The 114,598-nt window shown below is 60.9% G+C and carries 102 protein-coding genes, 1 other RNA gene and 2 pseudogenes (1 of these 105 cut by a window edge); 42 read left to right on the forward strand and 63 right to left on the reverse strand.

Annotated elements, in window-relative coordinates; genetic code table 11:
- Both pepP and ACK3CV_RS20775 read right to left on the reverse strand, forming a co-directional pair.
- Window positions 1-723, reverse strand: a 723-nt coding sequence (gene pepP, locus ACK3CV_RS20770; RefSeq protein WP_489009899.1) for a Xaa-Pro aminopeptidase, incomplete at its 3' end; no start/stop codon positions are given.
- A gap of 55 nt (window positions 724-778) precedes the next feature.
- Window positions 779-1,357, reverse strand: a complete 579-nt coding sequence (locus tag ACK3CV_RS20775; protein ID WP_033635861.1) for a YecA/YgfB family protein — start codon at window positions 1,355-1,357, stop codon at window positions 779-781.
- 319 nt (window positions 1,358-1,676) lie between these two features.
- Between ACK3CV_RS20775 and zapA the strand changes: the two genes are divergently transcribed.
- The 3 genes from zapA (at window position 1,677) to ACK3CV_RS20790 (ending at window position 2,890) form a co-directional block, all read left to right on the forward strand.
- Window positions 1,677-2,006 carry a cell division protein ZapA gene (gene zapA, locus ACK3CV_RS20780; RefSeq protein ID WP_004931621.1) on the forward strand — a complete coding sequence of 110 codons (330 nt, stop codon included), beginning with the start codon at window positions 1,677-1,679 and terminating at the stop codon, window positions 2,004-2,006.
- 40 nt (window positions 2,007-2,046) lie between these two features.
- Window positions 2,047-2,229: non-coding RNA, 6S RNA (gene ssrS / locus ACK3CV_RS20785), on the forward strand.
- A gap of 52 nt (window positions 2,230-2,281) precedes the next feature.
- Window positions 2,282-2,890 carry a 5-formyltetrahydrofolate cyclo-ligase gene (locus ACK3CV_RS20790; RefSeq protein WP_039567918.1) on the forward strand — a complete coding sequence of 203 codons (609 nt, stop codon included), beginning with the start codon at window positions 2,282-2,284 and terminating at the stop codon, window positions 2,888-2,890.
- Window positions 2,891-2,938: 48 nt separating this feature from the next.
- Here ACK3CV_RS20790 and serA read toward each other — a convergent pair whose 3' ends face one another.
- Window positions 2,939-4,177, reverse strand: a complete 1,239-nt coding sequence (serA, locus tag ACK3CV_RS20795; RefSeq protein WP_025304156.1) for a phosphoglycerate dehydrogenase — start codon at window positions 4,175-4,177, stop codon at window positions 2,939-2,941.
- A gap of 292 nt (window positions 4,178-4,469) precedes the next feature.
- On the reverse strand, window positions 4,470-5,126 hold the full coding sequence (gene rpiA / locus ACK3CV_RS20800; RefSeq protein WP_041036586.1) for a ribose-5-phosphate isomerase RpiA: 657 nt from the start codon (window positions 5,124-5,126) through the stop codon (window positions 4,470-4,472).
- Window positions 5,127-5,330: 204 nt separating this feature from the next.
- Here rpiA and ACK3CV_RS20805 point away from each other — a divergent pair, with 204 nt between their 5' ends.
- The gene (locus ACK3CV_RS20805) at window positions 5,331-6,224 is read left to right on the forward strand and encodes a LysR family transcriptional regulator ArgP (RefSeq protein ID WP_033635863.1); all 894 of its coding nucleotides are present in this window, start codon (window positions 5,331-5,333) and stop codon (window positions 6,222-6,224) included.
- Between the two features lie 48 nt (window positions 6,225-6,272).
- Here the strand turns inward: ACK3CV_RS20805 and ACK3CV_RS20810 are convergent, their stop codons facing one another.
- The 3 genes from ACK3CV_RS20810 to ACK3CV_RS20820 all read right to left on the reverse strand — a co-directional run bounded on the left by ACK3CV_RS20810 (window position 6,273) and on the right by ACK3CV_RS20820 (window position 8,687).
- The gene (locus ACK3CV_RS20810; RefSeq protein WP_025160209.1) at window positions 6,273-7,004 is read right to left on the reverse strand and encodes an oxidative stress defense protein; all 732 of its coding nucleotides are present in this window, start codon (window positions 7,002-7,004) and stop codon (window positions 6,273-6,275) included.
- Between the two features lie 121 nt (window positions 7,005-7,125).
- Entirely contained in the window at window positions 7,126-7,743 is a 618-nt protein-coding gene (gene argO / locus ACK3CV_RS20815) for an arginine exporter ArgO (RefSeq protein WP_025304159.1), read from the reverse strand.
- A 125-nt stretch (window positions 7,744-7,868) separates the two neighbouring features.
- A complete protein-coding gene (locus tag ACK3CV_RS20820; protein WP_033649427.1) occupies window positions 7,869-8,687 on the reverse strand; it encodes an IclR family transcriptional regulator in 819 nt (272 codons plus the stop codon).
- 374 nt (window positions 8,688-9,061) lie between these two features.
- Here ACK3CV_RS20820 and ACK3CV_RS20825 point away from each other — a divergent pair, with 374 nt between their 5' ends.
- The 12 genes from ACK3CV_RS20825 (at window position 9,062) to ACK3CV_RS20880 (ending at window position 21,365) form a co-directional block, all read left to right on the forward strand.
- Entirely contained in the window at window positions 9,062-10,615 is a 1,554-nt protein-coding gene (locus tag ACK3CV_RS20825; RefSeq protein ID WP_164039789.1) for a sugar ABC transporter ATP-binding protein, read from the forward strand.
- Window positions 10,608-11,690, forward strand: coding sequence for an ABC transporter permease (locus ACK3CV_RS20830; RefSeq protein WP_049212575.1), 1,083 nt, complete (start codon window positions 10,608-10,610; stop codon window positions 11,688-11,690). The genes ACK3CV_RS20825 and ACK3CV_RS20830 overlap by 8 nt, the downstream gene beginning before the upstream one ends.
- Window positions 11,691-11,704: 14 nt before the next feature.
- A complete protein-coding gene (locus ACK3CV_RS20835; RefSeq protein ID WP_049212573.1) occupies window positions 11,705-12,805 on the forward strand; it encodes an ABC transporter substrate-binding protein in 1,101 nt (366 codons plus the stop codon).
- On the forward strand, window positions 12,802-13,668 hold the full coding sequence (locus tag ACK3CV_RS20840; RefSeq protein ID WP_049212572.1) for an SMP-30/gluconolactonase/LRE family protein: 867 nt from the start codon (window positions 12,802-12,804) through the stop codon (window positions 13,666-13,668). Before ACK3CV_RS20835 ends, ACK3CV_RS20840 begins: the two co-directional genes overlap by 4 nt.
- Window positions 13,669-13,924: 256 nt before the next feature.
- Complete coding sequence (gene yiaK / locus ACK3CV_RS20845) at window positions 13,925-14,923, forward strand: 3-dehydro-L-gulonate 2-dehydrogenase (RefSeq protein WP_033654044.1); 999 nt, start codon at window positions 13,925-13,927, stop codon at window positions 14,921-14,923.
- Between the two features lie 13 nt (window positions 14,924-14,936).
- Entirely contained in the window at window positions 14,937-15,407 is a 471-nt protein-coding gene (locus ACK3CV_RS20850) for a NanQ anomerase/TabA/YiaL family protein (RefSeq protein WP_049212569.1), read from the forward strand.
- A 126-nt stretch (window positions 15,408-15,533) separates the two neighbouring features.
- Complete coding sequence (locus ACK3CV_RS20855) at window positions 15,534-16,829, forward strand: MFS transporter (protein WP_033654042.1); 1,296 nt, start codon at window positions 15,534-15,536, stop codon at window positions 16,827-16,829.
- Entirely contained in the window at window positions 16,829-18,319 is a 1,491-nt protein-coding gene (locus ACK3CV_RS20860; RefSeq protein ID WP_060422094.1) for an FGGY-family carbohydrate kinase, read from the forward strand. The genes ACK3CV_RS20855 and ACK3CV_RS20860 overlap by 1 nt, the downstream gene beginning before the upstream one ends.
- A complete protein-coding gene (ulaD, locus tag ACK3CV_RS20865) occupies window positions 18,316-18,972 on the forward strand; it encodes a 3-keto-L-gulonate-6-phosphate decarboxylase UlaD (RefSeq protein WP_033649415.1) in 657 nt (218 codons plus the stop codon). The genes ACK3CV_RS20860 and ulaD overlap by 4 nt, the downstream gene beginning before the upstream one ends.
- Before the next feature lies 1 nt (window position 18,973).
- Window positions 18,974-19,834 carry an L-ribulose-5-phosphate 3-epimerase gene (locus ACK3CV_RS20870; RefSeq protein ID WP_164039787.1) on the forward strand — a complete coding sequence of 287 codons (861 nt, stop codon included), beginning with the start codon at window positions 18,974-18,976 and terminating at the stop codon, window positions 19,832-19,834.
- Window positions 19,828-20,523, forward strand: a complete 696-nt coding sequence (araD, locus tag ACK3CV_RS20875) for an L-ribulose-5-phosphate 4-epimerase (protein WP_077038678.1) — start codon at window positions 19,828-19,830, stop codon at window positions 20,521-20,523. The genes ACK3CV_RS20870 and araD overlap by 7 nt, the downstream gene beginning before the upstream one ends.
- A 143-nt stretch (window positions 20,524-20,666) precedes the next feature.
- Window positions 20,667-21,365: an RluA family pseudouridine synthase gene (locus tag ACK3CV_RS20880; RefSeq protein ID WP_164039784.1), complete on the forward strand. Its 699-nt coding sequence runs from the start codon at window positions 20,667-20,669 to the stop codon at window positions 21,363-21,365.
- Window positions 21,366-21,372: 7 nt separating this feature from the next.
- Here the strand turns inward: ACK3CV_RS20880 and ACK3CV_RS20885 are convergent, their stop codons facing one another.
- Window positions 21,373-21,912, reverse strand: a complete 540-nt coding sequence (locus ACK3CV_RS20885; protein ID WP_033635867.1) for a DUF2058 domain-containing protein — start codon at window positions 21,910-21,912, stop codon at window positions 21,373-21,375.
- A gap of 315 nt (window positions 21,913-22,227) precedes the next feature.
- On the opposite strand from ACK3CV_RS20885, the gene ACK3CV_RS20890 reads away from it, so the two are divergent.
- The 3 genes from ACK3CV_RS20890 to ACK3CV_RS20900 all read left to right on the forward strand — a co-directional run bounded on the left by ACK3CV_RS20890 (window position 22,228) and on the right by ACK3CV_RS20900 (window position 25,783).
- A complete protein-coding gene (locus ACK3CV_RS20890) occupies window positions 22,228-23,205 on the forward strand; it encodes a DUF1852 domain-containing protein (RefSeq protein WP_164141211.1) in 978 nt (325 codons plus the stop codon).
- A 25-nt stretch (window positions 23,206-23,230) separates the two neighbouring features.
- Window positions 23,231-24,262, forward strand: a complete 1,032-nt coding sequence (locus tag ACK3CV_RS20895) for a methionine synthase (protein WP_164141209.1) — start codon at window positions 23,231-23,233, stop codon at window positions 24,260-24,262.
- 171 nt (window positions 24,263-24,433) lie between these two features.
- Window positions 24,434-25,783: an MFS transporter gene (locus tag ACK3CV_RS20900; protein WP_164141207.1), complete on the forward strand. Its 1,350-nt coding sequence runs from the start codon at window positions 24,434-24,436 to the stop codon at window positions 25,781-25,783.
- 82 nt (window positions 25,784-25,865) lie between these two features.
- Here the strand turns inward: ACK3CV_RS20900 and mscS are convergent, their stop codons facing one another.
- Window positions 25,866-26,732: a small-conductance mechanosensitive channel MscS gene (gene mscS / locus ACK3CV_RS20905; protein ID WP_033635871.1), complete on the reverse strand. Its 867-nt coding sequence runs from the start codon at window positions 26,730-26,732 to the stop codon at window positions 25,866-25,868.
- A gap of 205 nt (window positions 26,733-26,937) precedes the next feature.
- Here mscS and ACK3CV_RS20910 point away from each other — a divergent pair, with 205 nt between their 5' ends.
- Complete coding sequence (locus tag ACK3CV_RS20910) at window positions 26,938-27,606, forward strand: DUF1345 domain-containing protein (protein ID WP_164141205.1); 669 nt, start codon at window positions 26,938-26,940, stop codon at window positions 27,604-27,606.
- Between the two features lie 219 nt (window positions 27,607-27,825).
- On the opposite strand, the gene fbaA is transcribed toward ACK3CV_RS20910, so the two are convergent.
- From fbaA to ACK3CV_RS20950, 8 genes and pseudogenes are all read right to left on the reverse strand, one after another.
- Window positions 27,826-28,905 carry a class II fructose-bisphosphate aldolase gene (gene fbaA, locus ACK3CV_RS20915; protein WP_025304179.1) on the reverse strand — a complete coding sequence of 360 codons (1,080 nt, stop codon included), beginning with the start codon at window positions 28,903-28,905 and terminating at the stop codon, window positions 27,826-27,828.
- Window positions 28,906-29,021: 116 nt separating this feature from the next.
- Window positions 29,022-30,185: a phosphoglycerate kinase gene (pgk, locus tag ACK3CV_RS20920; RefSeq protein ID WP_046687768.1), complete on the reverse strand. Its 1,164-nt coding sequence runs from the start codon at window positions 30,183-30,185 to the stop codon at window positions 29,022-29,024.
- Between the two features lie 70 nt (window positions 30,186-30,255).
- Window positions 30,256-31,272, reverse strand: a complete 1,017-nt coding sequence (epd, locus tag ACK3CV_RS20925; protein WP_004931582.1) for an erythrose-4-phosphate dehydrogenase — start codon at window positions 31,270-31,272, stop codon at window positions 30,256-30,258.
- Between the two features lie 312 nt (window positions 31,273-31,584).
- Window positions 31,585-31,710, reverse strand: a pseudogene (locus tag ACK3CV_RS20930) (LysR family transcriptional regulator); the annotation flags it as partial.
- A 66-nt stretch (window positions 31,711-31,776) separates the two neighbouring features.
- Complete coding sequence (locus tag ACK3CV_RS20935; protein ID WP_164039768.1) at window positions 31,777-32,847, reverse strand: ABC transporter ATP-binding protein; 1,071 nt, start codon at window positions 32,845-32,847, stop codon at window positions 31,777-31,779.
- A complete protein-coding gene (locus ACK3CV_RS20940) occupies window positions 32,840-34,609 on the reverse strand; it encodes an ABC transporter permease (RefSeq protein ID WP_004931567.1) in 1,770 nt (589 codons plus the stop codon). Before ACK3CV_RS20940 ends, ACK3CV_RS20935 begins: the two co-directional genes overlap by 8 nt.
- 78 nt (window positions 34,610-34,687) lie before the next feature.
- Complete coding sequence (locus ACK3CV_RS20945) at window positions 34,688-35,773, reverse strand: ABC transporter substrate-binding protein (RefSeq protein ID WP_033635884.1); 1,086 nt, start codon at window positions 35,771-35,773, stop codon at window positions 34,688-34,690.
- Window positions 35,774-35,942: 169 nt separating this feature from the next.
- Window positions 35,943-36,860, reverse strand: coding sequence for a DMT family transporter (locus tag ACK3CV_RS20950; RefSeq protein WP_033635885.1), 918 nt, complete (start codon window positions 36,858-36,860; stop codon window positions 35,943-35,945).
- Between the two features lie 292 nt (window positions 36,861-37,152).
- Between ACK3CV_RS20950 and ACK3CV_RS20955 the strand changes: the two genes are divergently transcribed.
- The 3 genes from ACK3CV_RS20955 to brnQ all read left to right on the forward strand — a co-directional run bounded on the left by ACK3CV_RS20955 (window position 37,153) and on the right by brnQ (window position 39,932).
- A complete protein-coding gene (locus ACK3CV_RS20955) occupies window positions 37,153-37,485 on the forward strand; it encodes a tRNA-binding protein (protein WP_004931561.1) in 333 nt (110 codons plus the stop codon).
- 30 nt (window positions 37,486-37,515) lie between these two features.
- The gene (locus ACK3CV_RS20960; RefSeq protein ID WP_164039765.1) at window positions 37,516-38,397 is read left to right on the forward strand and encodes a 2OG-Fe dioxygenase family protein; all 882 of its coding nucleotides are present in this window, start codon (window positions 37,516-37,518) and stop codon (window positions 38,395-38,397) included.
- Between the two features lie 212 nt (window positions 38,398-38,609).
- A complete protein-coding gene (gene brnQ, locus ACK3CV_RS20965; protein ID WP_101427334.1) occupies window positions 38,610-39,932 on the forward strand; it encodes a branched-chain amino acid transport system II carrier protein in 1,323 nt (440 codons plus the stop codon).
- 69 nt (window positions 39,933-40,001) lie between these two features.
- On the opposite strand, the gene tkt is transcribed toward brnQ, so the two are convergent.
- The gene (gene tkt / locus ACK3CV_RS20970; protein ID WP_060432052.1) at window positions 40,002-41,996 is read right to left on the reverse strand and encodes a transketolase; all 1,995 of its coding nucleotides are present in this window, start codon (window positions 41,994-41,996) and stop codon (window positions 40,002-40,004) included.
- A gap of 238 nt (window positions 41,997-42,234) precedes the next feature.
- Here tkt and loiP point away from each other — a divergent pair, with 238 nt between their 5' ends.
- Window positions 42,235-42,987: a metalloprotease LoiP gene (gene loiP, locus ACK3CV_RS20975; protein ID WP_033654702.1), complete on the forward strand. Its 753-nt coding sequence runs from the start codon at window positions 42,235-42,237 to the stop codon at window positions 42,985-42,987.
- Between the two features lie 41 nt (window positions 42,988-43,028).
- Here loiP and ACK3CV_RS20980 read toward each other — a convergent pair whose 3' ends face one another.
- From ACK3CV_RS20980 to ACK3CV_RS21045, 14 genes are all read right to left on the reverse strand, one after another.
- Window positions 43,029-44,669 (reverse strand): thiamine pyrophosphate-binding protein, encoded by a 1,641-nt coding sequence (locus ACK3CV_RS20980; RefSeq protein ID WP_164141203.1) that lies wholly within the window; start codon window positions 44,667-44,669, stop codon window positions 43,029-43,031.
- A 52-nt stretch (window positions 44,670-44,721) separates the two neighbouring features.
- Window positions 44,722-46,191: an aldehyde dehydrogenase gene (locus ACK3CV_RS20985; protein ID WP_164141202.1), complete on the reverse strand. Its 1,470-nt coding sequence runs from the start codon at window positions 46,189-46,191 to the stop codon at window positions 44,722-44,724.
- Between the two features lie 16 nt (window positions 46,192-46,207).
- Window positions 46,208-47,002: an aspartate dehydrogenase gene (locus tag ACK3CV_RS20990; protein WP_033635893.1), complete on the reverse strand. Its 795-nt coding sequence runs from the start codon at window positions 47,000-47,002 to the stop codon at window positions 46,208-46,210.
- 15 nt (window positions 47,003-47,017) lie between these two features.
- Complete coding sequence (locus ACK3CV_RS20995) at window positions 47,018-47,812, reverse strand: SDR family oxidoreductase (protein ID WP_049212892.1); 795 nt, start codon at window positions 47,810-47,812, stop codon at window positions 47,018-47,020.
- On the reverse strand, window positions 47,809-48,627 hold the full coding sequence (locus ACK3CV_RS21000; RefSeq protein ID WP_060427010.1) for an alpha/beta fold hydrolase: 819 nt from the start codon (window positions 48,625-48,627) through the stop codon (window positions 47,809-47,811). The genes ACK3CV_RS20995 and ACK3CV_RS21000 overlap by 4 nt, the downstream gene beginning before the upstream one ends.
- Window positions 48,627-49,151: a cupin domain-containing protein gene (locus tag ACK3CV_RS21005; protein WP_004937634.1), complete on the reverse strand. Its 525-nt coding sequence runs from the start codon at window positions 49,149-49,151 to the stop codon at window positions 48,627-48,629. Before ACK3CV_RS21005 ends, ACK3CV_RS21000 begins: the two co-directional genes overlap by 1 nt.
- A gap of 32 nt (window positions 49,152-49,183) precedes the next feature.
- Window positions 49,184-50,440 (reverse strand): MFS transporter, encoded by a 1,257-nt coding sequence (locus ACK3CV_RS21010; RefSeq protein WP_033635897.1) that lies wholly within the window; start codon window positions 50,438-50,440, stop codon window positions 49,184-49,186.
- 23 nt (window positions 50,441-50,463) lie between these two features.
- Complete coding sequence (locus ACK3CV_RS21015; RefSeq protein ID WP_060388217.1) at window positions 50,464-51,675, reverse strand: NAD(P)/FAD-dependent oxidoreductase; 1,212 nt, start codon at window positions 51,673-51,675, stop codon at window positions 50,464-50,466.
- Window positions 51,672-52,613, reverse strand: coding sequence for a VOC family protein (locus tag ACK3CV_RS21020; RefSeq protein ID WP_049195187.1), 942 nt, complete (start codon window positions 52,611-52,613; stop codon window positions 51,672-51,674). The genes ACK3CV_RS21015 and ACK3CV_RS21020 overlap by 4 nt, the downstream gene beginning before the upstream one ends.
- A 109-nt stretch (window positions 52,614-52,722) precedes the next feature.
- Window positions 52,723-53,517, reverse strand: coding sequence for an IclR family transcriptional regulator (locus tag ACK3CV_RS21025; protein WP_164141200.1), 795 nt, complete (start codon window positions 53,515-53,517; stop codon window positions 52,723-52,725).
- A gap of 37 nt (window positions 53,518-53,554) precedes the next feature.
- Complete coding sequence (locus ACK3CV_RS21030) at window positions 53,555-54,310, reverse strand: SDR family oxidoreductase (RefSeq protein ID WP_164141198.1); 756 nt, start codon at window positions 54,308-54,310, stop codon at window positions 53,555-53,557.
- Window positions 54,307-55,350, reverse strand: coding sequence for an aromatic ring-hydroxylating oxygenase subunit alpha (locus tag ACK3CV_RS21035; RefSeq protein ID WP_033635902.1), 1,044 nt, complete (start codon window positions 55,348-55,350; stop codon window positions 54,307-54,309). Before ACK3CV_RS21035 ends, ACK3CV_RS21030 begins: the two co-directional genes overlap by 4 nt.
- Window positions 55,351-55,370: 20 nt before the next feature.
- Window positions 55,371-55,679 carry a recombinase-like helix-turn-helix domain-containing protein gene (locus ACK3CV_RS21040; RefSeq protein WP_004937617.1) on the reverse strand — a complete coding sequence of 103 codons (309 nt, stop codon included), beginning with the start codon at window positions 55,677-55,679 and terminating at the stop codon, window positions 55,371-55,373.
- Between the two features lie 2 nt (window positions 55,680-55,681).
- Window positions 55,682-55,999, reverse strand: a complete 318-nt coding sequence (locus ACK3CV_RS21045; RefSeq protein WP_004937614.1) for a non-heme iron oxygenase ferredoxin subunit — start codon at window positions 55,997-55,999, stop codon at window positions 55,682-55,684.
- A gap of 395 nt (window positions 56,000-56,394) precedes the next feature.
- Between ACK3CV_RS21045 and ACK3CV_RS21050 the strand changes: the two genes are divergently transcribed.
- Window positions 56,395-57,636 carry an MFS transporter gene (locus ACK3CV_RS21050; protein ID WP_164141196.1) on the forward strand — a complete coding sequence of 414 codons (1,242 nt, stop codon included), beginning with the start codon at window positions 56,395-56,397 and terminating at the stop codon, window positions 57,634-57,636.
- 109 nt (window positions 57,637-57,745) lie between these two features.
- On the opposite strand, the pseudogene ACK3CV_RS21055 reads toward ACK3CV_RS21050, so the two are convergent.
- The 4 genes and pseudogenes from ACK3CV_RS21055 to ACK3CV_RS21070 all read right to left on the reverse strand — a co-directional run bounded on the left by ACK3CV_RS21055 (window position 57,746) and on the right by ACK3CV_RS21070 (window position 61,702).
- Window positions 57,746-57,898, reverse strand: a pseudogene (locus ACK3CV_RS21055) (Hok/Gef family protein).
- A gap of 333 nt (window positions 57,899-58,231) precedes the next feature.
- Window positions 58,232-59,152: an agmatinase gene (gene speB, locus ACK3CV_RS21060; RefSeq protein ID WP_004937606.1), complete on the reverse strand. Its 921-nt coding sequence runs from the start codon at window positions 59,150-59,152 to the stop codon at window positions 58,232-58,234.
- Window positions 59,153-59,347: 195 nt separating this feature from the next.
- A complete protein-coding gene (gene speA, locus ACK3CV_RS21065; protein ID WP_055311965.1) occupies window positions 59,348-61,324 on the reverse strand; it encodes a biosynthetic arginine decarboxylase in 1,977 nt (658 codons plus the stop codon).
- 234 nt (window positions 61,325-61,558) lie between these two features.
- Window positions 61,559-61,702 carry a hypothetical protein gene (locus ACK3CV_RS21070; RefSeq protein ID WP_464017219.1) on the reverse strand — a complete coding sequence of 48 codons (144 nt, stop codon included), beginning with the start codon at window positions 61,700-61,702 and terminating at the stop codon, window positions 61,559-61,561.
- Window positions 61,703-62,232: 530 nt separating this feature from the next.
- Between ACK3CV_RS21070 and metK the strand changes: the two genes are divergently transcribed.
- A complete protein-coding gene (metK, locus tag ACK3CV_RS21075) occupies window positions 62,233-63,387 on the forward strand; it encodes a methionine adenosyltransferase (RefSeq protein WP_164141194.1) in 1,155 nt (384 codons plus the stop codon).
- A 123-nt stretch (window positions 63,388-63,510) separates the two neighbouring features.
- On the opposite strand, the gene ACK3CV_RS21080 is transcribed toward metK, so the two are convergent.
- The 7 genes from ACK3CV_RS21080 to hrpB form a co-directional block, all read right to left on the reverse strand.
- Window positions 63,511-63,663 (reverse strand): Hok/Gef family protein, encoded by a 153-nt coding sequence (locus tag ACK3CV_RS21080; RefSeq protein ID WP_033649633.1) that lies wholly within the window; start codon window positions 63,661-63,663, stop codon window positions 63,511-63,513.
- Window positions 63,664-63,975: 312 nt separating this feature from the next.
- Complete coding sequence (fhuB, locus tag ACK3CV_RS21085) at window positions 63,976-65,964, reverse strand: Fe(3+)-hydroxamate ABC transporter permease FhuB (RefSeq protein WP_103799173.1); 1,989 nt, start codon at window positions 65,962-65,964, stop codon at window positions 63,976-63,978.
- Window positions 65,961-66,869 carry a Fe(3+)-hydroxamate ABC transporter substrate-binding protein FhuD gene (gene fhuD / locus ACK3CV_RS21090; RefSeq protein WP_164141192.1) on the reverse strand — a complete coding sequence of 303 codons (909 nt, stop codon included), beginning with the start codon at window positions 66,867-66,869 and terminating at the stop codon, window positions 65,961-65,963. Before fhuD ends, fhuB begins: the two co-directional genes overlap by 4 nt.
- The gene (gene fhuC, locus ACK3CV_RS21095; RefSeq protein ID WP_033649613.1) at window positions 66,869-67,666 is read right to left on the reverse strand and encodes a Fe3+-hydroxamate ABC transporter ATP-binding protein FhuC; all 798 of its coding nucleotides are present in this window, start codon (window positions 67,664-67,666) and stop codon (window positions 66,869-66,871) included. Before fhuC ends, fhuD begins: the two co-directional genes overlap by 1 nt.
- A 47-nt stretch (window positions 67,667-67,713) precedes the next feature.
- Window positions 67,714-69,912: a ferrichrome porin FhuA gene (gene fhuA / locus ACK3CV_RS21100; protein ID WP_049196070.1), complete on the reverse strand. Its 2,199-nt coding sequence runs from the start codon at window positions 69,910-69,912 to the stop codon at window positions 67,714-67,716.
- A 251-nt stretch (window positions 69,913-70,163) separates the two neighbouring features.
- Window positions 70,164-72,656 (reverse strand): bifunctional glycosyl transferase/transpeptidase, encoded by a 2,493-nt coding sequence (gene mrcB, locus ACK3CV_RS21105; protein WP_033635910.1) that lies wholly within the window; start codon window positions 72,654-72,656, stop codon window positions 70,164-70,166.
- Window positions 72,657-72,774: 118 nt separating this feature from the next.
- Window positions 72,775-75,213 carry an ATP-dependent helicase HrpB gene (gene hrpB, locus ACK3CV_RS21110; protein ID WP_204280369.1) on the reverse strand — a complete coding sequence of 813 codons (2,439 nt, stop codon included), beginning with the start codon at window positions 75,211-75,213 and terminating at the stop codon, window positions 72,775-72,777.
- 189 nt (window positions 75,214-75,402) lie between these two features.
- Here hrpB and thpR point away from each other — a divergent pair, with 189 nt between their 5' ends.
- The 6 genes from thpR (at window position 75,403) to folK (ending at window position 80,381) form a co-directional block, all read left to right on the forward strand.
- Window positions 75,403-75,945, forward strand: coding sequence for an RNA 2',3'-cyclic phosphodiesterase (gene thpR / locus ACK3CV_RS21115; RefSeq protein WP_033649609.1), 543 nt, complete (start codon window positions 75,403-75,405; stop codon window positions 75,943-75,945).
- A complete protein-coding gene (sfsA, locus tag ACK3CV_RS21120) occupies window positions 75,942-76,649 on the forward strand; it encodes a DNA/RNA nuclease SfsA (protein WP_004937572.1) in 708 nt (235 codons plus the stop codon). Before thpR ends, sfsA begins: the two co-directional genes overlap by 4 nt.
- Window positions 76,650-76,832: 183 nt before the next feature.
- Complete coding sequence (gene dksA / locus ACK3CV_RS21125; protein WP_004937569.1) at window positions 76,833-77,288, forward strand: RNA polymerase-binding protein DksA; 456 nt, start codon at window positions 76,833-76,835, stop codon at window positions 77,286-77,288.
- A gap of 72 nt (window positions 77,289-77,360) precedes the next feature.
- The gene (gluQRS, locus tag ACK3CV_RS21130) at window positions 77,361-78,272 is read left to right on the forward strand and encodes a tRNA glutamyl-Q(34) synthetase GluQRS (protein ID WP_047729869.1); all 912 of its coding nucleotides are present in this window, start codon (window positions 77,361-77,363) and stop codon (window positions 78,270-78,272) included.
- Window positions 78,273-78,333: 61 nt separating this feature from the next.
- Window positions 78,334-79,881: a polynucleotide adenylyltransferase PcnB gene (gene pcnB, locus ACK3CV_RS21135; protein ID WP_072265254.1), complete on the forward strand. Its 1,548-nt coding sequence runs from the start codon at window positions 78,334-78,336 to the stop codon at window positions 79,879-79,881.
- Window positions 79,881-80,381, forward strand: coding sequence for a 2-amino-4-hydroxy-6-hydroxymethyldihydropteridine diphosphokinase (gene folK, locus ACK3CV_RS21140; RefSeq protein WP_107227021.1), 501 nt, complete (start codon window positions 79,881-79,883; stop codon window positions 80,379-80,381). Before pcnB ends, folK begins: the two co-directional genes overlap by 1 nt.
- Window positions 80,382-80,386: 5 nt before the next feature.
- On the opposite strand, the gene qseC is transcribed toward folK, so the two are convergent.
- Entirely contained in the window at window positions 80,387-81,745 is a 1,359-nt protein-coding gene (gene qseC / locus ACK3CV_RS21145) for a quorum sensing histidine kinase QseC (RefSeq protein ID WP_060423016.1), read from the reverse strand.
- Window positions 81,742-82,404 carry a quorum sensing response regulator transcription factor QseB gene (gene qseB / locus ACK3CV_RS21150; RefSeq protein ID WP_004937550.1) on the reverse strand — a complete coding sequence of 221 codons (663 nt, stop codon included), beginning with the start codon at window positions 82,402-82,404 and terminating at the stop codon, window positions 81,742-81,744. Before qseB ends, qseC begins: the two co-directional genes overlap by 4 nt.
- Before the next feature lie 166 nt (window positions 82,405-82,570).
- Between qseB and panB the strand changes: the two genes are divergently transcribed.
- The 3 genes from panB (at window position 82,571) to panD (ending at window position 84,769) form a co-directional block, all read left to right on the forward strand.
- On the forward strand, window positions 82,571-83,365 hold the full coding sequence (panB, locus tag ACK3CV_RS21155; protein WP_004937548.1) for a 3-methyl-2-oxobutanoate hydroxymethyltransferase: 795 nt from the start codon (window positions 82,571-82,573) through the stop codon (window positions 83,363-83,365).
- Window positions 83,366-83,388: 23 nt separating this feature from the next.
- Window positions 83,389-84,243, forward strand: coding sequence for a pantoate--beta-alanine ligase (gene panC / locus ACK3CV_RS21160; protein ID WP_033635919.1), 855 nt, complete (start codon window positions 83,389-83,391; stop codon window positions 84,241-84,243).
- 145 nt (window positions 84,244-84,388) lie between these two features.
- Window positions 84,389-84,769: an aspartate 1-decarboxylase gene (gene panD / locus ACK3CV_RS21165; protein ID WP_004937544.1), complete on the forward strand. Its 381-nt coding sequence runs from the start codon at window positions 84,389-84,391 to the stop codon at window positions 84,767-84,769.
- A gap of 34 nt (window positions 84,770-84,803) precedes the next feature.
- On the opposite strand, the gene ACK3CV_RS21170 is transcribed toward panD, so the two are convergent.
- From ACK3CV_RS21170 to ACK3CV_RS21180, 3 genes are all read right to left on the reverse strand, one after another.
- The gene (locus ACK3CV_RS21170; protein WP_033635920.1) at window positions 84,804-86,084 is read right to left on the reverse strand and encodes a polysaccharide deacetylase family protein; all 1,281 of its coding nucleotides are present in this window, start codon (window positions 86,082-86,084) and stop codon (window positions 84,804-84,806) included.
- A gap of 177 nt (window positions 86,085-86,261) precedes the next feature.
- Window positions 86,262-87,032 carry an ABC transporter permease gene (locus ACK3CV_RS21175; protein WP_033635921.1) on the reverse strand — a complete coding sequence of 257 codons (771 nt, stop codon included), beginning with the start codon at window positions 87,030-87,032 and terminating at the stop codon, window positions 86,262-86,264.
- Window positions 87,029-87,952: an ABC transporter ATP-binding protein gene (locus ACK3CV_RS21180; protein ID WP_033635922.1), complete on the reverse strand. Its 924-nt coding sequence runs from the start codon at window positions 87,950-87,952 to the stop codon at window positions 87,029-87,031. The genes ACK3CV_RS21175 and ACK3CV_RS21180 overlap by 4 nt, the downstream gene beginning before the upstream one ends.
- Window positions 87,953-88,162: 210 nt before the next feature.
- Between ACK3CV_RS21180 and can the strand changes: the two genes are divergently transcribed.
- The gene (gene can, locus ACK3CV_RS21185) at window positions 88,163-88,819 is read left to right on the forward strand and encodes a carbonate dehydratase (RefSeq protein ID WP_016930066.1); all 657 of its coding nucleotides are present in this window, start codon (window positions 88,163-88,165) and stop codon (window positions 88,817-88,819) included.
- Between the two features lie 37 nt (window positions 88,820-88,856).
- Here can and hpt read toward each other — a convergent pair whose 3' ends face one another.
- The 4 genes from hpt to cueO all read right to left on the reverse strand — a co-directional run bounded on the left by hpt (window position 88,857) and on the right by cueO (window position 91,729).
- A complete protein-coding gene (gene hpt, locus ACK3CV_RS21190) occupies window positions 88,857-89,393 on the reverse strand; it encodes a hypoxanthine phosphoribosyltransferase (RefSeq protein ID WP_048234659.1) in 537 nt (178 codons plus the stop codon).
- Window positions 89,394-89,483: 90 nt separating this feature from the next.
- Window positions 89,484-89,759, reverse strand: a complete 276-nt coding sequence (locus ACK3CV_RS21195) for a type II toxin-antitoxin system RelE/ParE family toxin (protein ID WP_033635924.1) — start codon at window positions 89,757-89,759, stop codon at window positions 89,484-89,486.
- A 5-nt stretch (window positions 89,760-89,764) separates the two neighbouring features.
- A complete protein-coding gene (relB, locus tag ACK3CV_RS21200) occupies window positions 89,765-89,956 on the reverse strand; it encodes a type II toxin-antitoxin system RelB family antitoxin (RefSeq protein ID WP_164141189.1) in 192 nt (63 codons plus the stop codon).
- Window positions 89,957-90,061: 105 nt separating this feature from the next.
- Complete coding sequence (gene cueO / locus ACK3CV_RS21205) at window positions 90,062-91,729, reverse strand: multicopper oxidase CueO (RefSeq protein WP_033635925.1); 1,668 nt, start codon at window positions 91,727-91,729, stop codon at window positions 90,062-90,064.
- A 217-nt stretch (window positions 91,730-91,946) separates the two neighbouring features.
- Between cueO and ACK3CV_RS21210 the strand changes: the two genes are divergently transcribed.
- From ACK3CV_RS21210 to speD, 3 genes are all read left to right on the forward strand, one after another.
- The gene (locus tag ACK3CV_RS21210) at window positions 91,947-92,294 is read left to right on the forward strand and encodes a YacC family pilotin-like protein (protein ID WP_004937515.1); all 348 of its coding nucleotides are present in this window, start codon (window positions 91,947-91,949) and stop codon (window positions 92,292-92,294) included.
- A gap of 124 nt (window positions 92,295-92,418) precedes the next feature.
- Window positions 92,419-93,282, forward strand: a complete 864-nt coding sequence (gene speE, locus ACK3CV_RS21215) for a polyamine aminopropyltransferase (RefSeq protein WP_033649601.1) — start codon at window positions 92,419-92,421, stop codon at window positions 93,280-93,282.
- 27 nt (window positions 93,283-93,309) lie between these two features.
- Entirely contained in the window at window positions 93,310-94,104 is a 795-nt protein-coding gene (speD, locus tag ACK3CV_RS21220; RefSeq protein WP_004937510.1) for an adenosylmethionine decarboxylase, read from the forward strand.
- 32 nt (window positions 94,105-94,136) lie between these two features.
- Here speD and yacL read toward each other — a convergent pair whose 3' ends face one another.
- The 6 genes from yacL to pdhR form a co-directional block, all read right to left on the reverse strand.
- Window positions 94,137-94,499 carry a protein YacL gene (gene yacL / locus ACK3CV_RS21225; protein WP_004937507.1) on the reverse strand — a complete coding sequence of 121 codons (363 nt, stop codon included), beginning with the start codon at window positions 94,497-94,499 and terminating at the stop codon, window positions 94,137-94,139.
- Window positions 94,500-94,638: 139 nt separating this feature from the next.
- Window positions 94,639-97,236: a bifunctional aconitate hydratase 2/2-methylisocitrate dehydratase gene (acnB, locus tag ACK3CV_RS21230; protein WP_033635927.1), complete on the reverse strand. Its 2,598-nt coding sequence runs from the start codon at window positions 97,234-97,236 to the stop codon at window positions 94,639-94,641.
- Between the two features lie 515 nt (window positions 97,237-97,751).
- Complete coding sequence (gene lpdA, locus ACK3CV_RS21235; RefSeq protein ID WP_004937500.1) at window positions 97,752-99,176, reverse strand: dihydrolipoyl dehydrogenase; 1,425 nt, start codon at window positions 99,174-99,176, stop codon at window positions 97,752-97,754.
- 233 nt (window positions 99,177-99,409) lie between these two features.
- Complete coding sequence (gene aceF, locus ACK3CV_RS21240) at window positions 99,410-101,293, reverse strand: pyruvate dehydrogenase complex dihydrolipoyllysine-residue acetyltransferase (RefSeq protein WP_041036654.1); 1,884 nt, start codon at window positions 101,291-101,293, stop codon at window positions 99,410-99,412.
- A 13-nt stretch (window positions 101,294-101,306) separates the two neighbouring features.
- Complete coding sequence (aceE, locus tag ACK3CV_RS21245; protein WP_004937495.1) at window positions 101,307-103,970, reverse strand: pyruvate dehydrogenase (acetyl-transferring), homodimeric type; 2,664 nt, start codon at window positions 103,968-103,970, stop codon at window positions 101,307-101,309.
- Window positions 103,971-104,135: 165 nt separating this feature from the next.
- Window positions 104,136-104,900, reverse strand: coding sequence for a pyruvate dehydrogenase complex transcriptional repressor PdhR (gene pdhR / locus ACK3CV_RS21250; RefSeq protein WP_004937490.1), 765 nt, complete (start codon window positions 104,898-104,900; stop codon window positions 104,136-104,138).
- 631 nt (window positions 104,901-105,531) lie between these two features.
- Here pdhR and ACK3CV_RS21255 point away from each other — a divergent pair.
- On the forward strand, window positions 105,532-106,908 hold the full coding sequence (locus ACK3CV_RS21255; RefSeq protein WP_033635929.1) for an amino acid permease: 1,377 nt from the start codon (window positions 105,532-105,534) through the stop codon (window positions 106,906-106,908).
- 63 nt (window positions 106,909-106,971) lie between these two features.
- On the opposite strand, the gene ACK3CV_RS21260 is transcribed toward ACK3CV_RS21255, so the two are convergent.
- Genes ACK3CV_RS21260 through ACK3CV_RS21270 form a run of 3 tightly spaced genes read right to left on the reverse strand, consistent with a single transcriptional unit; the run spans window position 106,972 to window position 111,544 of the window.
- Window positions 106,972-108,207 carry a cytochrome c gene (locus tag ACK3CV_RS21260; RefSeq protein WP_164040444.1) on the reverse strand — a complete coding sequence of 412 codons (1,236 nt, stop codon included), beginning with the start codon at window positions 108,205-108,207 and terminating at the stop codon, window positions 106,972-106,974.
- Window positions 108,204-108,758: a (2Fe-2S)-binding protein gene (locus ACK3CV_RS21265; protein WP_033635931.1), complete on the reverse strand. Its 555-nt coding sequence runs from the start codon at window positions 108,756-108,758 to the stop codon at window positions 108,204-108,206. The genes ACK3CV_RS21260 and ACK3CV_RS21265 overlap by 4 nt, the downstream gene beginning before the upstream one ends.
- On the reverse strand, window positions 108,755-111,544 hold the full coding sequence (locus ACK3CV_RS21270; protein ID WP_164040443.1) for a xanthine dehydrogenase family protein molybdopterin-binding subunit: 2,790 nt from the start codon (window positions 111,542-111,544) through the stop codon (window positions 108,755-108,757). Before ACK3CV_RS21270 ends, ACK3CV_RS21265 begins: the two co-directional genes overlap by 4 nt.
- 208 nt (window positions 111,545-111,752) lie before the next feature.
- Here ACK3CV_RS21270 and ACK3CV_RS21275 point away from each other — a divergent pair, with 208 nt between their 5' ends.
- Entirely contained in the window at window positions 111,753-112,337 is a 585-nt protein-coding gene (locus ACK3CV_RS21275) for a nucleotidyltransferase family protein (RefSeq protein WP_164040441.1), read from the forward strand.
- Window positions 112,338-112,345: 8 nt separating this feature from the next.
- Entirely contained in the window at window positions 112,346-113,398 is a 1,053-nt protein-coding gene (locus ACK3CV_RS21280; RefSeq protein WP_049194746.1) for an XdhC family protein, read from the forward strand.
- Here ACK3CV_RS21280 and ACK3CV_RS21285 read toward each other — a convergent pair.
- Both ACK3CV_RS21285 and fumA read right to left on the reverse strand, forming a co-directional pair.
- Window positions 113,322-114,188, reverse strand: a complete 867-nt coding sequence (locus ACK3CV_RS21285) for a helix-turn-helix domain-containing protein (RefSeq protein WP_033635935.1) — start codon at window positions 114,186-114,188, stop codon at window positions 113,322-113,324. The two genes, ACK3CV_RS21280 and ACK3CV_RS21285, sit on opposite strands and share 77 nt — an antisense overlap.
- A 150-nt stretch (window positions 114,189-114,338) precedes the next feature.
- Window positions 114,339-114,598 carry the 3' portion of a class I fumarate hydratase FumA gene (gene fumA / locus ACK3CV_RS21290; protein ID WP_033635936.1) on the reverse strand. The gene runs 1,387 nt beyond the window's last position, so the window shows 260 of its 1,647 coding nt (coding positions 1,388-1,647); the start codon falls outside the window, past its right edge — the gene reads right to left on this strand; it ends in the stop codon at window positions 114,339-114,341.

Raw genomic sequence — 114,598 nt, forward strand, 5'->3', positions numbered from 1 at the left:
ATGCAGGATACAGCCGTTTTCGCCGCTGCCGACGATGGTGTTGTAAGACGGGTAGCGGGCACCGAGGCGGGTGAATTCATGGTGAATTTCCGCTTCCAGCTGGTATTCGAACATGCCAGGGCGGCATTTTTCCATCGCGCGGGTGTGCGCCAGCGCGCTGATCTCACCGGCGCGGCGCATCACCGCCAGCTCTTCCGGTGATTTGAACAGGCGCATGTCATGCAGCCACGGCCGCCAGTCGGTCACGGTGGCCGGCGCCTGCAGATTCTGGCGGAACCCCTTGCGCAGCTTGTCCAACGCGCCGAACAGGATCTGATCGGCATAGGCGTATTCGCCCTGCGCGTGGTAGACCACGTCCAGGCCGTTGAGCAGCAGGTGCAGTTGGTCATTGATTTCATCGAACGGCAGCGCGCGGTCCACGCCCAGCTTCGCCGGCGCGGCGTCTTGCCCCAGGCGGCGGCCAAACCAGATTTCCGCCGTCAGATCGCGCACCCGGTTGAACAGCACGCTGTGGTTGTGCGTTTCGTCGCTTTTGATCAGCACCAGCACCGCTTCCGGCTCATTGAAGCCGGTCAGGTACCAAAAGTCGCTGTTCTGCCGATAGGGATAGTCTGAATCTGCACTGCGCGTCGTTTCCGGCGCAGAGAAAATAACCGCCGCGCTGGCCGGCGCCATTTTCGCCAACAGCGCCTGACGGCGGTTGTTGAATTCCTGCTGAGTCATTACCTTCTCCTGAAATCATGCCATCCGCATCGCCGGCGGAGGGCCGATAGGACGTTTAGTGCAACGTCGGTTTGATGTTTTCCGGCGCCGTTGGCTTGTGACGGGTGAATTCGCCGTAGCACATGATGGCGGCAACCCGCACATACTCCGCCACTTCTTCCAGCGACTGCTCCAATTCTTCCTGATCTTCGTCTTCGTCGTAGCCCAGCTGCGCGATGTTGCGCAGATCGTCGATCGCTTCACCGACTTCGTCTTTCACCTGGGCCAGCTTGGGCTGCATCATGCCCAGCCCGAGCAGGAAGTGGTTGACCCAACCGGCCAACGCGTCGGCGCGATCGAACACGCTGACGGCTTCCCCTTCCGGCAACATCAGTTGGAACAGGAATTCGTCGTCTTCCAGCGTTTCGCGCGTCACTTCATACAGCTGTTGCAGCGGTTGGCTGAGCGCCTGCGGGAAGGCGACGCCTTCGTTGGTCAGATCGTGGACCAGCGCCTGCCAGCCGGCATCACGGCTGCCGCCGCACAGCAGGCCGCTGATCAGGCCGTGCATTTCTGCCGCGGTCAGCGCCACCGACTGCTGGTTGAGGGCCACGGTCAAAGATTGGTAACTTGGAAATGTATTCTGTATAGACATGCGCATTCGTCATCGTTGGCAGGATAAGTTCGTGTTATGCTACCACCAAGGTCCGTCGCTATACCAGATAAGCGCGACACCTCAGTGGCTAGTTATAATCGCGATGTGGCAGGTTTCACACTGCGCCGTCGGGTGGCGAAAGTGCGGTAAATACGCATTTTGAAACCCTTTTTTGACTGGCAATGTGCGCCACAGTAGATTACAACCAGGTACTGAAAAAGGGGTTGTATCTTGGTACCGAGGTATATATAGTGGCGCCCGCTTTGACGGCCCGGCCAGGGCGGACAAGGCTGGCGCGAAATTTAGGCAGGAAGGTGGCATGTCTGCACAACCGGTAGATATTCAAATTTTTGGCCGCTCGTTAAGAGTCAATTGCCCGCCAGAACAACAAGATGCGTTGAATATGGCGGCGGACGATCTTAACCAACGGTTGCAAGATCTTAAAGTTCGCACTAGAGTCTCCAATACTGAGCAACTGGTTTTCATCGCGGCATTGAACGTCTGTCACGAACTTGCTCAAGAACGGTTGAAAACCCGTGACTATGCGTCCAATATGGAACAACGCATACGGATGCTGCAGCAGACCATTGAACAAGCGTTGCTTGAACAAGGTCGCATCTCTGAACGTCAGGATGCACAATTCGAATAACTTAGGTTGTTGAAATCACAGTTTCGGCAACGAGTACAAAATTTCTCTGAGATGTTCGCCAGCGGGCCAGTCCCCTGAGCCGATATTTAGTACAAACAGAATGTGTTGCTCCGCGATCGGTGAGCACGCTCGGTGCGCCGAGAAGCCTTAAGATTGCGACGGCACGTTCACCTTGAACCATGGGTTCAAGGGTTACAGCCTGCGACGGCATCTCGGAGATTCCCCTTCTCAGCGGTTTATGTGTGCTGAACGCCACACTGAGCAAGCCTGATACGATGCCTTTTCAACCCCAATTCGCGCAGCAGCGCCAAGCCATTCGTCAACTCATTCGCCAACGTCGGCGCGAGCTTACGCCGGGCCAGCAACGCTTTGCCGCAGACAAGATAGCCGAGCGCCTCGTCGCGCATACGCACATTAAGGCGGCGCACAGCATCGCGGTATTCCTGTCGTTTGACGGTGAACTCGACACCGGGCCGCTGATCGAGCAACTGTGGACGCTCGGCAAACGGGTTTACCTGCCGGTGCTGCACCCGTTCAGCCCTGGCCACCTGCTGTTCCTGCGCTATGCGCCGGAAACGCCGCTGGTGCGCAATCGCTTCAATATTCTCGAACCGCGCCTCGATGTGCGCCAGGTGCTGCCGCTGGGCGAGTTGGACGTCGTGCTGACGCCGCTGGTGGCGTTCGATCATACCGGGCAGCGTCTGGGCATGGGCGGCGGCTTTTACGATCGCACCCTGCAAAACTGGCGCAGCGGCGGCCCCTATCCTATCGGCCTGGCCCATGATTGCCAGCAGGTGGAGCACCTGCCGACCGAACATTGGGATATCCCGCTGCCGGAAATCCTCACCCCGCTCTGCAGCTGGGCGTGGCACGAGCCCAAATAGCAAAAGGCCGGATCGCTCCGGCCTTTTTCGTTGCGGCGAGCCGCCGAATCAGAACAGCAGACGGGCGCGAATGGTGCCGTCGATGGCCTTCATGCGCTGCAGCGCGGCGTCGGCGCGTGCGGTTTCCGCTTCGATGTCGATCACCACGTAGCCGATTTCCGGCCCGGTTTGCAGATACTGTGCGGCGATGTTAACCCCCTCTTCGGCGAAGATCTGGTTAATCTGCGTCAGCACGCCCGGGCGGTTTTCGTGGATGTGCAGCAGGCGGCTGGCGTTCGGGCCATGCGCCGGCAGCGACACTTCCGGGAAGTTGACGGCGGACAGGGTCGACCCGTTGTCGGAGTATTTCGCCAGCTTGCCGGCCACTTCGTCGCCGATATTCTCCTGCGCTTCCTGGGTGGAGCCGCCGATGTGCGGCGTCAGCAGCACGTTGTCGAACTCACACAGCGGCGAGTTGAACGGATCGCTGTTGGTCGCCGGTTCTTCCGGGAAGACGTCGATCGCCGCGCCCGCCAGGTGATTGCTGGCCAGCGCGTCGCACAGCGCGGGAATATCCACCACGGTGCCGCGCGAGGCGTTGATCAGAATGGCGCCCGGTTTCATCAGCGCCAGCTCTTCCGCCCCCATCATGTTCTTGGTGGCCAGCGTTTCCGGCACGTGCAGCGTCACCACGTCGCTCATATTGAGCAGATCGGACAGATGACGCACCTGCTGCGCGTTACCTAACGGCAGCTTGTTCTCGATGTCGTAGAAGAACACCTTCATGCCCAGCCCTTCGGCCAGAATGCCCAGCTGGGTGCCGATGTGGCCGTAGCCGATGATGCCCAGCTTTTTGCCGCGCGCCTCGTAGGAGCCCACGGCCAGTTTGTGCCACACGCCGCGGTGCGCCTTGGCGTTGGCGGCCGGAATGCCGCGCAGCATCAACAGCAGCTCGCCCAGCACCATTTCGGCCACGGATCGGGTATTGGAGAACGGGGCGTTGAAGACCGGAATACCGCGCTTGGTCGCCGCTTTCAGATCAACCTGGTTGGTGCCAATGCAGAAGCAGCCCACCGCCACCAGTTTTTCTGCGGCGGCGAACACCTCTTCGGTCAGATGCGTACGCGATCGGATGCCGACGAAGTGCGCATCGCGGATGGATGCCTTCAGCGATTCGGTGTCTAACGCACCCTTGTGGTATTCGATGTTGGTATAACCGGCGGCACGTAAATTATCGACCGTGCTCTGATGAACCCCTTCCACCAACAGGAATTTAATCCTGTCTTTCTCCAATGATACTTTTGCCATTTACCCGACCCTATGTTCAGACTTCAGAAGCGGCTGTGACGACACAGCTCCCATCCAACATAACAAAAATAACGCGGGCGGCAATACAAACGATTGCCTGCCCGGCAGGACAAGGCGCAGCGTTGATGGCGGTTTACGGCAGAAAATGCCATAGGGAAAGTTTTCGGCAGAAGCTTTGGGGAGTCAGTTTTCACAATGTGACATAAGTCACCAAATTTGCCGTTTTTCAGAAAAGATATTTTAACCGAAGAATTATGCGGCCCGGCACTACCGGGCCACAAACGGCGGAGGTTTATTTGACCACTTTCACGCCTTCCGGGGTGCCGACCAGCGCCACGTCCGCGCCGCGGTTGGCGAACAGCCCCACGGTCACCACGCCGGCGATGCCGTTGATCTTGTTCTCCAGCGCGATGGCGTCGGTGATGCTCAGGTTATGCACATCGAGGATCACGTTGCCGTTGTCGGTCACCACGTTTTGGCGATACTCCGGCAGGCCGCCCAGCTTCACCAGCTCACGCGCCACGTAAGAGCGAGCCATCGGGATCACTTCCACCGGCAGCGGGAACTTGCCCAGCACGTCGACCTGCTTGCTGGCGTCGACGATGCAGATGAATTTCTTGGCGATGGCGGCGATGACCTTCTCGCGCGTCAACGCCGCGCCACCGCCTTTGATCATCTGCATATGGCCGTTGATTTCGTCCGCGCCGTCCACATAAATATCGAGCGAGTCCACTTCGTTGCTGTCGAACACGTGAATGCCGAGGCTTTTCAGCTTGGCGGTGGAGGCGTCGGAGCTCGATACTGCGCCTTCGATCTGGTGCTTGATGGAGCCCAGCGCGTCAATAAAGTGGGCGGCGGTAGAACCGGTGCCGACCCCGACGATGGTGCCCGGCGTCACGTATTCCAGCGCTGCCCAGCCCACCGCTTTTTTCAGTTCATCCTGCGTCATAATATGTCCCTTGCCTCTGTACGAAAACGTGTGCGTATTATAGGGTAAAACGCTGTTTTTCACGCCGGCAGGATCACACTTATTTGCCGCAGCCCGCATTTTTAGCCGCTTAGCGGCGAGACGGGGGCGTGATTTTTCCACCTGCGCCGCGCGCAAAATGTGGCATAGTGCCGGTATCATTCTAATTTAAGGGATATCTTTCCGATGAAACGCCCAGACTATCGTACGCTGCAAGCGCTGGACGCGGTGATCCGTGAGCGCGGCTTCGAGCGCGCCGCTCAAAAACTCTGCATCACGCAATCGGCGGTATCCCAACGCATCAAACAGCTGGAAAACCTGTTCGGCCAACCGCTGCTGGTCCGTACCGTGCCGCCGCGCCCGACCGAACAAGGGCAAAAGCTACTGGCGCTGCTGCATCAGGTGGAGTTGCTGGAAGAAGAGTGGCTGGGCAACGACACCGGCGTCGATACGCCGCTGCTGCTGTCGCTGGCGGTCAACGCCGACAGTCTGGCAACCTGGCTGCTGCCGGCGCTGAAGCCGGTGCTGGCGGATTCCCCCATTCGCCTGAATCTGCAGGTGGAAGATGAAACCCGCACCCAGGAGCGGCTGCGCCGCGGTGAGGTGGTGGGCGCGGTGAGTATTCAGCCGCAGCCGCTGCCGAGCTGCCTGGTGGATCGGCTGGGGGCGCTGGATTACCTGTTCGTCGCCTCCAGCGCCTTCGCCGAGCGCTACTTCCCGAGCGGCGTCACCCGCTCCGCGCTGCTGAAAGCGCCGGCGGTGGCCTTCGATCATCTCGACGACATGCACCAGGCATTCCTGCAGCAGAACTTCGATCTGTCGCCGGGCAGCGTGCCCTGCCATATCGTGAACTCGTCGGAAGCCTTCGTGCAACTGGCGCGTCAGGGCACGACCTGCTGTATGATCCCGCATCTGCAGATCGAAAAGGAGCTGGCTTCCGGTGAGCTGATCGATCTGACGCCGGGGCTGTATCAGCGCCGCATGCTGTACTGGCACCGCTTCGCGCCGGAAAGCCGCATGATGCGCAAAGTGACCGACGCGCTGCTGGAACACGGCCACCAGGTGCTGCGCCAGGATTAAAACGAAAAAAGGTTCGCCGCAGCGAACCTTTTCTTCAACACGAACACCTTACTGCGCGGCGTTGCGCTGCAGCTCGAACACCACATCCACCTGATCGTCGAAGTGAATGCTTTGCTGTTCATAGGTTTGCGCCGCGTCGCTTTCCGCCGCCGCACCCGCCGCCTTATACATCCGCGCCACCGGCATCGGTTGGTAGTTGGCGACCCGGTAGCGAATGCTGTACACCGGCCCCAGCTTGGCGTGGAAGCCTTTGGCCAGGGATTCGGCCTGCTGAGTCGCGTTCTCGATCGCTTTTTGCCGCGCCTGCTCGCGATACACGTCCGGCTTGGCGACGCCCAGCTCCACCGCGCGGATCTCGTTCAGGCCGGATTTCAGCGCGCCGTCCAGCAGCTCGTTCAGCTTGTCCAACTGACGCAGGGTCACCTGCACCTGACGCACCGCCCGGTAGCCCTTCAGCACCGACTCGCCGGTTTTCAGGTAATCGTATTCCGGCTGGGTGCGCAGGTTGGCGGCGCTGATGTCTTTCTTCTCGATGTTATTTTTCTGCAGGAAATCAAAGTACTGCGCCACGCGCTCGTCCACCTGCTTCTTCGCTTGGGCGGCGTCTTTGGATGAAACGCTCACTTCGATCGCCAGGGTGGCGATATCCGGCGTGGCGTCCACGCTGGCGGTGCCGGAGGTGACGACGTGCGGCCCTTCAGGCACTTCAGCCGCCTGCAGCGCCATCGGTAACGTCCCTAATCCGACCATTGCGGCCATAGCCAATGCTTTTAGCTTCACAGTGTCTCCTTAATGACAGGCTGTCTCTGATCGCCGGCTTTTCCCTGCGAGAACCGCCGGATTCCTGGCATCAAACGTAGCATATCGCGCGGCGTTTTGAATTCGGATTAGTGACAAATTCTTATAAATTTGCCCCCTGCCAGGCCAGCTGCAGCGCGATGCCCCACATCACCAGCCCGACCAGCGCGTTGATAATGCGCTGCGCCCGCTGGGTGTTCAGCCACGGCGCCAGCCAGGAAGCCAGCAGCGCCAGCCCGAAGAACCACACCGCCGACGCGCTGACCGCGCCGAGCGCGAACCAGGAGCGTACGTCCGCCGTCAGCTGCCCGCCCAGGCTGCCGAGCACCACAAAGGTATCCAGATAAACGTGCGGGTTCAGCCAGGTGACCGCCAGCATGGTGACCACGAGGCGCCAGCGGCTCTGCGCCAGCTCCTGCGCCGCGGCCTGCGCCGGTTGCGGGCTGAAGGCGGAACGGAACGCGCCCCAGCCGTACCACAGCAGAAACGCCACCCCGCCCCAGGTGACCAGCGCCAGCAGCAGCGGCGAGCGGGTCAGCAACGCGCTGCCGCCGAAAATACCGGCGCAGATCAGCACGATATCGCTCAACGCGCACAGCGAGGCGATCATCAAATGATACTGGCGGCGAATGCCCTGATTCATCACGAATACGTTCTGCGGGCCCAGCGGCAGGATCATGGCGGCGCTCAGGGCAAAACCCTGCAGGAAGACGGCTAACATGGGAGATTCCTCGAATGATAAAAGGCGCCGGACGAGGGCGCGTATCGGTCAACACGCGCATCATACGAGGAAGCGATCATTAGGTGAAATTGATATTTCTAATCCAGTATCAGAGATGCTAATACTTAAATCGGTGTGACGAACCCCAGCTCCTGCGAGATGCGTTGCGCAGTGGCCAGCACCGGTTTAATCAGGCTTTTGACGCCGATTTGCTGCAGCTTGGCGGTCGGCAGAGAAACAGACACCGCATAGGGCACGCGCTGTTGAATATCGAATACCGGCGCCGCCACGCAGGAGACCCCGAGCTCGTTTTCTTCGCGATCCATCGCCATACCGCGCTGGCGAATATCGGCCAGTTCCTCATACATTTTCGGCAGCTCGGTGATGGTATTGCGCGTCAGCGTCTGAATCTCCTGCTGATGGCTCTGCCAGTAGTGGGCCGGGTAATCGTCGTTGCCGTAGGCCATGAAGATTTTACCCATCGCCGAACAGTACAGCGGCATATGCTGGCCGATATAGGCGCGGGTGCGCATCATGCCGGTGGTCGGCTCCAGCTTGTAGATCAGAATGACGTGGTCGTCTTCGCGGCTGGAGAAGTTGACCGTCTCACCCACTTCCAGGTTCAGCTGTTCCAAATGCGGCGCGGCCACGTGAATGATATTGAGTGACGACAGCGCCTTCTGGCCGATGGAAATGAACTTGGTGGTCAGGCGGTAGCTGCCCGGCGACGGCGCCTGGGTCACATAGCCGCTGGTGTGTAACCCCTGCAGCAAGCGGTGCACCGTGCTCTTGTTCATGCCGGCCAGCTCGGACAGATGCGCCAGTGGGCATCCATTGGGGAAATTGCTCAGGATCTCAATCAACTGCAAACCGCGGAACAGGCTTTGGCTGCCCAGCGGTTTGTCTTTCTTGTCATCTTTCTCGTCGACGGCTTTCAGGCTCATAGCGAAAATCTCTCCAGTGTCGAACCGCCAACCGGCGCTGCGGCGAAGTCAGCAGGCTCTTTGCCGGGCATGTTACCCCAAGGCCTGCATCAGGTGAAGACGGAACGCCGTTTCATTGTCCGCAGCGGGCCAAAAATCCGCAATATTTCCCCCGCATTGAAGTGAGCCATCGGTCACACTTCCGCAAAGTAAAAAATAACCCATTGTTTAATAAAAACAATTAAAACTTCATCACCTTTGATTTAGCGCAACGAACGTCATATTATTTTTGAAATTGAATTTCGCATATTGAAATTTAAAGACCAGATACTCACCAGCGGTTTGGCTAATTTGCCCGGCATCTTCGCTCGGGCGCAACACCAGGGGCGCATCACATGACTATGGATAATGCGGCACAACCCATCCTTACCCTCAGCCACATCGTCAAACGATTTGGCGGCAACGTGGCGGTCAACGACGTCAGCCTGCAGGTGATGCCGGGCGAGGTTCTGGCGCTACTGGGCGAAAACGGCGCCGGCAAATCGACGCTGATCAAAGTGCTGGCGGGCGTCTACCCGCGCGACGGCGGCGATATTCGTTTTCAGGGCGCAAGCATCGCCTCCGCCGCCGCGATAAAAAGCGCCAGCCGCCAGCCGATCGCCTTTATTCATCAGGATCTCGGCCTGATTGAATGGATGACGGTGGCGGAGAACATGGCGCTGGTGATGGGGTTTCCCCGCCGCTTTGGGTTGATCGACTGGCGCGCCATTCGCCGCCGGGCGGCGCAGGCGCTGCACGACGTCGGTATCGCGCTCGATCCCGATGCGCGCGTCTTCGAACTGTCGCGCACCGAAAAATCGCTGCTGGCGATCGCCCGCGCGGTGGCGGTCAACGCCGAGCTGCTGGTGCTGGATGAACCGACCGCCTCCCTGCCCGCCAACGACGTGCGCCATCTGTTCGCCGTGATCAACCGGCTGCGCGCCAAAAAGGTCGGCATGATTTATGTCACCCACCGCCTGGACGAAGTGATCGAAATCGCCGATCGGGTCTGCGTAATGCGCGACGGGCGCTATGTCGCCGGCGGCCGCACCGCCGACTACTCGCTGCGCGATCTGGTGCAAACCATCGTCGGTGAAGCGATGGCGGACGATCAGCGCGAACCGCTACCGGAACATCGTCCGCCGGTGCTGCAGCTCGATAGCGTCACGGTAGGCGACATCGGCCCGGTGAGCTTCGATTTGCAGCCGGGCGAGATGCTGGCACTGGCCGGCCTGCGCGGGGCCGGGCAAGAAGAGATTGGCCGGCTGCTGTTCGGGTTGCGCCAGGCCGTAGGCGGCGCGATTCGGTTTCGCGATCGGCCCTATCAGGCGAGCTCCCCGCAGCAGGCGATGGCGTGCGGCGTTTCGCTGGTGGCGGGCGATCGCACCGGCGAAAGCCTGGTGATGTCGATGAGCGTGCGTGAAAACCTGTTTATCAACCCCTGCGCCAGCGGCCACCGGCTGCTCTCCCGCTACGGGCGGCGAGCGGAGATCGGCGCCAGTTGGTGGAAAGTGCAGCTGTTCGACGTGCGCCCCAAGGACGTCAATATCGATATCAGCGCGCTGTCCGGAGGCAACCAGCAAAAGGTGGTGATGGCGCGCTGGATGCACCTGGGAGCGCCGCTGCTGATCCTGGAAGATCCCACCGCCGGCGTGGACGTCGGCGCGCGAGCGGAAATCTACCACCTGCTGAATAAATCCCTGGCGGAAGGCGTAGCGGTGCTGGTGATCTCCAACGATTTCGAGGAGATCGCCCATATTTGCAACCGCGCACTGGTGTTCAACCGTGGGAAAGTGGTCGGCGAGCTGAAAAATCAGCAGGTGTCATTCGCCAATTTATTGGAGCTGGCCTCTGCCAGCACCGGGGAAAGCGTCGCAATCACGTCAGAATCCGAGGTAGGCCATGTCTAAAACATCCGTTAAATCAACCGCGCTGGAGCAGCGCGTCAGTCTGGCGCAGGACGGCGCCGGCCCCTGGCTGATGCAGGTTCTCACCCGCTATGGCCTGCTGCTGCTGTGCGTCGCGCTGGTCGTGCTGTTCTCACTGATCACTCCCTCTTTCGCGTCGATGCTGACGCTGCAGGCGATCCTGTCGAGCAAGGCCAAAATCGCCCTGTTGGCGCTGGCGGCGACCATCCCGATGATCGTGGGCAAGATCGATCTTAACGTCGGTTTCGGCATTGTGTTGTGGCATATCCTGGCGATCACGCTGCAGGTGGAATACGGCTTCTCCTGGCAGATGGCGGTGCTGACGGTGCTGGCGATCTCGGCGCTGTACGGGTTGCTGAACGGCATTCTGGTGGCGCTGGCCGATATCGACAGCTTCGTCGCCACTCTCGGCTCCGGCACCGTGCTGTACGCCATTGCCCTGTGGCACTCCGGCGGGCGGCAGATCGTCGGCGACTTGCCGGATGCCTTTATCGCGCTGCACCACACCGAGATCGCCGGCATTCCGATCGTGGCGTTTTACGTGCTGATCGTCGCGGTGGTGCTGTGGCTCATCACCGAACATACCCCGCTCGGCCGCTGCATGTATGCGGTGGGCGGCAACCCGGCGGCGGCGCGCCTGAACGGCATCTCGGTCAACCGCTTCACGATCGGCGCTTTCATCGCCTCCAGCGTGCTCACCGGTTTCAGCGGCGTGTTGATCGCCGCCGAACAGGGCGTCGGCCAGGCCAGCGTCGGCATGGACTATCTGCTGCCGGCGCTGGTCGGCGCCTTCCTCGGCAGCACCACCATTCGCCCTGGGCGCGTCAACGTCTGGGGCACCGTGGTCGGCATCGCCATTCTGGCTATCGGCATCGCCGGCATTCAGCAGTTCGGCGGTGAATTCTGGGTCGAGCCGCTGTTCAACGGCGCGACGCTGTTGCTGTCGATCACCCTGGCCGGCTATGCCCAACGCCGCCGGCTGCTCAATCAGAAAGCGGTACAACGCAGCCAGGCGACGCCGGCTGACAACAACAATCAGACAGCGACCCACCCTTAAACCAGGAGCACACCATGAAACGCATTTGGCTGTTACCGGGGTTCACCACATTATTGCTCGCCGCATCGCCGACCTGGGCCGACGTCTATCTCGATCAGGCCACCGCCGCCGTCGCGAAGGCCACCGCCAGCGCCACCCAGTGGGACGGCCCCACCAGCGGCCCGCAGCTGCAGGCCAACAAGAAGATCATTTTTATCGCCTCCGACATGAAGAACGGCGGCGTGCAAGGGGTGCAACAGGGGTTGAGCGAAGCGGCGAAAGCCGCCGGCTGGAAGCTGGAAACGCTCGACGGCGGCGGCTCGGTGAAAGATCAGCTGGCATCGCTCAATCAGGCCATCGCCCAGAAACCGGACGGCATCGTGATCGGCGGCTGGAACCCTAACGTCGCCAAGATCCCGCTGAAAAAGGCCGTGCAGCAGGGTATCGTGCTGACCGCCTGGCACGCGGTGCCGGAACCGGGCCCCATAGCCAAATACAACGTGTTCTATAACGTCACGTCGGACTCCAACGAAGTGGCGCGCATCGCCGCGCAATACGCGGTGGTGCAGTCCGGCGGCAAGGCGAGCGTGCTGATCTTCACCGACTCGCTGTACCAAATCGCCTTGGACAAGGCCAACGTCATGAAAGAAGAGATCGCCAAATGCAGCGGCTGCACGCTGCTGGAATTCATCGACACGCCGCTGGCCGATACCGCCAACCGCATGCCGGCGATGACCTTCAGCCTGCTGCAGAAGTACGGCGACAAATTCCAATATGCGCTGGCGATCAACGATCTGTACTTCGACTTTATGGCGCCGGCGCTGAAGACCGCCGGCAAAGGCGGCAAGAACGCACCTTACAACGTATCGGCCGGCGACGGTTCAATCTCCGCTTACCAGCGTATCCGCTCAGGCGACAGCCAGTCGGCGACGGTGCCGGAACCCTTGAAGCTGCACGGTTGGCAACTGCTGGACGAATTCAACCGCGCCTTCGCCAAGCAGCCGCCTTCCGGCTACGTCACCCCGGCGCATCTGGTGACCCGCGACAATATCGCCGCCGACGGCGGCGCCAATAACCTGTATGACCCGCAAAACGATTATCAGGGCCATTACAAAGCGATCTGGGGCGTGAAGTGAACGGCGATTCATTGCGCACGCACGCCCGGCTCGAGCGCCTGTGTTCGCCGGCGATCTGGGCCGAGGGGCCGGTGTGGCTGCCGCAGGAGGATGCGGTGGTGTTCAGCGACGTGAAAGGCAATCGCATGTTCCGCTGGTCGCGCCGGGGTGAGCTAAGCCTATACCGCTCGCCGTCGCACTACGCCAACGGCAATGCGCGCGACGGCGAGGGGCGCGTGATCAGCTGCGAACACGGGCGGCGCGGCATTAGCCGCACCGAAAGCGATGGCGAGGTACGTCTGTTGATCGACCGCGTCGACGGCAAGCGCTTTAATTCGCCGAACGACGTGGCGGTGCGCTCCGACGGCACCCTATGGTTCACCGATCCGCCCTACGGCATCATCGGCGACGAAGAGGGTTACAAATCGGAAAGCCAGGTGATCGGCTGTTATCTCTACAGCTTCGATCCGCGCGACGGTTCGCTGACCATCGCCGCCTGCGACCTGCAGCGCCCGAACGGCCTGGCGTTTTCACCGGATGAAAAATGGCTGTACGTTGCGGACATGTCGATCGTGGATTTTCCGACGCTGGGCCGCCGCGAGCTGCGCGTCTATGCGGTCAACGGCCGCGAGCTGGAAGCCGGCCGCCGTTTCGCGACGGTGGAGCCCGGTTTCCCGGACGGCTTCTGCGTCGATCGGGCCGGCAATCTGTTTTGCAGCTGCGCCGACGGCGTGCTGGTCTTTGATCCACAGGGGCGACAGATCGACAAAATCAGCGTGCCGGAACGCGTCTCCAATTGTACCTTCGGCGGCCCGAACGGCGATGAGCTCTATATCACCGCCACGACCTCGCTCTACCGCATGGTGCTGAACACCCGCGGTTAGCCGGGGCCTCGCAAGACGCAGGGTGGGTTTCGATCCGCCCTGCTTTGTCGCGTCTGAAGCACGTCATTCCCACCAAAACGTGGCGGCGATCACAAAACCACCACTCAATTTTAACGTCATGTTTTTCATGAATAATTTTACCCCCTCTTGCTTTGACTTCCCTGAACCGCCGGGATAGCATTTATTTGAAATGCAATTTCGTATATTGAAATTTAGCGAACCAAAAACAGACGATTCGCACAGGCGGAGAACCGGCATGAGAGTGAGTTACAGCGAGTTAAAACAGCAATTCAAACGCGTGCTGCTGGCGCGCGGCGTGGCGGAACACACCGCCGACGACTGCGCCGGCATGTTCGCCGACACCACCGCCAGCGGCGTTTACTCCCACGGCGTTAACCGCTTTCCGCGCTTTATTCAGCAGTTGGACGCCGGCGATATCGTGCCGGACGCCGAACCCAGCAAACTGTTGTCTCTGGGGGCGATCGAGCAATGGGATGCGCACCAGGGCATCGGCAACCTTACCGCCCGCCGCATGATGGATCGCGCCATGCAATTAGCCGACGATCATGGCATCGGCCTGGTGGCGCTGCGCAACGCCAACCACTGGATGCGCGGCGGCGGTTACGGCTGGCAGGCGGCGGAGAAAGGCTATATCGGCATTTGCTGGACCAACTCGATCGCCGTGATGCCGCCGTGGGGCGCCAAAACGTGCCGTATCGGCACCAACCCGCTGATCGTCGCCGTGCCCGGCAACCCGATCACCATGGTGGATATGTCGATGTCGATGTTTTCCTACGGCGCGCTGGAGCTGAACCGGCTGGCGGGTAAAACCCTGCCGGTGGACGGCGGCTTCGACAACGACGGCCACCTGACCCGCGATCCGGCCACCATCGAAGAGAACCGGCGCATTTTGCCGATGGGGTATTGGAAAGGATCGGCGCTGTCGATCGTGCTGGACATGATCGCTACCCTGCTGTCCGGCGGCGCCTCGGTGGCGGAAGTGACGGAAGATCACCGCGACGAATACGGCGTCTCCCAGGTGTTCATCGCGATTGAGATAGACCGGTTGATCGACGGCGACAGCCGCGATCAAAAACTGCAGCGCATCATGGACTACGTCACCAGCGCCGAACGGGACAATCCCGACGTCGCCATTCGCCTGCCGGGCCACAAGTTCCCGCGCATTCTGGAAGAAAACCTGCGCGACGGCATTCCGATTGACGAACGAGTCTGGGCGCGCATTCAGGCGCTATAACGGGAGGATCATCATGATATTCGGCCACATCGCCAACACCGCGCCCGAGCAGTATCCGACGCCGGTCGCCAACGCCGTCGCCTATCTGCAACGCACCGATTTCAGCGTCTTGCCCGCAGGGCGTTATGAAGATCCCGCCACCGGCTACGTGGTGCAAGTGCTGGATCTGCATACCCAACCACCGGATGCGCTGCGCCCGGAAGTGCATAGGCAAAACGTCGACGTGCAGTTTCTGGTCAGCGGCACCGAGCTTATCGGCGTAGCGGCGGACAGCGGCGACAACGTCGTTCATCAGGAGCTGCTGGCGCAGCGCGACATCCTGTTTTATCAGGACGTGGCCGACGAATCCTGGCTCACGATGCAACCCGGCAACTTCGCGGTATTTTTTCCGCAGGACGTGCATCGCCCGGCCTGCATTAACCAGCGCCCCAGCGCGATACGCAAGGTGGTGGTGAAGATACCGCTGGCGTCGTTTAGCGCCTGATCGGCCGCAACACCCGTAACGATAACAACACCGGTCCATGGGGCCTGTGCGGGCGCCCTTGCGCCCAAACCAAGCAAAACAATAACGCCCGACCCTACAAAAAAGCGAACATCGAAAGAGGTCCTTATGAATACAGCCTCCGTTTCCGTCAGCCAAAGCCAGGCGATACCCAAGCTCCGCTGGCTGAGGATCGTGCCGCCGATCCTCATCACCTGCATCATTTCTTACATGGACCGGGTCAATATCGCCTTCGCCATGCCCGGCGGCATGGATGACGAACTCGGCATCACTGCCTCGATGGCCGGGCTGGCCGGCGGCATTTTCTTCATCGGTTACCTGTTTCTGCAGGTGCCCGGCGGCAAGCTGGCGGTATACGGCAACGGCAAGAAATTCATCGGCTGGTCACTGTTGGCCTGGGCGGTGATCTCGGTGCTGACCGGCCTGGTCACCAACCAATACCAGCTGCTGTTCCTGCGCTTCGCCCTCGGCGTTTCCGAAGGCGGCATGCTGCCGGTGGTGCTGACCATGATCAGCAACTGGTTCCCGGATAAGGAGCGCGGCCGCGCCAACGCCATCGTCATCATGTTCGTACCGATCGCCGGCATCCTCACCGCCCCGCTGTCGGGTTGGATCATCACCGCCTGGGACTGGCGCATGCTGTTCCTGGTGGAGGGGGCTCTGTCGCTGGTGGTGATGGCACTGTGGTACTTCACCATCAGCAACCGGCCGCAGGAAGCCAAATGGATCTCGCAGGCGGAAAAAGAGTATCTGGTGAAGACCCTGCACGACGAACAGCTGCTGATTAAAGGAAAAACGGTGCGCAACGCCTCGCTGCGCCGGGTGCTGGGCGACCGGATCATGTGGCAGTTGATCCTGGTGAATTTCTTCTACCAGACCGGTATCTACGGCTACACCCTGTGGCTGCCGACCATTTTGAAAGGGCTGACCCACGGCGATATGGAGCAAGTGGGCCTGCTCGCTATCCTGCCCTATATCGGCGCCATCTTCGGCATGCTGATCATCTCCACCCTCTCCGATCGCACCGGCAAGCGCAAAGTCTTCGTCGCCCTGCCGCTGGCCTGCTTTGCTGCCTGCATGGCGCTGTCGGTGCTGCTGAAGGATCACGTCTGGTGGTCTTACGCTGCGCTGGTCGGCTGCGGCGTGTTTATTCAGGCGGCAGCCGGGGTGTTCTGGACCATCCCGCCCAAATTGTTCAACGCCGAAGTGGCCGGCGGCGCGCGCGGCGTGATCAATGCGCTGGGCAACCTCGGCGGCTTTTGCGGCCCGTATATGGTCGGCGTCCTGATCAGCCTGTTCAGCAAGGACGTCGGCGTCTACAGCCTGGCGGCTTCGCTGGCGATCGCCTCCGTGCTGGCGTTGATGCTGCCCAATAAATGCGACCACGGCGCGAGGAACGAATGATGGAATATTGGCTGGGGCTCGACTGCGGCGGCACCTTCATCAAGGCGGGATTATACGACCGCCGGGGCCATGAACACGGCGTTGCGCGGCGCAATCTGGCGATCGTCGCGCCGCAGCCCGGCTGGGCCGAGCGCGATATGGCATCGCTGTGGCGCACCGCCGCCGACGTGATCCGTGAAGTGCTGTCCGCCAGCGGCGTCGCCGCCGGCGCCATCCAGGCCATCGGCATCTCGGCGCAGGGCAAGGGCGCATTTCTGTTGGATAAGCAGGGGCAGCCGCTGGGCAACGCCATGCTCTCTTCCGATCAGCGCGCGCTGGCGCTGGTGCAGGAATGGCAGCGACAGGGCGTGCCGCAGGCGCTGTATCCGCAAACGCGCCAAACGCTGTGGACCGGGCACCCGGTCTCGCTGCTGCGTTGGCTGAAGCGGCATCAGCCGGAACGTTACGCCCGCATCGGCAGCGTGCTGATGGCGCACGACTACCTGCGCTATTGCCTGACCGGCGAGCTGGCCTGCGAAGAAACCAATATCTCCGAATCCAACCTGTATCTGATGCGCAGCGGACGCTATGACCCGGCGCTGGCGCAGCTGCTGGGTATCGGCGACATCATGCCCGCCCTGCCGACGATTGTCGGTTCGGCCGATATCGCCGGGCGCGTCGCGGCAAACGCCGCGGCCATCACCGGCCTGCAAACCGGCACCCCGGTGGTCGGCGGGCTGTTCGACGTGGTGTCCACCGCGCTGTGCGCCGGCCTGCAGGACGAAACCCGGCTCAATGCGGTGATGGGGACCTGGTCAGTCACCAGCGGCATCACCGACGCCATCGTCGAGGGTTTCGATCATCCCTTTGTCTATGGCCGCCACGCCGAAAGCGGCCAATACATCGTGCATGAAGCCAGCCCCACGTCCGCCGCCAACCTGGAATGGTTCTGTCGCCAATGGGGGCTGCAGGACTACGGCCAGCTTAACCGCTGGGTCGCCGCCCTGCCGAAAGCCGCCGGCGATCTGCTGTTCGCCCCTTTCCTGTACGGATCCAACGCCGGCCTGGGGCTGAGCGCCAGCTTCTACGGCCTGCAGGCCTTCCACCAGCGCGAGCACCTGGTGCAGGCGATCTACGAGGGCGTGGTGTTCTGCCACATGACGCACCTTAACCGCATGCGCCGGCGTTTCCCTGAGACGCAGGCGCTGCGCGTGACCGGCGGCCCTGCCAAATCCCTCCCCTGGATGCAAATGTTCGCCGACGTCAGCGGCCTGCCGGTGGAGCTGCCGCAGGTGGAAGAAACCGGCTGTCTGGGCGCGGCGATGGCGGCCATGGTCGGCAGCGGCGCCTTCAACGATTTCACCGCCGCCCAGCACCGGCTGGCGCCGCGTATCGAGCGGCTGCTGCCAGATGCGGCCGCCGCTGAAGCTTACGACAACAAACACCAACGTTATCAGGCACTGATTGCTGCATTGCAAAATCTGCAGCCCGCCAACAAGGAGGCTCCATGAGCACGAAACCGCGCCTGCAGTTGGCGCTCGATCAAACCCGTTTGGATACGGCGCTGCGCACCGCCGAGACCCTCAGCCCCCATGTGGACATCATCGAGGCCGGTACCATTTTGTGCATCAGCGCCGGCATTCAGGCGGTTAGCGCGCTGCGCGAGCGCTGCCCGCAGCACACGCTGGTGGCCGATCTCAAGGTGGCCGACGCCGGCGCGACGCTGGCCGAGCAGGCTTTCGGCCAGGGCGCGGACTGGATGACGGTGATCTGCGCCGCGCCGTTGGCCACCATGGCCAGCGCGCGGGAGGTCGCCGAGCGCCACGGCGGTGAAATCCAGATAGAACTGTTCGGCCGCTGGACATTGGAGGATGCACGGCAATGGCGCGGCCTCGGCATTCGCCAGGCGATCTATCACCGCGGCCGCGACGCGCAGGCCAGCGGGCAAACCTGGGGCCGGCAGGATCTGGATCGGATGAAGGCGCTGTCCGATCTGGGCATCGAACTGTCGGTGACCGGCGGCATTACGCCCGCCGACCTGCCGCTGTTTAAAGAGATCGCCGTCACCGCCTTTATCGCCGGCCGCGCGCTGGCCGAAGCCGGGGATCCGCCGGCGGCCGCCAGGCAGTTCCGCACCGCCATCGATGACATCTGGAGATCATGATATGCGTCAGCACCCGTTGGGAATTTACGAGAAGGCGCTGCCGAAACACCTGAGCTGGCCCGAACGCTTGGCGCTGGCCAAGGCCTGCGGCTTCGACTTCGTCGAAATGTCGGTGGACGAAAGCGATGAACGCCTGGCGCGCCTGAGCTGGAGCAAAGCGCAGCGCCTGGCGCTGGTGGACACCATGCTGGAAACCGGCATCCGCATCCCGTCGATGTGCCTCTCCGGCCACCGGCGCTTTCCGTTTGGCAGCCACGATCCGGCGCTGCGCCAGCGCGCCTTTGACGTGATGGAACAGGCCATTCAGTTGGCCCAAGACGTCGGTATCCGCACCATCCAGCTGGCCGGCTACGACGTGTATTACGAAGAGCAGGACGAGGGGACGCTGGCACGCTTTAGCGAAGGCATGCAGTGGGCGGTAGACCGTGCCGCCGCCGCCCAGGTGATGCTGGCGGTGGAAATTATGGATACCGCCTTTATGAACTCGATCGGTAAATGGAAAGCCTGGGACACCCTGTTGGCCTCGCCGTGGTTCACGGTGTATCCGGACGTCGGCAACCTCAGCGCCTGGGGCAACGACGTGCCGCGCGAGCTGGAGCTGGGCATCGATCGCATCGCCGCCATTCACCTGAAAGACACCTACCCGGTCACCGCCGCTTCGCCGGGGCAATTCCGTGACGTGCCGTTTGGCGAAGGCTGCGTCGACTTCGTCGAGGTGTTTCGCACGCTGCAGCGCCTCAATTACCGCGGCGCATTCCTGATTGAGATGTGGACAGAAAAAGCCGAGGAGCCGGTGGCCGAGATCGTTCAGGCCCGCCGCTGGATCGAACAGAAAATGCAACAAGGGGGCATGACATGCTGACTCAGTTAAAACAACAGGTGCTGGAGGCCAATCTCGATCTGCCGCGCCATAAGCTGGTGACCTTTACCTGGGGCAACGTCAGCGCGGTGGATCGCGAACGCGGCCTGGTGGTGATCAAGCCTTCCGGCGTTGAATACGAGCATATGACGGCGGAGGATATGGTGGTGGTCGATCTGGCCAGCGGCCGCACCGTCGAAGGGGCAAAGAAACCGTCGTCGGACACCGCCACCCATCTGGCGCTGTACCGCGAATTTGCCGATATCGGCGGCATCGTCCACACCCATTCGCGCCACGCCACCATCTGGGCGCAGGCCGGGCTGGACATCCCCGCCTGGGGAACCACCCACGCCGACTATTTTTATGGCGCTATCCCCTGCACTCGCCTGATGACCCAGGATGAAATTGAGCACGATTACGAACTGGAAACCGGCAAGGTGATTGTCGAAACCTTCCGCCGGCGCGATATTAATCCCAACGCTATCCCAGCGGTACTGGTCAACGCCCACGGCCCCTTCGCCTGGGGCAAAGACGCCCACAACGCGGTGCATAATGCGGTGGTGCTGGAAGAGATCGCCTACATGGGCATTTTCTCGCGCCAGCTGACGCCGGGCATTCACAGCATGCAGCGCGAGCTGTTGGACAAACACTACCTGCGCAAACACGGCCAAAACGCCTACTACGGGCAGTAGCGCGCCGGGGCCTTTACCGCTGCACCCGATGCTTTGCCGCATCGGGTGCCAACGGGCATGAGGCGCAGTGATAACGATAACCGCATTCGCTCATCGACGCGAAATTCGCTATCATCCGCACCCACCCTCCAGCCGGCCGCCCGATGTCTACGATCACCGATACCTTTATCGCCCCGCCATGCCATGACCAAATAGAGATCCTCTATCAGGACGATCATCTGGCGCTGATCAATAAGCCGGCCGGGCTGCTCAGCCTGTCGGGCAAGAATCCGCAGAATCTCGATTCGGTACACCATCGGCTGGTACAGATCTTCCCCGGCTGCACCCTGGTGCACCGCCTGGATTTCGGCACGTCCGGCTTGATGGTGGTGGCCCGCAACAAGGCCGTCAACGCCGCACTCTGCCGGCAGTTCAGCGAGCGCACCGTCGGCAAAGTGTACAGCGCGCTGCTGTGCGGCCATCTGGCGGATAACGAAGGGGTAATAGACGCGGCGATCGCCAAAGATCCGGCGCTGTTCCCGCTGATGTCGATTTGCGCCCTCCACGGCAAGCCCGCCCGCTCCCGCTATCGGGTCGTCGAGCGTTTTTATCGTGAAGCGGAAGACGGGATCTCGCTGCCGCTGACGCGGGTGCAGCTCATCCCGGAGACCGGGCGCACCCACCAGCTGCGTATTCACAGCCGGCAGTTGGGCCACCCTATTTTAGGCTGCGATCTGTATGGCGGGCGACTGCTGCCGGGTACCGAACAGACGCCGCGGCTGATGCTGCACGCCAGCGAGCTGGACTTTGTGCACCCCATTAGCGGGGAGCGGATCGCCGCTCGTCACGCCGCGCCGTTCTGAACGCGGCTTACCACATCAAATCGTCGGGCACTTTAAAGTCGGCGTACGGATCGTCTTCATCCTGTTCTTCCTGACTCAGCGCGCTGTGCAGCACAATGCTGGCCGCATCGCGCTGCGCGATTTTATCGGCGACGCTCGCGGGGATAATCGCGTATTCACACTCTTCCCGGTTCTCGACCACCAGGCGTGCAATGGCGAGGCGGCCATTGATCAGCTGGGTTTGCGTCGCCTTATCCACCAGGATTTTCTTGATCAGGTTACCGTCGGTGAAGTTGAAACCGATATCGCCTTTCGCCAGAACGATGCGGTTCATTTCGATCAGCTGTTTCACCTGCGCCTTGTACTCTTTGGACAGCGCGGCCTGCTTTTGCTGCTCGTTCAGCTGCTTATCGCGCTCAAGCTGCGCCTTTTTATTCTCTTCCACCGCCTCTCTGGCCTCGCGGGCCTGAACGCGTGATTTTTTAGCCGTTCTTTGGACTTTGGCCATTTTCTTGCTGGTTACCAAGCCCGCTTTGAGCATCTGCTCTTGTAAGGTGAGTTTTGTCATGTTCGTGTCTGAAGCCGTGGGATCATGGGGGGATTATACCCGTAATTTTTCAGGCTGCACCAGGTTGCCGGCCCGGTACGTTGGCGGTTTGCGCCGCAGGGCGACGGCGGCCAACCGGCCCGAACGCCAGATCATGAATAGCGCTCATGTGGTAATGAAATTAAGTCTCTTTCACTCCCACCGGGACTCTGGCAAAAATAGACCTCATTAACGACAGACAATATGAAATCGGCTGAATAAAAAAGAGAAAAACAACCCATTGAAAGAAATGGATAAATCCAGCCTTCATATCATATAACAGGATGCTATAAGACGATGAATAGAGACTTTGCCTTTACGATTAAGAGCAGTTCTTTCGATGAAGACTATAACCCTTCTGAAAGTACGCGTATCACCACCAACTTCGCCAATTTGGCCAGAGGGGAAAACCGCCGGGAGAACCTGAGCAACACGCTGGTGATGATTAACAATCGCTTCAATTCGTTGGCGCATTGGGATAACCCCAAGGCCGACCGCTATTCGGTTGAGCTTGACATCATTTCGGTGGAGATGCGCGTTGAAGATCAGGGCGCCAGCTTCCCGGTGATCGAAATCCTGAAAACCAACATCATCGATAAAAAAACGCAAAAGCGAATTGAGGGCATCGTCGGGAACAACTTCTCCTCTTACGTGCGCGATTATGACTTTAGCGTCTTGCTGCCGGCGCACAATAAAAACACGGCGGAATTCACTATCCCGAATGATTTCGGCGATTTGCACGGCAATATCTTTAAGCACTTCGTCAATTCAAACGAATACCATGAGAATTTCAGCAAACCGCCGGTGATCTGCCTCAGCGTGTCCAGCAAAGACACCTATCATCGGACGGGCAATCAACATCCGGTGTTGGGCGACGAGTATCGGCAAGACGGCGCTTCGCTGACCGACCGGTATTTTAAAAAAATGGGCCTGCAGGTGCGCTATTTCATGCCGAAAAATAGCGTCGCGCCCCTGGCGTTTTATTTCCCCGGGGATTTGCTGAGCGATTACACCGATCTGGAGCTGATCGGCACCATCAGCACGATGGAGACCTTCCAAAAAATCTATCGGCCTGAAATTTACAATGCCAACTCGGCGGCGGGGCAATGCTATCAGCCAAGCCTGAATAACCAGGACTATTCATTAACCAAGATTGTTTACGATCGCGAAGAGCGTAGCCAGTTAGCGATTGAGCAGGGGAAATTTACGGAAGAGCAATTTATCAAACCCTACAAGCCCATTCTTGAGCAATGGTCTGCTCACTACGCGCTTTGATTCACTTAAATACAGGTCATCTATTATGAAAATATTGCTCCCTACCTCGACCGCCGGCAGCTTGCCCAAACCTTCCTGGCTGGCCCAACCGGAAACCCTGTGGTCGCCCTGGAAATTGCAAAATGAAGAATTAATCGAAGGGAAACAGGATGCCCTGCGTTTGTCGCTGGCTGAACAACAACAGGCCGGCATCGATATCGTCAGCGATGGCGAGCAAACGCGCCAGCATTTCGTCACGACGTTCATCGAGCACCTCAGCGGCGTCGATTTCGAGAAACGCGAAGTGGTTAAAATCCGCAATCGCTATGAGGCGAGCGTGCCGAGCGTCGTGGGTGCGGTGGCGCGCCAAAAGCCCGTTTTCGTTGAAGACGCCAAATTTTTACGCCAGCTGACCAAGCAGCCGATTAAATGGGCCCTGCCGGGGCCGATGACCATGATCGACACGCTTTATGACAACCACTATAAAAGCCGCGAGAAATTGGCCTGGGAGTTCGCCAAGATCCTCAATCAGGAAGCCAAAGAGCTCGAGGCCGCCGGCGTCGACATTATTCAGTTTGATGAGCCCGCATTTAACGTGTTCTTTGACGAGGTGAATGACTGGGGCATCGCCGCCCTGGAAAGGGCCGTTGAAGGGCTTAAGTGTGAAACGGCGGTGCATATCTGCTATGGATACGGCATTAAGGCCAATACCGACTGGAAAAAGACGCTGGGCTCAGAGTGGCGGCAATATGAAGAGGCGTTCCCCAAGCTGCAAACGTCTACCATCGATATTATCTCGCTGGAGTGCCATAACTCGCACGTCCCGATGGATCTGCTGGAACTGATTCGCGGTAAGAAAGTGATGGCCGGTGCCATTGATGTGGCGAATCATACCGTTGAGACGCCGGAGGAAGTGGCCGCTACGCTGCGCAAAGCGCTGCAGTTTGTCGATGCCGACAAGCTCTATCCGTCGACCAACTGCGGCATGGCTCCCCTGCCTCGTCAGGTCGCCAGCGGCAAGCTGAATGCCTTGAGTGCCGGCGCCGAGATCGTGCGCCGAGAACTGCTGGCCAAATAATCGCGCCATCGCCCGCCGCAGTAGCCTCCTGCGGCGGACGATGATCTTCGACTCCCCCTCCCCGCAACGCCCCCGCTCTGGTGTATACTCGGATTTCTACGCGATGCCAGCCACAGCGGCCTGAACGGCCCCTCAGCCAGCCCACACCAGCTTAATAACAGTGGAACCCTCATGAGCCCAGATACCGCTCGCATCAGCGAAATTATCGATCGCGCCAGGATCTCGCCTTATCAAATCCTCATCCTCACCCTGTGTTTCCTGATCGCCCTGCTGGACGGGTTCGATACCGCCATCATCGGCTATATCGCCCCGGCGCTGCGCGAAGAGTGGGGTCTGCAGCCCTCGCAGCTCTCCCCCGCCTTCGGCGCGGGGTTGTTCGGCCTGCTGATCGGCAGCCTGCTGTTCGGGCCGATCGCCGACGCCATCGGCCGCAAACGCGTGCTGCTCGTCGCGGTGCTGGTATTTGGCGGCTGCACCCTGGCTTCGGCCTATACGCATTCGATCGAATCCCTGACCCTGTTGCGCTTCATCACCGGCATTGGCCTCGGGGGCGCGATACCGACCTGCATCACCCTCAGCTCGGAGTACTCACCGGCGCGCCGCCGCATGCTGATGGTCACCCTGAGCTGGAGCGGCTTTACCGCCGGCTTGGCCCTGGGCGGCCTGCTGGCCGGGCAGATCATCCCGGCGTTCGGCTGGCGCGGCGTGCTGCTGGTGGGCGGCATTGCGCCATTGGCGCTGCTGCCGCTGCTGGCCTGGCAGATGCCCGAATCGGTGCGCTTTATGGCCGCCAACGCCAGGCATGCCGATCGGCTGCGCCGGGTGGTCGAGCGTATCACCGGCCAACGTTGGACGGGGATAACCATTGTCGATGACGAGCGCCCGGCACAGGCCAAGTCGCCGATCTCGCACCTGTTTATCGAAGGACGCGCCGTGCGCACCCTGCTGCTGTGGGCGGCGTTCTTCTGCTCGCTGTTCGTGTTCTACCTGCTTACCAGTTGGCTGCCGACGATACTTAAAGACGCCGGTTACGATATCGTCCACGCCTCGCGCATCGGGGCGATGGTGCCGCTCGGCGGCACCCTGGGTGCCATCCTGATGGCGCTGCTGATGGACCGGATCGGGCCCTACCGCGTGCTGGCCGTCTCCTACCTGGGCGCCGCGCTGGTGATCGGCGCGACCGGGTATCTGATGGGCGACGTCTACACGCTGGCCGCCGTCGTGTTCCTGATAGGCTTCGGCGTGGCCGGCGCGCAGAACGGCCTGAATCTGGTTTCCGCCACCCTTTATCCGACTGCGGCCCGCGTCACCGGCGTCAGCTGGGCCATGGCCAATGGCCGCTTCGGCTCGATCGTCGGCTCGATGCTCGGCGCCTGGATGATGACCGCCGCCGGCTCGGCGGAAGTGTTCTTCCTCTGGCTGGCGCTGCCGGCGCTGCTGGGCGCCGTCGCCATCTTCCTGCTCTATCGCCTCAGCCTGCACCGCCGCACATCGCTCTCCACGCCGGTTACCGGTGCCTGAGCTCGCGGAAAAGAAAAGGCCGAGACGCCCTTGGAGACGTCTCGGCCTGTAATGAAAAAAGGGGCCAAGGCCCCCTTCTCTGTTATTCCGCCTTGGCGGAAGCGTCTTCGGTGCGATACAGGTGCACGTCCATCTGCGGGAACGGAATGCCGATGTTGTGGGCATCCAGCGCGCGCTTGAAGTTTTCCATCAGATCGAAGTACACGTTCCAGTATTCCGCGTTGGTGGTCCAGGAACGGGTGACGAAGTTCAGGGAAGACGGCGCCATCTCGTTCAGACGCACGGTCACGCCTTTGGCGTGCATGATGCGCTTGTCGGCGGCGATCACATCGCCCAGCACCTTCTTCACCACGTCGATATCGGCGTTGTAGGCCACACCTACCACGATATCCACGCGGCGGTTCGGCTCGCGGGAGTAGTTGATGATGTTGCCGGCGATGATTTTACCGTTTGGCACCACGATGGTTTTGTTGTCTGCGGTACGCAGGGTGGTGGAGAAAATCTGCACCTGATCGACGGTACCGGCCACGCCGCCCAGATCGACATATTCCCCCACGCGCAGCGGACGGAAGATCACCAGCAGCACGCCGGCGGCGAAGTTGGACAGCGAGCCTTGCAGCGCCAGGCCGACGGCCAAACCGGCGGCGCCCAGCACGGCGATCACCGAGGTGGTCTGCACGCCGACACGCCCCAGCACGGCGATGAAGGTGAACGCCAGCACGCCGTAGCGCACGATCGCCGCCAGGAAGTCTGCCACCGTGGCGTCGATGCCGCGCAGCTTCATCACGCGGTTCAGCGCATTGCCGACCACGCGGGCCACGATCGAACCGATGATCAGGATAACGATGGCGGCGACGATATTCACCGCGTACTGGATCAACAGATCCTGGTTCTTCACCAACCAGTTGCCGGCACCGTTGATGCCGTCTACTACATTCAAATCTTTCATTCGTGTCGTCCTAACTCAGTCCCTAACGGGAGAAACTCGCAAAAATACACTGGCCTCTGCGGCCAGTCGGAAACCACCGCCTAAGGGTAACCAACATTAAAGGCTCATGCCAACCGCCAGCGTTAAAAATAGCCGAAACCGCTCGCCGCTTCTTCTATGCTGAAAACAGCGCGTTGGCCATTTCACGACAAGGGATCCGTTCTTCATGCACATTCGCTCTTCGCTCAAACACTATTGGCAAGTGCGGCCCAGGCTGCTGTTTTCCGTCGGCGCCGGGCTGTTGTGCTTTCTGCTGCTGCCCGCCCAGCTCTCGTTGCTGCAGCGCTTGATGATCGGCTGGAATACGCTGGCCTGGCTCTACCTGCTGTTTCTCTGGCGGCTGATGCTGGTCAGCACGCCGCAGCACATTCGCCAGATCGCCCGGCGGCAGGATGAAAGCGCCAGCACGGTGTTGGCACTGGTCAGTTTCGGTTGTCTGGTGAGCATTCTGGCGATCCTGTTCGAGTTGAGCAGCGCCAAACAGGCCAGCGACTCGCTGAAAACCCTGCATCTGGCGTTAACCGGCGGAACGCTGGCGGTCTCCTGGCTGCTGCTGCCGACCGCCTTCACCATGCACTACGCCCATCAATTTTATCGCCAGGGTGCACAGCAGGAGCCTTTGCCGCTGCTGTTCCCCGGCAATCTCACCGCGCCGACCTATCTGGACTTCGCCTACTTCTCTTTCACCATCGCGGTCGCGTCGCAAACCGCCGACGTGGCGGTCGGCGCCGCGGAGGTGCGTAAAATCGCGCTCGTACAGTCGGTTATTTCGTTCGTGTTCAACATGCTGATCCTGGGCCTGTCTATCAACGTCGGCGCCGGCCTGCTGGGCTGAAAACGAAAAAGGCTCCCCGCAGGGAGCCTTTAAATCACAAACAAAGGAGGAAAAAACGTGGTTTTTCCTCCTTTGTGGTCATCAGCCGAAAATCAATAAATTGATTTTCCTTATTTTTTATATTTTGCCAACGGCAAGCCAGGCAACGCCATCAGGCTTGTCATAAACAAAAAGGCTCCCCGCAGGGAGCCTTTGGCATCGTGCAACAGGTGCCGAAGATTACAGAACGTCTACCGCGTTCAGATCTTTGAAAGCCTGCTCCAGACGCGTCACCATGCTGGTCTGCGCTGCGCGCAGCCATACGCGTGGATCGTAGTATTTCTTGTTCGGCTGATCGGCGCCTTTCGGGTTGCCCAGCTGGCCCTGCAGGTAAGCTTCGTTCGCTTTGTAGTACTGCAGGATGCCGTCCCAGGTCGCCCATTGGGTGTCGGTGTCGATGTTCATCTTGATCACACCGTAACCCACAGACTCTTTGATCTCTGCGTCGGTAGAACCGGAACCGCCGTGGAACACGAAGTTCAGGCTGTTGTGCGGCAGGTTGAATTTCTTGGACACGTAGTCCTGAGAATCACGCAGGATGGTCGGGGTCAGCTTGACGTTGCCTGGCTTGTACACGCCGTGCACGTTACCGAAGGAGGCAGCGATGGTGAAGCGCGGGCTGATGGCGTTCAGTTTTTCATACGCGTAAGCCACGTCTTCCGGCTGGGTGTACAGTGCGGAAGCGTCCATATGGCTGTTGTCCACGCCATCTTCTTCACCGCCGGTGCAGCCCAGTTCGATTTCCAGCGTCATGCCGATTTTGGCCATGCGTTTCAGGTAGGCGCTGCAGATCTCGATGTTTTCTTCCAGAGACTCTTCAGACAGATCGATCATGTGAGAAGAGAACAGCGGTTTGCCGGTAGCGGCGAAGTGCTTCTCGCCAGCGTCCAGCAGGCCGTCCAGCCATGGCAGCAGTTTCTTCGCGCAGTGGTCGGTGTGCAGGATCACCGGCACGCCGTAGTGTTCAGCCATCTGGTGAACGTGGTGTGCGCCGGAGATGGCGCCCAGAATCGCTGCGCCCTGAGGCACATCGGTCTTCACGCCTTTGCCGGCGATGAACGCGGCGCCGCCGTTGGAGAACTGAACGATGACCGGCGCGCGCACTTTAGCCGCGGCTTCCAGCACTGCGTTAATGGAGTCGGTACCCACGCAGTTTACCGCTGGCAGCGCAAAGTTGTTCTCTTTAGCAACTGCGAAGACTTTCTGAACGTCATCACCCGTGATGACACCCGGTTTTACGAAATCAAAAATTTTAGACATGTTACTTTGTCCTGTTTCGTCGGCCGTAGATGGATGTAAATCGATGTTTTCACGCCGCGCAGCGTGAGCCGCGCGGTATAAAACAAACGGGCGGCTTTCGCCTCCCGTTGTCTGAATTACTGCTTAGCGCGCTCTTCCAGCATCACGACTGCAGGCAGCGGTTTCCCTTCAACGAATTCCAGGAATGCGCCACCGCCGGTGGAGATGTAGGAAATTTTGTCAGCGATACCGAACAGATCGATGGCTGCCAGAGTGTCGCCGCCGCCAGCGATAGAGAAAGCGTCGCTATCGGCGATCGCGCGGGCGACAATTTCGGTGCCCTTACGGAAGTTAGGGAACTCGAATACGCCAACCGGGCCATTCCACAGAATGGTCTTGGCGTTCTTCAGGATAACGGCCAGACGCTCGGCAGAGACGTCGCCCATATCCAGAATTTGCTCGTTGTCCTGGATCTCGTTGGCCTGCTTCACGGTCGCGGTCGCGGTTTCGGAGAACTCGGTCGCTACGCGCACGTCGGTCGGAACCGGGATGTCGCAGGTTTCCAGCAGTTTCTGCGCGTTCGGGATCAGGTCAGGTTCGTACAGGGACTGGCCCACGTTGTTGCCCTGCGCCGCCACGAAGGTGTTGGCGATGCCGCCGCCGACGATCAGCTGATCGGCGATTTTGGACAGGGAATCCAGCACGGTCAGTTTGGTGGAGACTTTAGAACCGCCCACGATGGCAACCATCGGACGGGCCGGGTTGCCCAGGGCCTTGCCCAGCGCTTCCAGCTCGGCGGACAGCAGCGGGCCGGCACAGGCGACAGGCGCGAACTTGCCCACGCCGTGGGTGGAAGCCTGCGCGCGGTGCGCGGTACCGAACGCGTCCATCACGTACACGTCGCACAGCGCCGCGTATTTCTTGGACAGGGTTTCGTCGTCTTTCTTCTCGCCCTTGTTGAAACGGACGTTTTCCAGCACCACCAGTTCGCCTTCGGCGACGTCGACGCCATCCAGATAATCCTTCGCCAGACGCACTGGGGATTTCAGTTGATCTTTCAGGTAGTTAACAACAGGCAGCAGGGAGAATTCTTCGTTGTACTCGCCTTCGGTAGGACGACCCAGGTGGGAGGTCACCATCACGCGGGCGCCTTGCTTCAGCGCAGCTTCGATAGTCGGCAGGGAAGCGCGGATACGCGCGTCGGAAGTCACTTTACCGTCTTTTACCGGCACGTTCAGATCGGAGCGGATCAGTACGCGTTTACCCGCCAGATCCAGATCGGTCATCTTAATTACAGACATGGTGAACCCTCTTTATTGAATCTCTATAAAATTGCCTGAGCAGCGCGCCTGTCACGCCGGCGCCGCCGTACTAGAAACCGCTGGCGGCCATTGCCCGTGTTGTATCCAACATCCGATTGGCAAAGCCCCATTCATTGTCGCACCAGACCAAGGTCTTTATCAGGTGCTGCCCGCTGACCCGGGTCTGCGTACCGTCGACGATAGCGCTGTGCGGGTCATGGTTAAAATCGATCGAGACCAATGGTAATTCCGTGTAGTCAACTATACCACGAAATGATTCCCGTGCGGCCTTTTGCAACAGCTGGTTGACCTCCGCCACCTTCACCGCGGCGCTCACGCTGACGCTGAGATCGATAGCCGTCACGTTGATGGTCGGCACGCGCACCGAGATCGCCTCAAAGCGATCGCAAAACTGCGGGAAGATACGGGTGATGCCCGCGGCCAGCTTGGTGTCGACCGGAATGATCGACTGGCTCGCCGCGCGGGTGCGCCGCAAATCCGCGTGATACGCGTCGATCACCGGCTGATCGTTCATCGCCGAGTGAATGGTGGTCACGGTGCCGGATTCGATGCTGTAGGCGTCGTCCAGCAGCTTGATTACCGGAATAATGCAGTTGGTGGTGCACGAGGCGTTGGACACGATGCGATGTTCCGCCAGCAGCGTCTGATGGTTGACGCCGAACACGATGGTGGCGTCCAGATCGTTGCCGCCCGGATGGGCGAACAGCACTTTCTTCGCCCCCGCCGCCAGATGGGCCTCGCCATCCGCCCGGCTGCCGTACACGCCGCTGCAGTCCAGCACCACGTCGACGCCCAGCTCGCCCCAGGGCAACTGCTCCACCGCCGGCTGATGCAACAGGCGAATCGCGTCGTCCCCGACGCTCAGCGTGTCGCACTCTTGCCGCACATCCCAGGCGAAGCGACCGTGGCTGGAATCGTACTTCAGCAGATGGGCCATGCCCTCGGCATTCGCCAGCTCGTTGATCGCCACCACGGAGATTTCCGCCCGTCGTCCCGATTCGTACAGTGCGCGCAATACGCTGCGGCCGATGCGGCCAAAGCCGTTTATCGCTATGCGGATGGTCATGCTGCTCCTGAAAAAGGGCCGTCCCGCCGGGCTGACTCACCGGCGCCGGGCCGGCGCTGACTGGTTGTCTCACTAACCCGCATAGAGTAGTGGATCGCACCGCCCGCTGTGAATCGCCGCGTTTGCATTATTCCCGCGCTTCAGCGGCTTTTCGCCGCCGTCACATCGGCATTTCTGTCGAAGAGTGCTTCAACTGAAACGCTTCAGCTGAGCATAAACCAAAGTTTTGGCAAAAGGAACAGGTGCAACAGTTCCACAAGTAACGGAGGGGAGTTTTACGAGCATAAGATGATCTGGCGCACATTTTTGGCCTCAAGGCCGCGGCGGATTTTCACTCGCCGGCCCCGTTTCACCGTAGTGCTCGCGGAAATAGTCGCGCAAAAATTCGACCGTCACCCGCACTTTCGCCGACGTTGCCAGCCGGGAAACGTACACCGCCCGGAAAAGATCGCCGCTAGCGGTTTAACTCTGTAAACGGAACGCCCGCGCCTGCGGGCGTCCTGATTAGGCTTTCGGGAATATCCACAGATGCTCGGCCGGCAGGGAGAGCCGGCACAGCGCCCGATCGCGCGCTTCGTGGCCATAGGCGCGCACCACGAAATCCTCGGCCACGGTGCGGAACAGGTATTCCCAGCGATCGCCGAGATACATGCTGGTCAGCAGCGGCAGCTCAAGCTGGTTGCCCTGCGGATCTTCGCCCAACCGCACGCGCTCCACGCGGATCACCGCCGAGCCCTCCTGGCCGACCTGCACGCCTTCGCCCGCTTTGCCCCACAGCGCCCAATCCTTGCCTTCGATGCGCGCCCGGTCGCCTTCCAGCGCCACGATCTTGCCCGGCAAGCGGTTGTTGCTGCCCATGAACTCGGCGGTGAACAGCGTGGTGGGCGAACCGTACATCTCCTGTGGCGTGCCCTGCTGCTCGATTTTGCCGTTATTGAGCAGCAGGATGCGATCGGAGATGGCCATCGCCTCGTTCTGATCGTGAGTCACCATCAGCGCCGACAGGCCAAGCTTGATGATCAATTCGCGCAGGAATACCCGCGCCTCTTCGCGCAGCTTGGCGTCAAGGTTGGACAGCGGCTCGTCCAGCAGGATCACCGGCGGGTTGTAGACCAGTGCCCGCCCGATCGCCACGCGCTGCTGCTGGCCGCCGGAAAGCTGGTGCGGATGGCGCTTGGCCAGATGCCCCAACCCGAGCTGTTCCAGCACCGCCTGCACCCGCTGGGTGATTTCCGCCGAGGCGATCTTACGCAGCTTCAGCGGGTAAGCGACGTTCTCAAACACCGTTTTATGCGGCCACAGTGCGTAGGACTGAAATACCAGCCCCAGGTTGCGCTCTTCGGCGGGAATTTCGCTGCGCGCGCTGCCGTTGTACACCGCGCTGTTGCCGATGACGATCCGCCCCTGGCTCGGTTTCTCCAACCCGGCCACCGCCCGCAGCAGCGTGGTTTTGCCGCTGCCCGACGGGCCCAGCAGCGAGACCACTTCGCCCCGTTTCAGATCCATCGACACCCCTTTCAGCACCGGGTTGTCGCCATAGGTCAAATGCAGATTCTCTACCGAAAGTTCAATCATGTAATTTCACTCCAAAGCGCAAGGCGATCCCTAACCCCAGCACCACCAGCAGGATATTGATGAACGACAGCGCGGCGACGATATCGATAGCGCCCGCGGCCCACAGGGAAACCAGCATCGAGCCGATGGTTTCCGTGCCCGGAGACAGCAGATACACCCCGGTGGAATATTCGCGTTCAAAAATCAGGAACATCAGCAACCAGGAGCCAATCAGGCCGTAGCGCGACAGCGGAATGGTGACGTGGCGGGTGATCTGGCCGCGGCTGGCGCCGGCGCTGCGCGCCGCCTCCTCCAGCTCCGGCCCCACCTGCAGCAGCGTCGAGGAGATCAGCCGCAGGCCGTAAGCCATCCACACCACGGTGTACGCCAGCCAGACGCTGAAGATGGTGCTGCGCAGCGAACGCAGCCAGACAATCCAGTTAGCACGCAGCCACTCGGCCATCGGCAGCGCCGACAGCCAGCCCTCCTTGAGCGATTTGTCCAGCCACATCGGCAGGAACAGAAACACCCACAGGAATGCCAGGCCGGCCAGCAGCCCCGGCACCGCACGCGGCACCAGCACGCTGTAGTCGAGGAAGCGCGTGGCGCCATCCGGCTTGCGGTGCATGGCGATGCCGATAAACAGGTAGCACGCCACCGCCAACGCCCCGCCGATCACCCCAATCGCCATTGAGTTGACGATGGCACGCAGCAGGTTGGGCTGCGCCCAGATGGTGCGGAAGGTGTTGATCGACAGCTCGTCCCAAACAGACACGCCCACGCCCCAGTTGGAGATAAAGGCGCGCAGCACCACGCCGATCAGCGGCACGCCGATGGTGACGGTCAGCCAAAACACCACCACCGCGCCGGCCACCCAGCGCCATTTGCCCAGCGGCAGCGCGCGGGCCTGCGAGGCTTTGCCCTTGACGGTGACGAAGCGGTTGGCGGTACGCATCAGCCGACGCTGCAGCATCACCAGAGGAATGGTGATGCAGATCAGCACCACCGCCACCGCCGCCATCAGGTGGTAAGACGGCGTGCCCAGCTTGTTGGTCAACTGGTAAAGGTAGGTCGCCAGCACCAGGTTGCCCTCCGGATCCCCCAGCACCAGCATCAGACCGAACACTTCCAGCCCGAGGAAGAACAGCAGCACTCCGGCATACAGGATAGACGGCCGCACCATCGGCAGACTGACAGCGGTCATCACCTGCAGCGGCGTGGCGCCGGCGGTGCGCGCCGCTTCTTCAACGTCGGAGCCCACGCTGCGCAGCGCCGAGGAGATATACAGATACGCGTGGGGCACGTGCGTCAATCCGGCAATCACCACGATGCTGGCCATCGAATAGATATTCCACGGCACGAAGCCCAGCAGCGCCTCCGCCCACAGCGAGAAGAAGCCCACCGGCCCCGCCGCCACCACGTAGCCGAAGCCCAGCACCATCGGCGACACGAAGATCGGCACCAGAATCAGCGGCTCGATGATCCGCCGCCCCGGCAGATCGGTGCGCACCATCAGGAAGGCCAAAATGCCGCCGAGCGGGATGGCGATGATCACCAGCCCGAATGCCAGAATAAAGCCGCTCTTCAGCGCTTTGTAGAAATCCGGATCGGTAAAGATGAACTCGAAGGCCTCCAGGCTGAAGACCTTGGAGGGAGAGAAGAACGGTGCCGAGAGGAAGCTTTGAATGATGATAAACGACAGGGGGACATAGATAACCAGTGCGGTTATCAACACCACCAGGCCGCGCGGCAGGCTCTGCCACTTTCTGCGCCATGCTTGCATAAATGCTCCCTATGGTTGTAAACGCCGACCAAAGGGCGCGCGCCTCTAAGGCAGGCGCGCGTCCGAATGCAGTCCCTGTTATTTCGCCGCAGCGGCGCGCCATTGTTTGATGTAGTCGAGGCGTTTGGCCGGCTGCAGGTATTCCAGCAGGCTATCGTCGACCGGGATCGGCTTGAGCGCGTTGCCCAGCAGCTTGGTCATGCCGTCAATGTCGTTCTTGCCTTCGATGTCGTTGCGGATCGAGGGGATATCCGCCTGATTGGCGAGAATATTTTGCCCTTTTTCCGACAGCACGTAGTCGAACCACAGCTTGGCGGCGTTAGGGTTGCCGGCCTCTTTGCTGATGAAGCTCACGCGCGACAGCACCAGGGTATAGTCTTTCGGATAGACGATGCCGAGCGACGGATCGCTCTTGGCGCGAGCCTCGGCGTACGAACCGAGGATATTGAAGCCGATCAGGTTTTCACCGGAGGAGACGCGCTCCATCATGGTGCCGGTGGAGGATTGTACCGCCAGCCCGCCCTTGGCCACGTCGGCCAGCGTTTTGAAGTAGTTAGGATCGGCCTTGAAGTCCTGCACCGACAGCATGAAGCCGACGCCGGATTTTTCGATGTCGTACGTGGTGACTTTCTTCTTGAATTTGTCCGTCTGTCCGGCGATCAGCTTGGCCAGCGCCGCGTGCGAATCCGGCACATCGCCTTGCGGGATCAGGCGTTTGTTATAGATAAACACCACCGGCTCATAGGTGGTGCCATACACTTTATCTTGCCATACCGCCCATTTCGGCAGTTGGGCCTGCTCGGGGGAGGCATACTCCTGCGCGTAATCGCCCGCCAGTTTCAAAATGGTGTCCATCGACGAGCTCCACACCACGTCGCCGCTGGTGCCGCCGGCCGCCTGCTCGCTGATGAAGCGGTTATACAGTTCGGTGCTGTTCATGTCGTTGTATTCCACCTTGATGCCCGGATACAACGCCTCGAACCCCTGGATCAGCGGCGCCGCCGCCTTGGTGTCGGTGGTCGAGTAAATCACCACCTTGCCTTCTTTCTTCGCGCCGTCGACCCATTTCTGATAGTCGGCGGGGTAGCCCGCCGGGAAGGCCGCATAGGCGGAAACGGAGCCCAGTAAGGTGATTGCCGCTACGGTCGCGCTGATTTTTTTCATTATCATCCATCCCATTTTCACATTTAATAAACCAAAAATTAACATATAGTTAATAACTGCAACGAGGCAACGGCGTTGCTTTGTTATCTTTCGGTTTTGTGAGGCTGGGCGTTTTTTAGCCAACAAAAAAGCCCGGCAGCGCGGGCTTTACGGCACTTTCTGTTGCAGACTATTCGGCCAAGCGAGAGCGCCGCAGCAGGCGAATTCGCTGTACGATGGCGACCCCCAGCAGGGTCAGGGCAAACCCCGCCAACTGCACCAGCGACAGCGCCTCGCCAAACAGCGCGTAAGCCTGCAGCGCCGCCGCCGGCGGCACCAGCAGCATCAGCGCGGTAATGCGGGTCAAATCGCCGTGGCGCACCATCCAGATAAACAGCGCGGTGCCGCCCAGCGACAACACGCCGGCCGACCACAGCAGCGAGAACCACAGCGTCGGCGAATTGTCCCAGGCGCCGGAGCCCATCACGGCCGCCAGCACGCCGGTCACGATCGCGGCGCCGAGGTGCTGAATGGCGCCTGCCGCCCGCAGATCGGCCGCCGCCAGCGAAGACTTCTGCACCATGATGCCGATCGTCAGCGCGACGATGCTGCCAAAGCCCATCAGGATCGGCAACAGCGCCATATTGCCGACGTCGATGCCGGTCAGCCGGGGAGAGAGCACCAGCGCAACGCCGATAAAACCGACCGCCAGCCCGGCCCAGGAGCGTAACCCTATCGATTTGCGCAGCACCAGCGCGAAAATCAGCGCGGTGAACAGCGGCTGCAATCCGCCGATCAGCGACATCACCCCGGCCGCCAGGCCGTTCGCCACCGCCCACCAGCTTGCGGCGAGGTAGACGCCGTTCATCAGCATGCCGGTCAGCAGGTGCATCACGAACTGTCGCCCCTTTGGCCAGGCGCAATGCAGCGCCAGCAGGGCGAATACCGCAGCGGCGATCAAAAAGCGAAAAGTCAGGAAAAGGTTGGGATCGGCATGATCCGCCACCGCTCGCGCGGCAATAAAACCGGTCGACCAAATTAATATCAGGAAAAACGGCGCGATAAATGCCTTTCGCCGATCGCGTTTTTCGCGCTGGGTTATTTCCATATCACTACCTGAAAAATGCGGCTGATGAGTTAATGCGGAACATACTAACCAATTTAACACCGGCTTAACAGCACCGACACCGGCCCCCCAAGCCTGCGTAATGGACACACTTGCGGGAAATAATGACGTGTCAATTTTATATAATTCACCAAGCTTATAATTAACCTCACCCCGTTACGACAATGTAAATTAATTGCTACATCCGGTATAACTATTCCCCTCCTGGCGGCGTTGTCGGAATAATTCCCCTTTGCTAGCCTTCCTAAAGCCATTTAATTAACGGGACTGCATTATGGCCGAAATCACTGATTTTATGAAACTGGATATGCGTATTGGCGAAATTATTTCCGTGGAATATAACGACAAGGCGTTAAAGCCCGCCTATAAGCTGCGCATTGATTTCGGCGAAGAAATTGGCATTAAAAACAGCTCGGCGCAATTATGCGAAAACTATCAGGAAGATGATCTGCTCGGCAGAAAGGTCATCTCCGTCGTTAATTTCCCCGCCAGGCGGGTTGCCGGATTTAAATCCGAAGTGCTGGTACTTGCCGCGGTCACCCGGGATCAAGGCACCGTCTTGCTGAAACCCGATTTCGACGTGGAGATCGGCAGCAAGATTTTATAATCGCCACATCATTCGTGAGGCCACCGAGAAATGCGACAGTTATCCCTGCTTGATGAAGTTAAGAAGGCGTACCAGGAACACCGTTCAGCCTTTATTCCCGGCGCCACCATGCAAGCGATCCTGCTGGCGCTGGGCGCGCGGCCGGAAGATTTCGCCAGGCTGCAGCAGGTCAGCGACAATTTGGCGGACGATCCCACGCTGCCTTTCCGCAAGTCCAGAAACGGCCGCTTCTGTTTCGACTTCGATCGCGCCCGGATTGAGCGGCTGGAGTTCCAGCCTTTCGTGCTCTCGGTCGAGGAAGACTTCGTCCGCTACGATTCGGGAAAGGTGCGCCACTTTCGCGGCATCAACGACGATCTGCAGTTGAATACGGCATTTCAGGCGCTGATGAAATTCAAAGCCTACGTGATCGATGGCGTGAGCGTGACGCCGCGCCCCCGGCTTAATCAGGAGATCAACAAGTTCGTCTGCACGGTGTTTAACCTGCGTACCGTCACCACGCCGCAGATGCTGGGCGAGCCGGCGCTGGAAGGCGTGCACAGCGACGGCGTCGACCACACCATGACGACCTTCCTTGGCTGCGACAACATGACCGACGACAGCGCCAAGACCTTTATTCACGATATGCGCGAAACCAGCGGGATCAAATTCGATCGGGCCCGGCCGGAATGGATTTTGGGCGAAATACAGCATCGGCATTTCCTCGATACCCTGCTGATTGTCGATCATGAACGCAAACACAGCCTCTCACCGGTGGAAGCGCAGGACAAACGCCGGCATTCGACCCGCGATATGCTGATCTTTTTCACCCGCAAACCGGTCGAAGACGGTCATGTGTCTTTCGCCTATGACTCTTTCAAACCGCATATCGAAATCCCGCTGTCGATAGACATGGTGGCGCGCGCGAGCTAAAGCCCTGCCGGGCCGGCCGCCATGATCCCTCTGTGCGGCCGGTTCACGCCAGGATAAACAGCGCTGGATTAATCAGGTTTTTGTCGCCGAATTATTATATCCTGTCGGACGAAAATTTTGCGGGCGCTCGCGGCCCCCTGCGCCTGCCCTCTGCGGTTCTCCATCCGCAGCCAGGCCGTTTATTTCATGAATACAGGCAGTGCCATACCGTTATGACCAAGAGTTTATCCCCGAAAGACATTATCGCCCTGGGCTTTATGACCTTCGCCCTGTTTGTCGGCGCCGGCAACATCATTTTCCCGCCGCTGGTGGGGCTGCAGTCCGGCGAACATCTGTGGCCGGCCGCCCTCGGGTTTATGGTGACCGCCGTCGCCCTGCCGGTGATCGCCGTGATCGCGCTGGCGCGCGTCGGCGGCAGCATCAGCCTGCTGACCGGCCCCATCGGCCGCACCGCCGGCCTGCTGTTGGCGACCGTCTGCTATCTGGCGCTCGGCCCGCTGTTCGCCACGCCGCGAACCGCCAATGTCTCTTTCGCCCTCGGCATCGCGCCCTTCACCGGCGACGGCGCCCTGCCGCAGTTCATCTACAGCCTGCTGTTCTTTACCCTGGCGATGATCGTGTCGCTGTATCCCGGCCGCTTGCTCGATAACGTCGGCCATATTCTGGCGCCGCTAAAAATTCTGGCGCTGGCCGCGCTCGGCATCGCCGCCCTGGTTTGGCCCGCCGGTGAACCGGTCTCCGCCGTCGGCAGCTATCAGGCAGCGGCGTTTTCCACCGGCTTCGTGCAGGGTTATCAAACCATGGACACGCTGTCGGCGCTGATGTTCGGTTCGATTATCGTTACCGCCGCACGCTCGCGCGGCGTCAGCGACAGCGGGTTGCTGCTGCGTTATACGCTGTGGGCCAGCCTGATCGCCGGCGTCGGCCTGACGCTGGTCTATATCTGCATGTTCAAGCTCGGCGCCGGCAGCGGCGGCCTGGTCGAGAGTGGCGCTCAGGATGGCGCGGCGATCCTGCACGCCTATGTGCAGCACACCTTCGGCGATCTGGGCAGCATCTTTATGGCGGTGCTGATGTTCATCGCCTGCCTGGTGACGGCGGTCGGCATGACCTGCGCCTGCGCGGACTTCTTCTCCCGCTACCTGCCGCTCTCTTACCGCGCGCTGGTGGTCATCCTCGCCCTCTTCGCCATGCTGGTCTCCAACATGGGGCTGGCCAATCTGATCCGCGTCTCGCTGCCGGTGCTGACGGCGATCTATCCGCCCTGCATCGCGCTGGTGTTACTCAGCTTCAGCCAGAACCGCTGGCGCAGCGCCAAGCGCGTCTTCGCGCCGGTGATCGCCACCAGCCTGGTGTTTGGCCTCGCCGACGGCCTGAAGGCCTCCAGCTTCAGCGGCCTGCTGCCCGCCTGGTTCGATAAGCTACCGCTGGCCGAACAGGGTCTGGTCTGGCTGCAGCCTACACTGCTGGTGCTGTTGCTGGCGGCGGCTTACGACCGGTTGCGCAGCGTCGAAAGCGCCAACGCCGCGTCGTAACCGCGGGTTCCGCCCATAAAAAAAGCCGGTCACGATGACCGGCTTTCTTATCGGCTGGCGCCAGGCCGCTTACTTCAGCAGCGCCTGCGCCTTGGCCACCACGTTGTCCACGGTGAAGCCGAACTCGGCGAACAGCTGCTCCGCCGGCGCCGACTCACCGAAGGTGGTCATGCCCACGATGGCGCCGTTCAGCCCCACGTACTTGTACCAGTAGTCCGCGATACCCGCTTCCACCGCCACGCGCGCCGTTACCGCCGCCGGCAGCACCGACTCGCGGTACGCCGCATCCTGCTTGTCGAACGCGTCCGTCGACGGCATCGACACCACGCGCACCTTGCGGCCCGCCGCGGTCAGCTTGTCCGCCGCTTCCACCGTGATGCCCACTTCGGAGCCGGTGGCAATCAGGATAACGTCCGGCGTGCCCGCGCAGTCTTTCAGCACGTAGCCGCCGCGGTACACGTTCGCCAGCTGCTCTGCGCTGCGCGGCTGCTGGGTCAGGTTCTGACGCGAGAACACCAGCGTGGTCGGGCCGTCGTTGCGCTCGATGCCGTACTGCCACGCCACTGCCGATTCCACCTGGTCGCACGGGCGCCAGGTGCTCATGTTCGGGGTCACGCGCAGGCTCGCCAGCTGCTCCACCGGCTGGTGGGTCGGGCCGTCTTCGCCCAGACCGATGGAGTCGTGGGTGTAGACGAACACGTTGCGCAGCTTCATCAGCGCCGCCATGCGCACCGCGTTGCGGGCGTATTCCACGAACATCAGGAAGGTCGCCGAGTACGGCAGGAAGCCGCCGTGCAGCGCGATGCCGTTGGTGATGGCGGTCATGCCGAACTCGCGCACGCCGTAATGAATGTAGTTGCCCGCCGGGTCAACGTTCAGCGCTTTCGAGCCGGACCACATGGTCAGGTTGCTCGGCGCCAGGTCGGCGGAGCCGCCCAGGAACTCCGGCAGCACCTTGCCGAACGCTTCCAGCGCGTTCTGCGATGCCTTGCGGCTGGCGATATTGGCCGGGTTGGCCTGCAGTTTTTCCACGAACGCCTTGGCGTCGGCTTTCCAGTCGGCCGGCAACTCGCCGTTCATGCGGCGCTTGAACTCGGCGGCCAGCTCCGGGAAGGCCCTGGCGTAGGCGGCGAATTTGTCGTTCCAGGCCGCTTCTTTGGCCTGACCGGCTTCCTTGGCGTCCCACTGGGCGTAGATGTCCTGCGGGATTTCAAAGGCGGCGTATTTCCAGCCAAGCCGCTCGCGGGTGGCGGCCACTTCGGCGGCGCCCAGCGCGGCGCCGTGCACGTCATGGGTGCCGGCCTTGTTCGGCGAACCGAAGCCGATAACGGTCTTGCACATCAGCAGCGACGGCTTGTCGGTCACCTTGCGGGCTTCTTCAATCGCGGCCTTGATGGCATCCGGGTTGTGGCCGTCGACGTTGCGCACCACGTGCCAGCCGTAGGCTTCGAAGCGCAGGGCGGTGTCGTCGGTGAACCAGCCGTCGACGTGGCCGTCGATGGAGATGCCGTTGTCATCGTAGAAAGCGGTCAGCTTGCCGAGCTTGAGGGTACCGGCCAGAGAGCAGACTTCGTGCGAGATGCCTTCCATCATGCAGCCATCGCCCATGAAGGCGTAGGTGTGGTGGTCAACGATGTCGTGGCCCGGGCGGTTGAACTGCGCCGCCAGGGTGCGTTCGGCGATGGCGAAGCCGACGGCGTTGGCGATGCCCTGACCCAGCGGGCCGGTGGTGGTTTCAACGCCCGGGGTGTAGCCGTACTCCGGGTGCCCTGGGGTCTTGGAGTGCAGCTGACGGAAGTTTTCCAGCTCGCGCATCGGCAGGTCGTAGCCGGTAAGGTGCAGGAGGCTGTAAATCAACATGGAGCCGTGGCCGTTGGAGAGCACGAAACGGTCGCGGTCAGCCCAGTGCGGGTTAGTCGGGTTGTGGTTGAGGTAGTCACGCCACAGGACTTCGGCGATGTCCGCCATGCCCATAGGGGCACCCGGGTGGCCGGAATTGGCTTTTTGTACGGCGTCCATGCTGAGTGCGCGGATGGCGTTGGCAAGCTCTTTACGAGAGGACATGTTTTACTCCAGGTCGGATAAAAAAAGCAGTCAAGTTCCCTATTTTCTCAGACTCCACATCACAACGGCAATCCCTAATGCCAAATGAGAGCGAGTTCACCACTTATTAGCACGATTGGACGCTTTTTCGGAATAACACTATTCTCGCCCCGGCTGGCGTACACTAGGCTCTTGCAACAAGATTTCCTCCAAGCAAAATGACTTTTTTACCTTGTTACCTTCACAGGAAGATGGCGTTATGAAGATCCGTACCTCTTTGATTGCGTTGGGCATTGCCACCCTGGCAACCGGCTGTCAAAACCTGAATACCGAAACCTTGATGCAGTCCGGCGCGCAGGCGTTCCAGGCGGCGACCCTGAGCAACAACGACGTTAAGGCCCTGAGTGATAAATCCTGCGCCGAGATGGACAGCAAGGCACAAATCGCGCCGGCCGACAGCACCTACGCCAAGCGTCTCAACAAAATCGCCGCGGCGCTGGGCGACAACATCAACGGCACCCCAGCCAACTACAAGGTCTACGTGACCAAAGACGTCAATGCCTGGGCGATGGCCAACGGCTGCATCCGCGTCTACAGCGGCCTGATGGACATGATGAACGACAACGAAGTCGAAGGCGTGCTGGGCCATGAAATGGGCCACGTGGCGCTGGGCCACACCCGCAAGGCGATGCAGGTGGCTTACGGCACCGTGGCGCTGCGCACCGCGGCGTCCTCCGCCGGCGGCGTCATCGGCTCGCTGTCGCAGTCGCAGCTGGCGGACATCGGCGAGAAGCTGGTCAGCGCCCAGTTCTCGCAGAAGCAGGAAAGCGAAGCGGATGATTACTCGTTCGATCTGCTGAAAAAGCGCGGCATCGATCCGAATGGCCTGGCCACCAGCTTCGAAAAACTGGCCCAGATGGAAGCCGGCCGTCAGAGCAGCATGTTCGACGATCACCCGTCTTCCCAAGCGCGCGCTCAGCACATTCGCGATCGCATCGCGGCAGAGAAATAACCACGAGAACGCCCGGCAATCGCCGGGCGTTTTTTATCGTCTCAATACAGCGTCTTCTGCGGCGGCCCGGCGAAGGTCAGCGGCCCGACCTGCTTCATGTCCACCTCGACCACCGACGGCCCCGGGTAGTTGATCGCCTCGGCCAGCACGCCGTTGAACTGCGACGCCGCGTCCACCTTCCAGGCTTTCAACCCCATCGCTTCGGCGATCTGGGTAAAGGCCGGCGTATGCAGCTCGTTGTAATACTGACGCCCGGCGAAGTACTTGTCTTGAATGCCGCGCATCACGCCATAACCGCCGTCGTTCATGATAATCAGGGTGATGTTCACCTGTTCCTGCGCCATGGTCGCCAGCTCGCCCAGGCCCAGCGCCAGACCACCGTCGCCCACCAGCCCCACCACCTTGCGCTGCGGGTTGGCGATCGCGGTGCCGATAGCCATCGGCAGCCCCATACCGATGGCGCCCGCCAGCGAGTGAATGTTGCACAGCGGCGAGATCGCCCGGAACAGCCGGCTGCCCCAGACGCTGCCGGAAACGGTGATATCGCGTACCAACAGCCCGTCCTGCGGCAGCGCGGCGTCGATGGCGTCGTTGAGTTTGGCGTATTCGCCGGACTGTTGGCGCAGCGCGCGCTCCGCCTGCTGCACCGCCCCCGCGATCTCGGCATCCCACTCGGCGTTGACCTTCTCGCCGGGGCTCAGCCGCGCCGCCAACGCCGACAGCAGCGCCGCACAGTCGCCGTTGATCTGTTCATCGGCCAGATAGTTGCGGTTGGCCGCCGCCGGATCGATGTCAATCTGCACCAGCGGACGCGGCAGCGGCAGCGTCCAGGTGCGGGTTTCATTACTGCGCAGGCGCGAACCGGCCACCAGCGTCAGATCGCACTGCGTCAGGATCGCTTCGATGCTCGGTGAGTTATGGAACGCCCGCAGGCTGCGCGGATGGCTGTCCGGCAGAATGCCACGCCCGTGGGTGCTGGAGATCACCGCCACGCCGGCGTCCGCCAGCTTGCGCACCGCGTCGCCGCAGGCCAAGGCACCGCCCCCCAACCACAGCAGCGGACGCTTGGCCTGTTTCAGCCGCTGATGCAGTCGCTCCACCGCCGCGGCGTCCGCCTGCGGCAGCGGCGCCGGCGCCAACGGCTTGGTCAGCACCGAACGGGAAACCAGGCTGCTTTGGATATCGATCGGGATCTCGACCGCCACCGGGCCGCAGGGCACGGTTTGCGCATCCAGGATCGCCCGCTGGATCACCGCCACCGCCTGCTCCGGCGAATTGACCCGATAAGCGCGCTTGGAGCAGGCGCGCAGGAAGCCGAGCTGATCGCGGGTTTCATGAATAAAACCGGCGTCGGCGTCCAGATAGGCTTTTTCCACCTGGCCGGTGATATGCAGCAGCGGCGTGTTGGCGTTGAGCGCCTCAATCATCGCCCCCACCGCGTTGCCGGCGCCGGCGCCGGTGCTGGTCAACGCCACGCCCAGGCCGGAGAAGCGCCCGTGCGCGTCGGCCATGGTGACCGCCCCCGCTTCGCCGCGCGCCGGCACGAAGCGAATTTTATCGCGCTGCCCCACCGCATCGGCGATCGGCAGATTATGAATCGAAATGATGCCGTACATCGCCGACACCGCGTACTGTTCCAGAGTCCGGGCTATCGCCTCGCCAACCGTGATTTTATCGCTCATCATCTGCCTTCTTAGGGTATTCGTTATTAGGGTTATGCGTAGAGGTGTCGGCCTAGTCGCTCCAGCGATTCACCTGATGGCTCAGCGCCAGATACACGCTTTTCTGCTGCATGTAGGCCTTGATGCCGTTCAGGCCTTTTTCGCGGCCCAGCCCGCTCTCCTTGAAGCCGCCGAACGGCGTGGAAATCGAGAACGTTTTGTAGGTGTTGACCCAGACGGTGCCGGTTTCCAGCCGCTCCGCCAGCGCCATCGCACGAGGGAAGTCGCGGCTCCAGATGCCAGCCGCCAGGCCGTACACCGAGTCGTTAGCCTGTTCAGTCAGCTGTTGCTCGTCGTCGAACGGCAGCGCCACCAGCACCGGGCCGAAGATCTCTTCCTGGCAAACGCGGGCGTCGTTGTTCAAGCCTTCGATAATGGTCGGCAGGTAATAGCTGCCGCTCGCCAGTAGCGGATCGGCCGGCGCTTCGCCGCCGATGATCACCCGGCCGCCCTCCTGCCGCGCCAGCGCCACGTAGTCCGCCACGCTTTGCCGATGTTTGGCGCTGATCAGCGGGCCGAGATGCACGCCCGGCACCAGCGGGTTGCCGATGCGCAGCCCCGCCGTCAGTTCGGTCAAACGCGCCAGCAGCGGCTGATACAGCGAACGATGCACGAACAGCCGCGAACCGGCGATGCACGCCTGGCCGGCGGAGCTGAAGATGCCGTAGCAGATGCCGCGCGCCGCCTGTTCCAGATCGGCGTCCTCCAGCACGATGGTCGGCGATTTGCCCCCCAGCTCCAGCGAAGTGGGGATCAGCTTCTCGGCGGCGATGTGCGCCAAATGGCGCCCGGTTCTGGTCCCGCCGGTAAAGGCGATCTTTTTCACCAGCGGATGGCGCGCCAACGCCTCGCCGATCACCGAACCTTTGCCTGGCAACACGCTGAGCAGCCCGGCCGGCAGGCCCGCCTGTTCGAACAGCTCGGCCAGCTTCAGCGCCATCAGCGGCGTGGCTTCGGCCGGTTTGAGCACCACCGCGTTGCCCGCCGCCAGCGCCGGCGCCACCTTCTGCATTTCGCTGGCGATCGGCGAGTTCCACGGCGTAATGGCGGCGATCACCCCCATCGGTTGGTACTGGCTGAGCGTCATCACCTCGGCGCTGCGCGGGGTCGGCAACTCGCCTTCCAACACCTCGCAGGCGGCGGCAAAGTAGCGCGCGGTCGCCGCCGCGCTGGCCACCAGCCCGCGGGTCTCGGCCAGCGGCTTGCCGTTGTCGCGGGTTTGCAGCTCGGCCAACTGCTCCTGCTGCGCCAGGATCAGGTTGCTGACGCGGTAGAGGATCGAGGCGCGTTGATGCGGCACCAGCCCGCGCCATTCCGGCGCGCGCCAGGCGCGCTCCGCCGCTTCCACCGCCTCGTTCACGTCCTCGACGTTGGCGGCGCGCAGCCGCGCGTTGACGCTGCCGTCGGCCGGGAATACCGAAGCCATCTCTTCGCCACGCCCTTCACGCCAGCGCCCGGCGACAAAAATATTCAATCGTTCCATGCTCCGCTCCTGCCGTTCAGGCAATAAAACCGCCGTCCACCAGACGGCGACAGGCTTGTACCGCGCTCAGCGCCGCCAGGGTTGATGTTTTGGGATTGCTCGCCAGCGGGGTGCCGCTCAGCTCGATGTGAAATTCGCCAAAGTCGCCGCATACCTGCAGACGATGGGTATTGCGCCGGGTGGCGGGATCGACCTGCAGGCGCACCCGGGTGGCGTCCATCCCCAGGCCGTTGAGCGCAATGGTGGCCGCCACGTTGGCATTGGCCGGGAACAAACGCGCCGCTTCGCGCGCCGAGCCTTCAAAAAATACCTGCGCTTCGCTCACCGCATCGAGGTCGATCAGCTGCTCCGCCGGGCTGCCGCGCCAGCTGGCCGGGCTTTTGCTGGCCTGATAAGTCACGCTCTCCAGCCCGCCTTCGCGCGCCGACGCCAGCCCATCCATCCCCGCCACCGCACCGGACAGCACGATTAGCTGCCCGTGATGGCGGCGGCAAACCTGCTGCAGCCGCTGTTGCAATGCGGCGTCCGCCAGCGCGCCGGTCGAGATCAGCGCCAGCGGCCAACCGCGCTGCAGCACCGCTTCGCCGAACTCCGCCACCGCCTGCTGGCTGGCGCACTCCAGCACCAGATCCGGCCGCTGCAAACACTGCTCGGGATGGGTCAGCGCCTGCACCCGCCCGCCAAAGGCCGCGGCGATCGCCGCATGATGAGCCGCGCGCGCCAGGATCCAGCCAACCTCCACGCCTTCCGGCAAACGGGCGATCACTTCCTTCGCCATCGCGCCGTAGCCAATCATCATGATCTTCTTCATCTTTATCGGCCCCTGCTACACATGGCGGTTAAAGCCGCCGGATACGTCCAGCGCCGCGCCGGTGGTAAAGGAAGCCAGCGGCGAAGCGAGGAACAGCAGCGCCTGCGCCGGCTCCTGCGGCTTGCCCAGGCGCTTCATCGGGATGCCGCGCCGTTCGGCGATCGCCGCCGTCCACTGCTCCCAGCTTTGATCTTTATCGCTGCGCTCGTCGAAACGGCGGCGCCATTGGCCCGACTCCACCATCCCCAGCAAGATCGAGTTAACGCGAATGCCTTTGCCCACCAGCTCTTTCGACAGCGTCAGTGTCATGTTGAGCAGCGCGGCGCGCGCCGCCGAGGTGGCGATCATGTGTTCTTCCGGCTGCAGCGCCAGCAGCGAGTTCACGCAGGTGATAGACGCGATCGCCGACCGTTCCAGCGCCGGTAAGAACGCCTGCACCGGGTTGATCACGCCGAACAGCTTCAGCTCGGCCTCATGCAGCCAGGCTTCGCGCGGCGTCTGGTCAAAATGGGCGACGAAGCCCTGACCGGCATTGTTGATCAGCAGATCCACGCCGCCGAAATGCGTCGTCACCTGAGCGGCGAACTGCGCCACCTGCTGCGCGTCCAGCACGTCGCAGCGCAGCGCCAGGATCTCCGCCTGCGGAAACTCCGCACGCAGGCTGGCCTCCGCGCCGGCCAGTTTGTCCGGATCGCGGCCGCAGAACGCCACCTTCGCCCCTTCGGCCAGCAGCAGCTTCAGGGTTTCGAAACCGATGCCCGACGAGCCGCCGGTCACCACCGCCACCCGGTTTTCAAGCTGAAAATTCATCGTTGGATTGCTCCCGTAAAGTCCCGCAGATAGCGGTTGAAACACGCCGGCGCGTCGAGGTAGCTGGCATGGCCGGCGGCGGCGATCAAACGCAGCGTCGCGTCCTGCTCACGCGCCAGCTCGGCCGCCTTCTCCGGCGGCGTAATGCGATCCTGTTCACCACACCACACCTCCAGCGGGCCGCGATAGCGCGCCAGATAGCGGCCGATATCGTCGTTGGCCAGCATCCAGGCGGCTCTCAGAAAGCCGTCGGGATCGAGCTGCTGCATGCCGTTGCGCACCCAGGCGATGTCCTGCGGATCCGCACCTTCACGCAGCAAGGCCGCCGCCCGCTGCTCGCCGTAGCCCACCGGCCCCAGCGTCTCTATCATCTGTTGGCGCTGGCCATAGACCTGCCGGCGTTTTTCCTCCGGTGCCGTGGCATAGCCCTGCGCCGGATCCGCCAACGCCAATCCGCATAACCCGTCCGGATAGCCGGCGGCATAGGCGCTGCCGATCAGCGCCCCCAGCGAATGGCCAACGATCAGCGGCTGCGCCAGCTGCAGCTCATCAATCAGCGCCGCCAACGCCGCCGCATAACCGGCGGCATCGGCCTGCGGATGCGCCAACGGCAGGCTGCCGCCGTAACCCGGCGCGTCCCACGCCAACAGACGGTGGCCATCCGTCAGGCCACTATCGTTGAGCTGCTTGATCCACGAGGCCGATCCGGAGCTGATGCCGTGCAGCAACACCACCGGCCGCCCCTGCCCGGCCTCGCGCCAGCTCAGGGTATACGCCCCGCAGCGTGCCCGTTGGCGTTGCGCCAGGCCGTTCATCAGTTGCGCTTCACTTTGGACAGCGGATGATCCGCCGGATAGGTCGGGATCTCCGGCTTGGCGGTGCCGAGCATCACGCACATCAGCGCTTCTTCCTCACCGTGGTTGAACAGGCCGCGATATACCCCCGCCGGCACCGAGATCAGATCGCGCTCTTTCAGCCTGGTTTCGTAATACTCTTCGCCGTCCTGAATCATCAGCGTGATGCTGCCTTTCAGCATGAAGAACACTTCCTCCACGTCGTCGTGCAGGTGCAGCGGCCCCTCGCACTTCGACGGCAGCACCATGGTGGAGAAGGTGAAATTGCCCGCCGGAATGGTGTTGGCGTCGCTGGCCACGCCGGTAGCGCCGGTACCGATGTAGCGCATCTGCGCGCGGCGGTATTTCGGGTCAAAGTCGGCCTGGAATTTCAGCGCGTTCCAGTCGTATTTACGGCCTTCGAAACGGGCGATGCGCGACTCCACCCAATTTTCCATCGACAGATCCTGCGGCTTGACGCCGGCTTTGTTCTCAACCTGAGACATGTTGTCACTCCTCTGTTGAATCGATTGATTAATCAGTACTTTCTCAGTAACGGCAGCAGAATGAGGCAGCCGACGAAAGCCATCACCACCAGGAACAGCAGGCCGTTATCCATATTGCCGGTGGCGGCGATCAACGCCCCCATCAGCACCGGCGCCAGCGCGCCGGCAAAATTGCCCAACCCGTTGAAGATGCCGCCGGCGGTAGCGCTGACCTTGCTGCTGGTCGCCTTCGCCAACAGCGCGAAAATATTCGGCGCGCCGGCGCCCCACATAAAGGTGCTGAAGGCCATGGCGGCGATTACGCTGTAGGTGCCCTGCAGGTGCAGCACCACCGCCAGACCGAGGCCGGCGCCGCACAGCGACAGGAAACAGGCCAGCGCGCGCCGATCCAGCTTGTCCGACAGCCAGGCGCCCAGCACTTCGCCGAGCAGCATGGCGATGAACGGCAGCGAAGAGAGGTAACCGGCATGCTCCAGATGAATGCCTTTCCCCTTGATCAGGTAGCTCGGCAACCAGCCGTTCATGCCCCACAGGTAGGTCAGGAAGGCGATGTTGAACAGGCAGATCATCCAAAAGTGCGGGCTGCGCAGCAGCTCGCGGCGATGCTGTTTGCGTTCGGACACCGCCGGCTTGGTCGCCGCCGCCGGGCGCGCGACGTTCAGGTGGCGCATGCCGAACAGCACCAGCAACATCACCGGCAGCGTCAGAAACGCCATAAAGAAGAAGGTGGCCTGCCAGTCGAAGGTATTGAGGATGTACAGGGTGACCGGGAAGCCAAGCGCGGCACCCAGCGGCGTGCCGAGCAGCCACAGCATGGTGGCGCGCGCCTGCAGCTGCGGCGGGAAGGCCTGACGAATAATGGCGTAGGCCATCGGCAGCAGCGGCCCTTCGGCGATGCCGAGCAGAATGCGCAGCGTCATCATGGCGTGATAGGAACGCGTCATCCCCATCAACACCATCAGCACGCCCCACACCACCATCATGCCAATCAATACCTTGACCGGATTAAGCCGATCGCCGATGCCGCTGAGCAGCATTGAGGAAATGCCGTAGGAGAACAGAAACGCGCTCATCAGCAAACCCAGCCGCGCCGGGTCAAACCCGATGCCCAACGCCTGCTGAAACTCACTATCGGAAAACAACGCCGCGATGCTGATCTTGTCGAAAAACGCCAGCAGCACGCAGGCGAACAGCGCGATCGGCACCGACCAGCGCACCCGCTGCTGCGGATTTTCGGCAACGGCTTCCCCCGCCCGTCCAGCGCGGGCGTCAATGTCTTGCGTAGTCATAAAACGCTCCCGAGGTTCGGGCGTTATTTCAACGCCATCAAAGAAAACTCCGCATCCGCCAGCTGCTGCGGATCCAGCACCCGGCCGCTCGCCAGCCAACGCTTGCCGAGCTTGATGGTGCGCGCATCGTTGAACGCCACCATCTGCACCAGCTGCCGATCGGCGTTCAGCGTGAAGAACACCTGCGACTGCGGCGTGCGGCGCACCACATGGTGCACGCCGCCGCTCGGCACGCCGAGGATCTGGATATTGGCGTCGTATTGATCCGACCAAAGCCAGGCCACGTCGTCATACGGTGCGGCGAAGGCGTCGAGCATCGCGCAGGCGGTGCTGATGGCCTGATTTTGCGCGTAGGCCCAGGACTGCAGGCACAGGCCGAGCGTCGGGTGGCGCGCCACGTCGCCGGCGGCGAAGATCGCCGGATGGCTGGTGCGCCCCTGGCCGTCGACCACGATGCCGGACTCGATCGCCAGCCCGGCGCTGCGCGCCAGTTCGAGATTCAGCTCGACGCCGATCCCCACCACCACCAAGTCGAAGGCCTGCGGATCGCTGACTTCGCTGCCGATCCAGGCGGCGCCATCGCGATCTTCCAACGAGATCTCGCCGCAGCCGCACAGCACCGTGACGCCCTGCTGACGATGCAGTTCGAGCAACGCCTGTGAAACGTCGGCGCCGACGCTGCGCATGCACAGCGCGGGCTGGCGTTCAAACACCGTCACCTTGGCGCCGAGACGGCGCGCGGAAGCGGCGATCTCAAGCCCGATCCAACCGCCGCCGACGATCGCCAGGCGCCCGCAACCCTGCAGGCCCTGCCGCAACCGAGCCGCATCGTCCCAGGAACGCAGCGTCATCACGCGCGGGTGCTGCGCCCAGGCGGCGCCCGGCAAACGCGGCCGACCGCCGGTGGCGATCAGCAACTGCTCGAACTGCAGCCGTTGCCCGTCGCTGAGCGTGACGATTTGCTGTTCTGCATCGATGGACTCGGCGCGCAGCGGGCGGCGCCAGTCGATATTCAGCTCCGCCACCGTCTGTTCGCTGAACAGCCGGCTGAGGGGAGCCGCGGCATCCAGCAGCGCCGCTTTCGACAGCGGCGGCCGCTCGTAAAAATCGTAGGGTTCGTCGCTGACCACCGTCAGCCGGCCGCTGTAACCGCGATCGCGCAGCGTCTTGGCCGCCCAGCCGCCGGCCTGGCCGCCGCCGACGATGACGATGCCCGCGTGTTCCGGCCGGTTCATAACGCCTCCGCCTTTTTATGCTGGCGGCGCGTGTCGTGATCGATGCCGCCCTCTACCGCCCATTCGGTGAAGGAGACCAACGAATGCTCCAGCTCGCGCGGCTGCCAGTTTTCCGTCAGATAATCGTCGTTGGTGTAGTACTCGAACGCCCCGCCGGTCGGGCTGTTGACGTACCAGAAATAAGCCGAGGAGATCGGGTGGCGGCCGGGGCCGATAAAGGTGCTCCACTTCTCCTTGTTCATGGCGATGCCGCCGCCGATCACTTCGTGGATATCGCGCACGGTGAACGCCACGTGGTTCAGGCCCCGCGGGCGGTTCGGCAGCTTCAGCAGGAACAGGTTATGGTGGCCGCCGCGCGCCTGGGTACGCAGGAAGACGGCGCGATCGATATAGCGATCGGAAACCTGGAAATCCAACAGCTCGCGATAGAAACGCTCGGTCGCCGCCAGATCCTCAACGAAGAACACCACGTGGCCAATGTTGATCGGCTGCGCCTGCGAATAGACCGGGCTGGGTTGATCGATGCGGCGCACGTCGCCCCATTGGTTGATCGGCGTGACCGGCACCTCGACCGCCTGCTGGCGGCTGACGACGAAGCGCAGCGTCATGCCGTTGGGATCGAGGCATTCCAGCTCTTCTCCCACCTGCCGGAAGCCGGGCATCAACGCCAAACGCGGCTGCAGGCGCGCCAGCTCGGCGGGCGAGGCCACGCCCCAGGTCATGCGGCGCAGGGTTGAACCGCCCTCAAACGCCGCAGGCAGCGCCGCGCTTTGCAACGGATGCAGGACGACACGCGCCCCGCTCAGGGTGGTGAATTCGCGCTGCGGTTCGCCCCAATGTTGCGTGGCGGGCTGCAGGCCGAAGTCTTGCATGAATTTTTCGCAGGTTGGCAGATCTTCGACGCCAAATTCCAGTTTTTCGATTCCGATTACGCTCATTGTTCAGCCTCACGTTCTCGCTGCATACGGTTTTCAGGCATGAGTCAACCCCGGCCCCTGTTTGCTACGGGCCTTATCCCTGCCTGAGTAAAAGAGTCGGTCCTGTCGGTTAGCCGACGTTGGCCTGCGGCGGCGCGCCGAGGAAGCCGGAAATTTTCTCCGCCGCGTCGCGTACTTCCATGCGCAGCCGCTCGCGATCCGCTTTCGGGATCTCATCGGACGGCACCATGATGCTGACCACCGCCTCGACCCGCTGCTCGCGGTTGAAGATCGGGTAGACGATCGAGGAGATGCCGTGGCGGAAGAACGATTCGCCGATCACATAGCCGCGCGCTTTGTCTTGCTGCACCATCTGCCACAGCGTTTCGCGATCCGCCGGGGTGCCCGGCGCATTGCCCGGCAGCTGCGCGTCCGGATAAAGTTGTTCGAACTCGCTGCGGGTGGCGCTGGTCAACAGCATGCGGCCGAGCGAGGTTTGGTGCACCGGCAAACGGGTGCCGACGCTGACCTGATTGATCTGCGAACCGGCTGCGCTGACGCGGGCGATGTAGATAACGTCGCGCCCGTCGCGGATCGCCAGATGGCTGCTGCACTGGCTGCGATCGCGCAGCTGCTCAATCACCGGCTGGCCGGCCTGCGCCACGTCCAGCGACGCGATGTATTCAAAGCCGAGGCGCAGCACCTTGATGCCAAGCGCAAAGGTGTTGGTGCGCGGATTGCGCTCCAAAAAGCCCAGGTGCTCAAGCGTCTGCACCACGCGGTAGGCGGTGGCCTTCGGCATATCGACCAGGCGATGCAACTCGGCGAAAGTCATTTCCTTATGCTGCTCGCCAAACGCCAGCAGCAGTTGCAACCCGCGCTCCAGTCCCGGGATCAGATACTTACATGCTTGCTCGTCCGCCATCTCTCGCTCCTGCGCTGTGCGCCGGCCCTGCGGGCCGTCAGTTGAATACGAAGCCGCCGTTGACCGGCAGCAGTTGGCCGGTGACGAAATCCGCCAGCGGCGACAGCAGATAAAGCACCGTACCGTTCACATCGTCCGGGTGCTGCGCCCCGGCCAGCGCGCGCCCCTGCTCGTACAGCTGATGACGCTCGGCGGGCACATACTCGGTGGCTTCCACCCGCGTCAGGCCCGGCGCGATGGCGTTGACGCAGATCCCCTGCGGGCCCAGCTCGCGCGCCATCGATCGGGTCATCGCGATCAGCGCGCCTTTGCTGGCGACATAGGCCATCAGGCGCGGCGCGCCCCACAGCGCAGTGTCCGACGCCACGTTGACGATCTTGGCGTGCGGGCTGCGCGCCAGCAGCGGCACCGCCGCCTGGCTCACCAGCCAAGTGCCGCGCAAGTTGACCTGCATCACCCGATCCCACAGATCGATATCGTATTCCATCATGGTTTTGCCGCCGACGCCGGTCGCCAGCGCCGCGTTGTTCACCAGGCCGTCGATTCCGCCGCCTGCGGCGATCTTCTCGAACGCCGAACGGATCGAATCCGGTGACGCCAGATCGATGGTCTGCGTTTCCACCTGAGCGCCCTGCTCACGCAGCGCGGCGCCGCTCGCCGCCAGCTCATCCGCCAGAATGTCGCACATCACCACCTGCGCGCCGGCGGCGGCGATGGCGGCAGCGAAGCTGTAACCCAGGCCGCGCGCCGCCCCGGTGACCACGATGCGTTTACCGTTCAGCAGGCCGTTCACTGCGCCGCCTCCCGCTCGCGCAGCGTCGCCAGCTGTTTCTGCGCCTCTTTTTGCATCAGGCGGCGCAGGCGCGAAAGGCCGACGTCGTGCTGGTACAGGTATTCGCGGCCGCGGGCGTTAGGCGCCATATTTTCAAGCACGATGCGATCCTGCTCGAGCACGTCCCAATGCAACGATTCCAGGCGGTTGCGGTACATGAAGCGCCACATGTCGCGCTGCCAGTCTTTGACCTTGCGGATGCGCCAGAAGAACACCCGGCAGTGATCCTTGTCTTCCGGCACCACCATGCCGATGATCCAGAAGTGACCGCCCGGCCCGAAGCGCTTTTTGTACGGGATCGACAGGCGCATCCAATACGCGCCGCTGTTGCCGAACTCTACCCAGTCGAAGTTGACGCCAATCTGGCCGTTTTTCTTGAAGATAAATCCGCTGTCGGTCGGCTCCAGCCCCATATCCGCCTTGCGGTCCCCTTCCGCCATCGAGTGCGAGGAGGAGTGCAGGTAGGTGCCGTGCATCGGATCCATCACGTTTTCCAGGGCGTATTGGTAGTTGCAGTTCCAGCTGGCGGTGCACAGGAAATTGCTGTACGACGCTTCGTCCGCCAGCTCTTGCGGGAAAGTCAGCGCCGCCGGCGCTTCATCCGCCGTCACGCCGAAATAGAGGAACACCGCGCCGTAGGCTTCTTTGGCCGGGTAAGACCGCAGGCATTTTTGCCCCACCAGTGGGCAACGATCCACCGCCGGCACGTCTTTCACCGTGCCGTCGCCGCCGACCTCCACCCCGTGATACCAGCAGGCGATGCGATCGCCGAGGTTCCACCCCATGGAAAGCCGCGCGCCGCGGTGCGGGCAGCGGTCTTCCAGCGCGTGGATCTGGCCTTCACCGTCACGCCACACCACGATTTGCTGCTCCAGACGGGTGATGCCGACCGGGTTGTTGCCCACTTCCCAGCTGGCCAGCACCGGATACCACATGCCGCGCAACCCCTGGTCAAGATAGTCCTGCAGGCTCTGTTCGGAGGATGTTGTGTTTGCTGTCATTGTCTTCTCCCGGATGTGGCTCAGAAACCGTTAACGTGAAGGAATTCGCGGAACGTCGCCTCATTCCACGGCTGGCCGCTGCGATCAAACAGGCGGCGCTGATTCAACGCGCTGACGATCTGCTCCAGCTCTTCCGCGCCCTGATCGAAGATCGTTTCCAGCGCCGCCACCAGGGCGGTTTCGAAACCGTCCGGCACCCGGGCGCGGTTTTGCCAGATGACATTGCGGAACTGGCCCGGCTGATGGATTTGACCGTTGCCGCCTTCGCGGGCCGGCGTCACCTGTTGGGTGTCCGGCAGCCAGGGATTGAAATCGGTGATGTGCTGCATGATTACTCCTCCGCGATAAAGGTGATCTGGATTTGGTTGTCGACCACCCGGGTGGGATAGGTTTGCAGATCGCGGCCGCCCGGCTCGCGCAGGCACTGGCCGGTGCGCACGTCAAACAGCGCTTCGTGCAGCGGGCACTCAACCTTGCCGTCGTCTACAAACCCCTGGCTGAGCAAGGCATAGGCATGCGGGCAGACGTCTTCCAGCGCGTAGTAGTTACCGTCGAGCAGGTATACCCCGATCTCTTTTCCTTCCACTTTGCCGGAAAAAGGAAAATCTTCTTTCACCTGAGACACTTCGCACACATTCTTCCAGCTCATTGCTTTTATCCTCTATCTGATTGTTTCATATATGAAACTCAGTTTCTTATTTAATACAGTCACTATAAGTGTGGCGAAACTTTCGTCAAGCGAGCGGAACGGCAAATGTTAATGAAAGGTTGTTTAAAAATGACAAATGCGGGAAGGATCACGAAATAATGCACCGATATGAAAAACCTATGTCAGTTGTGCGCTCCCCTGCTAATTTATGGCAAAAAACGCGTTGATTCCGGCGACGCATTGCGCGTAAAAGTGTTTTCTCTCTGTCTTTCACACCCTATTTGATAACAATAATTTTACATCAGCCTCATCCTCCCGCGTTTGCGCTAACAGGCATCCTCGGGTGAGTTTGCTGCTGCCTGAATTCGTCAACCGCTCGCACTGAGGAACGCGCCGTGCAACAACGTCAACGCTGGTTTGGAGTGATCGCCCTGCTGTTTTTGATCGTTATCGCCTATGCGGATCGGGTCAATATCGCCGTGATGTTGGTCAATCCCGACTTCCTGCAACACTTCCAACTTGGCGGTGACCGCGCTCACCAGGGCACGCTGATGACGGTGTTTTTGCTCGGCTACGGGCTGTCCGCCATGTTGCTGACGCCGTTTCTGGAAACGCTGATGGGCTACCGCCGCGCGCTGACGCTGAGCGTGGTGCTGTGGGCGCTGCTCACCGCCGCCTCGCCGCTGGCGGGATCGCTGATGCTGCTGTGCGTGGTGCGCGCGCTACTTGGCGTCAGCGAAGGGCCGCTGTTCTCGCTGAAGACCATGTACATCGGCGAGCATTTCGCCGCCGACGAGCGCGGCAAGCCCAACGCGGTCAGCGCGCTGGGCGTTTCATTGGGGCTAGTGCTCGGCTTTCCGCTGGTGAGTTTTCTGATGGCGCACTTCGGTTGGGCGATGTCGTTTCACCTGCTGGCGCTGCTCAACCTGCTGCTGGGGCTGGCGCTGGTGCGGCTGTTCGTTCACCCGCTCCCCTTATCCTCATCTTCACGCCCTGCCGATCCGCAACCGGTGCTGAACCGCGTCTGGCGCACCTTTGCACTGGCCTGGCGCACGCCGATGCTCGGCTGGATCCTGCTGATCGAGATCGCCACGCTCAGCTACCTGTGGGGCTCCAGCGCCTGGCTGCCGGCGTATCTGACCGATGAAAAGGGGTTTTCCATCAAGCAGATGGGCTGGATGGCCGCGCTGCCTTTCATCGTCAGCATCGCCTCCAAATACCTCGGCGGCGTGTTGCTCGATCGTATCCGCCCTTATCAGGCGCCGCTGATCTTCGTCTGCGGCGGCGCAGCGACCGCGCTGTGCATTTATGGCGTGATGCACAGCCATCAGCTTGGCTGGATCGCCTTCTTCCTGCTGGCGGCCAACGCCTGTTGGGGGGCGCAGGGCGCGGCGATACCCACGCTGCTGCAACATTATGCGCGGCCGGAGGCGGTCGGCAGCGCCTATGGGCTGATCAACGGCATCGGCAATCTGTTCTCGGCGTTTGTGCCGATGGTGATGGGCATGGTGATGGCCAGCCAGGGCAAGGTGTCTTCAGGCTTTGCGGTGCTGATCGCCTCGCAGCTGCTGACGCTGCTGGCGGGCGGCGCGCTGTTTGGCCGCATGTTGCTGGCACAGCAGATGAAGCGGGCATAAACCCGTTTCTCTGCCCTGTGCGGCGGAAAACCGAAAGCGTTGAGAGGGTGCTCGTGGATCTGGACGCCAACAGCCAGCAGACGGGGAACATCCCCGTCGCCGGGTTGCCTTACCGTTCGGATTCGTAAGCCAAAATGGCCGCAACCTCCGTATTGCCCGCTCGGATCCGCAGCTCACACAGCGTGCTGCGGGTTATGCATGCCAGTTATATTACCGTGGCACAAATAACCACCAATTTTAACAGGCTCCGTTTGTTCGGCATCATGCCTTCTTCTCCTTGCCTCGCGGCGGGTAAGAGGCTAACTTAACGTTGCTGGCGTTAGAGTAGGCCTCGGGTTGATGGATATCGACTCGGGGCTTTTCTCTTTGTACCTTTCACGCAGGCTCCAGATACAAAGATCCAGAGCACCCGCGCGCAGTATATTCATCCTCTCCACTCTCCCGATTCCTTTTTACTGACTCAGTTTCATTTCTGCGCGGTGTTGCGCAAAGGCACTGCAACGGACTGAGAAGGCAGCGCGGATGGCGACAAATGCAATAAAAAAGCGGCCCCCATACGATGGAGGCCGCTTTTTCGGCGAGGAGTAGCCTGGCGTCAGGCGTGTTTCTTGGCCGCCTGCAGGTACAGCATCTCCAGGCCCAGGGTCGCCGCGGCCAGCGCGGTGATCTCGGACTGGTCATAAGCCGGCGCCACTTCCACCACGTCCATGCCGACGATGTTCAGCGACTGCATGCCGCGCACCAGCTTCAGCGCGCGATCGGAGGTCAGGCCGCCGATCACCGGCGTGCCGGTGCCCGGTGCGAACGCCGGATCCAGGCAATCGATGTCGAAGGTCAGATACACCGGCATATCGCCGACGATGCCCTTGATCTGGGTCAGCAGGTCGTCCACGCTGCGATCGTTCACCTGCGCGGCGTCCAGCACGGTAAAACCGTTGTCATGATCGAACTCGGTACGAATGCCGATCTGCACCGAGTGGTGCGGATCGATCAAGCCTTCGTTCGGGGCATGGTAGAACATGGTGCCGTGGTCGAACTTGCTGCCGTTGGCGTAGGTATCGGTGTGGGCGTCGAAGTGCACCAGCGCCAGCTTGCCGAAATGCTTGGCGTGCGCGCGCAGCAGCGGCAGGGTCACGAAGTGGTCGCCGCCGAACGAGAGCATGCGCTTACCGGCCTTCAGCAGTTTCTCCGCGTGCGCCTGCAGCTTGTCGCTCATGTCCTGCGCGTCGCCGAAGTTGAACACGATGTCGCCGCAGTCAACCACGTTCAGACGATCGCGCAGATCGAAGCTCCACGGCCAACGGTTGCCTTCCCATGCCAGGTTGGTAGACACCTGACGAATGGCCGCCGGGCCGTGGCGGCCGCCGGCGCGCCCGGAGGTCGCCATGTCAAACGGAATGCCGGTGATGACCCACTCTGCATCGCTGTCGTAAGGCATGAAGTTCAGCGGAAAGCGCAGGAAACCAAAGGCGTTGGACACTAATGAATTATCGGACTGATGGCCTAAGGTGCTCATAGTAAACCCTCGTAGTTCAACAAGTTGCCGGGCGTAGACGCCGGGCCGTTACAAAAAAAAATCCCTCCCGCGTCGTTAGCCCGACGAGAAAGGGATTTGTTCGATGTTTGTTTCGGTGCTACCGATACGGCAGATTATGGCCGCATTTTATCCATGCTTCAAGGGGGCCGACATCGCCCCCCCTGAAGAGGGCGGTTACTCGTCTTCCAGATACGTGTAGCCGTACAGGCCGGCCTCAAACTCTTCCAGGAACTGCGCCTGCAGCTCGCTGTCCAGATCGGTTTCTTTGACCTGATCGCGGAATTTGGCCAGCAGCGCGCTCGGATCGAGCTGCACGTATTCAAGCATATCCGCCACGGTGTCGCCCTCGTCGGACAGTTCGGTCTCGACGCTGCCGTCCGGGAACACATACACGTCAACCGAGGCGGTGTCGCCGAACAGGTTGTGCATGTTGCCGAGGATCTCCTGGTACGCACCGACCATGAAGAAGCCCAGCGCCGGCGGGTTCTCCGGATCGTACGGCGGCATCGGCATGGTGGTTGCCACGCCGTCGCCGTCGACATAGTGGTCGATGGTGCCGTCGGAGTCGCAGGTGATGTCGAGCAGCACCGCGCGGCCTTCCGGCGGCTTATCCAGCCCTTCCAGCGGCAGCACCGGGAACAGCTGATCGATACCCCAGGCATCCGGCATCGACTGGAACAGCGAGAAGTTGACGTAGAACTTGTCCGCCATGCGTTCTTGCAGTTCGTCGATGATCGGACGGTGTGCGCGGTTGCTCGGATCGAGCTGCTGCTGGATCTTGTTGCAGATGTTCAGATACAGCTGCTCGGCCCAGGCACGCTTGGTCAGATCCAACATGCCGTGCGCGTATTGGGTATGCACGTCGTGCAGATCCATCTGGCTGTCGTGCAGCCATTCGCGCAGCGAGCGGCGGTTCTCCGGCTCGTTCATTTCCAGCCAGGTTTCCCACATGCTTTCCAGCGCGCGCGGCGCGTCGGCTTCCGGCGGCAGCGGTTCGCTGAATTCGTTGCGTTCTACGCCGATCACGTTGGAGACCAGCACCGTGTGGTGCGCGGTCACGGCGCGGCCGGACTCGGTGATCACCGTCGGATGCGGCAGGCCGTGTTCGTTACAGGCGTCGCCGATGCCCCAAATCACGTTGTTGGCATATTCGTTCAGGCCGTAGTTCACCGAGCAGTCGGACTGCGAGCGGGTGCCTTCGTAGTCGACGCCCAAGCCACCGCCCACGTCGAAGCACTGAATGTTGACGCCCAGCTTGTGCAGTTCAACGTAGAAACGCGCCGATTCGCGCACGCCGGTGGCGATATCGCGAATGTTGGCCAGCTGCGAACCCAGATGGAAGTGCAGCAGTTGCAGGCTGTCGAGACGGCCCGCTTCGCGCAGGGTCTCTACCAGCTTCAGCACCTGCACCGCCGCCAGACCGAACTTGGATTTTTCGCCGCCGCTCGACTGCCATTTGCCGGAGCCCTGCGAAGCCAGACGCGCACGCACGCCCAGGCGTGGTATGACGTTCAACCGTTCGGCTTCTTCCAGCACCAGGTTGATCTCGGACATCTTCTCGATCACCAGGTACACCTTGTGCCCCAGTTTTTCCCCGATCAGCGCCAGGCGAATGTATTCACGATCTTTATAGCCGTTACAGACGATCACCGAGCGGGTCATGCCGGCATGCGCCAGCACCGCCATCAGCTCGGCCTTGGAGCCGGCTTCCAGCCCCAGCGGTTCCCCGGAGTTCACCAGCGACTCAATCACGCGGCGATGTTGGTTCACCTTGATCGGATACACCAGGAAATAGCCGCCCTGGTAACCGAAGGACTCACGCGCGCGTTTGAACGCGGCGTTGATCGAACGCAAGCGATGCTGGAGGATCTGCGGGAAGCAGAACAGCGCAGGCAAACGCTGCCCGTCTTGCTGGCGCGTTTTCACCAGTTCTGCCAGATCGACGCGCGCCTGCGGGACATCCGGGTCCGGGCACACGCTGATATGGCCCAGCTCGTTGACGTCATAGTAATTGTTGCCCCAGTAGGCGACGTTATAAGTGCGCAGCATCTTGCTGGCATTACGATCATTCATGGCAACCTCCTGCATGGAGCGCAAAGATAAAGACTCGCCCGCAACCGGCGGGCGGTGAATCAACAGATCATCAGACATGGTTCGCCTCACATTCCGCACTGACGAAACCGTCAGCCACTATCGCAGCTACAACCCGCGAGAACAACCCAACAAGCCGCGCTGGCGGCAGCGAAGAGAACTGCCGTTCGCGGTCAGCGATCGGTTTATCACTCATATAATTGTAAGACACCCTGTTCAAACCTCGTGAATCGGGCCAAGAAACATCCCACAGGAAGGCTGCAGGCTACCCTTGTTCAGTTCTTCAGACGACCGTTAGCCGGCCCGAGAATCCTGAGTAGCGGCCAAGTGTTTATCGCACCTGGTAAGTGACAGAGAGACAAGACGGGAAATAGCAGAAGAATGTGCGCCAGAACGGCACTGCTGTTGGGAGCCAACAACCGGTAGACAACGGATCATTAATCCAACCACCTCCACGCGCGCCGTTCGGAGTGAACGACCCAGCCTCTAAAATAGTGTAAGAACGTGACCGTTCGATGAAGCGGCGGCGCTCACGGCGAACGCCTGCGACGGATAATAGCGCAACGCCGGCGAATGCAAAGCGGAAGTTTATCGCACCTTCCCCACCGCCAATCGCCGTACTGTGCAGCAAATGAACCGCGCGCGCAGTTTATACCGGTAAGCAGGTGAAAAAGCAAAATGAAAATTCGCCGAAAACTGTTTCAAGCGATGAAAATGGCGCCAACCCGTTTGCGCAAAAGAGCGAAAGCGCAAAAAATTACTGGCAATCTGGCTAAACCCTGACCTAAAATAGACGTCCAGATGTTAATCCATCTATACTGGTTAACTGATAAACTGCTTAACGGCTTTGCCTGAGGGGCGTTGCAGGATGCATCTCGCGCCATCAGCGGAAGACCCTTCGCTTTGATGCCGGATCTCCAGCGCTGTGCAGTAATTTCTAACCCGTCTTATGCAAGGTAAAGAACACAATGGCTAAACACCTCTTCACGTCCGAATCCGTCTCCGAAGGACATCCCGATAAAATCGCCGATCAGATCTCCGATGCCGTCCTCGACGCCATCCTGGAACAGGATCCGAAAGCGCGCGTCGCCTGCGAAACCTACGTGAAAACCGGCATGGTGCTGGTCGGCGGTGAAATCACCACCAGCGCCTGGGTCGATATCGAAGAGATCACCCGCAAAACCGTACGCGAAATCGGCTACGTTCATTCGGACATGGGCTTTGACGCCAACTCCTGCGCAGTATTGAGCGCCATCGGCAAACAATCCCCGGATATCAATCAGGGCGTTGACCGTACCGATCCTCTCGAGCAGGGCGCCGGCGATCAGGGCTTGATGTTTGGCTACGCCACCAACGAAACCGACGTGCTGATGCCGGCTCCGGTGACCTACGCACACCGTCTGGTGCAGCGTCAGTCCGAAGTGCGCAAAAACGGCACCCTGCCGTGGCTGCGTCCGGACGCGAAGAGCCAGGTAACCTTCCAGTACGACGACGGCAAAATCGTCGGTATCGACGCCGTGGTGCTGTCCACTCAGCATTCCGAAGACATCGCGCTGAAAGATCTGCAAGAAGCGGTGATGGAAGAGATCATTAAACCGGTCCTGCCGGCGGAATGGCTGACGGCGGGCACCAAATACCACATCAACCCGACCGGCCGTTTCGTTATCGGCGGCCCGATGGGCGACTGCGGCCTGACCGGCCGTAAAATCATCGTCGACACCTACGGCGGCATGGCGCGCCACGGCGGCGGCGCCTTCTCCGGTAAGGATCCGTCCAAGGTTGACCGTTCCGCGGCCTACGCGGCACGCTACGTGGCGAAAAACATCGTTGCCGCCGGCCTGGCCGATCGTTGCGAAATCCAGGTGTCTTACGCTATCGGCGTAGCGGAACCGACCTCCATCATGGTAGAAACCTTCGGTACCGAGAAAGTGCCAACCGAACAGCTGACGCTGCTGGTGCGCGAATTCTTCGATCTGCGCCCATATGGCCTGATCCAGATGATGGATCTGCTGCAGCCGATCTACCGCGAAACCGCTGCCTACGGCCACTTCGGCCGCGAGTACTTCCCGTGGGAAGCGACCGACAAAGCCGCGCTGCTGCGCGATGCCGCCGGCCTGAAATAAGCCCCGACATCAACATGAAAACGGCGAGCCCTGGCTCGCCGTTTTTTTTGAGCGGATGGGTGCTCCTGGATCAACGCATCGACTGCCGGCCGGCGGAGGCACCGCCCCCGCCGCCGGGTTGCCTTACCGTTCGGATTCGTAAGCCAAAATGGCCGCAACCTCCGTAGTGCCCGCTCGGATCCGCAGCTCACACAGCGTGCTGCGGGTTATCCATGCCAGTGATATTACCGTGGCACAAATAATCACCAGTTTTAACGGGCTGCGTTTGTTCGGCATCATGCCTTCTTCTCCTTGCCTCGCGGCGGGTAAGAGGCTAACTTAACGTTGTGACGCGTTAGAGTAGGCCTCGGGTTGATGAATATCGACTCGGGGCTTTTCTCTTTGTACCTTTCGCAGAAACTCCAGAGACAAAGATCCAGAGCACCCGCCCGCAGTATATTCATCTCACCGCCACGCCTCGCGCTCCTTTTCGCACGCAATATCGTTTTTGCGCACCCGTTCGCAGCGCCTTGCAACATCATGAAAAATAAAAAAAGGCCCAGCAACGCTGAGCCTTTGATGACAGAGAAAACGCAGCCGAGACGCCGCTTACGAGGTCTGCTTACGCAACAGATACACGAAGTACGGTGCACCGATAAAGGTCGCCAATAACCCGGCGGGGATCTGATACGGGAACAGCAGCATCCGTCCGCACCAGTCGGCAAACACCATCAGCAAGCCGCCCAGCAGCGCGGCGATCACCATTTGCGGCAGCGCGCGGCGGAAGCCCAGCATGCGCGCCATATGCGGCGCCATCAGCCCGACAAAGCTCAGCGGCCCTACGGTCAGGGTCGCCATCGCGGTCAGGGTGGCAGCCAGCAACAGAATGCTCAACCGCGCCGGCGTCAGCGCAATGCCCACAGAACGGGCGGTGGCGCCGCCGAGCGGCAGGATGGTCAGCCAGCGGCGGCACAGCGGCGCCAATACCAGCAATCCGGCGGCGATCAGCGCGGTGCGCAGCGCCTGCGCCGGCTCCACCGAATAGGTCGAACCGGAGAGCCAGGTCAGCAAGCCCCCCATACGCGGATCGCCGCTGGCCAACAGCAGGAAGATGACGGTGGTAAAGGCGGTGCTGAGCGCGATACCGGCCAGCAGCATGCGTTCGGTCGAGAAACCGCCGCGGCCTGCGGCGATCATGATGATCAGCAACGTAGCGGCCGCCCCCAGACTGCCGGCGGGCAGCAGCCACACGAAGGCGTCGCCCGGCACCATAAACAGCATCATCACGACGCCAAAAGCGGCGCCGGAACTGATGCCCAATACTTCCGGGCTGGCCATCGGGTTGCCGGTCAACTTCTGGATCAGCGTGCCGGCGACCGCCAGCATCATGCCCGCCGCCAGCGCCGACAGCACGCGCGGCCAGCGCCACGGCAGCAGAGCGTCCAGTTCCGCGCCCAGGCTCCAGTGCCAGCCGCCGGCATTTTTGCCCAGCATCAGCGCCAGCGCCAGGCCGATCAGCAGCACGAGGCCGCCCACCAGGATCCAGCCGGGCAGATTCCCGCGTTCGGCAGGCACCTTGTCGCCGAGGTTCATCGGCGGCGGCGTGGCGGCGCTGCGCAAACGCGGCAGCAGCCACAGCAGCAGCGGCGCGCCGAACAGCGCGGTGGCCGCGCCGGTCGGGATCTCGTGCCACACCTGCGTTACCCCGAGCATCACCTGATCGGTCAGCCACAGCAACAGCGCCCCCAGCAGCGGCGCCAGCATCATGCGGTGCGCCAGGCGGCGAGCCCCCAACATCTTCGCCATTAGCGGTGCAAACAGGCCGATAAAGCCGATAACGCCCACCGCACTCACCAACATGGCGCTGAAGATGATGGCCACCCCCAAAGCACAGAAGCGCGCCATCGACAGCCCTAACCCCAGGTTGCGCGCCACACCGTCGTCCAGCCCCAGCAGCGTCAGCGGGCGCAGCAACAGCGCCGCTAACAGGCCAGCCACCAGCAAACGCGGCAGGAGGAACTGCACGGCGCTCCAGTCCTGTTGGTTCAACGCGCCGGTGCCCCACAGGAACATGCCCTGCAGCTGATCGTAATTAAACAGCGCCAACAGGCTGTTGACCGCGCCGCAGTACAGCCCCAGCACCAGCCCGGCCAGAATCAGCGTGACCGGCGACATCCGCTTGCCCCAGGCGACGCCGAACACCAGCCCGCCCACCACAATCGCGCCCACCATAGCGGCCAGCTGGCGGGTAAACTCACCTCCCGGCAGCACCCACAGCGTGGCGATGGTCAGGCCAAGCTGCGCGCCGGCGGCGACGCCGAGCGTCGACGGCTCCGCCAACGGATTGCGCAACACCTGCTGGAACAGCACGCCGACCAACCCCAGACCGGCGCCGGCCAACAGCGACACCGTCAACCGCGGCAACAGGCTGTAATGGAACAGCATTTGCCGCACGTCGTCGATGTCCGGCGCGCTGAGCGCCCGCGCCCATTGCGCCGGCGGCAGCTGCTGCGCCAGATTGTATATCGTCAGGCCACCTGCCGCCGCCAGCAACAGTAGGATCAGCGTCAGCGGCAATTTCCGGATGCCCGAACTCATGACGCACTCTCCTGAGCCTGCGCCAGCAGGCGGCAAAACCGCATCGTCGACAGCGTGGCACCGTAGAACCACACCGCCGGCACCTGCCGCAGCTGGTTTTGCCTCACGAAGGGCAACGACTGCCACAGCGGCGTCGCGCTGACCTTGTCCATCATCGCCTGATTACCGTGATCGAGATAGATGACCCGGGCATTACGCACCGTGGCCAACCGTTCAATGCCCACCACCGCCGTGCCCCAGAAATTGGTTTCTTCCTGCCAGGCATTGCGGATGCCCAGTTGATCCATCGCTTCCTGGAACAGGTTTTTCTGGCCGATGATCAACGCATGGCGCGTGTCGATCAGCGAAAACAGCAGCAGCGGTTGCCGGGTGTAGCTTTGCAGGCGCTGACGCGCGTCCTGCATAAAGCGGTCAAACTGCGCCAGGTGCTGTACCGCGCGGCTTTCTATGCCCAATCGTTGCCCCAGCGCCATCAGCGACTGGCGGGCGACGGTCAGCGGTTTGCCGCTGCCGTCGTTGAAGCCAAAGCTCATGGTTGGCGCGATGGGTTGGATTTTTTGCGGCGTTGGGCCATAGCCTTGCGACAGCAACACCAGCGAAGGCTGGAGCTGCTGCAGCAGTTCGAGGTTAGGTTCGGTGCGCTGGCCGACGTCGACCACCGTCGCCGGCAGCTTCGGCTCCGCCACCCACAGGTTGTAGTTATGCACATCGGCCACCGCCAGCGGCGTCACGCCCAATGCCAACAGCAGTTCGATCGGCAGCCATTCCAGCGCCGCAACGCGGGCGATATCCGGCGGCGCATCCGCCGCTCGGCCGGGCAACGAGCCCAACAGCGGCGACAGCGCCAGCGCCATCAACAAACGGCGGCGCAGCGGATCGTGAGAAGAAGTGAATGCAGAGGACATCAGTAGACAAAACTCACCGGCGCGCCGCCGCTCGGGTGCGGCAACGTGCCCATAGGAATACCGTAAATTTGTTCCAGCACCGGCCCCTGCATCAGTTCCAGCGGGCCGCCCTGGGCGATCATTTCACCGCCGCGCAGCGCCACCAGATGGTCGCAATAGCGTGCCGCCATGTTGATGTCGTGCAGCACGGCGATCACCGTGAGATCGCGTTCGCGGCTCAGGCGCTGGATCAGCGCCAGCACCTCGACCTGGTGCGCGATGTCCAGCGCCGAGGTCGGTTCGTCAAGCAGCAGGCAGCGGCTGTCCTGCGCCACCATCATCGCCAGCCAGGCGCGTTGGCGCTCGCCGCCGGAGAGGCTGTCCACCAGGCGGCTGGCGAACGGCTTCAGCCCCACCAGCGCGATGGCCTCCTCCACCAATTGGCGATCGTTGGCGCCAAAACGCCCCAGCGCGCCGTGCCACGGATAGCGGCCGACGGCCACCAGCTCGCGCACCGTCATGCCTTCCGCCGCCGGCAACTGCTGCGGCAGGTAGGCCACCTGGCGGGCGAAGGATTTGCTGTCCCACTGCGCCAACGGCTGCCGATTGAGCAAAACCTGACCGCCGCTGGGCGCATGATGCCGCCCGAGCAGTTTCAACAGGGTGGATTTACCGGAACCGTTATGGCCGATCAGGCCGCAGACTTTGCCCTGGGGAAAACTGAGCGACAGCGGTTGCAACAGCACCCGGCCGGGGACGGCGAAGCTGGCGTTATCCAGCGCGAAGGTCGCGCCGGGATTAAGAAGTTTGTCCTGCATAGATCCTGCTTTGTCCGGGGCGACGCAGTGCCGCCCCGGCTATCCGGTTAGAAACGGAAGGTTGCGGTGGCGACCACCTGGCGTTCTGCGCCCCAGTAGCAGCCATAAGTAGCAAAGCAGCTGGAGACATATTCCTTATCAAACAGGTTGTTCACATTGATGCCAATCGAAGAGCCCGGCAAATTGAAACGCGCCAGATCATATTTTATCGCGGCATCAAACACCGTGTAATCCTTCACTTTAAACGTATTGGCCTCGTCACCATAGCTGGAGCCAACATAGCGAACGCCTGAACCCAAGGTCAAACCGCTAATCGCAGTTTCATGGAAGGTGTAATCCGCCCACAGAGAAGCCATGTGTTTAGGGATAGCAGAAGGTGTATTCCCCTGTAGCGAAGTATCTTTAGTATATTCAGCATCCGTGTAAGTGTAAGAGCCCAACAGATTGAGGTTAGCCGACAAGGCCGCTTTCGCCTCCAACTCAATCCCACGAGAACGGACCTCCCCTCCCTGGACGCTAAAGAACGGATGTTCTAAGTCAGCCACTTTATTGTTGGTTTTAGTCAACTGGTAAAGCGCCAAACTGGCGGTGATCGGACGATCCTTAGGTGCGTATTTAACCCCGGCCTCATACTGCTTGCCTTTAGAGGCAGCAAATGTATTGCCTGAGAAATCAGTGCCTGAGGTTGGCTCAAACGATTCGCTGTAGCTGACATAAGGCGCGATGCCGTTTTCGAAAACATAGTTCAAGCCAGCACGGCCGGTAAATTGGTTATCCTGCTGCTTAGAGACGGAATTCTGGTTCAGGCGATTGGTGCTATTGGTATCGCTCCAATCATAGCGCCCCCCCATCGTCAGAACCCAGTTGTTCCATTCAGCCTGATCTTGCACATACAGGCCGGTCTGCTCCTGACGGTTAACCTGACTGGCACCACCGGTAATGGTATAGCTCCGATTGCCGTACTGTGGAGCGATGACATTCAGATTGGATGCACTGCCATATTGATAAACAACATCATTGCGCATACGCATATAATCCACACCCATCAACAAGATATGGTCAACTTGCCCGGTCGCAAATTTAGCCTGTGCCTGTGTGTCGACCGCAAAGCTGGACATATGCTCTTTGGAATTCATCACGCCACGCTTCAGCTCAGCTGAATTATCTGGATCAATGCCTAGGCCGTAAATAGAACGGTAGTCCACATCCATTTTCGAATAACGCAGGTTTTGGCGCACGGTCCAAACATCATCAAAACTATGCTCAAAGGCATATCCGACCATTTGCTGCTTGCGGGAAATGTTGTTATAGCCAGGCTCACCATCGTTGAAACTGGTCGGTAACTTACCGTTGATACCATTTTGCACCGTACCTTCTTTCGGCAACCAGCCATAGAAGCCAACGCTAGGATCATCCTGGAAGCTGCTGAGGAAAGTCAAAGAAGTGCGATCATCAGGTCGCCAACTGAAGGAAGGAGCAATAGCATAACGTTTACTTTTCTCGCCAACCTGCTGCTGATCTTCATCGCGCGCAACCCCCGTCAGACGATATGAGTAAACCCCCGCATCATCCAAAGCGTCACTGAAGTCAAAACCGGTCTGGAACAGATTATCTGTCCCCATTTTGAATTGAACTTCGCGCAGCGTCTCTGTTGTCGGCCGCTTACTGACCAGCGCGACCACCCCACCAGGGTTGCTTTTGCCGTACAATACCGAAGACGGTCCGCGCAGTACTTCCGCTCGCTCAAGGAAGTAAGGGTCTATCTGATAAATCGAATAGTTATCGTCCTGCAGTTTCAGGCCATCCAGATACATATTGGTGCCTACCGAGCTGAAACCACGGATGTTCACTGCATCATAGGCGGTGGAGGCACCGCGATTCCCAATCATCACACCCGGCGTATAGGCCAGTGCGCCCTTCACCGTATCCGGCTGACGCATGTCCATCTCTTCACGCGTCACTACGGAAACGGACTGCGGGTTCTTCTCGATTGGCGTATCGGTTTTGGTACCGGTGGCGCTGCGTTTGGCGACATAGGTGCCGACCGGCCCCCAGGCGCTTTCCTGCTGGGCGGTATTGCTGCCGCCCACAACGGTAATCGTGTCTTCCTTGGCGGCCGGCTTGGCGTCGGCGGAAAAAGCTGGCATCGCCAGCGTGCCCAACGCCGCAGCGACGGTGATCGCTAACGCGCTGACGGGGGTACGGCCCTGCTTGGCCGCGGATGACGAAAGACGCTTGGTCGGCATAGTTGATTTCTCTGATGAATTATTAAATGAAGAATGTAAACGATAATAATTATTATAAGCGTCGCATTTTATGCAGAAGCCAAATTAAACTGCAAGCCGAATTCATGGGGTAAATAGGTTAAGGATTAGGCGCTTAGCCATGCGGTTAACAGGGAAATAAAACGAGCGAAAAAATAAAAAAGCCCGCAACCAAGGTTACGGGCTTAATAACAAAGAAAAAATTTTCACCGGGGCCGACGCCCCGGTAGCGATTACTGGCCGAACATATCCTTGATCCAGCCGGCGACGCCATCGCCATCTTTTTGCTCACCCGCCGCCGGTTGCTGCTGTTGCTGCACCGCCGCCTGGCTGGCCTGGCACAATCCCTGCGGATTGTCGGTCCAGACCGGGATGGTGCGCCAGCTGCCGCCGCCGCAGATAAAGTTGCCGGCAGAGTCGATGCTCATCTGGTTAATGCCTTCCGGCGGCTGCAGCATCAGCGGCAGCGGCGTCTGGTTTTCCAGATAACGACGATACAGGGTCAACGCGCCGTTGGCGCCGGTCAGCTTGGCCGGGCCGTTGTTGTCGCGCCCCACCCAGGCGATCGCCACTTCCTTGCCGTCGATGCCGGCGAACCAGCTGTCGCGCAGATCGTTGGTGGTACCGGTTTTCGCCGCCAGATTGTAGTTCGGGAACTTCACCGACAGCGAGCGGGACGTCCCGCGCGCCACGCCTTGCTGCATCGCGTACAGCGTCAGGTAAGCGGCCTGCGCCGGCACCATGCGTTCCGCCTGCGGGAAGCTCTGGTACAGCACCGTGCCGTCTTCAGCGATCACCGAACGCACCGCCGACAGCGGCGCACGGTTACCGCCGCTGGCGATGGTCTGGTACTCCTGCGCGACTTCCATCGGCGTCAGGCCGATCGCGCCCAGCAGCATCGAAGGCACCGGGTTGATCTCCGCTTTCGGGATGCCCAGACGTTGCAGCGTGGCGCTGATCTGATCCAGCCCCACCGACAGGCCGAGGTTCACCGTCGGCACGTTCAGCGAGTTGGCCAACGCATCCACCAGCATCACCTGACCGCGGAATTTGCGATCATAGTTGTTCGGCTGCCAGACGGCACCGTTCGGCTGTTTCAGCGACAGCGGCGCATCCGCCAGCCAGGTGTTGAGGCGGTATTTATCCGGTTCGGACAGCGCGGTCAGGTACGTCGGCGGCTTGGCCAGCGAGCCGACCAGGCGGCGCGCCTGCATGGCGCGGTTGAAACCGGCGAACTGCGGATTGGCGCCGCCGACCATGGCGCGCACTTCACCGCTGAAGCGATCGACGATCACCATCGCCGCTTCCAGATCCTGCACGTGACGCGCGGCGCGCAGCGCCGGGATGCCGTCTTCGACCGCTTTTTCCGCCGCGTCTTGCGACACCGGATCCAGCGTGGTGAAAATCTTCACGCCGGACAGATCATTGACCTTATCGCCCAGCTTGGTCTGCAGCTCCTGACGCACCATCTGCATAAAGGCCGGCTGTGGCGTAATGACGCCGCCTTTCGGCTGCACGCCCAGCGGACGCGCGCTCAGCATGTCGTACAGCTCGCCGTCGATCACGCCCTGGTTTTGCAGCAGCTTGAGCACCAGATTGCGGCGCTCCAGCGCCAGTTTCGGGTTACGCCACGGGTTATACAGCGACGCGCCCTTGACCATGCCGACCAGCAGCGCCTGCTGATCGAGGCTCAGCTCGTCCACCGGCCGGCCGAAGTAGTACAGGCTGGCCAACGGGAAACCGCGGATCTGGTCGCTGCCGCTCTGGCCGAGGTACACCTCGTTCAGATACAGCTCCAAAATGCGATCCTTGCTGTAACGGTAATCGACCAGCAGCGCCATGTAGGCTTCGTTGGCCTTACGCCACAGCGAACGTTCGTTGGTCAGGAACAGGTTCTTCACCAGCTGCTGCGTCAGGGTACTGCCGCCCTGCACCGCACGGCCGGCGGTCAGGTTGGCCAGCACCGCGCGGCCGATGGAGTACGGGCTGATGCCGTCATGCTCATAGAAGTGGCGGTCTTCCGTGGCGATCAGCGTATCCACCAGCAGATCCGGGAAACCGGCGCGCGGCACGAACAGACGCTGTTCACCGTTTGGCGACTGCAGCATGGTGATCAGGCGCGGATCGAGGCGGAAGAAGCCGAAGCTGCGGCCGCTGTCCAGGTTTTCGATCTTCGCCAGACGGTTGTTCTGGAAATCGAGACGGGCGCGGATCTGCCCTTCTTTACCATCCGGGAAATCGAACGGGCGGCGCAGCATCTCGATGCTGTTGGCCTGCACGGTAAACTCGCCCGGACGCGTCATGCGGCTGACCTGGCGATACTGCATGCCTTCCAGCAGGTTGACCATTTCCTTCTTGCTGTACGGCATGCCCGGTTCCAGGTTGACCATGCGGCCGTACACTGCCGCCGGCAGCTGCCAGACTTTGCCGTCGATACGGCTGCGGATCTGGGAATCCAGATAGACGCCGTAGATCGCCAACAGGACGGCGATCACCAGGATCAGTTTGATAATCAGGCCGAGCCAGCGGCGTTTTTTACGCGGCGGAGTCGCTTTTACCTTACGCGGCATGCGTTCCTCCTCCTCTTCATACTCATCATCGTCATACTCGTCTTCTTCGTAATCGTCATAATCGTCGTCTCGGCGACGGCGCGGCGGCTTGCGCGACGCGGTATTTTTTGGTTGTTTTCCTTTGCGCCCGATGGGCTCGCGGTCATCCCCAGCCATGGCTGTTGTTCTCCGAGCTTGCCGACACTGCCGGCCATGATTAGTCGCTTAATCTGTGCCTACGCCGCAGCGCTGACCAGAAGAAACATCTGAATTCCAAACCTTGAATGATCGCGACCTACTGATATTTCTTCGTTCGGCGCGTCGGCACCGCCGTGGCCGGATCGTCCGGCCAAACGTGTTTCGGGTAGCGGCCCTTCATCTCTTTTTGCACCTCGCGGTAGGCGCCTTGCCAGAAGGCCGCCAGATCGCCGGTGATTTGCAACGGCCGGTGCGCCGGTGAGAGTAACTCAAGCACCACCGGGATGCGACCCTCCGCCAACATCGGGCTGCGCTGCTCGCCGAACACCTCCTGCAAACGCACCGCCAGCGCCGGCGGTTTGCCGGCCTCATAACGGATCGGCAGGCGGCTGCCGGTCGGCACAGTGTAATGAGTGGGTAGCGCATTATCCAGCCGCTGCTTTTGCTGCCAGTCCAGCAGGCGGGACAGCGCCTCGGCGATGTTGACCTGCTTCAAGCCGCGCAGATCGCGCACGCCGTTCAGCGACGGCAACAGCCACTGCTCCAGTGCCGCCAGCAGCGGCTCTTCATCCATCGCCGGCCATTCCGCCTCCGGCAACCAGGCTTGCGCGCACTGCAGGCGCACCCGCAATTGTTCGGCGGCGCCCTCCCAGTTGAGCACCGCCAGCCCCTGCGCACGCACCCAATCGAGCAGCGCCTGCTGCAGCTCTTCGTCCGCCGGTTTGGCCAGCGGCTGGGCGCGCAGCGTCAGACGGCCGATCTGCTGGCGCTTCCAGGCGCGCAGCGTGCCCTTCTCTTCATCCCACTCCACCGCCGTGCGCTGCATGACGATCGCCGGCAGCTGCGCCGCCAGCGCGTCGATATCCACCGGCAACGCCAACAGGATACGCGCATCGGGGCTGTTGTGGCCCTGCAACAGGCTGGGGACGATGAGCCAGGGCGCGCGCGACAGCGCCTCGTCCTGATTCATCGCCGCCCCCATGCCGTTGGCCAGCAGGTAGCGGCCGTCCTGGCCTCGCCGCTGGGCGATGCGATCGGTAAACGCCGGCGCCAACAGCCGCGGCGCCAGATCGACGTCGACTTGCCCCGCACGTTGCGGCAGGCGTTTGGCCAACTGCGCGGCACGCTGCCGCCAGTTCGGTTGCGGGCGGCTCAGCCAGTAGCCGATATCCATCTGCCCGCCGCGCGGCGGTTCTTCCAGCAATGCCGCCAGCAACGCCGCCGTCGCCAGGCCGTCGGCACTCAGCGCCGCGCCGGCGGTCAGCATCGCCGCCAGCCGCGGCTCGCATCCCAGCGCGGCCATCTGGCGCCCCGGTGCGGTAAGTTTGCCACCGTCATCCGTGGCCCCCAGCCGGTGCAACAGCGCCCTGGCCGCCGCCAATGCCGCGGCAGGAGGCGCATCCAGCCAGATCAGCTGCGCCGGGTCGTGGCAACCCCACTGCAGCAACTCGAGCCAAAAGCCGGTGAGATCGCTCTGTAAAATGTCCGGTTCGGCGTGTTCCGCCGCGCGCTCCGCCTGTTCTTTGGCGAACAGATGCCAGCAAATGCCCGGCTCCAGACGCCCGGCGCGCCCGGCGCGCTGCACCATCGAGGCCTGACTGATGCGCTGCGTCGCCAGCCGAGTCAAACCGTTGCGCACGTCGTAACGCGCCACACGTTCCAGGCCGCTGTCCACCACCAGCCGAATGCCCTCGATCGTCAGGCTGGTTTCAGCGATGTTGGTCGCCAGCACCACCTTGCGGCGGCCAACCGCCGCCGGCTGAATCGCTTTTTGCTGCTGCGCCAGAGGCAGCGCGCCATACAGCGGGCAAAGATCGGTATCGCTCGCCACCTCGCCGGTCAATCGCTCCAGCACCCGATTGATCTCCGCCACGCCCGGCAGGAACAGCAGCAAAGACCCCGGCTGTTCGGCCAGCAGGCGCTTCACCGCCGCCGCTACGCCATCCTCCAGCCGCTGATGGCTGGCCAACGGCTGATATAAACGTTCAACCGGGAAGCTGCGCCCCTCGGACACCACCACCGGCGCTGCCGGCAGCAGCTGCGACAGGCGCGCGTTATCCAGGGTGGCCGACATGATCAACAGTTTCAGATCGTCGCGCAGCCCTTGCTGCACATCGAGCAACAGCGCCAGCGCCAGATCGGCCTGCAGGCTGCGTTCGTGGAACTCATCGAGGATCACCAGCGACACGCCCTGCAGCTCGGCGTCCTGCTGCAACATGCGGGTGAGAATGCCTTCCGTCACCACTTCCAGCCGGGTTTGCGGCCCGCTTTTACTTTCGGCGCGCATGCGGTAGCCCACGGTCTGGCCGGGCTCCTCCCCCAGTTGCTGCGCCAGGCGATAAGCGACGTTTTTCGCCGCCAGCCGCCGCGGCTCCAGCATGATAATGCGCCCCGGCAACCCGGCCTTAGCCAGGATCTGCAGCGGCAACCAGGTGGATTTACCGGCGCCGGTCGGGGCGTGCAACAGTACCTGAGGAGCGGACTGCAACGCAGCCAGCAACTCATCAAGCACCGCGCTGACGGGCAATGAAGACACTGAACTCTCCGTGGTGGTTAACGTTAAACGGCGTACAGTGTAGCATTAGCTTTGCCCCCGTAGCCTTTCAAACTGCGGCGTCGTTAGCTATAGTACGGAGCTCGTCCAGGCGTCCCGCTTCGCGCGAGGCCGCTGCAAGCCGCATTCAAATCTGTTCCTGACAGATTTGTCATTATTTACCGAGCCCCCATGTCCAATTCGCGCCGCCTGTTTTTCGCCCTGTCCTTGCCTGATGCCCTGCAACAGCAGGTGATCCGCTGGCGCGCCGAGGCGTTTGCGCCGGAGGCCGGCCGGCCGGTGGCGGCGGCTAATTTGCACCTGACGCTGGCGTTTCTCGGCGAAGTCACCGCGCAGAAAGAGCTGGCGCTGCGCAAACTGGCCGGCCGCATCGTGCAACCCGGCTTCAGCATGCGGCTCGACGATCTCGGCCATTGGCCGCGCCCCGGCGTGGTCTGGCTCGGCACCCGCCGCGCGCCGCGCGGGCTATTGCAGCTGGCCGAACTGCTGCGTTCGCAGGCCGCCCGCAGCGGCTGCCATCAAAGCGCGTTGCCGTTCCATCCGCACATCACGCTGCTGCGCGCCGCCACCCAGCCGGTGGCGATCCCGCCGGCGACGCCGGGCTGGGCGTTCAGCGCCGACGCCTTTTCCTTGTATGAGTCGGTGTTCGAAAACGGGCGCACCCGTTACCAACACCTCGAACAGTGGCCGCTGGCCACGCAGGCATCCGCATGATTTTCTCTCCACCGCTGCGTTCCGCCACGCTGATAAAACGTTACAAACGCTTTCTGGCGGACGTGATCACCCCGGAAGGGGAAACCTTTACGCTGCACTGCGCCAATACCGGCGCCATGACCGGCTGCGCCACGCCCGGCGACACCGTTTGGTACTCCACCTCGGATAACCCCAAGCGCAAATACGCCCACAGCTGGGAACTGACCCATACCCAACAGGGGCACTGGATCTGCGTCAACACCCTGCGTGCCAACGCGCTGGTGCGCGAGGCGATCGAACACAATTTAATCAATGAATTATCCGGTTACAGTAAAATCAGCGGCGAAGTGAAATACGGCGGTGAAAACAGCCGTATCGATTTGTTATTACAGGCAGAAAATCGGGTTAACTGCTATATTGAAGTTAAGTCAGTCACATTACTGCAACAACAACGTGGTTACTTTCCTGATGCGGTAACGCTCAGAGGGCAAAAGCACCTGCGTGAGTTGCTCAGCGTGGTTGAAAGCGGGCAACGGGCGGTGTTGTTCTTTGCCGTGTTACACAGCGGTATTGAGCAGGTCGCACCGGCACATCATATAGATGAGCGCTATGCGGCGCTGTTGGCACAGGTCCGGCAGTTGGGAGTGGAAGTGGTTTGCTACGGGGCAAAGTTATCACCTGACGGTATTTATCTCTGCGATAAGCTGCCGTTTTTTATCGATTAGCGCGGTCGGGTCCCTATAAATAGACAACCGGCCAGCACGATCGCCAAATACGCCCTCCTTCACACGATTGTCAAGCGGGCGACAGGAATAATTGCCAACCTACCTTCCTTCTGTTATTTATAGCGGCCTGTTTTTCCCCCGCATTGGGGATTCGATAGTGCGTGTGTATGTAGGAGAAGCAACATGCAAGAAGGGCAAAACCGTAAAACCTCGTCCTTGAGCATTCTCGCCATCGCTGGGGTGGAGCCGTACCAAGAGAAGCCGGGCGAAGAGTACATGAACGACGCCCAGTTGTCGCATTTCAAGCGCATTCTTGAAGCGTGGCGCAACCAGCTCAGGGACGAAGTGGACCGTACTGTATCGCATATGCAAGAAGAGGCAGCCAACTTCCCTGATCCGGCAGACCGTGCTACTCAGGAAGAAGAGTTCAGCCTTGAACTGCGTAACCGTGACCGTGAACGCAAACTGATCAAAAAGATCGAGAAAACGCTGAAGAAAGTGGAAGACGATGATTTCGGCTACTGCGAATCTTGCGGCGTGGAGATCGGCATTCGTCGCCTCGAAGCGCGTCCGACCGCCGATCTGTGCATCGACTGCAAGACGCTGGCTGAGATCCGCGAAAAGCAGATGGCCGGCTAATACCGTTGTTACCGCTGCGGCGTGCGCACCCGCGTGCGCCGCACAGAGAAAAGGGAACCACTCCCCTCTGATATGCAAGAAAGTCATTATGTGGGGCGCTTTGCCCCATCGCCTTCCGGGGATCTGCATTTCGGTTCGCTGATTGCCGCTCTGGGAAGCTACCTTCAGGCTCGCGCCCAACGCGGGCAGTGGCTGGTTCGCATCGAAGATATCGACCCGCCGCGCGAAGTCCCCGGCGCCGCCGCTCGCATCCTGTCCGCGCTGGAACATTATGGTCTCCACTGGGACGGCCAGGTCATCTATCAATCCCAACGTCACGACGCCTATCGCGCCGCGCTGGATCTGTTGCAGCGTCAGGGGCTCAGCTATTACTGCACCTGCACCCGCAGCCGCATCCAGCAGATCGGCGGATTGTACGACGGCCACTGCCGCGATTTGCAGCTCGGGCCGCAGGGCGCCGCCATCCGCTTGCGCCAGACCGCGCCCGTTTACGGGTTCCACGATCGCCTGCAGGGAGAGTTGCACGCCGATCCGGCGCTGGCGGGGGAAGACTTTATCATTCGCCGTCGCGACGGGCTGTTCGCCTACAACCTGGCTGTGGTGATCGACGACCATTTTCAGGGCGTGACCGAGATTGTGCGCGGCGCCGACCTGATCGAACCGACGGTGCGCCAAATTGCCCTCTATCGCCAGCTGCAGGCGCCGGTGCCCGCCTATGTGCATCTGCCGCTGGCGCTGGGCGCCAACGGCATCAAGCTGTCGAAGCAAAACCATGCGCCGGCGTTGCCCGCAGGCGATCCGCGCCCGGTGCTGATCGCCGCGCTGAAATTTCTGCGCCAACCGCTGCCGGAAAGCTGGCAAGATCTTGACCTGCCATTATTATTGAGCTGGGCAGTCGCACATTGGCGGTTGGAAAACGTGCCGCGTCAGGAGGCTATCCCTCTGGATGAAAACACGCCGGCATTCTCAAAGGAGCCATGGTGAGCTATGATTAGCCGCTATTTTTTGTTAGCTCCATTTTTATCAGTCACTATCGAGGTGTACCATTTTTACCCGAGTAGCCAACTTCTGTCGTAAGGTACTGACCCGCGATGACAAGCTGCCCCGCGACGACGCGGCGGCCGGCGATAAAAACGTAGTCCGCGAAGAGCGTGCCGCGGCGCCAAGCCGCCCTGCGCCGCAGCCGCGCGCCGCCGATAACGGCAGCAACGCCCCTGCCCGCCGCTCAACGCCGCGCAAGCGTCCGCCTTTTCCTATCGCCGAGAGCAACGACTCGATGACCGTGATCCCGCGCGAACAGCACTCGATTTCCCGCAAAGACATCAGCGAAAATGCGCTGAAAGTGCTTTACCGCCTGAACAAGTCCGGCTACGAAGCCTATCTGGTCGGCGGCGGCGTGCGCGATCTGTTGCTCGGCAAAAAGCCGAAAGACTTCGACATCACCACCAACGCCACGCCGGAGCAAGTGCGCAAGCTGTTCCGCAACTGCCGCCTGGTCGGCCGCCGCTTCCGCCTGGCGCACGTGATGTTCGGGCCGGAGATCATCGAAGTGGCCACTTTCCGCGGCCACCACGAACAGAACCCGGAATCCGACAAGAACTCGTCCCAGCAGGCGCAAAACGGCATGCTGCTGCGCGACAACATCTTCGGCTCGATCGAGGAAGACGCCCAGCGCCGTGACTTCACCATCAACAGCCTGTACTACGGCGTGGCGGATTTCACCCTGCGCGATTACGTCGGCGGCCTGAACGATCTGAAACAGGGCGTGATTCGCCTGATTGGCGATCCGGAAACCCGCTACCGCGAAGATCCGGTGCGCATGCTGCGCGCGGTGCGCTTCGCCGCCAAGCTGGATATGCGCATCAGCGAAGAGACCGCCGAGCCGATCCCGCGCCTGGCCTCGCTGCTGCATGAGATCCCGCCGGCGCGCCTGTTCGAAGAATCCCTCAAGCTGCTGCAGGCCGGTTACGGTTTCCAAACCTACCTGAAGCTGTGCGAATACCAGCTGTTCCAACCGCTGTTCCCGCTGATCGCCCGCAACTTCACGCCGAACCACGATACGCCGATGGAGCGCATTCTGGTGCAGGTGTTGAAGAATACCGATCACCGCCTGCAGAACGACATGCGCGTCAACCCGGCGTTCCTGTTTGCCGCCATGCTGTGGTACCCGCTGCTGGAGCACGCGCAGAAGCTGGCGCAGGAAAGCGGCCTGGCCTACTACGACGCCTTCGCGCTGGCGATGAACGACGTACTCGACGAGCAGTGCCGCTCGCTGGCCATCCCGAAACGCATCACCACGCTGGTACGCGATATCTGGCAGCTGCAGCTGCGCCTGTCCCGCCGCCAGGGCAAACGCGCGCACAAGCTGATGGAACACCCGAAATTCCGCGCCGCCTATGATCTGCTGGCGCTGCGTGCGGAAGTGGAAGACAATCAGGAGATGCTGCGTCTGGCCGAGTGGTGGGGCGAGTTCCAGGACGCCACGCCGGCGCGGCAGAAAGCCATGCTGAGCACCCTGGGGGACGATCCGGCGCCGCGCCGCGCGCGTCAACGCCGCCCTCGCCGCCGGGCACCGCGTAAAGAAGGGGCATAATGATCCGCGTTTATATCGCGCTGGGCAGCAACCTGGCGCAGCCGCTGCAACAGGTTAAAGCCGCACTGGAGGCGCTGGAGCATCTCCCGCGCACCCGGCTGGTCACCTGTTCTTCGTTTTACCGCACCAAGCCGCTGGGGCCGCAAAACCAGCCGGACTTTCTCAACGCGGTGGTGGCGCTGGATACCCTGTTGCCGCCCGAACAGCTGCTCGACCATACCCAGGCGATAGAACGCAATCAGGGGCGCGTGCGCAAGGATGAACGCTGGGGGCCGCGCACGCTCGATCTGGACATCATGCTGTACGGCGACAAGGTGATCCATACCGAGCGCCTGACGGTGCCGCATTACGGCCTGAAAGAGCGCGAATTCATGCTCTACCCGCTGGCGGAAATCGCCCCCGATCTGATTTTCCCCGATGGCGAGCCGCTCGCCAGCTGCCTCAAGCGCGTGCCGGAAAACGGCATGGCGCTGTGGCATCAACCACAGCCCAAGTCCTGACCCGCCTACAGCGTCAGCCGCGCAACGAACCCGCCCGGCGGGCGATTGGCAAAGCCGATCTGTAAACCATGCAATCCGGCGATACGCTGCACGATCGAGAGGCCCAGCCCGCTGCCGGTTTGCTCCTGCCCCGGCGGGCGATAGAAACGTTCTCCGAGCCGCGCCAGATGCTCCGTGGTGACCCCCGGACCGTCGTCCTCCACCGTCAGCGAGCGTTCGCTCAGCGTCACGGTGACGACGCCGCCCTGCGGGGTATAGCGCACCGCGTTGTCCAGCAAGTTGCGCAATAGCAGCGACAGCAGCAAGGTTTCCCCCTGACGCGGCGGCGGCGTTCCCTGATGTTCATAGCGCAACGTCACGCCCGCCGCATGGGCCTGCCGATCCTGCTCCGCCAGGGTCATCGTCACCAGTTCGTTCCAGTCGATCGGCGCCAGTTCGGCCAGATCCGACAGCGAATCCAGCCGCGACAGCGTCAGCAGCTGATCCACCAGCCGGGTGGCGCGATCGATGCCGAGCGTCAGATTGTCCAGCGCGTGCTCGCGCATTGGCGCATCGTCCCCCGCCAGCTGCACCACTTCGGTCTGCACCCGCAGCGCCGCCAGCGGGCTGCGCAACTCGTGCGCGGCATCGGAGGTGAAGCGCCGCTCCCGCACCAGCAACGCGTTGATGCGAGCGAACAGCGCATTGAGCGCATCCACCAGCGGACGCACCTCGGTCGGCACCTGGCGCGCGTCCAACGGCGTCGCGTCATCGGGCGCGCGCCGGCGCAAACCGGCCGCCACCGCGCGCAGCGGCCGCAGCTCGCGCCCGACCATCAGCGCGATCAGCAGCATCAGCACCGGCAGCGTCGCCAGCCAGGGCACCAGCTGGCCGGTCACCATGCCCAGCGCCATATCGCGCCGGTAATCCCACTCCTGGCCGACCACGATGCGATAGCGCCCATCCGGGCTGGTCAGCCACAGCAGGCGCCAGCTGTCGTCATCGCCTTTGCGCTCGCCGTCGGTAAAACCTTCACGCTCCCCGTCAAACAGGAAATCGGCGCCGTTCTCGCCGTCGTTGAGCAGCATCTTGCCTTGGCGATCGAAGATGGCGAACGCCAGCGCGTCGTCGTCCTGATCGCCACGCTTGCCGTGATGCACCAGCTTCTTGGTTTTCGGCAGGCTGCGCGCGCTTTCATCGGCCAGCAGATCGCCGAGGTTGGCGGTCGCCAGCCGTTTGGCGAACAGCATCTGCTGGGTGTCGAACACTTCATTGATGGTGTTGCGCGACATCACCCAGGCCACCACGCTGGCGGTGCACCAGGTCATCAGCGCCAATAGACTGAAGATCAGGATCAGACGCAGCCGCAGGCTGAGACGCTTCACGGCGCATCCCCCAGCGTGTAACCCACGCCGTGAATGGTGCGGATGAAGCCGTTGCCCAGCTTGCGCCGCAGGTGGTGAATATGCACCTCCACCGCGTTGCTGCTCACCTCGTCGTCCCAGTTGTACAGCTTCTCCTGAATCAACGGCCGCGCCAGCACCCGCCCCTTGTTGTGCAGAAACAGCTCCAGCACCGCCAACTCGCGCGGCGTCAGCGTCACCGGCTCGCCGTTGCAGCTCACGCTGCGGGTGGCGCTGTCAAACACCACATTGCCGTGCGTCAGCTGCGGCATCAGTTGGCCGTGGCGACGGCGGATCAGCGCCTGCAGACGCGCCGCCACTTCGGCCAGCGCGAACGGCTTGCACAGATAATCGTCGGCGCCGCTTTGCAGCCCGCTGACCCGCTGCTCCAACGCATCGCGGGCGGTGAGGATCAGCACCGGCACGTCCTGCCCGGCCTGGCGCCACTGGCGCAGCAGATCCAGGCCATCGAGGCCCGGCAGGCTGAGATCGAGGATCACCGCGTCGTACGGCGCGCTGTCCAGCGCATTTTTGCCAACGGCGCCGTCGGTGAACCAGTCCAGATTGAAGCCGAGTTTGGTCAGCCCGGCCTTGATGCCGTCCCCGATCAGTTTGTCATCTTCGATCAGCAGAATTCGCATGAGTATCCCTTTTCAGTCATTGCGCCATTGCACCACAAGGTTCTTAAGAACCGCTTAAGCATGGCGATCCGCGCTACCCACCCCGATCGGGTTACAGTAGAATGGCTGCACTTTTTTGCAGCCTGGGCCTGCGCAAGCCGCACGGCCCGTTTCTGGAGACGTTGTGATGAAACCCACCACCGTGACCCACTTGCGCCAGTGGAAACAGGAGCAACGCAAGTTTGCTACCCTTACCGCCTACGATGCCAGCTTTGCCAAACTGTTTGAAGAGCAAGGCATCAAAGTCCTGTTGGTGGGCGATTCGCTGGGCATGACGCTGCAGGGCCACGACTCCACGCTGCCGGTCACCGTCGCCGACGTAGCCTATCACACGCGCGCCGTGCGCCGCGGCGCGCCGGCCTGCCTGCTGCTGGCCGATCTGCCGTTCATGAGTTACGCCACCCCGGAACAGACCTTCGCCAACGCCGCCGAGCTGATGCGCGCCGGCGCCAACATGGTGAAACTGGAAGGCGGCAGTTGGCTGTGCGACACGGTGAAAATGCTTGCCGAGCGCGCGGTGCCGGTGTGCGGCCATCTGGGCCTGACGCCGCAGTCGGTCAACGTGTTCGGCGGCTATAAGGTGCAAGGGCGCGACGAACTGGCCGCCAAACAGCTGCTGCAGGACGCGCAGAACCTGGAGCTGGCCGGCATTCAGCTGCTGGTGCTGGAATGTGTGCCGACCGAGCTGGCGCGCCAGATCACCGAAGCGCTGTCCATTCCGGTCATCGGCATCGGCGCCGGCAACGGCACCGACGGCCAGATCCTGGTGATGCACGACGCCTTCGGCATCACCGGCGGCCACACGCCGAAGTTCGCCAAGAACTTCCTGGCGCAGAGCGGCGATATCCGCACGGCGGTGCAGCACTACATTCAGGAAGTGGAACAAGGCCTCTACCCGGCGGCTGAACACTCTTTTAACTAAGCGATGGTTCCAGGAGTCACCCAATGATTATTATCGAAACCCTGCCGATGCTGCGTCAGCAGATCCGCCGCTGGCGCCAGGAAGGCAAACGCATCGCGCTGGTGCCGACCATGGGCAACCTGCACGACGGCCATATGACGCTGGTCGATGAAGCGCGCGCCCGCGCCGACGTGGTGGTGGTGAGCATTTTCGTCAATCCGATGCAGTTCGATCGACCGGACGATCTGGCGCGCTACCCGCGCACGCTGCAGGAAGACAGCGAGAAGCTGACCCGCCGCGGCGTCGATCTGGTGTTCGCGCCGGCCCCGGCCGCGGTCTATCCGCAGGGGCTGGAGCAGCAAACTTACGTCGACGTGCCGGGCATCTCCAGCATCCTGGAAGGCGCAAGCCGGCCGGGCCACTTCCGCGGCGTTTCCACCATCGTCAGCAAGCTGTTTAACCTGGTGCAGCCTGACTTGGCCTGCTTCGGCGAGAAAGATTACCAACAGCTGGCGCTGATCCGCAAAATGGTGGCGGACATGGGTTACGACATCGACATCGTCGGCGTGCCGACCGTGCGCGCCAAAGACGGCCTGGCCCTCAGCTCGCGCAACGGCTACCTGACCGCCGAAGAGCGCAAGGTCGCTCCGCAGCTGAGCAAGATCATGAACGCGCTGGCGCAACAGTTGGCCAATGGCGAACGCCATGTCGAAGAGCTGCTGGAGCAGACCGCCGAGCAGCTGCGCGCCGCCGGCTTTACGCCGGATGAGCTGTTTATTCGCGACGCCGACAGCCTGCAGCCGCTGACGGTGGACAGCCAGCGGGCGGTGGTGCTGATGGCCGCCTGGCTGGGCAAGGCACGTCTTATCGACAACCAGCAGGTCGATCTGACGCTGTAAGCCATTTTTTATACTGTCGTCACCCTTGGCAGCTGACCATTGGTAGACAATGGCGGAGCAATCGGTGACGATAGGGATTGCAGGGATGCAGGAGAGATGTTCAACCCCAGCGCCTGTGAAGGCCGATATTCAGTTAGGTAAAGCTATGATACGTACTATGCTGCAAGGCAAGCTGCATCGCGTCAAAGTCACTCAGGCTGACTTGCACTATGAAGGGTCCTGCGCCATCGACCAGGATTTCCTGGAGGCCGCCGGCATTCTGGAATATGAAGCGATCGATATTTACAACGTGGATAACGGCCAGCGCTTCTCCACCTACGCCATCGCCGCCGAGCGCGGTTCGCGCATCATTTCGGTTAACGGCGCCGCCGCGCGCTGCGCCTGCGTGGGCGACAAACTGATCATCTGCTCCTATGTGCAAATGACCGACGCCGACGCCCGCCAACACCACCCGAAAGTCGCCTATTTCGAAGGTGACAACAACCTGCAGCGCAAGGCGAAAGCCGTGCCGGTTCAGGTCGCCTGACACTAAAACGGGCGCCTTGCGCGCCCGTTCTTCCTTACTGCACCACCACCGTGCCCGGCTTGTTGGCTATCCGATCCGCCATGGTCTGGATCGAGTCGGTGCGCAGAATATACAGCCGCTTCAGCGTATAGGGGTTATCCCCCGGCTTCACCTTGCCCTGCACCGTGGTCACCGCCAGATGGAAACCGGCGTCCTGCGCCGCCTGGATCGCCCGCTGGTTATAGCCGCCGAACGGGTAGGACAGATACAGCACGTGCGGGTTGAACTGCGACAGCGCGCGGCGCGAGCGCTCAAAATCGAACTCGATATTGTGCAGCGAACGGCTCAGCAAAATCGGCTGGCGGTTGCCGTCGGTGCGGTGCAGGAAGTGGGTATGCGACTGCACGTCGAACACGTCCTGAATCTGCTTCAGCTCCGAGACGCTCATAAACTGCAGCGAGTCCGGGTTCCATTTCTGCGGGTGGCGTTTGATGCGCGAAGAGATGATGAACGCCGTGGCGCGGAAACCGTAATCCTTCAGCACCGGGTAAGCGTAGCGATAAACCGATTTCAGCCCGTCGTCGAAGGTCAGCACGATCGCCTTGCCCGGCAGGTTGATCTGGTTCTTCAGGTAGGCTTCCAGCTGATACAGCGAAATGGTGTCGTAGCCCGCCTGCTTCAGGTAGGTCATCTGGTTGCTGAACGCCACGTCTGAGGTGGTGGTCGAGGTGTGGCGGAAGCGCTTGTTCTCTTCGTTTTTCAGCAGGTGATGATAGGTCAGCACCGGTATGCCGCTATCTATCTCGCAGTCCAGCTCATTGACAAACCCCAGCCGCTCGCCGATGTTGACCTCGTACCAGGTGTTGTTCAGGCGATCCTTCAGCTTGCCGATGATCGGATAGCGCAGGTTGCCTTCCAGCGTGCCCAAGACCTCGCTGTCCTTGTCCGCCGCGGTATAAACGTCGATCGTTTTTTGGGTGATCAGATTCTGGTTGGTCAGCGGTTTGTTCAGCTCGCCCAGATCGTCTTGTACCTTGCGCGACTTCTTCAGTTCGCGCACGTCATCTTTATCGATAAAGCCGGTGCCGTGCCCGAATTTGAATTCGTAGTATTCCGCATCCGCCGGGAACACCTGGATCAGCTGCCCACGCTTCACTTCTCCTACCGGGATCACATGCTCGCCCACCAACGCATAGACTTCGCTATCGCGCTGCGCTTCCATGTATTCAGATTTAACCGCGCCGTCTTCCGACAGCAGATTCGCCAGGCTCACAGGGGAAACCAACGACATCAGAATGCCGAGGAAACCAGCCGCTAACGTGTATTGAGGCCGCATGATGATGTTCTACTTACGAGTGCGTAATGACTAAAGTGAAGGAAATGTGGAGCGCCAGCATAGCACGATTTGAACAACGGGGAACTAGCGGTTATTTGAGCAATTCTATTGATTTACGCGCCGCCTGCGCCAAATCAAGAAAAGCGCCCCCGCCGGAAAAGCGGGGGCGCGATACCATCAGCTGCGCAGGCCGCGGCCGCGCTCGATCAGGTACCAGGAAAGCAGGTAAAACACCGCGATAAACGCCAGCAGCACCGCCATGGTGAACGCCAGCGGCACGTCGTTGATGCCGAGGAAACCGTAGCGGAAACCGCTGATCATATAGACGATGGGGTTCAGCTTGGACACCGCCTGCCAGAATGGCGGCAGCAGCGACAGCGAGTAGAACACCCCGCCCAGGTAGGTCAGCGGCGTCAGCACGAAGGTCGGGATCAGGCTGATATCGTCGAAGGTGGTGGCGAACACCGCATTGATCAGCCCCGCCAGCGAGAACAGGATCGCCGTCAGCAGCAGCGTCAGCGCAATCACCCACCAGGCGTGCACCTGCAGCGGCACAAAGAACAGCGAGATGATGGTCACCAGCACGCCGACGCAGATGCCGCGCGCCACGCCGCCGCCGACATAGCCGGCGATCACCACGTGGGTCGGCACCGGCGCCACCAGCAGCTCCTCAATGTTGCGCTGGAATTTGGCGCTGAAGAACGACGAGGCAACGTTGGCATAGGAGTTGGTGATCACCGCCATCATGATAAGGCCGGGCACAATGAACTGCATGTAGCTGAAGCCGTGCATATCGCCGATGCGCGAGCCGATCAGATTGCCGAAGATGATGAAGTACAACGTCATGGTGATCACCGGCGGCACCAGGGTCTGGATCCAGATGCGCGCGAACCGGTTCACCTCTTTGGCCCAGATGCTCTGCAAGGCCACCCAATACAAACGCGTCATGCTTTTTCTCCATTGCCGTTAACCAGGGTGACAAACAGTTCTTCCAGGCGGTTCGCCTTGTTGCGCATGCTCAGCACCTGCACGCCCTGCGCACTCAGTTGGGTGAACAGGCCGTTCAGCCCCTGCTCGCGCATCACTTCCACTTCCAGCGTCGAGGTATCCGTCAGGCGGCTGTGGTAACCGTCCAGCTTCGGCAACGGGCTCTTCGCCGCCAAATCGAGGATGAAGGTTTCCGACTTCAGCTTGGCCAGCAGCCCCTTCATCGAGGTGTTTTCCACCAGCTCCCCGTTCTGGATGATGCCGATGTTGCGGCACAGCATCTCCGCCTCTTCCAGATAGTGGGTGGTGAGGATAATAGTGGTGCCCTGGGCGTTCAGCTCTTTCAGGAAGCCCCACATCGAGCGACGCAGCTCGATATCCACCCCGGCGGTCGGCTCATCGAGGATCAGCAGCTTCGGCTGATGCATCAACGCGCGGGCGATCATCAGGCGGCGCTTCATGCCGCCGGACAGCATGCGGGCGCGCTCGTTGCGCTTGCCCCACAGATCCAGCTGATTGAGGTATTTTTCGGCGCGCGCCATCGCTTCACGCCGCGTGACGCCGTAGTAACCCGCCTGGTTCACCACGATCTGCAACACGGTCTCGAACGGGTTGAAGTTGAACTCCTGCGGCACCAGGCCGAGCTGGCGCTTGGCATTGACGATGTCTTTATCGATGTCGTAACCGAACACCCGCACGCTGCCGGCCGTTTTGTTCACCAGCGAGCTGATGATGCCGATGGTGGTGGATTTTCCGGCGCCGTTTGGCCCCAGCAGGGCATAAAAATCCCCCGCTTCGACGCTCAGGTCGATACCGCGCAGCGCCTTGACGCCACCGGCGTAAGTCTTGGTCAGCTGCGCTAATTCCAGTGCATAATTCATATGTAAAATAGTACCTTATGACGATGAGTATGCCGCTGCGCCCCTGTTTGCGAGGCTTGAAACACTAACGATAATCCTAGCATCGGCGACGTTTTCACTGAGTCGAATCCGTGCGGAAAATGAGGCTGCACCACTGTTCCGATTTCCAAAGTGTGACGCTTACCCTATATTACCCCAACGCAATCTGTCCGTTACGGGTCAATCACCTCCATGAAAGAAATCGAAGAGCTTATCGCCAACAACCAGGCCTGGTCGGCCAACATCAGCCAGGAAGACCCGGAATTTTTTGAACGTTTAGCCCAGGCGCAAAAGCCCCGCTTCTTATGGATTGGTTGCTCTGACAGCCGCGTTCCCGCAGAACGCCTGACCGGCCTCGAGCCGGGTGAACTGTTCGTCCATCGCAACGTGGCGAACCTCGTTATCCACACCGATCTTAACTGCCTGTCGGTGGTGCAGTATGCGGTAGATGTGCTGGAAGTCGAACACATCATCATCTGCGGCCACCTGGGCTGCGGCGGCGTGCAGGCGGCGGTGGAAAACCCGGAGCTGGGGTTGATCGACAACTGGCTGCTGCATATTCGCGATCTGTGGTACAAGCACAGCTCGCTGCTGGGCGAGCTGCCGCCGGAGCAGCGTTTCGACATGCTGTGCGAGATCAACGTCATTGAGCAGGTATACAACCTGGGCCACTCCACCATCATGCAGTCCGCGTGGAAGCGCGGCCAGAAGGTGATGATCCACGGTTGGGTGTACGGCATTCAGGACGGCCGCCTGCGCGATATGGAAGTGCTGGCGACCAGCCGCGAGAGCCTGGAGATGGGCTATCGCAAAGCGATAGCCAAACTGAAGCAGGATAAAGGCGTATAACCCCGCCGCGGGCGCGGCTGGCCGCGCCCCACATCAATTACTCGTCCAGCAGCACCACTTTGCCGACGTACGGCAGGTGACGGTAGCGCTGAGCGTAGTCGATGCCATACCCCACCACGAACTCATCCGGGATCGAGAAGCCGACATATTCGACCGGCACCTGCACTTCACGGCGCTCAGGCTTGTCCAGTAAGGTGCAAATCGCCAGCGATTTCGGCCCGCGCAGCGCCAAAATCTCGCGCACTTTGTTCAGCGTGTTACCGGAATCGATGATGTCTTCCACGATCAGCACGTCTTTGCCGCGAATGTCTTCGTCCAGATCCTTGAGGATTTTCACGTCACGGGTGGTGGACATGCCGCTGCCGTAGCTGGAGGCGGTCATAAAGTCGACTTCGTGCGGCACGTCGATGGCGCGGCACAGATCGGCCATGAACATGAAGGAGCCGCGCAGCAGCCCGACCAGCACCATGTCGCTGCCGCTGTCGCGGTAATGTTCGGTGATCTGGCGGCCAAGTTCGGCGATACGGGTCTTAACTTCCTGCTCGGAAATCATTACGTCTACAGTGTGTTTCATAGTATTCAGGTCAGTTGCCGGAAGAAAGGCGCAGAGTTTAGCATAGGCCGTTACGAGTTGCCTCTCTCCCGGACAGGGGCGTTTTCTTTATTAAGGGTATTCATGACGAGCGTGCAGGACACCCACTATTTCAATGTGTGCAGCCAACACGCGGTAAACCACAATGTAATTAGGATGAACAACCATTTCACGAGTCCCGTTCACCCTGTCTGGCCGGAACAGATAAGGATGTTCCGCTAACGGGATAACCGACTCTTCAATGCGTTGTAACAGAGCCTCAGCGGCAACTGGATTTCGCTCCGCGATAAAGGCGAGCAGCGTGTATAAACCCGTTTTTGCTTCGTCAGTCCATTTGACGATTAACATGAAGATCAGGCCGATTTTCTTTTGGCTTTCGCCTGCTCGATAATGTGACGAGCACCGGCCATAACCTCGTCATGGGGAATACGGGGGGAGTCGCTATTGATGGAAGATTCCATGGTGCTTCTGAACCAACGATCGTAGCTATCAGCCTGCTCTTGAGTCTCAAACTCAGAAACGATGAGATCCAATTTTGTCGGCATAACGCACTCCTCAACAGCTGATATTTTAATCAGTATAACGGCTTCCTTTCATTGAACCAAGCAGTGACGACGCGAGCGCGCCGCCACCTGAGCGACGGGCCGCGATCATTCGCCGACGGTGAAGCCCATCATCATGCCGGTATCTTCGTGCTCCAGCAGGTGGCAGTGGGCCATGTACGCATGTTCGCTGCTGGCCGGATGGTCGAAGCGCACCAGCACTTCGCTGCGCCACCCTTCGACGCGCACCGTGTCCTTCCAGCCGCTGCGATGCGCCGCCGGCGGTTTGCCATTTTCCGACAGGATACGGAACTGGGTGCCGTGAATATGGAACGGGTGCAACATCATGTCGCCCTCGCCGGAAATGGTCCACTTTTCATACTGGCCCCGTTTGGCGGCGAACATCGGCTTGGTCATGTCGAAGGCCTTGCCGTTGATCATGTTGCCGTGGCTGAAGTCGAACGGTTTGGCTTTACCCTGCGCGCCGCCGTGATCCATCCCTGCCATACTGCCATGATCCATGCCCTTCATGTTGCCGTGGTCCATGCCCTGCATGCCGCCCTTTTCCATGCCTTTCATGTTGCCGTGGTCCATGCCTTTCATGTCTCCACCGCCCATCGCGCCATGATTCATGCTCATGCCGGCCATCGCCTGGTGACCATAACGATCCATCAGCGCCTGCATGCCGAGCATATCCAGCTGCGGATCCATCATCAGCTGCAGCCAACGCTCCTGGATACCGGTGGTAGCGGGTAATGTCGGCAGTTTCACCAGGCTGTCCGGCATGGTTTTGATGCCCTGCGCCAGCGACGGCTGAATGCGCAACACCGGCAGCGGTTGATCGAACGGCGCCAGCGTCATACCCATCTGCTTCACCGGCAGCGTCACAATGTCGAACGCTTTCCCGTCGGAGGCATCCACCAGCACTTCAAAACGTTCGCCCATCAGCATCGGCAGCTCGGTCAGTTTCACCGGCTCCGCCAGGAAACCGCCGTCGCTGGCGATGACATACAGCGGACGGTTGTCACTGGCCGCCAGATTCAGCGAGCGGGCGTTGCAGCCGTTGAGGAAGCGCAGGCGCAGCCAGCCGCGCGGCGCCAAATGTTGCGGATACTGCGCGCCATTGGTGAACATGCGATCGCCAAACCAGCCCACCGCCGCGCTCATCACGTCCAGGCGGTATTCGATTTGTGCGTCTTTGCCCAACCGCTTATCTTGCAGGATCACCGGAATATCATCCTGCCCCCAGGTTTTCGGCAGCGGCAGTTTGGCGCTCTCCTCATCTTCCAGCAGCACCAGCCCCGCCAACCCCATCATCACCTGGCTGCCGGTTTTACCGTGGGTATGCGGGTGGAACCAGCAGGTGGCCGCCGGTTGATCGACGGTGAAATTCACCGTGCGCGTCGCGCCGGGATGGATCAATGCCTGCGGGCCGCCATCGACGTCGCCGGGAATTTCCAGGCCGTGCCAGTGGACGGTGCTGGCCTCCGCCAGGCCGTTTTTGATATCGACCGTCACCGGCTGGCCACGCTGCAGCTGCACCGCCGGCCCGAGCAGCGCGCCGTTGAATCCCCAGGTTTTGGTGGCGGCGCCGGGCAACCAGCGGGTTTCCCCCGCCTGCAGCGCCAGCGCAATTTTTCCCTGCGCGTCCGGCGTCAACAACGGCGGCACCGGCAGGGCCGGCCGATCGGCCGCCCAGGCGGCCCGGCTCCATAACGGCAATGTGCTCGCAGCGCCCAGTGCGGCGGTTAATTTAATAAAATCACGGCGTAACATCGCTGACTCCCTTTTCTCAGTGACATAACTCAATGCCGCCAGCCTAAACCTTCCCCCTGGCGGAAGGTCAAGCCTTTCCTGGCGGTATTTTAAGCTATGCCTCACAATCAAGAGAATATGGCTGGCAAACGCAACGCCGGCCCGGCAGCAATAAAATTTGGTGCCTTTACAGGCAAGTGTGGTAACGTCAGCAAACGACAAACAGGCCTATTTCATGATGAAAAAAACAACGTTATCGATGCTGTTGCTGGCGATGCTGGGCTTCTCCAACGCCAGTCTGGCGCTGAATGAATCCGAGGCGGAAGATCTGGCCGATCTGACGGCGGTATTTATTTATTTGAAAAATGATTGCGGCTACAACGATTTGCCAAACGCGCAAATCAAACGCGCCATCGTCTATTTCGCGCAACAAAACCGCTGGGATTTGAGCAACTACAACAGCTTCAATATGAAGGCGCTGGGCGAAGACAGCTATCGCGATCTCAGCGGCATCGCCATTCCAACGCCCAAGAAGTGCAAATCGCTGGCGCGCGACTCTTTGAGCCTGCTGGCCTACGCCAACTAATTCCTTCCCCTTTCCCGCCCGCCTAACGCTCTCTCTGTCTGAAATTCAACCGTGCATCACCAGGCAGAGTTAGCTATGATGTTGCGCCGATTTTTCATGGCTGTTATTACGGAGTTTCCCGCACATGACCCAGAAAGAAATTTGGTACGAAACGCTGCATACGGGCTTCGGCCAGTATTTCTCGGTAGAGAAGGTGCTGTACCGCGAGAAGACCGATCACCAGGATCTGGTGATCTTCGAGAACCCGGTGCTGGGGCGCGTGATGGCGCTCGACGGCGTGGTGCAAACCACCGAGCGTGACGAGTTCATCTATCACGAAATGCTGACCCACGTGCCGCTGCTGGCGCACAGCGCGGCGAAGAAAGTGCTGATCATCGGCGGCGGCGACGGCGGCATGCTGCGCGAAGTCAGCCGGCACCCTGGCGTGGAGCAGATCACCATGGTCGAGATCGACGCCGGTGTCGTCGAGTTCTGCCGCCAGTACCTGCCCAACCACAGCGCCGGCGCCTATGACGATCCGCGCTTCAAGCTGGTGATCGACGACGGCGTCAACTTCGTGAACCAAACCGACGAAACCTTCGATGTGATCATCTCCGACTGCACCGATCCGATCGGCCCCGGCGAAAGCCTGTTCACTTCAGCGTTTTATGAAGGCTGCGCCCGCTGCCTGAATGAGGGCGGCATTTTCGTCGCGCAGAACGGCGTCTGCTTCCTGCAACAGGACGAGGCGGTCAACAGCCACGCCAAACTGAGCCGCTACTTTACCGACGTCAGCTTCTATCAGGCGGCGATCCCGACCTATTACGGCGGCATCATGACCTTTGCCTGGGCGAGCCAGAACCCGGCGCTGCGCCAGCGCGATCTGCCTACTCTGCAACAGCGCTTTAACCAAAGCGGCCTACACTGTCGTTATTACAACCCGGCAATTCACGTCGGCAGTTTTGCCCTGCCGCAATATTTGCTCAATGCCCTGAACGTAACACGTTAAGCGAGAAGATAAAGGAGGTGGCCCAAATTGCATAAGCTAAAACTGCACGGCTTCAACAACCTGACCAAGAGCCTGAGTTTTTGTATTTACGATATTTGTTACGCCAAGACCGCGGACGACCGCGACGGCTATATCGCCTACATTGACGAACAATATAACGCCAACCGGCTGACCGAGATCCTGAGCGAAACCTGCTCGATCATCGGCGCCAATATTCTGAACATCGCGCGTCAGGACTACGAGCCGCAGGGCGCCAGCGTCACCATCCTGGTCAGCGAAGAGCCGATCGATCCGAAAGACGTCGATACGTCGGAGCATCCCGGCCCGCTGCCGAACACGGTCGTTGCGCACCTGGACAAGAGCCATATCTGCGTACACACCTACCCGGAAAGCCATCCGGAAGGCGGGCTATGCACCTTCCGCGCCGATATCGAGGTTTCGACCTGCGGCGTCATTTCGCCCCTCAAGGCGCTGAACTACTTAATTCACCAGCTGGAATCCGACATCGTCACCATGGACTATCGCGTGCGCGGTTTTACCCGCGACGTGAACGGCGTGAAACATTACATCGATCATGAGATCAATTCGATCCAGAACTTTATGTCGGAAGACATCAAGGCGCTGTATCACATGATGGACGTGAACGTTTACCAGGAAAATATCTTCCATACCAAGATGTTGCTGAAAGATTTCGATCTGAAGCACTACCTGTTCAACGCGGAACCGGAGGCGCTGAGCGCCGCCGAACGCAAGCAGATCACCGATCTGTTATGGAAAGAGATGCAGGAAATCTATTACGGCCGCAATATTCCGCATCTGTGATGGAAAGGGCGCGGCACGCCGCGCCCTGATGCTTAGTATTTCAGCATGAAAGAACGATAGGCCTTCAACACCAGCAGGAAGTCCTCAACGCCGCAGAATGAGAGGCTTTCTTCGTCGTAGTAATTCATCCCCTCTTCCATTTCATCGCCCTCGAACTCCAGCTGATTGGCGCGGATCATCACTTCTTCACCATCCATCAGCAGCGTATATTCATGGCCTTCCAGCTGCCATTGACGTTCACTGCCTTTGACCTCGGCCGCACCGGCTTCAATCCGGTCCAGCAGGTTGAAATCGCCTTTGACTTCTTCGTTGATCCAGTGGCCAATCGCTTCATGCCCCATCGAAAATCTGACGATCACCTGACCGGTGACGTCACGCAGAAATTCGTAATCCATAGCATGCCCTCCTGAGCCCTTTTTCTTAGTGTAAACATAAATGGCGGACTAACTCAGTGAGCGCTCGCAAAGTTGGCAACTGAGCAAAATAAAACGGGAGGCCAAGGCCTCCCGTTAAACAGTTGCGCAATATAGCGGCTTACACGGCGGTTTGGAAGATCACGCCGTCGGCTTTTTCGGTGTACTGCCCCAGCTGGTCAAAGTTCAGGTAGCGGTAAGTATCCGCCGCCGTCTTGTCGACCTGCGCCATATAGGTCTGGTACTCGTCCGGCGTCGGCAGGCGGCCCAGCAGGGACGCAACCGCAGCCAGTTCGGCAGACGCCAGATAGACGTTGGCGCCGGTACCCAGACGGTTCGGGAAGTTACGGGTCGAGGTGGAGACCACCGTCGCACCGTCCGCCACGCGCGCCTGGTTGCCCATGCACAGCGAGCAGCCCGGGATCTCGATACGCGCGCCGCTTTTGCCGAAGACGCTGTAGTAGCCTTCTTCGGTCAGCTGAGCCGCGTCCATCTTGGTTGGCGGCGCCACCCACAGACGGGTTGGCAGCTGGCCCTTGTGCTGATCCAGCAGCTTGCCGGCCGCGCGGAAGTGGCCGATGTTGGTCATGCAAGACCCGATGAACACTTCATCGATTTTGCTGTTGGCCACGTCGGACAGCAGGCGCGCATCGTCAGGATCGTTCGGCGCGCACAGGATCGGCTCTTTGATCTCGTTCAGATCGATGTCGATCACCGCCGCGTATTCCGCATCCGCATCGCCTTCCAGCAGTTGCGGATCCGCCAGCCATTTTTCCATGCCCTGAATACGGCGCTCCAGCGTACGGCGGTCGCCGTAGCCTTCGGAGATCATCCACTTCAGCAGCACGATGTTGGAGTTCAGGTACTCTTCGATCGGCGCCTTGTCCAGCTTGATGGTACAACCGGCGGCGGAACGTTCGGCGGACGCATCGGTCAGCTCAAACGCCTGCTCGACCTTCAGATCCGGCAGGCCTTCGATCTCCAGGATGCGGCCGGAGAAGATGTTTTTCTTGCCCTTCTTCTCGACGGTCAGCAAGCCTTGCTGGATCGCGTAGTAAGGGATGGCGTGCACCAGATCGCGCAGGGTGATGCCCGGCTGCATTTTGCCTTTGAAGCGCACCAGCACCGACTCAGGCATATCCAGCGGCATTACGCCGGTCGCGGCGGCAAACGCCACCAGGCCGGAACCGGCCGGGAAGGAGATGCCGATCGGGAAGCGGGTGTGGGAATCGCCGCCGGTGCCGACGGTGTCAGGCAGCAGCATGCGGTTCAGCCAGGAGTGGATCACGCCGTCGCCCGGACGCAGCGAGACGCCGCCGCGGTTCATGATGAAGTCAGGCAGCGTGTGGTGCGTGGTCACGTCGACCGGTTTCGGGTACGCGGCGGTGTGGCAGAATGACTGCATGACCAGATCGGCGGAGAAGCCGAGGCAGGCCAGGTCTTTCAGCTCATCACGGGTCATCGGGCCGGTGGTGTCCTGAGAACCGACGGAGGTCATCTTCGGTTCGCAGTATTCGCCAGGGCGAATGCCGGCGACGCCGCAGGCGCGGCCGACCATTTTCTGCGCCAGCGAGAAGCCTTTGCTGCTGGCGGCGACCGGTTTGGCGATACGGAACACATCGCTGTGCGGCAGACCCAGCGCTTCGCGCGCCTTGGTGGTCAGGCCGCGGCCGATGATCAGCGGGATACGGCCGCCGGCGCGCACTTCATCCAGCAGCACGTCGGTTTTCAGCTCGAAGTTGGCGATCAGCGCGCCGGTTTCGTGGTTGCGCACTTCACCTTTGTATGGGTAAACGTCGATCACGTCGCCCATGTTCAGCTCGGACACGTCCACTTCGATCGGCAAGGCGCCGGCATCTTCCATGGTGTTGAAGAAGATAGGCGCAATCTTGCCGCCCAGCACCACGCCGCCGCCGCGCTTGTTCGGCACGTGCGGGATGTCGTCGCCCATAAACCACAGCACGGAGTTGGTGGCGGATTTACGGGAAGAACCGGTGCCGACCACGTCGCCGACGTAGGCCAGCGGGAAGCCTTTTTTGTTCAGCAGCTCGATCTGTTTGATCGGGCCGACGCTGCCCGGCTGATCCGGCACGATGCCTTCACGTTCGTTTTTCAGCATCGCCAGCGCGTGCAGCGGGATGTCCGGGCGCGACCAGGCGTCCGGCGCCGGAGAAAGGTCATCGGTGTTGGTTTCGCCGGTGACTTTGAACACGGTGACGGTGATCTTTTCCGCCAGCTCAGGGCGCGACAGGTACCATTCGGCGTCGGCCCAGGACTGCATGATCTGCTTGGCGTGCGGGTTACCGGCCTTGGCCTTCTCTTCCACGTCGTAGAAGTTGTCGAACATCAGCAGCGTGTGGGACAGCGCTTTCGCGGCGATAGGCGCCAGCGTTTCGTTATCCAGCGCTTCGATCAGCGGGTGAATGTTATAGCCGCCCTGCATGGTGCCTAACAGTTCAATGGCTTTCTCGGGGGTAACCAGGGGGGATGTCGCTTCACCTTTGGCGATGGCCGCCAGGAAACCTGCTTTGACGTAGGCGGCTTCGTCGACGCCCGGTGGAACACGGTTAATCAGCAGGTCTAACAGGAATTCTTCTTCGCCTTTTGGCGGATTCTTCAGTAGTTCGACCAGCGCGGCCATTTGGGTGGCGTCTAGCGGCTTAGGGGCGATGCCCTCAGCAGCACGCTCGGCTACGTGCTTACGGTATTCTTCTAGCACGACGTTCTCCTCGCTCTCATTGTCATTTATTGTGCCTGGCGTATATGCAAACCGGGTTTATACCCTTGGGGTTTCACTCTGTGGCTAGGCGATCGGCCCGTAAAGGCCCCGAAACGGTGATTGGGGCAAACAGACACGGTCAAACAGCGTTACAGCATGAAAGACTGATGGGTAGAGCGCACGGCGATATTGATGCCATCTATCCTGACGGGGCACTGCTGTCGATGTCCTGGACTGTAAGGTACAGTGCCCGGTTCCGCTCAGCCAGCATATCAGGATTTGAAACGGTTGTTAATTCGTTCACATAAAAGCAACATTAAATCTTTGCTGAATCGTTGAGCGCAGCGTAATCGGCTGCCGGACTAGCAGGGCATTATATCCATATAATTAGAATGGATATAAGCAGAGGGATCGGAATTTGGCGCGGCGGCCACAAAAATACCGCTTTCTGAGTTTGAGCAAAAAAAAACGGCTCCTTGTCAGGAGCCGCTTGTTAACCGGTCAAACCAGCAGAATTACTTCTTCTTGGCTTTCGGGTTAGGCAGGTCGGTGATGCTGCCTTCGTAGATCTCCGCCGCCAGGCCCACGGATTCGTGCAAGGTCGGGTGAGCGTGGATGGTCAGCGCGATGTCTTCCGCGTCGCAGCCCATCTCGATAGCCAGACCGATTTCACCCAGCAGTTCGCCGCCGTTGGTGCCGACAATCGCGCCACCGATGATGCGGTGAGTTTCTTTGTCGAAGATCAGTTTGGTCATGCCGTCTGCACAGTCGGAAGCGATCGCACGGCCGGAAGCCGCCCACGGGAAGGTGGAGGTTTCGTAGCTGATACCTTTCTCTTTCGCTTCTTTCTCGGTCAGACCCACCCATGCCACTTCCGGCTCGGTGTAAGCGATGGATGGGATCACTTTCGGATCGAAGTAGTGCTTCATGCCGGCGATAACTTCTGCGGCAACGTGGCCTTCGTGCACGCCTTTGTGCGCCAGCATCGGCTGACCGACGATGTCGCCGATAGCGAAGATGTGCGGCACGTTGGTGCGCAGCTGTTTGTCGACGTTGATGAAGCCACGCTCGTCAACTTCAACACCGGCTTTGCCGGCATCCAGCAGTTTGCCGTTCGGCACGCGGCCGATCGCCACCAGCACCGCGTCGTAACGCTGTGGTTCTGCCGGCGCTTTTTTACCTTCCATCGTGACGTAGATGCCGTCTTCTTTGGCTTCTACCGCGGTCACTTTGGTTTCCAGCATCAGGTTGAACTGCTTGCTGATACGTTTGGTGAAGACTTTCACCACGTCTTTATCTGCCGCCGGGATAACCTGATCGAACATCTCAACGACGTCGATCTGTGAACCCAGCGCATGGTATACGGTGCCCATTTCCAGGCCGATGATGCCGCCGCCCATAACCAGCAGACGCTCTGGGACGGTTTTCAGCTCCAGCGCATCGGTGGAATCCCACACGCGTGGATCTTCATGAGGAATGAATGGCAGTTGGATCGGACGAGAACCTGCAGCGATGATGGCGTTGTCGAAGTTGATGGTGGTTGGGCCGTTTTCGCCTTCAACAACCAGGGTGTTAGCGCCGGTGAACTTGCCCAGGCCGTTGACCACTTTCACTTTACGGCCTTTCGCCATGCCAGCCAGACCGCCGGTCAGCTGAGTGATGACTTTTTCTTTCCAGACGCGCACTTTGTCGATGTCGGTTTTCGGCTCGCCGAAAACGATGCCGTGTTCGGCCAGCGCTTTGGCTTCTTCGATCACTTTGGCAACGTGCAGCAGTGCTTTGGAAGGGATACATCCCACGTTCAGGCAAACCCCGCCCAGAGTGGAATAACGTTCAACCAGAACGGTTTCAAGACCTAAGTCAGCGCAACGAAAGGCTGCAGAGTAACCTGCCGGGCCCGCCCCAAGTACCACGACCTGAGTTTTAATTTCAGTACTCATCATGACCTCTTAATTGATTGTCCGGCGGGTCAGACGTCATTTTTATTGCTAATCGATCTCATAACGCCCTTCATCCACCGGGACGCTTACACCGCGAGCAGTTTACAGAATTGTTAATAATCTGCAAAGCGTGTTCGAGTGACCCGTGTCTCAACAATTTTGTCGAGTTATGCAAAATCCGACAAAACTGCTACAGAATCGTCAGGGGCGCAGCATGCTGCGCCCCTTTTGCATTACATCACCAGACGGCGAATGTCGGACAACATGTTGTTGATGATGGTGATGAAGCGCGCACCATCGGCACCGTCGATAACGCGGTGGTCGAAGGACAGCGACATCGGCATCATCAGGCGCGGCATGAACTCTTTACCGTTCCAGACCGGCTCCATCGCAGACTTGGAGACGCCCAGGATAGCCACTTCCGGCGCGTTGACGATCGGCGCGAAGTGAGTCGTCCCGATGCCACCCAGGCTGGAGATGGTGAAGCAGCCGCCCTGCATCTCGCCCGCGGTCAGCTTGCCGTCGCGCGCTTTCTTGGAGATGGTCATCAGTTCGCGAGACAGCTCGGTGATGCTCTTCTTGTTCACGTCCTTGAACACCGGAACCACCAGGCCGTTCGGGGTATCTACCGCCACGCCGATGTTGATGTATTTCTTCAGCGTCAGCTTCTGACCGTCTTCGGACAGCGAGCTGTTGAAGCGCGGCATCTGCTCCAGAGCGGCAGCAACGGCTTTCATGATGAACACGACAGGCGTGAACTTCACGTCCAGCTTGCGCTTGGCCGCTTCTTCGTTCTGCTGTTTGCGGAACGCTTCCAGATCGGTGATGTCGGTTTTGTCGAAGTGAGTCACGTGCGGGATCATCACCCAGTTGCGGCTCAGGTTCGCGCCAGAGATCTTCTGGATGCGGCCCATTTCGACTTCTTCGATCTCGCCGAACTTGCTGAAGTCCACTTTCGGCCATGGCAGCATGCCTGGCAGACCGCCGCCGGCAGCGGCCGGGGCCGCTTCAGCGCGTTTCACCGCGTCTTTCACGTAAGCCTGAACGTCTTCGCGCAGGATGCGACCTTTACGACCGGTGCCTTTCACTTTCGCCAGGTTAACGCCGAATTCACGCGCCAGACGACGAATGACCGGGGTCGCGTGCACGTATGCCGCGTTCTCGGCGAACTCGCCTTTGTCGTCAGCTTTCGCAGCCGGAGCGGCGGCTTTCGCGGCGGCCGGCGCCGGCGCAGCTTCCGCTTTAGCGGCTGGAACGGCGGCAGCGGCAGGCGCAGCGCCTTCCACTTCGAACACCATGATCAGGGAGCCGGTTTTCACTTTGTCGCCGGTCGCGATCTTGATCTCTTTCACGGTACCCGCGAACGGTGCAGGCACTTCCATGGAGGCCTTGTCGCCTTCCACGGTGATCAGAGACTGCTCGGCGGCAACCTTGTCGCCCACCTTAACCATCACTTCGGTCACTTCGACTTCGTCGCCGCCAATATCCGGCACGGCGACGTCTTTGGCCGCAGAGGCCGCAGGCGCTGCAGCGGCAGCCGGTGCTTCAGCCGTAGCCGGGGCCGCAGCGGAAGCGGCGCCGGCCACTTCGAACACCATGATCAGGGAACCGGTTTTCACTTTGTCGCCGGTCGCGATCTTGATCTCTTTCACGGTACCCGCGAACGGCGCAGGGACTTCCATGGAAGCCTTGTCGCCTTCCACGGTGATCAGGGACTGCTCGGCTTCCACCTTGTCGCCCACTTTCACCAGGATCTCGGTCACTTCGACTTCGTCGGCGCCGATGTCCGGCACGGCAACGTCTTTGGCCGCAGCGGCGGCCGGGGCAGCTGCTGCTGCCGCCGGTTTTTCTTCCGCTTTCGCCGCCGGTGCAGCTTCCGCTGCGCCTGCCGCTTCGAAGATCATGATCAGTTTGCCGGTTTCGGTTTTATCGCCGACCGCCACTTTGATCTCTTTCACCACGCCCGCCTGCGGGGATGGCACTTCCATGGAAGCCTTGTCGCCTTCCACGGTGATCAGCGATTGTTCCGCTTCAACTTTATCGCCGACCTTCACCAGAATCTCGGTGATTTCGACTTCATCTGCACCGATGTCCGGTACGTTGATTTCGATAGACATTATTCAGTACCTCTTAGGCCAGACGCGGGTTAACTTTTTCCGGGTTGATGTCGAATTTCTTGATTGCATCGGCAACCACAGAAGCTTCGATCTCACCGCGTTTAGCCAGTTCACCCAGAGCAGCAACCACCACGTAGGATGCATCGACTTCGAAGTGGTGACGCAGGTTTTCGCGGCTGTCCGAACGACCGAAGCCGTCGGTGCCCAGTACGCGATAGTCGCTGGCCGGCACATAAGTACGAACCTGTTCGGCGAACAGTTTCATGTAGTCGGTAGAAGCTACCGCCGGCGCGTCGCTCATCACCTGAGCGATGTAAGGCACGCGTGGCGTTTCGGTTGGGTGCAGCATGTTCCAGCGCTCGCAGTCCTGGCCGTCGCGCGCCAGCTCGGTGAACGAGGTCACGCTGTAGGTGTCGGAACCCACGCCGTAGTCCTTCGCCAGGATCTGCGCAGCTTCGCGCACGTGGCGCAGGATGGCGCCGGAGCCCAGCAGCTGTACCTTGCCTTTGCTGCCTTCCAGCGTTTCCAGCTTGTAGATACCCTTGCGGATACCTTCTTCCGCACCCTGCGGCATCGCAGGCATGTGGTAGTTTTCGTTCAGCGTGGTCAGGTAGTAGTACACGTTTTCCGGGTTGTCGCCATACATGCGCACCAGACCGTCGTGCATGATCACCGCTACTTCGTACGCGTAAGCCGGATCGTAAGAGATGCAGTTAGGGATGGTCAGAGACTGAATGTGGCTGTGGCCATCTTCGTGCTGCAGACCTTCGCCGTTCAGGGTAGTACGGCCCGAGGTCCCACCGATCAGGAAGCCGCGCGCCTGTTGGTCGCCCGCTGCCCAGCACAGGTCGCCGATACGTTGGAAACCGAACATCGAGTAGTAGATGTAGAACGGAATCATCGGCAGATCGTTGGTGCTGTAGGAAGTCGCTGCGGCCAGCCAGGAAGAGGCTGCGCCCAGTTCGTTGATGCCTTCCTGCAGGATTTGGCCTTTCTCGTCTTCTTTGTAGTAAGCCACCTGCTCACGGTCCTGCGGGGTGTACTGCTGGCCGTTCGGGCTGTAGATACCGATCTGACGGAACAGACCTTCCATACCGAAGGTACGCGCTTCGTCGGCGATGATTGGCACCAGGCGATCTTTGATCGACTTGTTCTTCAGCATCACGTTCAGGGCACGCACGAAGGCGATAGTGGTGGAGATCTCTTTGTTCTGCTCTTCCAGCAGCGAGCTGAAATCTTCCAGCGCCGGCATTTCCAGCTTCTGGGTGAACTCCGGCAGACGCGTCGGCACGTAGCCTTTCAGCGCCTGGCGACGTTCGTGCAGGTATTTGTACTCTTCGGAATCTTTCTCGAAGGTGATGTACGGCAGTTTTTCGATGTCAGCATCGGCAACCGGCACGTTGAAACGATCGCGGAAGTGGTGAACCCCTTCCATGTTCATTTTCTTCACCTGGTGAGCGATGTTTTTACCTTCCGCGGTTTCACCCATGCCGTAACCTTTGATGGTGTGGGCCAGGATAACGGTCGGTTTGCCTTTGGTGTCCTGCGCTTTTTTCAGTGCAGCGAAGATTTTCTTCGGATCGTGACCACCACGGTTCAGCGCCCAGATTTCGTCGTCGGTCATGTCTTTGACCAGCGCCGCGGTTTCCGGATAACGGCCGAAGAAGTGCTCGCGCACGTAAGCGCCGTCTTTGGATTTGAAGGTCTGGTAGTCGCCGTCCAGGGTCTCGTTCATCAGCTGAACCAGTTTACCGCTGGTGTCTTTACGCAGCAGTTCGTCCCAACGGCCGCCCCAGATCACTTTCAGCACCTGCCAGCCTGCGCCGGAGAAGATGCCTTCCAGTTCGTTGATGATCTTGCCGTTGCCGGTGACCGGGCCGTCCAGGCGCTGCAGGTTGCAGTTGATGACGAACACCAGGTTGTCCAGCTTCTCGCGGGTCGCGATGGTGATGGCGCCTTTGGATTCCGGCTCATCCATCTCGCCGTCGCCCAGGAAGGCGTAAACGGTCTGCTCAGAGGTGTCTTTCAGGCCGCGGTGTTCCAGGTATTTCAGGAACTTCGCCTGATAGATGGCGCTGATTGGGCCCAGGCCCATGGATACGGTCGGGAACTGCCAGAATTCCGGCATCAGCTTAGGATGCGGGTAAGAGGACAGGCCGTTGCCGTGCACTTCCTGACGGAAGTTGTTCATTTGTTCTTCGGTCAGGCGGCCTTCAAGGAAGGCACGCGCGTAAACGCCCGGAGAAATGTGGCCCTGGAAGTACACCAGGTCGCCGCCGTCTTTCTCGTTGCGTGCGCGGAAGAAGTGGTTAAAGCAGACTTCATAGAAGGTCGCGGAAGACTGGAAGGAAGCCATGTGGCCGCCCAGCTCCAGGTCTTTTTTGGATGCGCGCAGAACGGTCATGATCGCGTTCCAACGGATCGCAGAGCGAATGCGGCGTTCCAGATCCAGGTTGCCTGGGTAGGCCGGTTCGTCTTCTACCGCGATGGTGTTGACGTAGTTGTGCGCTGCAGCACCGGCCGCAACGTTAACACCGCCTTTGCGGGCTTCTCCCAATACCTGATCAATCAGAAACTGAGCTCGCTCAACACCCTCTTCACGGATGACCGATTCGATCGCCTGCAGCCAGTCGCGGGTTTCGATCGGATCCACGTCATTGTTTAAACGTTCTGACATGGTGGTATTCCTTATCTGTCTAATGGTTTGTTTGGAGCCTGTCTTCCTGTGCTCTGTGCAAAAACACACGAAGACAGGCCCATCAGTTTAGTTGCCGCTTAAGTACTTAACTAAGTACCTCGAACTTAACCCCCGCAGGCTGGTGTACCCTGAAGAGGACAGCTCTTAATCCTTGCGTTGCTGGAGACGCCGTAGCGATCTCTCGCGCCGAGTATGCTCCCGGCTGAGATCCAGCAAGATTTCCTCGATAAACGCCAAGTGGCGATGCGAGGCTTCACGGGCCTTTTCCGGCTCGCGTGCCACAATCGCCTCAAAAATTCCGGCGCGGTGGCTGCTCACTTTTGCCAACATCTCACGGCGCGAGTAGAGCAATTCAAAGTTCTGACGCACGTTCTGTTCCAGCATCGGCCCCATGCAGCGTAGCAGGTGAAGTAACACAACGTTGTGGGCAGCTTCGGTCACGGCGATTTGATACTGCATGACCGCATCGGCTTCGGCGTCGAGATCGCCGCTGTCTTGAGCCTGTTGAATCACGATGTGGCAGTCGCGGATGCGCGCCAGATCTTCATCGGTGCCGCGCAGCGCCGCGTAATAGGCGGCAATGCCTTCCAGCGCGTGACGGGTTTCCAGCAGATCGAACTGTGATTCGGGATGGTCGGCCAGCAGCTCGGCCAGCGGATCGCTGAAGCTCTGCCACAGATTAGTTTGCACGAAGGTGCCGCCGCCCTGACGACGCAGGAGCAGCCCTTTCGCTTCCAGGCGCTGAATGGCCTCTCTCAGAGAAGGACGGGAGACATCAAATTGTTTCGCCAGCTCGCGCTCCGGAGGCAGTTTTTCGCCTGGGCGCAGTGTCCCCTCGAGGATCAGATATTCGAGCTGTTGCTCGATAACATCTGACAACTTGGGTTGGCGGATTTTGCTGTAGGCCATGAGTGAATTCTTCTCTGCGAATGGCGCGGAGTCAATTGGTAATACCAATTTCAAAAACGTGACGGTAAAGTAACAAAGTATTCACCTCCTGTCCATACGGGCCTTGATCGAAATCAGGTTACCCGCACATTTTAACACCCCGCTGAAAACCCCGCTGCAAACCGGTAACGCCGTGATGGTATTACCATTTACGCGCCGGGTTGGGGATTTAACTTTTACCAAACCTTACGCAAGGAAGAGTGCAAACTTTTTGCCCAAGTTTTATTGCATGGTTATGACGCTTTAATGAATGGCTATTTGGCGAGCAGCGCCACGGTGATTCGTTCATTATTTGAACGCGCGCCGCCGCTCGGATCTACGTTATTTTTGCGCATTATGTGATTTGTTGCTTATTTCATGCACTGAATCCCCCCCGCCGTCACACAACCCGCATTTTGTTTCCTAAACTGCTGCAATCTTAATCACTCACACGACAAAGCAGGTGCAAATCGACGCACATAACATTATTCTCTGCCAAACGGTAGCGGCGCCGTGGAATTAATAGCTATAACGCCGTAAATAAAACAAAACACACATCGTAACCACTGCTTTACAGGCATGTGGGCATTCACAACGACAGAGGGTTTGATTGATGGATGGTCAACAGCATGGTGACCAGCTGAAACGCGGCCTGAAAAACCGCCATATTCAGCTCATCGCCTTAGGTGGCGCAATCGGCACCGGGTTATTTCTCGGTATCGCTCAAACAATAAAAATGGCCGGCCCGTCAGTGCTTCTCGGCTACGCCATCGGCGGCTTCATCGCGTTTCTGATCATGCGCCAGCTGGGGGAGATGGTGGTGGAAGAGCCGGTTGCCGGTTCCTTCAGCCACTTCGCCTACAAATACTGGGGCAACTTCGCCGGCTTCGCCTCCGGCTGGAACTACTGGGTGCTGTATGTCCTGGTGGCGATGGCGGAACTGACCGCGGTCGGCATCTACGTGCAGTACTGGTGGCCGGAGATCCCCACCTGGGTTTCCGCCGCGGTATTCTTCCTGGCGATCAACGCCATCAACCTGGCCAACGTGAAAGTTTACGGCGAGATGGAGTTCTGGTTTGCCATCATCAAGGTGGTGGCAATTATCGGCATGATCGTGTTCGGCGCCTACCTGCTGTTCAGCGGCATGGGCGGCCCGGAAGCCACCGTCACCAACCTGTGGGCGCAGGGCGGGTTCTTCCCGAACGGCGTCATGGGCCTGGTGATGGCGATGGCGGTGATCATGTTCTCCTTCGGCGGCCTCGAGCTGGTCGGCATCACCGCCGCCGAAGCCGACGACCCGCAAAAGAGCATTCCGAAAGCCACCAATCAGGTGATCTACCGCATTCTGATCTTCTATATCGGTTCGCTGGCCATTCTGCTGTCGCTGTACCCTTGGGGCAAAGTGGTCGAAGGCGGCAGCCCGTTCGTGCTGATCTTCCACGCGCTGAACAGCAACCTGGTGGCGACCGTGCTGAACATCGTGGTGCTTACCGCCGCGCTGTCGGTGTACAACAGCTGCGTCTACTGTAACAGCCGCATGCTGTACGGCCTGGCGCAGCAGGGCAACGGCCCGAAAAGCCTGTTGAAGGTCGACGGCCGCGGCGTGCCGGTGGTGGCCATCGGCATTTCCGCCCTCGCCACCGCGCTGTGCGTGCTGATTAACTACCTGATCCCGGGCCGCGCCTTCGAACTGTTGATGGCGTTGGTGGTATCGGCGCTGGTGATCAACTGGGCGATGATCAGCCTGGCGCACCTGAAGTTCCGCGCCGCTAAAAATCGCGAAGGTGTGGTGCCGAAGTTCAAAGCGTTCTGGTACCCGTTCAGCAACTACCTGTGCCTGCTGTTCATGGCCGGCATCCTGGTGATCATGTACCTGACGCCGGGCATTCAAATCTCGGTGCTGCTGATCCCGGTGTGGGTGGCGATCCTGGCCGTCGGTTACGCCATCAAACAGCGCAGCCAACGCGTCGACGGCGTCACCAGCCGTTGAACCCCGTGACCGCACAGTAAAATGGCCCGCTGATGCGGGCCATTTTTTTCGCCTGAACGCCGCTTACTTGCGCAGCGCTTTCACCTGTTCGGCGGTGATGTCCGCCGGCAAGCCGCCCCAGGTCACGCGCAGATAATTCACCAGCTCCGCCACGTCGGCATCGCTCAGCCGTTCGCCGAAGCCCGGCATGCTCTGCATGCTTTCGCCGTTCGGGAACTGCTGAGCCGGCAGGCCGTCCAACACCGACACGATCAGGTTCTTGCCGTCCACCTGGCGCAGCGTGGCGTTATCGCGCATCGCCGGTGCGACGTGCGGTTTGCCCTCGCCTTCGCGCGCGTGGCAGCCGGCGCACTGATCCAGATAGGCCATGCGCCCGGCATCGCTGCCCTGGCCCATTTTCACCTGCACAGCCGCCGGCGGCTGCTCGCCCATCAGATACAGCGCCAGCGCCTGATGGTCTTCCGGCGTTAAATGCCGGGTGCTGAGATCCACCACCATGTGCATCTCGCTGAAGGCGGAACCCTGCGGCGCGAGGCCGGTGCTGAGGAAGCGGCTGACGTCCTGCGGCGTCCAGCCGCGCTGCGCCAGGCCGTGCGGCGTAATGTCCGGCGCCATGAAGCGGCCGAGATCGCCGCCCTGCATCGGCTTGGCGAGATCCATCTGCCCCAGCGCGCCGCGCGGCGTGTGGCATTCGCCACAGTGGCCCAGCACGTCGGCCAGATAGCGGCCGCGCTGCCATTGCGGCGAGCTGCCCTGCGAACTGGCCGGCAGCGGATCCTGGCTGCGGAACAGCAGGTTCCAGCCGATCAGCGCCATGCGCTGGTTGAACGGGAACGGCATCTCGTTGGCCGGAATGGCCACGTCCACCGCCGGGCGCGTCATCAGGTAAGCGTAGATGTCGTCGGCGTCCTGACGCGACATGCCCTTGTACGAGGTATATGGCATCGCCGGGTACAGGTGCCGCCCGCCCGGCGCCACGCCCTGCGTCAGCGCCAGGAAGAAGTCGTCCTTGGTCCAGCGCCCGATGCCGTGGTCGGCCGACGGCGTCAGATTGCTGCCGTAAATCGTGCCGAACGGCGTTTCCAGCGGATAGCCGCCGGCCAACGGCGCCCCGCCGCTGGCGGTATGGCAGGCGGCGCAGTCGGCGGCCTGCGCCAGATAGCGGCCACGGGCGATCTGTTCGGCGCCGGCGGTCACCTGCTGCACCGGGCCGTCGTAACGGCGGTTTTCCCGCCACCACAGCAGCGCAATCACCACGATCGCCACCAGCAAAATCAATACTGCGAGACGTTTTTTCATTGCGCCGTCTCCTTGAGCAGGCCCGGCGTTTTCAGCACCACGTCGCGCACCGCTTCGTAGTAGCGTACGTAGCCGGTGCAGCGGCAGATGTGGCTGTCCAGCGCCTGCTCGATGGCGCTTTCCAACTGCTCGCGAGCGATAGGCTCACGCTTGAGCTTTTCCACGAAAATGGTGGCGGCATTGACAAAGCCCGGCGTGCAGTAGCCGCACTGGAAGCTGTAGTGCTCCAGAAACGCCTGCTGGATCGGCGACAGTTCAACCACCTCGCCCTGCTCGTCCACCCTGGCGTGGCCTTCGACGGTACGCACTTTCTTGCCGTTGAAGAAATGCGCGCCGGTGATGCAGGTGCGCACCTCTTCGCTGGTGCCGCTCGGGTGATCGACGATCGCCACGCAGGCGTGGCAAATGCCCTGCCCGCAGCCGAGGCGCGAGCCGGTCAGGTCAAGGTATTCGTGCAGGAAATCGATCATCATCAGGCCTTCCGGCACCTCGATTGGGCCGTATTGCTTCTGGTTAATGGTCAGGGAGATCGGCTGGGTTTTAATGCTCATTGTAATACCTCACGAATATTTTCTGCACGAACGGGCAAATCACGGAAACGGTGGCCGGTGGCGTCGGCGATGGCGTTGACCAGCGCGGCCACGATCGGGATCATCACCACCTCCGCCATGCCTTTCGGCGGATCGGTTTCCGACAACGCCGGCAAGATGTCGCCGCTCTGCTTCCACACCGCCACGTCGCTGGCGCGCGGCAGGTGGTAACGGTTGAAGTTCCAGGTGCCGTTGCCCGGCCCGTCTTCGTACAGCGGTAAATATTCGTGCAGCGCATGGCCGATCCCCATCGCCAGCCCGCCCTGCAGCTGGCCGGAAACCAGTTCCGGCACGATCAGGTTGCCGCACTCCATGATCGAATGGTGATTCAGCAATTCCACCTGGCCGGTGGCGATATCTATCGCCACTTCCGCCAGCGTGCCAACGGCGCTGTAGTAGGTCACCGCCGCATTGTTACGCTGGGTTGGCGGGTAGTAGACCTGCCCACGCGCCAGCGGTTTGAATTCGCCGCCGGCGTTGCGCAGCGCCATGCCGTCGATCGGCAGGCGTTCGCTTTTGCCGCTCAGCGTGAAATCGGCCTCCGCCCACTGCCAGCGGTTGAAGACGTGCACCGCCGCGCCGGTGACGCCGCCCATCTGATAAGCCGTCTTGGCCAGCAGTTCGAGGCTCAGCACCGACATGCCCGCCGCCGTCAGGCCACCCTCGACCCAACGCGCATCTTCACGCCGCACCACCAGCGGCGCCGCCTGGCCGCCGCCGATGCCGGCCTGCCACAGCGCCATCGCCGCCGGCCAGATGCCGTGATCGAAGATCAGGCGCGCCGCTTCGCGGGTGCTGTGCGAGAAGTAATAGGCCGAGTTGCTGGCGCTGGACGGCGAACAGTAGCTCGGCGTCCAGTTAGGGTTGGTTTGCAGCTTGTCCTGCTCCTCCTGCGACATCAGGTAGGGATCGCCGCTGGTGACCATCGGCAGCACCGACCAGTCGGTGACCGAGAAATGCGCTTCGTCGGCCGGTTTGCCCAGCCACTGCGCACACAGCACCGACTGCGAGGTCGACATGCCGGTGCCCATCTCCGCGCCGCTGTGGTGCAGCGTGATGCGGCCGTCTTCGCTCAGCTCCACCCGGGCGAACGAGGTTTCCGCGCCGGTGCCGAAGTCTTTCTGCACGCAGCCGAAGCCAACGCCATAGCGCTTGCCGGGATGGCGGCTCTCAAACTCGGCCTTGCGTTCGGCGCGCTTGAGCCACATCTCATGCTTCGCCGCCTTCTCCAGCACTTCATCGGCGCGGATCGCACCGGCCGGGATCGCCCCCTGGGTATTTTTCATGCCGGATTTCAACACGTTGCGCAGGCGGAATTCGATCGGGTCGATCTTCAGTTCGGCGGCCAGTTCATCCACCATCATCTCGGTGGCGGCCATGCTCTGCAGCGTGCCGTAACCGCGCGCCGAGCCGGCGTCGATGGCACGCGAGGCCAGCCCGACCGAGGACAGATCGCTTTTCGGGAAGTAGTAAATCGACTGGGCGGCGGTCGCGCCGACCATCACCACCGAAGGGGTAAAGTTGCTGCGGCCGCCGCCGTCCGCGGTCATGTCGCCGAGGAACGACTGCATAACGCCGGTCTGGCGATTCACCGCGATGCGGTAATTCATATCGAACGCGTGGCGCTTCAGCGCCGTTTGGAACTGCTCGAAGCGATCGTTGGCCAGGCGCACCGGGTGGCCGTCGCCGTACATCGCCGCCACCGCGCCATAATACGGGAAGTTGTAGTGATCTTTCGAGCCGTAGCCCACGGTGTAGCACGGGTGCAGGATCAGCTGTTTCACCGGTGGATTGCGCTTGGCCAGCATGCGCGGCATCTCGTCGGCCACTTCCTGCGGCGACTGGGTCGGCACCACCAGATGCAGCGTTTGCGTCTCGGCGTCGAACCAGCCGTTGGCGTTGTCCGGCTCCAGCGCCGAGGTGTCGATCGACTGCGTGGTGTAGCGGCGCGACATCACCAGCCAATCGGCCGGCGGATTGGTCATCTCGTCGGCGATCAGGCCTGCATAGCGCATGCCTTCCTGATCCAGCTTGCCGCCCTCGCGCCCTTCCGGCCACACCGGCAGGTGTTTTTTCATCGACACCGGGAAGATCGGCGTGTCCTTCAGGCTGGAGAAGCGATCGTCGTCGAACGGTTGATCGCCCCCCACCCGCACATAGCGGAAGCTGCCCCAGGGATCGCGCTCCAGCGGGCCGGTGACCGCGCCGTATTTGATGGTTTCCTCACGGAATTTCAGCTTGTCCTTGGCGAAGCGGAAACGCGCGAAGTCGTGATAGATCAGCATCGCCACCGCCTGGCCGAGGTAGGTCGGGGTTTTGCCGCTCGGCAGCAGCATGTCGTCGCCGTAGAACGCCGGGAAGGCCAGGCCGTCGCGCGCCAGATCTTCCGCCGTCACCAGGCGATCCGGCTGCAGGTCGTCCCCCAGCAGCGTCAGATCGACGCCCTCGAACAGCCGGTCGGCTTTAGTGACGCGCAGAATGAAGGCGTGCGCCTGTTTCTGCGGCCAGTGCGGCATGTCCACCGCGCGGATATCGCGCGCGAACACCTTCTGCCCCATGACCTTGGCGCGGCCATCGATACGGAAACGGACGCGTTTGGTCTGCGGATCCCAGTTGGGTGACTGGAGGATTTTTTGCTCGAACAGCGCGGCGTAGGCGCGGCTGTACAGGGGCGCGAGGTACACAGACACCCCCGCAATCACGGCGCCTTTGATAAAGCGGCGCCGCGACGGGTTGAAATTGCTCATAAATAAGTCCTTCACGTCTTTCTTGTAATTGGTTTTTGTTCGCGGTGTTGTTGCGCAAACGCTGACGACCTTGCCGTAGACGTCATAAGCATATGCTTATAACTAAAATTATGTGATGATTAACAGGCTGTTTTCAACAAAAAAACATTTACAAAACACAGGTAGTTTGTAGGCTAATAAATAATTTGCGCAAACGCGGACTTCAACCATGACCACGGGCATTGTCATTACCGCCGCCGGACGCGGGGAGCGCTTTATTCAGGCCGGCGGCCAGGGCAACAAATTGAACGCCGGGTTTGCCGATGCAGCGGGCGAGCGGCGATCGCTGTTCGAACACACCCTGCGCCAGGCATTGGCCTCCGACCTGCCGGTACAGGTGGTGACCCGGCCGGATAATCTGCCGGTGCTGGCAGCCTGCGCCGCCAATCAGGTGCCGGTCACCCTGCTCGCCAGCGCGGGCCTCGGCGACTCGATCGCCGCGGGCGTTGCGGCCACGCCGCACTGGCAGGGCTGGCTGATCCACCTGGCCGATATGCCGTTCGTCGGCGCCGATGTTTTCCGGCAGGTGGCGGATGCCTTACGGCAGCACGCGATCGTGCGCCCCTGCTATGCGCAACAGCCCGGCCACCCGGTCGGCTTTTCCGCCCTATTGCGCAAACCACTTTGCCAACTGCGCGGCGATAATGGCGCACGTGAACTGCTGCAAGGCGCGGCAGTGCACCTGCTGCCGCTTGAGCACCCCGACGTCGTGCAGGATATTGATCTTCCATCGCAACTCCCGGCTAGCGAGTAAATTCACCTATGCAACATCTTGATGTCACCGTGGTCAGCCAGGCGATAAGCTGGCTGCAGCAACAGCCGGTCTGGTTATGCACCGTGCTCAGCACCTACGGCTCTTCGCCGCGGTCGCCGGGCGCGCTGATGGCGGCGACCCGCGACGGCCGCTACAGCGGTTCGCTGTCGGGCGGCTGCGTGGAGGAGGATTTTTTGCGCCGCGTGGCCGCCGGGGAGTACCAGGCGGCCAGCCAGGTGATCCGTTACGGCGAAGGCGGCATGACGCCCAACGTGGCGCTGCCCTGCGGCGGCGTGCTGGACGTGCTGATCGAATACCTGCCGGCGGGTGAAGACAGCATCGCTTACCTGCGACGCATCGCCGGCGCGCTGGAAGGGCATCATGCGTTGATCAAACGCCTGACGCTGCCCAACGCCTGCCACAGCCTCGAGCAGAGCCACTTCACCAGCGCCACGCAGGTCGAACGCCGGCTCGAGCAGATCACCCTGCACATCGCGGCCGCGCCGCGCCTGCTGATCGCCGGGCTGTCCAGCGTGGCGCTGTACTGCGCCGATTTCGCCGTGGCGCTGGGGTTTGAGGTGCTGGTGTGCGAGAACCGCCCGGAGGCGCTGGATAACTTTGCCGCCGAGCTGAAACCGGGTGTGACGTTGCTGCGTCAGTTTCCGGCCAAATTCATTGAGGAAGGGGGTTGCCACGCCAATACCGCCGTCGTGGCGCTGACCCACGATCCACGCATGGACGACCTGACGCTGATGGAAGCGATCCACACCCCGGCGTTTTACATCGGCGCCATGGGCTCGCTCAGAAACAGCGCGCGGCGGCGCCAGCGTTTGCAGCAGATTGCCGAATTCACCCCGCAGGAGCTGGAACGCATCCATGCGCCGATCGGCCTGCCGCTGGGCAGCAAAACCCCGGCGGAGATCGCCCTGGCGGTGATGGCGGCGATCGTGCAGCAAAAAAACCGGCTGCCGGCCGCCGACGGGCTCAATGCAGCGGCACCACCGGCACCAGATGCTGCAGCTCCAGATGCAGCTCCTCTTTCCCGCTCAGCGAATAGCTGAACACCGTCATGTCCGGCCCGTCACCGCGGGCCAGCCCCATTTCGGGCAGCACCTGCGTGTAAATTTTAATGATGTGATCGTTGAGCGCCACCGGCTTGCCGGAATAGCGAAAACGGCAAAACTCGCCGTGGATCTCCGGCAGCGGCTCCAGCACCACGCCTTCGCGCAGCGGGTATTCCGTCGTCACGCCTAGGGTATAATCGACCCTGACCCGCTCGCCGTCCGGCACCAGCTGGGTAAACGAATAGGTTTGCATCGGGCGCTCGCCCAATAAGGTATAGAACTGCGCCCGCAGCGCGCTGCGCTGCGGCAGGTGCGACTTGTCCAGCTTCTCGATATCCAGGTGATAAGCGTACTGCTTGCCGTGAAAGGCGTATTGCCCGCTGGCGATGCTGACGCGTTCAACCTGAATATCACCCGGCTGGCTGGCCGCCAGCGAACGCACCAGATTGCTGAAGTCCTGCTTGCGGGCATGGCGATAGACGCTGGGCGATTCGGCGAAGTGTTTCTTGAAACAGCGCGAGAACGTCTGCTGGTTATCGAATTGGTATTCGACCGAGATATCGAGGATGCTCTTCTGCGTGAAACGCAAGGCGAAGGCAGCGAGATAGAGGCGGCGAGCGCGGATATACGAAGCTAACGATAATCCGGTCTGCTTCTTGAACATGCGCTGCAGATACCATTTCGTATAGCCTGACTTGGCGGAAACGATATCCAACGACAGCGGATTGGTCAGATTATCCTCAATCCAGACCAGCAATTCCTTGATATGACTTTCCTGCGTACTCATGTGCTTGCCGAGCCTTCTGTTGCCGATATTCCATTAGTCGAATTTTAGTGCTGTCCGCGTAGGGTATACAGGTTAAAACTCGCCGTCCAGCAGGCTACAGGACTTTACACAATCCCCTTCACCGCCCGCAGGCGGCGAAGGGGGCCGCGCTTATTTCAGGCAGCTGGAGCACTGACCGGCCTGGATCTTCTGGAAGAAGTCATTGCCTTTGTCATCCACCAGGATAAACGCCGGGAAATCTTCCACCTCGATTTTCCAGATCGCTTCCATGCCCAGCTCAGGGTACTCCACGCACTCCAGGCTCTTGATGCTCTGCTGCGCCAGCACCGCCGCCGGGCCGCCGATGCTGCCGAGATAGAAACCGCCGTGCTTGTGGCAGGCATCCGTTACCTGCTGGCTGCGGTTGCCTT

The sequence above is a fragment of the Serratia sp. TSO36 genome, assembly GCF_057808395.1.

Bases quoted from the DNA above. Each gene is read 5' to 3' on its own strand.
- ACK3CV_RS20900 (WP_164141207.1), top strand. From the start codon at position 24,434: ATGAGCCCAGATACCGCTCGCATCAGCGAAATTATCGATCGCGCCAGG.
- ACK3CV_RS20885 (WP_033635867.1), bottom strand. From the start codon at position 21,912: ATGACAAAACTCACCTTACAAGAGCAGATGCTCAAAGCGGGCTTGGTA.
- ulaD (WP_033649415.1), top strand. From the start codon at position 18,316: ATGAGCACGAAACCGCGCCTGCAGTTGGCGCTCGATCAAACCCGTTTG.
- ACK3CV_RS20860 (WP_060422094.1), top strand. From the start codon at position 16,829: ATGGAATATTGGCTGGGGCTCGACTGCGGCGGCACCTTCATCAAGGCG.
- rpiA (WP_041036586.1), bottom strand. From the start codon at position 5,126: ATGACGCAGGATGAACTGAAAAAAGCGGTGGGCTGGGCAGCGCTGGAA.
- ACK3CV_RS20805 (WP_033635863.1), top strand. From the start codon at position 5,331: ATGAAACGCCCAGACTATCGTACGCTGCAAGCGCTGGACGCGGTGATC.
- speA (WP_055311965.1), bottom strand. From the start codon at position 61,324: ATGTCTGATGATCTGTTGATTCACCGCCCGCCGGTTGCGGGCGAGTCT.
- ACK3CV_RS21035 (WP_033635902.1), bottom strand. From the start codon at position 55,350: ATGACAGCAAACACAACATCCTCCGAACAGAGCCTGCAGGACTATCTT.
- lpdA (WP_004937500.1), bottom strand. From the start codon at position 99,176: ATGAGTACTGAAATTAAAACTCAGGTCGTGGTACTTGGGGCGGGCCCG.
- ACK3CV_RS21025 (WP_164141200.1), bottom strand. From the start codon at position 53,517: ATGGCGGACGAGCAAGCATGTAAGTATCTGATCCCGGGACTGGAGCGC.
- ACK3CV_RS20890 (WP_164141211.1), top strand. From the start codon at position 22,228: ATGAATAGAGACTTTGCCTTTACGATTAAGAGCAGTTCTTTCGATGAA.
- ACK3CV_RS20855 (WP_033654042.1), top strand. From the start codon at position 15,534: ATGAATACAGCCTCCGTTTCCGTCAGCCAAAGCCAGGCGATACCCAAG.
- ACK3CV_RS21170 (WP_033635920.1), bottom strand. From the start codon at position 86,084: ATGCGGCCTCAATACACGTTAGCGGCTGGTTTCCTCGGCATTCTGATG.
- tkt (WP_060432052.1), bottom strand. From the start codon at position 41,996: ATGTCCTCTCGTAAAGAGCTTGCCAACGCCATCCGCGCACTCAGCATG.
- ACK3CV_RS20950 (WP_033635885.1), bottom strand. From the start codon at position 36,860: ATGGAAATAACCCAGCGCGAAAAACGCGATCGGCGAAAGGCATTTATC.
- ACK3CV_RS20985 (WP_164141202.1), bottom strand. From the start codon at position 46,191: ATGGAACGATTGAATATTTTTGTCGCCGGGCGCTGGCGTGAAGGGCGT.
- serA (WP_025304156.1), bottom strand. From the start codon at position 4,177: ATGGCAAAAGTATCATTGGAGAAAGACAGGATTAAATTCCTGTTGGTG.
- ACK3CV_RS21040 (WP_004937617.1), bottom strand. From the start codon at position 55,679: ATGCAGCACATCACCGATTTCAATCCCTGGCTGCCGGACACCCAACAG.
- ACK3CV_RS20945 (WP_033635884.1), bottom strand. From the start codon at position 35,773: ATGAAAAAAATCAGCGCGACCGTAGCGGCAATCACCTTACTGGGCTCC.
- fhuB (WP_103799173.1), bottom strand. From the start codon at position 65,964: ATGAGTTCGGGCATCCGGAAATTGCCGCTGACGCTGATCCTACTGTTG.
- thpR (WP_033649609.1), top strand. From the start codon at position 75,403: ATGTCCAATTCGCGCCGCCTGTTTTTCGCCCTGTCCTTGCCTGATGCC.
- ACK3CV_RS21015 (WP_060388217.1), bottom strand. From the start codon at position 51,675: ATGAACCGGCCGGAACACGCGGGCATCGTCATCGTCGGCGGCGGCCAG.
- aceE (WP_004937495.1), bottom strand. From the start codon at position 103,970: ATGTCAGAACGTTTAAACAATGACGTGGATCCGATCGAAACCCGCGAC.
- speE (WP_033649601.1), top strand. From the start codon at position 92,419: ATGACCCAGAAAGAAATTTGGTACGAAACGCTGCATACGGGCTTCGGC.
- pgk (WP_046687768.1), bottom strand. From the start codon at position 30,185: ATGTCTGTAATTAAGATGACCGATCTGGATCTGGCGGGTAAACGCGTA.
- brnQ (WP_101427334.1), top strand. From the start codon at position 38,610: ATGACCAAGAGTTTATCCCCGAAAGACATTATCGCCCTGGGCTTTATG.
- ACK3CV_RS21255 (WP_033635929.1), top strand. From the start codon at position 105,532: ATGGATGGTCAACAGCATGGTGACCAGCTGAAACGCGGCCTGAAAAAC.
- ACK3CV_RS20870 (WP_164039787.1), top strand. From the start codon at position 18,974: ATGCGTCAGCACCCGTTGGGAATTTACGAGAAGGCGCTGCCGAAACAC.
- loiP (WP_033654702.1), top strand. From the start codon at position 42,235: ATGAAGATCCGTACCTCTTTGATTGCGTTGGGCATTGCCACCCTGGCA.
- ACK3CV_RS20895 (WP_164141209.1), top strand. From the start codon at position 23,231: ATGAAAATATTGCTCCCTACCTCGACCGCCGGCAGCTTGCCCAAACCT.
- ACK3CV_RS21285 (WP_033635935.1), bottom strand. From the start codon at position 114,188: ATGAGTACGCAGGAAAGTCATATCAAGGAATTGCTGGTCTGGATTGAG.
- pdhR (WP_004937490.1), bottom strand. From the start codon at position 104,900: ATGGCCTACAGCAAAATCCGCCAACCCAAGTTGTCAGATGTTATCGAG.
- ACK3CV_RS21280 (WP_049194746.1), top strand. From the start codon at position 112,346: ATGCAACATCTTGATGTCACCGTGGTCAGCCAGGCGATAAGCTGGCTG.
- ACK3CV_RS20960 (WP_164039765.1), top strand. From the start codon at position 37,516: ATGCGACAGTTATCCCTGCTTGATGAAGTTAAGAAGGCGTACCAGGAA.
- dksA (WP_004937569.1), top strand. From the start codon at position 76,833: ATGCAAGAAGGGCAAAACCGTAAAACCTCGTCCTTGAGCATTCTCGCC.
- fhuA (WP_049196070.1), bottom strand. From the start codon at position 69,912: ATGCCGACCAAGCGTCTTTCGTCATCCGCGGCCAAGCAGGGCCGTACC.
- folK (WP_107227021.1), top strand. From the start codon at position 79,881: ATGATCCGCGTTTATATCGCGCTGGGCAGCAACCTGGCGCAGCCGCTG.
- cueO (WP_033635925.1), bottom strand. From the start codon at position 91,729: ATGTTACGCCGTGATTTTATTAAATTAACCGCCGCACTGGGCGCTGCG.
- ACK3CV_RS21195 (WP_033635924.1), bottom strand. From the start codon at position 89,759: ATGTTAATCGTCAAATGGACTGACGAAGCAAAAACGGGTTTATACACG.
- metK (WP_164141194.1), top strand. From the start codon at position 62,233: ATGGCTAAACACCTCTTCACGTCCGAATCCGTCTCCGAAGGACATCCC.
- fhuD (WP_164141192.1), bottom strand. From the start codon at position 66,869: ATGTCCTCTGCATTCACTTCTTCTCACGATCCGCTGCGCCGCCGTTTG.
- ACK3CV_RS20880 (WP_164039784.1), top strand. From the start codon at position 20,667: ATGTCTACGATCACCGATACCTTTATCGCCCCGCCATGCCATGACCAA.
- aceF (WP_041036654.1), bottom strand. From the start codon at position 101,293: ATGTCTATCGAAATCAACGTACCGGACATCGGTGCAGATGAAGTCGAA.
- yiaK (WP_033654044.1), top strand. From the start codon at position 13,925: ATGAGAGTGAGTTACAGCGAGTTAAAACAGCAATTCAAACGCGTGCTG.
- ACK3CV_RS20940 (WP_004931567.1), bottom strand. From the start codon at position 34,609: ATGCAAGCATGGCGCAGAAAGTGGCAGAGCCTGCCGCGCGGCCTGGTG.
- sfsA (WP_004937572.1), top strand. From the start codon at position 75,942: ATGATTTTCTCTCCACCGCTGCGTTCCGCCACGCTGATAAAACGTTAC.
- ACK3CV_RS20995 (WP_049212892.1), bottom strand. From the start codon at position 47,812: ATGAATTTTCAGCTTGAAAACCGGGTGGCGGTGGTGACCGGCGGCTCG.
- ACK3CV_RS21070 (WP_464017219.1), bottom strand. From the start codon at position 61,702: ATGATCCGTTGTCTACCGGTTGTTGGCTCCCAACAGCAGTGCCGTTCT.
- ACK3CV_RS20955 (WP_004931561.1), top strand. From the start codon at position 37,153: ATGGCCGAAATCACTGATTTTATGAAACTGGATATGCGTATTGGCGAA.
- yacL (WP_004937507.1), bottom strand. From the start codon at position 94,499: ATGGATTACGAATTTCTGCGTGACGTCACCGGTCAGGTGATCGTCAGA.
- ACK3CV_RS21000 (WP_060427010.1), bottom strand. From the start codon at position 48,627: ATGAACGGCCTGGCGCAACGCCAACGGGCACGCTGCGGGGCGTATACC.
- ACK3CV_RS21260 (WP_164040444.1), bottom strand. From the start codon at position 108,207: ATGAAAAAACGTCTCGCAGTATTGATTTTGCTGGTGGCGATCGTGGTG.
- ACK3CV_RS20850 (WP_049212569.1), top strand. From the start codon at position 14,937: ATGATATTCGGCCACATCGCCAACACCGCGCCCGAGCAGTATCCGACG.
- ACK3CV_RS21210 (WP_004937515.1), top strand. From the start codon at position 91,947: ATGAAAAAAACAACGTTATCGATGCTGTTGCTGGCGATGCTGGGCTTC.
- araD (WP_077038678.1), top strand. From the start codon at position 19,828: ATGCTGACTCAGTTAAAACAACAGGTGCTGGAGGCCAATCTCGATCTG.
- qseB (WP_004937550.1), bottom strand. From the start codon at position 82,404: ATGCGAATTCTGCTGATCGAAGATGACAAACTGATCGGGGACGGCATC.
- can (WP_016930066.1), top strand. From the start codon at position 88,163: ATGAAAGAAATCGAAGAGCTTATCGCCAACAACCAGGCCTGGTCGGCC.
- ACK3CV_RS21005 (WP_004937634.1), bottom strand. From the start codon at position 49,151: ATGTCTCAGGTTGAGAACAAAGCCGGCGTCAAGCCGCAGGATCTGTCG.
- hpt (WP_048234659.1), bottom strand. From the start codon at position 89,393: ATGAAACACACTGTAGACGTAATGATTTCCGAGCAGGAAGTTAAGACC.
- ACK3CV_RS20835 (WP_049212573.1), top strand. From the start codon at position 11,705: ATGAAACGCATTTGGCTGTTACCGGGGTTCACCACATTATTGCTCGCC.
- ACK3CV_RS21270 (WP_164040443.1), bottom strand. From the start codon at position 111,544: ATGAGCAATTTCAACCCGTCGCGGCGCCGCTTTATCAAAGGCGCCGTG.
- ACK3CV_RS20790 (WP_039567918.1), top strand. From the start codon at position 2,282: ATGCCTTTTCAACCCCAATTCGCGCAGCAGCGCCAAGCCATTCGTCAA.
- argO (WP_025304159.1), bottom strand. From the start codon at position 7,743: ATGTTAGCCGTCTTCCTGCAGGGTTTTGCCCTGAGCGCCGCCATGATC.
- ACK3CV_RS20980 (WP_164141203.1), bottom strand. From the start codon at position 44,669: ATGAGCGATAAAATCACGGTTGGCGAGGCGATAGCCCGGACTCTGGAA.
- fhuC (WP_033649613.1), bottom strand. From the start codon at position 67,666: ATGCAGGACAAACTTCTTAATCCCGGCGCGACCTTCGCGCTGGATAAC.
- ACK3CV_RS20775 (WP_033635861.1), bottom strand. From the start codon at position 1,357: ATGTCTATACAGAATACATTTCCAAGTTACCAATCTTTGACCGTGGCC.
- mrcB (WP_033635910.1), bottom strand. From the start codon at position 72,656: ATGGCTGGGGATGACCGCGAGCCCATCGGGCGCAAAGGAAAACAACCA.
- speB (WP_004937606.1), bottom strand. From the start codon at position 59,152: ATGAGCACCTTAGGCCATCAGTCCGATAATTCATTAGTGTCCAACGCC.
- ACK3CV_RS21175 (WP_033635921.1), bottom strand. From the start codon at position 87,032: ATGACGCGTTTGTATTGGGTGGCCTTGCAGAGCATCTGGGCCAAAGAG.
- ACK3CV_RS21010 (WP_033635897.1), bottom strand. From the start codon at position 50,440: ATGACTACGCAAGACATTGACGCCCGCGCTGGACGGGCGGGGGAAGCC.
- ACK3CV_RS20935 (WP_164039768.1), bottom strand. From the start codon at position 32,847: ATGATTGAACTTTCGGTAGAGAATCTGCATTTGACCTATGGCGACAAC.
- epd (WP_004931582.1), bottom strand. From the start codon at position 31,272: ATGACCATCCGCATAGCGATAAACGGCTTTGGCCGCATCGGCCGCAGC.
- ACK3CV_RS21265 (WP_033635931.1), bottom strand. From the start codon at position 108,758: ATGAGCATTAAAACCCAGCCGATCTCCCTGACCATTAACCAGAAGCAA.
- zapA (WP_004931621.1), top strand. From the start codon at position 1,677: ATGTCTGCACAACCGGTAGATATTCAAATTTTTGGCCGCTCGTTAAGA.
- ACK3CV_RS21045 (WP_004937614.1), bottom strand. From the start codon at position 55,999: ATGAGCTGGAAGAATGTGTGCGAAGTGTCTCAGGTGAAAGAAGATTTT.
- gluQRS (WP_047729869.1), top strand. From the start codon at position 77,361: ATGCAAGAAAGTCATTATGTGGGGCGCTTTGCCCCATCGCCTTCCGGG.
- ACK3CV_RS20825 (WP_164039789.1), top strand. From the start codon at position 9,062: ATGACTATGGATAATGCGGCACAACCCATCCTTACCCTCAGCCACATC.
- panD (WP_004937544.1), top strand. From the start codon at position 84,389: ATGATACGTACTATGCTGCAAGGCAAGCTGCATCGCGTCAAAGTCACT.
- panB (WP_004937548.1), top strand. From the start codon at position 82,571: ATGAAACCCACCACCGTGACCCACTTGCGCCAGTGGAAACAGGAGCAA.
- ACK3CV_RS20830 (WP_049212575.1), top strand. From the start codon at position 10,608: ATGTCTAAAACATCCGTTAAATCAACCGCGCTGGAGCAGCGCGTCAGT.
- ACK3CV_RS20990 (WP_033635893.1), bottom strand. From the start codon at position 47,002: ATGAAGAAGATCATGATGATTGGCTACGGCGCGATGGCGAAGGAAGTG.
- ACK3CV_RS21080 (WP_033649633.1), bottom strand. From the start codon at position 63,663: ATGCCGAACAAACGCAGCCCGTTAAAACTGGTGATTATTTGTGCCACG.
- mscS (WP_033635871.1), bottom strand. From the start codon at position 26,732: ATGAAAGATTTGAATGTAGTAGACGGCATCAACGGTGCCGGCAACTGG.
- relB (WP_164141189.1), bottom strand. From the start codon at position 89,956: ATGCCGACAAAATTGGATCTCATCGTTTCTGAGTTTGAGACTCAAGAG.
- ACK3CV_RS20820 (WP_033649427.1), bottom strand. From the start codon at position 8,687: ATGAGCCTGAAAGCCGTCGACGAGAAAGATGACAAGAAAGACAAACCG.
- panC (WP_033635919.1), top strand. From the start codon at position 83,389: ATGATTATTATCGAAACCCTGCCGATGCTGCGTCAGCAGATCCGCCGC.
- ACK3CV_RS21180 (WP_033635922.1), bottom strand. From the start codon at position 87,952: ATGAATTATGCACTGGAATTAGCGCAGCTGACCAAGACTTACGCCGGT.
- fbaA (WP_025304179.1), bottom strand. From the start codon at position 28,905: ATGTCTAAAATTTTTGATTTCGTAAAACCGGGTGTCATCACGGGTGAT.
- ACK3CV_RS21275 (WP_164040441.1), top strand. From the start codon at position 111,753: ATGACCACGGGCATTGTCATTACCGCCGCCGGACGCGGGGAGCGCTTT.
- ACK3CV_RS21020 (WP_049195187.1), bottom strand. From the start codon at position 52,613: ATGAGCGTAATCGGAATCGAAAAACTGGAATTTGGCGTCGAAGATCTG.
- ACK3CV_RS20910 (WP_164141205.1), top strand. From the start codon at position 26,938: ATGCACATTCGCTCTTCGCTCAAACACTATTGGCAAGTGCGGCCCAGG.